The 115,343-nt window shown below is 64.6% G+C and carries 102 protein-coding genes and 3 tRNA genes; 58 read left to right on the plus strand and 47 right to left on the minus strand.

What is annotated here, in order from left to right:
* Positions 1–363 precede the first annotated feature (363 nt).
* Both HK353_RS17105 and HK353_RS09960 read left to right on the plus strand, forming a co-directional pair.
* The gene (locus HK353_RS17105; RefSeq protein ID WP_281063475.1) at positions 364–519 is read left to right on the plus strand and encodes a DUF3263 domain-containing protein; all 156 of its coding nucleotides are present in this window, start codon (positions 364–366) and stop codon (positions 517–519) included.
* Positions 520–950: 431 nt separating this feature from the next.
* The gene (locus tag HK353_RS09960) at positions 951–1,178 is read left to right on the plus strand and encodes an HAD family hydrolase (RefSeq protein WP_173155755.1); all 228 of its coding nucleotides are present in this window, start codon (positions 951–953) and stop codon (positions 1,176–1,178) included.
* Positions 1,179–1,228: 50 nt separating this feature from the next.
* Here HK353_RS09960 and HK353_RS09965 read toward each other — a convergent pair whose 3' ends face one another.
* Both HK353_RS09965 and HK353_RS09970 read right to left on the minus strand, forming a co-directional pair.
* Positions 1,229–2,590 carry an APC family permease gene (locus tag HK353_RS09965; protein WP_173155757.1) on the minus strand — a complete coding sequence of 454 codons (1,362 nt, stop codon included), beginning with the start codon at positions 2,588–2,590 and terminating at the stop codon, positions 1,229–1,231.
* 15 nt (positions 2,591–2,605) lie between these two features.
* Positions 2,606–4,252 (minus strand): amidohydrolase, encoded by a 1,647-nt coding sequence (locus tag HK353_RS09970; RefSeq protein WP_173155759.1) that lies wholly within the window; start codon positions 4,250–4,252, stop codon positions 2,606–2,608.
* 134 nt (positions 4,253–4,386) lie between these two features.
* On the opposite strand from HK353_RS09970, the gene HK353_RS09975 reads away from it, so the two are divergent.
* From HK353_RS09975 to HK353_RS09985, 3 genes are all read left to right on the plus strand, one after another.
* Positions 4,387–5,016 carry a TetR/AcrR family transcriptional regulator C-terminal domain-containing protein gene (locus HK353_RS09975; protein WP_173156027.1) on the plus strand — a complete coding sequence of 210 codons (630 nt, stop codon included), beginning with the start codon at positions 4,387–4,389 and terminating at the stop codon, positions 5,014–5,016.
* An 80-nt stretch (positions 5,017–5,096) separates the two neighbouring features.
* Positions 5,097–5,534: an ASCH domain-containing protein gene (locus HK353_RS09980; protein ID WP_173156029.1), complete on the plus strand. Its 438-nt coding sequence runs from the start codon at positions 5,097–5,099 to the stop codon at positions 5,532–5,534.
* On the plus strand, positions 5,531–6,160 hold the full coding sequence (locus tag HK353_RS09985) for a maleylpyruvate isomerase family mycothiol-dependent enzyme (protein ID WP_173155761.1): 630 nt from the start codon (positions 5,531–5,533) through the stop codon (positions 6,158–6,160). Before HK353_RS09980 ends, HK353_RS09985 begins: the two co-directional genes overlap by 4 nt.
* Before the next feature lie 73 nt (positions 6,161–6,233).
* Here the strand turns inward: HK353_RS09985 and HK353_RS09990 are convergent, their stop codons facing one another.
* The gene (locus tag HK353_RS09990) at positions 6,234–6,674 is read right to left on the minus strand and encodes an anthrone oxygenase family protein (protein ID WP_173155763.1); all 441 of its coding nucleotides are present in this window, start codon (positions 6,672–6,674) and stop codon (positions 6,234–6,236) included.
* A 114-nt stretch (positions 6,675–6,788) separates the two neighbouring features.
* On the opposite strand from HK353_RS09990, the gene HK353_RS09995 reads away from it, so the two are divergent.
* Positions 6,789–7,436, plus strand: coding sequence for a MerR family transcriptional regulator (locus tag HK353_RS09995; RefSeq protein WP_245395934.1), 648 nt, complete (start codon positions 6,789–6,791; stop codon positions 7,434–7,436).
* A gap of 152 nt (positions 7,437–7,588) precedes the next feature.
* Here the strand turns inward: HK353_RS09995 and HK353_RS10000 are convergent, their stop codons facing one another.
* The 8 genes from HK353_RS10000 to HK353_RS10035 form a co-directional block, all read right to left on the minus strand.
* Complete coding sequence (locus HK353_RS10000) at positions 7,589–8,050, minus strand: GNAT family N-acetyltransferase (RefSeq protein ID WP_173155765.1); 462 nt, start codon at positions 8,048–8,050, stop codon at positions 7,589–7,591.
* Between the two features lie 127 nt (positions 8,051–8,177).
* Positions 8,178–8,262 (minus strand) — tRNA-Leu (locus HK353_RS10005).
* Positions 8,263–8,398: 136 nt separating this feature from the next.
* A complete protein-coding gene (bcp, locus tag HK353_RS10010) occupies positions 8,399–8,872 on the minus strand; it encodes a thioredoxin-dependent thiol peroxidase (RefSeq protein WP_173155767.1) in 474 nt (157 codons plus the stop codon).
* Positions 8,873–9,011: 139 nt separating this feature from the next.
* Complete coding sequence (locus HK353_RS10015) at positions 9,012–10,778, minus strand: acetyl/propionyl/methylcrotonyl-CoA carboxylase subunit alpha (protein WP_173155769.1); 1,767 nt, start codon at positions 10,776–10,778, stop codon at positions 9,012–9,014.
* 3 nt (positions 10,779–10,781) lie between these two features.
* The gene (locus HK353_RS10020; protein ID WP_173155771.1) at positions 10,782–12,518 is read right to left on the minus strand and encodes a 5-oxoprolinase subunit B/C family protein; all 1,737 of its coding nucleotides are present in this window, start codon (positions 12,516–12,518) and stop codon (positions 10,782–10,784) included.
* Positions 12,515–13,333, minus strand: coding sequence for a putative hydro-lyase (locus tag HK353_RS10025; RefSeq protein ID WP_245395935.1), 819 nt, complete (start codon positions 13,331–13,333; stop codon positions 12,515–12,517). The genes HK353_RS10020 and HK353_RS10025 overlap by 4 nt, the downstream gene beginning before the upstream one ends.
* Complete coding sequence (locus HK353_RS10030) at positions 13,330–14,115, minus strand: LamB/YcsF family protein (RefSeq protein WP_245395936.1); 786 nt, start codon at positions 14,113–14,115, stop codon at positions 13,330–13,332. Before HK353_RS10030 ends, HK353_RS10025 begins: the two co-directional genes overlap by 4 nt.
* 2 nt (positions 14,116–14,117) lie before the next feature.
* Complete coding sequence (locus HK353_RS10035; RefSeq protein WP_173155773.1) at positions 14,118–15,422, minus strand: NRAMP family divalent metal transporter; 1,305 nt, start codon at positions 15,420–15,422, stop codon at positions 14,118–14,120.
* Between the two features lie 206 nt (positions 15,423–15,628).
* Here HK353_RS10035 and HK353_RS10040 point away from each other — a divergent pair, with 206 nt between their 5' ends.
* Positions 15,629–16,267, plus strand: coding sequence for a GntR family transcriptional regulator (locus HK353_RS10040; protein WP_173155775.1), 639 nt, complete (start codon positions 15,629–15,631; stop codon positions 16,265–16,267).
* Between the two features lie 406 nt (positions 16,268–16,673).
* Here HK353_RS10040 and HK353_RS10045 read toward each other — a convergent pair whose 3' ends face one another.
* Together HK353_RS10045 and nhaA (HK353_RS10050) are read right to left on the minus strand one after the other, a co-directional pair.
* Positions 16,674–17,867, minus strand: a complete 1,194-nt coding sequence (locus tag HK353_RS10045) for an alcohol dehydrogenase catalytic domain-containing protein (RefSeq protein WP_173155777.1) — start codon at positions 17,865–17,867, stop codon at positions 16,674–16,676.
* Between the two features lie 304 nt (positions 17,868–18,171).
* Positions 18,172–20,025: a Na+/H+ antiporter NhaA gene (nhaA, locus tag HK353_RS10050; RefSeq protein ID WP_173155779.1), complete on the minus strand. Its 1,854-nt coding sequence runs from the start codon at positions 20,023–20,025 to the stop codon at positions 18,172–18,174.
* A 468-nt stretch (positions 20,026–20,493) separates the two neighbouring features.
* On the opposite strand from nhaA (HK353_RS10050), the gene HK353_RS10055 reads away from it, so the two are divergent.
* Complete coding sequence (locus HK353_RS10055) at positions 20,494–21,336, plus strand: DUF5677 domain-containing protein (RefSeq protein WP_173155781.1); 843 nt, start codon at positions 20,494–20,496, stop codon at positions 21,334–21,336.
* Positions 21,337–21,394: 58 nt separating this feature from the next.
* Here HK353_RS10055 and HK353_RS10060 read toward each other — a convergent pair whose 3' ends face one another.
* Together HK353_RS10060 and HK353_RS10065 are read right to left on the minus strand one after the other, a co-directional pair.
* On the minus strand, positions 21,395–22,156 hold the full coding sequence (locus HK353_RS10060) for a hypothetical protein (RefSeq protein WP_173155783.1): 762 nt from the start codon (positions 22,154–22,156) through the stop codon (positions 21,395–21,397).
* Complete coding sequence (locus HK353_RS10065; protein ID WP_173155785.1) at positions 22,146–22,322, minus strand: hypothetical protein; 177 nt, start codon at positions 22,320–22,322, stop codon at positions 22,146–22,148. Before HK353_RS10065 ends, HK353_RS10060 begins: the two co-directional genes overlap by 11 nt.
* A 135-nt stretch (positions 22,323–22,457) precedes the next feature.
* On the opposite strand from HK353_RS10065, the gene HK353_RS10070 reads away from it, so the two are divergent.
* Positions 22,458–23,375, plus strand: a complete 918-nt coding sequence (locus HK353_RS10070) for a tyrosine-type recombinase/integrase (RefSeq protein WP_173155787.1) — start codon at positions 22,458–22,460, stop codon at positions 23,373–23,375.
* Between the two features lie 228 nt (positions 23,376–23,603).
* Here the strand turns inward: HK353_RS10070 and HK353_RS10075 are convergent.
* The 7 genes from HK353_RS10075 to HK353_RS10105 form a co-directional block, all read right to left on the minus strand.
* Positions 23,604–23,676: transfer RNA gene (locus tag HK353_RS10075), tRNA-Lys, on the minus strand.
* A 139-nt stretch (positions 23,677–23,815) separates the two neighbouring features.
* A complete protein-coding gene (locus HK353_RS10080; RefSeq protein ID WP_173155789.1) occupies positions 23,816–24,136 on the minus strand; it encodes a co-chaperone GroES in 321 nt (106 codons plus the stop codon).
* Positions 24,129–24,413 carry a DUF3618 domain-containing protein gene (locus HK353_RS10085; protein WP_062862037.1) on the minus strand — a complete coding sequence of 95 codons (285 nt, stop codon included), beginning with the start codon at positions 24,411–24,413 and terminating at the stop codon, positions 24,129–24,131. Before HK353_RS10085 ends, HK353_RS10080 begins: the two co-directional genes overlap by 8 nt.
* Before the next feature lie 96 nt (positions 24,414–24,509).
* Complete coding sequence (locus tag HK353_RS17480; RefSeq protein ID WP_342589894.1) at positions 24,510–25,073, minus strand: ASCH domain-containing protein; 564 nt, start codon at positions 25,071–25,073, stop codon at positions 24,510–24,512.
* On the minus strand, positions 25,018–25,290 hold the full coding sequence (locus tag HK353_RS17110) for a cytidine/deoxycytidylate deaminase family protein (protein WP_245395937.1): 273 nt from the start codon (positions 25,288–25,290) through the stop codon (positions 25,018–25,020). Before HK353_RS17110 ends, HK353_RS17480 begins: the two co-directional genes overlap by 56 nt.
* A 36-nt stretch (positions 25,291–25,326) precedes the next feature.
* On the minus strand, positions 25,327–26,994 hold the full coding sequence (locus HK353_RS10100; protein WP_173155792.1) for a hypothetical protein: 1,668 nt from the start codon (positions 26,992–26,994) through the stop codon (positions 25,327–25,329).
* Positions 26,995–27,125: 131 nt separating this feature from the next.
* Positions 27,126–28,811 carry a hypothetical protein gene (locus HK353_RS10105; RefSeq protein WP_173155794.1) on the minus strand — a complete coding sequence of 562 codons (1,686 nt, stop codon included), beginning with the start codon at positions 28,809–28,811 and terminating at the stop codon, positions 27,126–27,128.
* A gap of 227 nt (positions 28,812–29,038) precedes the next feature.
* Between HK353_RS10105 and HK353_RS10110 the strand changes: the two genes are divergently transcribed.
* The 4 genes from HK353_RS10110 (at position 29,039) to HK353_RS10125 (ending at position 33,541) form a co-directional block, all read left to right on the plus strand.
* A tRNA-His gene (locus tag HK353_RS10110) sits at positions 29,039–29,111 on the plus strand.
* Between the two features lie 148 nt (positions 29,112–29,259).
* Positions 29,260–30,105: a ribokinase gene (locus tag HK353_RS10115; RefSeq protein ID WP_173155796.1), complete on the plus strand. Its 846-nt coding sequence runs from the start codon at positions 29,260–29,262 to the stop codon at positions 30,103–30,105.
* 108 nt (positions 30,106–30,213) lie between these two features.
* On the plus strand, positions 30,214–31,131 hold the full coding sequence (locus HK353_RS10120; protein WP_173155798.1) for a dihydrodipicolinate synthase family protein: 918 nt from the start codon (positions 30,214–30,216) through the stop codon (positions 31,129–31,131).
* Positions 31,132–31,336: 205 nt separating this feature from the next.
* Positions 31,337–33,541 carry a choice-of-anchor I family protein gene (locus tag HK353_RS10125; RefSeq protein WP_173155800.1) on the plus strand — a complete coding sequence of 735 codons (2,205 nt, stop codon included), beginning with the start codon at positions 31,337–31,339 and terminating at the stop codon, positions 33,539–33,541.
* Positions 33,542–33,680: 139 nt separating this feature from the next.
* Here the strand turns inward: HK353_RS10125 and HK353_RS10130 are convergent, their stop codons facing one another.
* Together HK353_RS10130 and HK353_RS10135 are read right to left on the minus strand one after the other, a co-directional pair.
* Positions 33,681–34,496, minus strand: coding sequence for an SIP domain-containing protein (locus HK353_RS10130; protein ID WP_173155802.1), 816 nt, complete (start codon positions 34,494–34,496; stop codon positions 33,681–33,683).
* Between the two features lie 122 nt (positions 34,497–34,618).
* Positions 34,619–35,950 (minus strand): glutaminase, encoded by a 1,332-nt coding sequence (locus HK353_RS10135; RefSeq protein ID WP_173155805.1) that lies wholly within the window; start codon positions 35,948–35,950, stop codon positions 34,619–34,621.
* Between the two features lie 248 nt (positions 35,951–36,198).
* Between HK353_RS10135 and HK353_RS10140 the strand changes: the two genes are divergently transcribed.
* Both HK353_RS10140 and HK353_RS10145 read left to right on the plus strand, forming a co-directional pair.
* Positions 36,199–37,077: a hypothetical protein gene (locus HK353_RS10140; RefSeq protein ID WP_173155807.1), complete on the plus strand. Its 879-nt coding sequence runs from the start codon at positions 36,199–36,201 to the stop codon at positions 37,075–37,077.
* A 62-nt stretch (positions 37,078–37,139) separates the two neighbouring features.
* Entirely contained in the window at positions 37,140–37,811 is a 672-nt protein-coding gene (locus HK353_RS10145; protein ID WP_173155809.1) for a hypothetical protein, read from the plus strand.
* A 127-nt stretch (positions 37,812–37,938) separates the two neighbouring features.
* Here HK353_RS10145 and HK353_RS10150 read toward each other — a convergent pair whose 3' ends face one another.
* From HK353_RS10150 to HK353_RS10185, 8 genes are all read right to left on the minus strand, one after another.
* The gene (locus HK353_RS10150; protein WP_173155812.1) at positions 37,939–38,292 is read right to left on the minus strand and encodes an antitoxin; all 354 of its coding nucleotides are present in this window, start codon (positions 38,290–38,292) and stop codon (positions 37,939–37,941) included.
* A 160-nt stretch (positions 38,293–38,452) separates the two neighbouring features.
* Positions 38,453–39,802: a Na+/H+ antiporter NhaA gene (gene nhaA, locus HK353_RS10155; RefSeq protein WP_425350544.1), complete on the minus strand. Its 1,350-nt coding sequence runs from the start codon at positions 39,800–39,802 to the stop codon at positions 38,453–38,455.
* 142 nt (positions 39,803–39,944) lie between these two features.
* Entirely contained in the window at positions 39,945–40,097 is a 153-nt protein-coding gene (locus tag HK353_RS17115) for a hypothetical protein (RefSeq protein WP_245395938.1), read from the minus strand.
* A 52-nt stretch (positions 40,098–40,149) separates the two neighbouring features.
* Positions 40,150–41,646 (minus strand): SulP family inorganic anion transporter, encoded by a 1,497-nt coding sequence (locus HK353_RS10160; protein WP_173156037.1) that lies wholly within the window; start codon positions 41,644–41,646, stop codon positions 40,150–40,152.
* Between the two features lie 77 nt (positions 41,647–41,723).
* Complete coding sequence (locus HK353_RS10165; RefSeq protein WP_173155816.1) at positions 41,724–42,458, minus strand: LmeA family phospholipid-binding protein; 735 nt, start codon at positions 42,456–42,458, stop codon at positions 41,724–41,726.
* Between the two features lie 91 nt (positions 42,459–42,549).
* Positions 42,550–43,272 (minus strand): LutC/YkgG family protein, encoded by a 723-nt coding sequence (locus tag HK353_RS10170; protein ID WP_173155818.1) that lies wholly within the window; start codon positions 43,270–43,272, stop codon positions 42,550–42,552.
* Entirely contained in the window at positions 43,269–44,792 is a 1,524-nt protein-coding gene (locus HK353_RS10175) for a lactate utilization protein B (RefSeq protein ID WP_245395939.1), read from the minus strand. The genes HK353_RS10170 and HK353_RS10175 overlap by 4 nt, the downstream gene beginning before the upstream one ends.
* A complete protein-coding gene (locus HK353_RS10185) occupies positions 44,789–45,784 on the minus strand; it encodes a (Fe-S)-binding protein (RefSeq protein ID WP_217278394.1) in 996 nt (331 codons plus the stop codon). Before HK353_RS10185 ends, HK353_RS10175 begins: the two co-directional genes overlap by 4 nt.
* A gap of 308 nt (positions 45,785–46,092) precedes the next feature.
* On the opposite strand from HK353_RS10185, the gene HK353_RS10190 reads away from it, so the two are divergent.
* Entirely contained in the window at positions 46,093–47,013 is a 921-nt protein-coding gene (locus HK353_RS10190) for an SCO6745 family protein (protein ID WP_173155820.1), read from the plus strand.
* 7 nt (positions 47,014–47,020) lie between these two features.
* Here HK353_RS10190 and orn read toward each other — a convergent pair whose 3' ends face one another.
* Positions 47,021–47,620: an oligoribonuclease gene (orn, locus tag HK353_RS10195; RefSeq protein WP_173156041.1), complete on the minus strand. Its 600-nt coding sequence runs from the start codon at positions 47,618–47,620 to the stop codon at positions 47,021–47,023.
* Between the two features lie 310 nt (positions 47,621–47,930).
* On the opposite strand from orn, the gene HK353_RS10200 reads away from it, so the two are divergent.
* The 3 genes from HK353_RS10200 to HK353_RS10210 all read left to right on the plus strand — a co-directional run bounded on the left by HK353_RS10200 (position 47,931) and on the right by HK353_RS10210 (position 52,517).
* On the plus strand, positions 47,931–49,550 hold the full coding sequence (locus HK353_RS10200) for a DUF8094 domain-containing protein (RefSeq protein WP_342589885.1): 1,620 nt from the start codon (positions 47,931–47,933) through the stop codon (positions 49,548–49,550).
* 157 nt (positions 49,551–49,707) lie between these two features.
* Positions 49,708–50,685 (plus strand): tetratricopeptide repeat protein, encoded by a 978-nt coding sequence (locus tag HK353_RS10205; protein WP_173155822.1) that lies wholly within the window; start codon positions 49,708–49,710, stop codon positions 50,683–50,685.
* A gap of 167 nt (positions 50,686–50,852) precedes the next feature.
* On the plus strand, positions 50,853–52,517 hold the full coding sequence (locus tag HK353_RS10210) for a hypothetical protein (protein WP_342589886.1): 1,665 nt from the start codon (positions 50,853–50,855) through the stop codon (positions 52,515–52,517).
* Between the two features lie 30 nt (positions 52,518–52,547).
* On the opposite strand, the gene HK353_RS10215 is transcribed toward HK353_RS10210, so the two are convergent.
* The gene (locus tag HK353_RS10215; RefSeq protein WP_101544670.1) at positions 52,548–52,940 is read right to left on the minus strand and encodes a hypothetical protein; all 393 of its coding nucleotides are present in this window, start codon (positions 52,938–52,940) and stop codon (positions 52,548–52,550) included.
* 149 nt (positions 52,941–53,089) lie between these two features.
* Complete coding sequence (locus HK353_RS10220; protein WP_173155824.1) at positions 53,090–53,440, minus strand: hypothetical protein; 351 nt, start codon at positions 53,438–53,440, stop codon at positions 53,090–53,092.
* A 114-nt stretch (positions 53,441–53,554) separates the two neighbouring features.
* On the opposite strand from HK353_RS10220, the gene HK353_RS10225 reads away from it, so the two are divergent.
* The 10 genes from HK353_RS10225 (at position 53,555) to HK353_RS10270 (ending at position 66,904) form a co-directional block, all read left to right on the plus strand.
* Positions 53,555–54,766, plus strand: a complete 1,212-nt coding sequence (locus tag HK353_RS10225; protein WP_173155826.1) for an aminotransferase class V-fold PLP-dependent enzyme — start codon at positions 53,555–53,557, stop codon at positions 54,764–54,766.
* A complete protein-coding gene (mnmA, locus tag HK353_RS10230; RefSeq protein WP_173155828.1) occupies positions 54,763–55,977 on the plus strand; it encodes a tRNA 2-thiouridine(34) synthase MnmA in 1,215 nt (404 codons plus the stop codon). The genes HK353_RS10225 and mnmA overlap by 4 nt, the downstream gene beginning before the upstream one ends.
* Positions 55,978–56,043: 66 nt before the next feature.
* A complete protein-coding gene (locus tag HK353_RS10235) occupies positions 56,044–58,095 on the plus strand; it encodes a prolyl oligopeptidase family serine peptidase (protein WP_173155830.1) in 2,052 nt (683 codons plus the stop codon).
* Positions 58,088–59,260 carry a uroporphyrinogen decarboxylase/cobalamine-independent methonine synthase family protein gene (locus tag HK353_RS10240; RefSeq protein WP_245395940.1) on the plus strand — a complete coding sequence of 391 codons (1,173 nt, stop codon included), beginning with the start codon at positions 58,088–58,090 and terminating at the stop codon, positions 59,258–59,260. Before HK353_RS10235 ends, HK353_RS10240 begins: the two co-directional genes overlap by 8 nt.
* A complete protein-coding gene (gene ligA / locus HK353_RS10245; protein ID WP_173155832.1) occupies positions 59,257–61,485 on the plus strand; it encodes an NAD-dependent DNA ligase LigA in 2,229 nt (742 codons plus the stop codon). The genes HK353_RS10240 and ligA overlap by 4 nt, the downstream gene beginning before the upstream one ends.
* 169 nt (positions 61,486–61,654) lie before the next feature.
* The gene (locus tag HK353_RS10250; RefSeq protein ID WP_173155834.1) at positions 61,655–62,215 is read left to right on the plus strand and encodes a hypothetical protein; all 561 of its coding nucleotides are present in this window, start codon (positions 61,655–61,657) and stop codon (positions 62,213–62,215) included.
* Between the two features lie 153 nt (positions 62,216–62,368).
* Complete coding sequence (gene gatC / locus HK353_RS10255; protein WP_101544479.1) at positions 62,369–62,674, plus strand: Asp-tRNA(Asn)/Glu-tRNA(Gln) amidotransferase subunit GatC; 306 nt, start codon at positions 62,369–62,371, stop codon at positions 62,672–62,674.
* Position 62,675: 1 nt separating this feature from the next.
* Positions 62,676–64,178 carry an Asp-tRNA(Asn)/Glu-tRNA(Gln) amidotransferase subunit GatA gene (gatA, locus tag HK353_RS10260; protein ID WP_173155836.1) on the plus strand — a complete coding sequence of 501 codons (1,503 nt, stop codon included), beginning with the start codon at positions 62,676–62,678 and terminating at the stop codon, positions 64,176–64,178.
* Entirely contained in the window at positions 64,175–65,656 is a 1,482-nt protein-coding gene (gatB, locus tag HK353_RS10265) for an Asp-tRNA(Asn)/Glu-tRNA(Gln) amidotransferase subunit GatB (protein WP_173155838.1), read from the plus strand. The genes gatA and gatB overlap by 4 nt, the downstream gene beginning before the upstream one ends.
* Before the next feature lie 213 nt (positions 65,657–65,869).
* Positions 65,870–66,904, plus strand: coding sequence for a hypothetical protein (locus tag HK353_RS10270; protein ID WP_342589887.1), 1,035 nt, complete (start codon positions 65,870–65,872; stop codon positions 66,902–66,904).
* Positions 66,905–66,917: 13 nt separating this feature from the next.
* Here the strand turns inward: HK353_RS10270 and def are convergent, their stop codons facing one another.
* Positions 66,918–67,490, minus strand: a complete 573-nt coding sequence (gene def / locus HK353_RS10275) for a peptide deformylase (RefSeq protein WP_173155840.1) — start codon at positions 67,488–67,490, stop codon at positions 66,918–66,920.
* Between the two features lie 382 nt (positions 67,491–67,872).
* Between def and cysK the strand changes: the two genes are divergently transcribed.
* Together cysK and epsC are read left to right on the plus strand one after the other, a co-directional pair.
* A complete protein-coding gene (gene cysK, locus HK353_RS10280; protein WP_173155842.1) occupies positions 67,873–68,799 on the plus strand; it encodes a cysteine synthase A in 927 nt (308 codons plus the stop codon).
* Positions 68,800–68,946: 147 nt separating this feature from the next.
* Complete coding sequence (gene epsC / locus HK353_RS10285) at positions 68,947–69,621, plus strand: serine O-acetyltransferase EpsC (RefSeq protein ID WP_173155844.1); 675 nt, start codon at positions 68,947–68,949, stop codon at positions 69,619–69,621.
* A gap of 142 nt (positions 69,622–69,763) precedes the next feature.
* On the opposite strand, the gene HK353_RS10290 is transcribed toward epsC, so the two are convergent.
* Positions 69,764–70,678 carry an endonuclease domain-containing protein gene (locus tag HK353_RS10290; RefSeq protein WP_173155846.1) on the minus strand — a complete coding sequence of 305 codons (915 nt, stop codon included), beginning with the start codon at positions 70,676–70,678 and terminating at the stop codon, positions 69,764–69,766.
* Positions 70,679–71,112: 434 nt separating this feature from the next.
* Here HK353_RS10290 and HK353_RS10295 point away from each other — a divergent pair, with 434 nt between their 5' ends.
* The 7 genes from HK353_RS10295 (at position 71,113) to mdlC (ending at position 79,198) form a co-directional block, all read left to right on the plus strand.
* A complete protein-coding gene (locus tag HK353_RS10295) occupies positions 71,113–72,300 on the plus strand; it encodes an LLM class flavin-dependent oxidoreductase (RefSeq protein WP_173155848.1) in 1,188 nt (395 codons plus the stop codon).
* Positions 72,300–73,013, plus strand: a complete 714-nt coding sequence (locus tag HK353_RS10300) for an NAD(P)H-dependent oxidoreductase (protein ID WP_245395941.1) — start codon at positions 72,300–72,302, stop codon at positions 73,011–73,013. The genes HK353_RS10295 and HK353_RS10300 overlap by 1 nt, the downstream gene beginning before the upstream one ends.
* 1 nt (position 73,014) lies before the next feature.
* Entirely contained in the window at positions 73,015–73,479 is a 465-nt protein-coding gene (locus HK353_RS10305; protein WP_173155850.1) for a MarR family winged helix-turn-helix transcriptional regulator, read from the plus strand.
* Between the two features lie 67 nt (positions 73,480–73,546).
* Positions 73,547–74,491 (plus strand): 2-hydroxyacid dehydrogenase, encoded by a 945-nt coding sequence (locus HK353_RS10310; RefSeq protein ID WP_173155852.1) that lies wholly within the window; start codon positions 73,547–73,549, stop codon positions 74,489–74,491.
* A 166-nt stretch (positions 74,492–74,657) separates the two neighbouring features.
* Positions 74,658–76,370 carry a dihydroxy-acid dehydratase gene (gene ilvD / locus HK353_RS10315; RefSeq protein WP_101544502.1) on the plus strand — a complete coding sequence of 571 codons (1,713 nt, stop codon included), beginning with the start codon at positions 74,658–74,660 and terminating at the stop codon, positions 76,368–76,370.
* Between the two features lie 157 nt (positions 76,371–76,527).
* Positions 76,528–77,469, plus strand: a complete 942-nt coding sequence (locus HK353_RS10320; protein ID WP_173155854.1) for a D-2-hydroxyacid dehydrogenase family protein — start codon at positions 76,528–76,530, stop codon at positions 77,467–77,469.
* A gap of 82 nt (positions 77,470–77,551) precedes the next feature.
* Positions 77,552–79,198: a benzoylformate decarboxylase gene (gene mdlC / locus HK353_RS10325; protein ID WP_173155856.1), complete on the plus strand. Its 1,647-nt coding sequence runs from the start codon at positions 77,552–77,554 to the stop codon at positions 79,196–79,198.
* A 141-nt stretch (positions 79,199–79,339) separates the two neighbouring features.
* Here the strand turns inward: mdlC and HK353_RS10330 are convergent, their stop codons facing one another.
* Positions 79,340–80,161: an aldo/keto reductase gene (locus HK353_RS10330; protein WP_173155858.1), complete on the minus strand. Its 822-nt coding sequence runs from the start codon at positions 80,159–80,161 to the stop codon at positions 79,340–79,342.
* Positions 80,162–80,398: 237 nt separating this feature from the next.
* On the opposite strand from HK353_RS10330, the gene HK353_RS10335 reads away from it, so the two are divergent.
* Positions 80,399–81,346 (plus strand): hypothetical protein, encoded by a 948-nt coding sequence (locus HK353_RS10335; protein ID WP_173155860.1) that lies wholly within the window; start codon positions 80,399–80,401, stop codon positions 81,344–81,346.
* A gap of 3 nt (positions 81,347–81,349) precedes the next feature.
* On the opposite strand, the gene HK353_RS10340 is transcribed toward HK353_RS10335, so the two are convergent.
* The gene (locus HK353_RS10340) at positions 81,350–82,720 is read right to left on the minus strand and encodes a PTS transporter subunit EIIC (RefSeq protein WP_173155862.1); all 1,371 of its coding nucleotides are present in this window, start codon (positions 82,718–82,720) and stop codon (positions 81,350–81,352) included.
* Between HK353_RS10340 and HK353_RS17305 the strand changes: the two genes are divergently transcribed.
* On the plus strand, positions 82,708–83,070 hold the full coding sequence (locus HK353_RS17305; RefSeq protein ID WP_139468876.1) for a PTS sugar transporter subunit IIB: 363 nt from the start codon (positions 82,708–82,710) through the stop codon (positions 83,068–83,070). The two genes, HK353_RS10340 and HK353_RS17305, sit on opposite strands and share 13 nt — an antisense overlap.
* 123 nt (positions 83,071–83,193) lie before the next feature.
* The gene (locus tag HK353_RS10350; protein ID WP_173155864.1) at positions 83,194–83,646 is read left to right on the plus strand and encodes a PTS sugar transporter subunit IIA; all 453 of its coding nucleotides are present in this window, start codon (positions 83,194–83,196) and stop codon (positions 83,644–83,646) included.
* Positions 83,647–83,671: 25 nt separating this feature from the next.
* On the opposite strand, the gene HK353_RS10355 is transcribed toward HK353_RS10350, so the two are convergent.
* Positions 83,672–84,190, minus strand: a complete 519-nt coding sequence (locus HK353_RS10355; protein ID WP_173155866.1) for an adenine phosphoribosyltransferase — start codon at positions 84,188–84,190, stop codon at positions 83,672–83,674.
* 90 nt (positions 84,191–84,280) lie between these two features.
* Between HK353_RS10355 and HK353_RS10360 the strand changes: the two genes are divergently transcribed.
* A complete protein-coding gene (locus HK353_RS10360; RefSeq protein WP_173155868.1) occupies positions 84,281–84,898 on the plus strand; it encodes a protein-L-isoaspartate O-methyltransferase family protein in 618 nt (205 codons plus the stop codon).
* Positions 84,899–84,900: 2 nt separating this feature from the next.
* Here the strand turns inward: HK353_RS10360 and HK353_RS10365 are convergent, their stop codons facing one another.
* Positions 84,901–86,721 carry an ABC transporter ATP-binding protein gene (locus tag HK353_RS10365; RefSeq protein ID WP_173155870.1) on the minus strand — a complete coding sequence of 607 codons (1,821 nt, stop codon included), beginning with the start codon at positions 86,719–86,721 and terminating at the stop codon, positions 84,901–84,903.
* The gene (locus HK353_RS10370) at positions 86,718–88,508 is read right to left on the minus strand and encodes an ABC transporter ATP-binding protein (RefSeq protein WP_342589888.1); all 1,791 of its coding nucleotides are present in this window, start codon (positions 88,506–88,508) and stop codon (positions 86,718–86,720) included. Before HK353_RS10370 ends, HK353_RS10365 begins: the two co-directional genes overlap by 4 nt.
* 368 nt (positions 88,509–88,876) lie before the next feature.
* Between HK353_RS10370 and HK353_RS10375 the strand changes: the two genes are divergently transcribed.
* From HK353_RS10375 to serA, 5 genes are all read left to right on the plus strand, one after another.
* Positions 88,877–90,811: an acetolactate synthase large subunit gene (locus HK353_RS10375; RefSeq protein WP_173155872.1), complete on the plus strand. Its 1,935-nt coding sequence runs from the start codon at positions 88,877–88,879 to the stop codon at positions 90,809–90,811.
* Complete coding sequence (ilvN, locus tag HK353_RS10380) at positions 90,808–91,323, plus strand: acetolactate synthase small subunit (protein ID WP_101544532.1); 516 nt, start codon at positions 90,808–90,810, stop codon at positions 91,321–91,323. Before HK353_RS10375 ends, ilvN begins: the two co-directional genes overlap by 4 nt.
* A gap of 106 nt (positions 91,324–91,429) precedes the next feature.
* The gene (gene ilvC / locus HK353_RS10385) at positions 91,430–92,461 is read left to right on the plus strand and encodes a ketol-acid reductoisomerase (protein ID WP_173155874.1); all 1,032 of its coding nucleotides are present in this window, start codon (positions 91,430–91,432) and stop codon (positions 92,459–92,461) included.
* A 209-nt stretch (positions 92,462–92,670) separates the two neighbouring features.
* The gene (locus tag HK353_RS10390) at positions 92,671–93,963 is read left to right on the plus strand and encodes a GNAT family N-acetyltransferase (RefSeq protein ID WP_173155876.1); all 1,293 of its coding nucleotides are present in this window, start codon (positions 92,671–92,673) and stop codon (positions 93,961–93,963) included.
* 127 nt (positions 93,964–94,090) lie between these two features.
* Positions 94,091–95,683 (plus strand): phosphoglycerate dehydrogenase, encoded by a 1,593-nt coding sequence (gene serA, locus HK353_RS10395; protein WP_173155878.1) that lies wholly within the window; start codon positions 94,091–94,093, stop codon positions 95,681–95,683.
* Positions 95,684–95,706: 23 nt separating this feature from the next.
* Here serA and HK353_RS10400 read toward each other — a convergent pair whose 3' ends face one another.
* Together HK353_RS10400 and HK353_RS10405 are read right to left on the minus strand one after the other, a co-directional pair.
* A complete protein-coding gene (locus HK353_RS10400) occupies positions 95,707–96,174 on the minus strand; it encodes a phosphatase PAP2 family protein (RefSeq protein WP_173155880.1) in 468 nt (155 codons plus the stop codon).
* On the minus strand, positions 96,171–97,022 hold the full coding sequence (locus tag HK353_RS10405) for an HpcH/HpaI aldolase/citrate lyase family protein (RefSeq protein WP_173155882.1): 852 nt from the start codon (positions 97,020–97,022) through the stop codon (positions 96,171–96,173). The genes HK353_RS10400 and HK353_RS10405 overlap by 4 nt, the downstream gene beginning before the upstream one ends.
* 298 nt (positions 97,023–97,320) lie before the next feature.
* On the opposite strand from HK353_RS10405, the gene HK353_RS10410 reads away from it, so the two are divergent.
* The 11 genes from HK353_RS10410 (at position 97,321) to HK353_RS10460 (ending at position 110,149) form a co-directional block, all read left to right on the plus strand.
* Complete coding sequence (locus HK353_RS10410) at positions 97,321–98,358, plus strand: 3-isopropylmalate dehydrogenase (RefSeq protein ID WP_173155884.1); 1,038 nt, start codon at positions 97,321–97,323, stop codon at positions 98,356–98,358.
* A gap of 214 nt (positions 98,359–98,572) precedes the next feature.
* A complete protein-coding gene (locus tag HK353_RS10415) occupies positions 98,573–99,664 on the plus strand; it encodes a branched-chain amino acid aminotransferase (protein ID WP_173155887.1) in 1,092 nt (363 codons plus the stop codon).
* A 151-nt stretch (positions 99,665–99,815) separates the two neighbouring features.
* Entirely contained in the window at positions 99,816–101,219 is a 1,404-nt protein-coding gene (locus tag HK353_RS10420) for an MFS transporter (RefSeq protein WP_173155889.1), read from the plus strand.
* A gap of 173 nt (positions 101,220–101,392) precedes the next feature.
* Complete coding sequence (locus tag HK353_RS10425; protein WP_173155891.1) at positions 101,393–103,177, plus strand: DUF222 domain-containing protein; 1,785 nt, start codon at positions 101,393–101,395, stop codon at positions 103,175–103,177.
* 78 nt (positions 103,178–103,255) lie between these two features.
* Positions 103,256–103,831, plus strand: a complete 576-nt coding sequence (locus HK353_RS10430; protein ID WP_217278396.1) for a hypothetical protein — start codon at positions 103,256–103,258, stop codon at positions 103,829–103,831.
* A 161-nt stretch (positions 103,832–103,992) separates the two neighbouring features.
* Entirely contained in the window at positions 103,993–106,185 is a 2,193-nt protein-coding gene (locus HK353_RS10435) for a prolyl oligopeptidase family serine peptidase (RefSeq protein ID WP_173155893.1), read from the plus strand.
* Between the two features lie 10 nt (positions 106,186–106,195).
* The gene (gene lplB / locus HK353_RS10440) at positions 106,196–107,275 is read left to right on the plus strand and encodes a lipoate-protein ligase small subunit (RefSeq protein WP_173155895.1); all 1,080 of its coding nucleotides are present in this window, start codon (positions 106,196–106,198) and stop codon (positions 107,273–107,275) included.
* Positions 107,272–108,048 (plus strand): Type 1 glutamine amidotransferase-like domain-containing protein, encoded by a 777-nt coding sequence (locus HK353_RS10445; RefSeq protein ID WP_342589889.1) that lies wholly within the window; start codon positions 107,272–107,274, stop codon positions 108,046–108,048. Before lplB ends, HK353_RS10445 begins: the two co-directional genes overlap by 4 nt.
* Before the next feature lie 102 nt (positions 108,049–108,150).
* Positions 108,151–108,936, plus strand: coding sequence for an FAD-dependent thymidylate synthase (thyX, locus tag HK353_RS10450; RefSeq protein WP_173155897.1), 786 nt, complete (start codon positions 108,151–108,153; stop codon positions 108,934–108,936).
* Between the two features lie 119 nt (positions 108,937–109,055).
* Positions 109,056–109,634: a maltokinase N-terminal cap-like domain-containing protein gene (locus HK353_RS10455; protein WP_173155899.1), complete on the plus strand. Its 579-nt coding sequence runs from the start codon at positions 109,056–109,058 to the stop codon at positions 109,632–109,634.
* 80 nt (positions 109,635–109,714) lie between these two features.
* The gene (locus HK353_RS10460; RefSeq protein ID WP_173155901.1) at positions 109,715–110,149 is read left to right on the plus strand and encodes an HIT family protein; all 435 of its coding nucleotides are present in this window, start codon (positions 109,715–109,717) and stop codon (positions 110,147–110,149) included.
* Positions 110,150–110,222: 73 nt separating this feature from the next.
* Here HK353_RS10460 and HK353_RS10465 read toward each other — a convergent pair whose 3' ends face one another.
* The 3 genes from HK353_RS10465 to HK353_RS10475 all read right to left on the minus strand — a co-directional run bounded on the left by HK353_RS10465 (position 110,223) and on the right by HK353_RS10475 (position 115,227).
* Complete coding sequence (locus HK353_RS10465; protein ID WP_173155903.1) at positions 110,223–111,278, minus strand: zinc-binding dehydrogenase; 1,056 nt, start codon at positions 111,276–111,278, stop codon at positions 110,223–110,225.
* A gap of 129 nt (positions 111,279–111,407) precedes the next feature.
* Complete coding sequence (locus tag HK353_RS10470) at positions 111,408–112,376, minus strand: 3-methyladenine DNA glycosylase (protein ID WP_342589890.1); 969 nt, start codon at positions 112,374–112,376, stop codon at positions 111,408–111,410.
* 37 nt (positions 112,377–112,413) lie between these two features.
* Positions 112,414–115,227, minus strand: coding sequence for an ATP-dependent RNA helicase (locus HK353_RS10475; protein ID WP_173155905.1), 2,814 nt, complete (start codon positions 115,225–115,227; stop codon positions 112,414–112,416).
* Positions 115,228–115,343: the final 116 nt, after the last annotated feature.

The following is a 115,343-nucleotide window of genomic DNA, read 5'->3' on the forward strand; positions in this document are numbered from 1 at the left end:
CCGCCGGTGGAGTTTGAGGAGAAGTCCCGGGCCGAGCACAGTGCCGGCCGGGTTCAGGAGGAAGCGTCTACGCAGGCTGCGTGACGTGGTTCACGTGTCCACGACTTGCGGGGAAGCTCACTTCCATGTGGTACAGCTCGACAGTTTCGTCGGTGGCTTTGATCATCATGTGCGCCGAGTAGCCATGCCTCACTGCGAAGCCCCCTTATGACTGTCGTAATGGTCTGGTCTCAACATGGCACACTGGCGTCTATAGCTCCTGGCACTGTGCATGAACTCACCGAGCCTAATCGGTTGATCCTCGATCTGGAGACGACCACGCACACGGTTGCTGTGCTTGACGCTTTGTGCTGACGTATCAACCTGCCGGTCGAGAAATACGCTGTTGTGCTCGAAGGGCTGGTGGGTACGGAAGCGACCGGCAGTTACGCCCCGGACATTGTGGAGCGGGTCAGACGGTTACGGGCTGAGCGGTTCGCGTTCGAACGGCGGCAAGGTCGATGGAAGTCGTTCATGTAGTAGCTCGTCGCGTTCACGTTAGATGCAGTATTCCGGATTGAGATTCTAAGATCCTCTGAAAAATGGAGTGACGCCGGTATAGCTTTGATCCCAGTATCCCGGCCGCAGTTTCGAGCAGTGATTGTGCCGGTGCTGATGCTGCGCTCAATTGGGCCGTCGCAAGATATAACGACGCGGAGTCGGCGAAGGCAATCACGGTGTGGAATTACAGGCGGTCTCAGAAGTCGAGTAGTCCCGAAATCGAGAACTTCATTGATTCGATTTCCGAAGTCGAACAGAGTGCGAGATGTGGGACGAGCACCGCGGGCGTCTCAACACGGAGTTGTTCGAGTATGCATCCGCGCTACGATCGTGCGCCGACGTAGCGATTCTAGTGCACTCGGTCGACGGTGCTCGCGCCGAGGAGGAACGACGATTCGGATTCTACAGTCTTGGACCCGATGCTCTGCAGTCATGAAACCGGTCTGCTCAAGCCCGAGCTGGAGGTTTATGAGAATGCGCTTGAGCGGATGCGTGCAGATGCCAAAGACGTGTTCTTCATCGATGACCACGAGGTGTGCGCTGGGGTCGCTCGTGACGTGGGTACGAACGCGATCGTGCACTTCGGCGGCCTGTCGACGATCGCGGCGATCGAGGAGCCTCTCCGATGGTCAGTCTGATCCGAATCAGTCGAATCGACAGCTGGCTTCAAGGCCTGAGCGCGGAGGCGTCAGTCCGTCAGGTCGAGCATTGGGGTCGGCCGACGGAAGCCCCGTGTGACGAAAGCGAGGTATCCGACTCCGAGAACCAGCCAGATTGCGCCGATGAGAAGAGTTCGCGGAGACAGGCTCGTCCACAGCCACAGGGTCAGACAGAATCCGATTCCCGGTAGAACGATCGAACTGAGAACAGCACGTGAACCACGATTCTTCTCGTCGATGATGAAGTGTTTGATGACCGACAGATTCACTGCTGAGAACGCGATCAGAGCACCGAAGCTGACCATCTCCGATATGAATGCGAGGTCGACGGCGAGCGCAAGCAGAGAGACTCCGCCGACTGTGAGAGTCGCAATCGTGGGTGTGTGAAAGCGCGGTGACAAGCGGCCGAAGTAGCTTTTCGGGAGCACGCCGTCTCGACCCATCGCGAAGAGAACGCGTGAGACTGATGCCTGCGAGGTCAGAGCTGAGCCGCATGCTCCGGCGACATAGGCGGCGGTGAAGAAGGCGGTGAGGAATTCGCCGCCGGCCGCCGCCATGACGTCGAGCGCGCCTGAATCGACATCGGCGAACTGATTCGACGGGTAGACCAGCTGAGCCAGGTATGACAGAACAATGTAGATGAGGCCGCCGGTGACAGTGGCGATGACGATTGCGCGAGGGACTGCTCTCTTCGCGTCCTTGGCTTCCTCGGACAAAGTCGAGACCGCATCGAAGCCGAGGAATGACAGACACAGTATCGCTGCGCCGGCCATGACATTGTCGAATCCGGGTGCCGAGCCGTCACCAGTGAACGGCGCCGCTAGGTCGACAGAACCGGATCCGGTGAATGAGGCGATGCCGAGCGCGGCGAAGACAACGATGAAGATTGCTTGAGCAGCGATGATGACGATGTTGGCCCGTGCAACGGAGACGATTCCGATGACGTTGAGGACGGTGACGAGAACAATGGCAGAGACGACGAAGACCCAAGCAGGGATCATGGGGAAGGCTGCGCTGAGGTAGATGCCGATGACGAGATAATTGATCATCGGCAAGAATAGGTAGTCGAGAAGCAGTGCCCAGCCGGCAACGAAGCCGATTCCTGCACCGAAACTCTTCTGCGTGTACGTGTATGCCGAACCGGCAAAGGGCATCGCCCCGGCCATCTTCGCGTATGACCTGGCGGTGAACACCATTGCCAGCAACGTGATGACGTAAGCGGCCGGGACGCGGCCGCCGGTGACCTGGGTGACGATTCCGTAAGTCGTGAAGACGGTCAGCGGAACCATATAGACGAGGCCGAAGAAGACGAGTGAAGGTACCCCGAGTGCACGTTTCAGGTGGGTTTGGGAGGTGTCTTGAGCGGTGGCGTTGTGATTGGAATGGGACATCATTGTCCTTTCGATTCAGTCCGCTGAATGGACGGCCACGCCGCGCAGGTATGTGCGGCGAACAGGCGTGGCGGATAGTTCCTGCGGAGGCAGCGTGCGAGGATCCTTGTCGAGGATGACGAAATCTGCGCTCGTCCCCGGTCGGATCGCGCCCCATTCTTCGGATCCGAAGTCGGCAAAGCCTTGGTAGGCCACCGACCTGGAGTAGGCGTCGAGAGAGCGTTCGACGTCGAGGATCTCTTCGGGAGTCCACCCACCGTCGGGCTCACCGTCATCAGTCTGTCTGCTCACGGCAACGGAGAGACCCTCGAGGGGCGCCCCAGAAGTGCAGGGCCAGTCCGAACCGAACGCAAGGTGCCCACCGCTGTCGAGGACACTGCGCATCCGATATTGCGCCAAGGCTCGTTCTCTGCCGATCCGGGGGACGGTGAGTACCGTCATAAGGTCATCGAGCTGAGCCCACAGAGGCTGCATATTCGCGATGACGCCGAGTTCAGCAAAACGGGACAGGTCGGCAGAGTCGATGATTTGGGCATGTGCGATCACCGGCCGTCGATCACGGGCACCGTTGTGCCGGATTGTGTACTCGATGGCATCCAATGCTTGTCGAACGGCCGCGTCGCCGATGGCGTGGATGTGGATCTGAAAACCTGTCGCGTCGACTTCGCGAACCGCCTCTGCCAGCGAATCTCCTTCCCAGACTCGCATGCCGTGATTGTGAAGGGAGGAGCAGTAGGGCTCGATCAGCGCACCGGTTTCGTTCTCGATGACTCCGTCGGCGAAGAACTTCACGGTCTGAGCGGTCAGGAACGGATCCGAAAGTTCCTCGATCCTTTGGCGCGCAGAGAGCATTTCGGGCAGCTGTTGCGTGAAGCGGCGGGGGTCGGCGTAGAACGCGAGGTTGAATCGCAGTTTGAGCCGATTCTGCTGAGAGGCGGTCACATAGGTCTCGACATCGGCTGGCTCCACCCAAGCGTCCTGAACCCAAGTGACGCCTCGAGCCAGGTAATAGTCGGCTGCCCGATCGAGAGCGCGAAGTCGGACGGAATCGTGGTGTGGCGGACGAACGGCGTCGATCAGATCAATTGCACCCCATTCACGCAGAGTGCCCAGCGGTGAGCCGTCGTCTCGGCGAGGAATCTCGCCTATCTGCGGCTCCGGGGTTGCGGCGGTGATTCCCGCGATTTCCAATGCTCGAGAATTGCACCACACGGTGTGGTAGTCCCAAGCGCGAAGGACGACCGGTCGGTCGGACACGGCTCTGTCAAGCCATTCGGCGTCGAAGAGGCCGTCGCGTACGAGGCTGCCGTCATATGAGGCACCAGTGATCCAGTCATCGTCGGGATGAGTCTCGGCGTACCGTTTCACTTCAGCGATGATCTCTTCGACGCTCGTGCATGATCTCACCTGTGGGCCCTCTGCTTCCATGCCACCGAAGATCGGATGAGCATGGCCGTCACCGAAGGACGGCATGAGGAAGCCGCCGTCGAGATCGATGGACTCAAACTCTGCGTCGTCGTGGCTCGAGACACGATCGAGGACGGGAGCCACCGCGTATGAACCAGCGGCAACGACAATGCCGTCTTGGGTGACAAGAGAGTCCGAAGGTTCGGCACCGGCACCTAGCCAGACCGTGCCGTTGTGGAAGTGCTGTGTCGTCAAGACTGCCGTCCTCCTGCTCCATCGCGTATGGCCGGCCGCACCGGCGTTTACACGAACAGTGTTCGTATGTGACTGGGATCACGATACACTGCTCGAAAGATGTAGGGAAGTGCGAAATTGAGAGCGAGCATTCTGTGAGATTGAATCAGGATCGGCTGGTTGATGCCGCGCTGGCGCTTGTCGACGACCTCGGCGAAGAGTCATTGTCGATGCGAACTCTGGCGACTCGCGTCGACAGGCAGGTGTCCTCTCTGTACAACCATGTCTCCGGCCGAGGTGAACTCATCGAATTGATGCGCGCCCGTATTGTGGCTGGAATCGACGTTCAAGTATTTTCTGGGCTCAAGGAATCGTCGGAGAGCGTGCCGTGGGACAGGGCTCTGGAGCTGTGGGCCCGGTCGTATCTCAGAGCCTTTGCCGACCATCCGAACCTCATCCGATTGCTGGCCACGACCTCGATCCGAGACCTCTCAACGTATGAAATGTATGACTCAGTGATCGGTGGACTTCGTCGAGGGGGATGGCCGCAGGGTCGAACTGTGGCGGTGATGCGGTCCGTTGAGGCCTATGTCCTCGGTTCCGCTCTGGACATCGTCGCTCCGGTCGACCTCATCACTCAAGAATCGGCCGGAGAAAGATTTGCGGAGATTCAAGGTGCGCTGGATCCTCGGTTCGGCGAGAACTCGTCAGCGGTGGTGTCCTTCGAGTTTGGACTCACTAGCTTGATCCAAGGTCTGAAGCATCAGCTTGAGGCAGTGTCGTGAGTCATTCGGCAAAGCTCGATGTCACACTCGACTCGTTCTGGGGGCGGGTCCGCAGCCGCATCCCCGACCTACCGGAGGCGATGCCTGAAGCATGGGCCTTCGGCGCGACTCCCGAGCATGCGGACGACCTCCTCGCTCTCGTACTGGCTGGGACCAAGACGGGCACCGCCTCGGCGCTGTGGGACATCGAAGCCGATGACGAATCCGTACCCGAGGTGGGTGAACTGAGCATCATCCTCGATGGCCGAGGCCGACCGAGAGCCCTCATCGAAACCACGGCGATCGACATCGTCCCGTTCTCCGAGGTGACCGCCGAGCATGCCCATTCGGAAGGGGAGGGCGACCGAACCCTGGCCGCCTGGCGCGAGATCCATGAGCGGTTTTGGCAGGAGCATGGTCGACGCGGGTTCTCGTTCGAGATGCCGGTCGTCTGCGAACGCTTCCGATTGCTGTTCGACCTAGAAGGCGAAGGGCGCGTGAGCGTCTCCGGCGACGAATCACAGGGGACGAGCAGATGAACGAGACCGAATACTGGGACCTCATTCACGCGGAGCGCGCACGCCTGGCCGATCTGCTGACCACACTCGAACCCGAGCAGTGGGCGCTCGCCACTCTGTGTGCAGACTGGACGGTCGAGCAGGTCGTCGCCCACCTGACAGCCGCAGCCAACACCGGAAAGTGGGCCTGGATCCGCAGCATCGTTCGGGCGGGATTCGATCCTGCCAAACACAATGCGCGACTGCTCGAGCGCCGCCTCGGCGACTCAGAAGAGGGCACCCTTGCGAGGTTCCACAACTCGATCCCACTGACTATCGCGCCGACCAAAGACTTCCCGGCCTTCCTCGGTGAAGTCATCGTCCACGGCCAGGACATCGCACGATCACTGGAACTTGACCTGACCCCTGGCGCCGAGGCGACCGTCGAGGTGGCCCGATACTTCGCCTCTAAGGACTTCGCCGTGAACTCGAAGACCCTGGTCAAAGGGCTGAAGCTCAGTGCTGTCGACGCCGACTTCGAATCCGGAAGCGGGCCGGAGGTGACCGGTCGTGTCCTCGACCTCGTCCTGGCCATGGCCGGTCGACCGGAAGCACTTACGGATCTGACCGGGAGCGGAGTCGCCGAACTCCGGCAGCGGATGGACTGAAACCTCAGCGGTCAGAGTTCTGCGACGCGCGTGCCGGAACATCCCTGACGACGAGATGAACGTTGACGGGTGCTCAGGTGAGTCCGACGGCTCCGACCGCGACCAGGACGAATCCGAGAAGCTGCAGTGAAGCGCGCACGACCTGGAAGGCGTCCCACCGTCTGCGCATGGCGATGAATCCCTCGGGTGCGGTCTCCTCGGTGATCCGTCCCGTCCGGGTGTTGATCGGGACGTTCCCGATGATCGTCACGACCAGAGCGACGCTGAGGCTGATTGCTGCCGAAACCAACCATGCGTTGGGCTCATCGATGGCAATGATGATGGCCAGCGCTGTCGCCGCGGTCATCCCCACCGGCATCACCCGGCCGAACGTCTTCAGCAGGCCCCTCTCCATGATCAGCTGATCGTCCGTCCTCAGCTGACGGATCACCGGATGAACCAAGGCGGCCGACCCGAATTCCGCTGAGCCGACGAAGCCGGTGACGAGGACCGCAGCCAAAGTCAAGGCATCCATGACCTCTCCTCTTAATAGGTAGTTATACTATCCATAATAGATAGTAGAGGTATCTGCTAGGGTCGAGCAAGACCAGTCACCGAACATTGCTGACAGTGCCGGGAGGAGATGACGATGCAGGAAGCAGCGGAGAAGTCGGGGATGAGGATGGCGGAGCTGTCCCGTCGTTCGGGCCTCAGCGTGCCGACCATCAAGTACTACCTCCGCGAAGGACTGCTGCAGCCGGGGCGACGGACAAGCGTGAATCAAGCCGTCTACGATCGCACTCATCTCGAGCGGCTGCGCCTCATCGGGGCGCTGACGTCGGTGGCCGGACTGCCGTTGGCGAAGGTGCGAGCCGTCGTTGATGCTGTGGACGGGCAGGCCTCGGAAGTCGAAGCGATGGGCGTCGTCCAGGACGCGCTCATCGACGAGGCCGAGACGGACGATTCAGCCGCCTCGGCGATACTCGACCGCGCGATCACCGCGCGAGGGTGGCGCTGTGCGAAGTCGTCACCGGCCTATCGGGCGGCTGTGAGCGCGGTTGCCATGTTGACTACGGAGAACCTGACTCCGATCCTCGACCGACTCGACGCCTATGTCGAAGCCGCTGAAGACGTCGGTCGCACCGACCTCGACGCGATCGGAGACGCAGACAGTCTGGAGGAGCGGATCCGCGGAGTCGTCCTCGGCAGCGTGCTGCGCCGACCGCTGCTCGAGGCGCTGGTCCTGCTCGCACAGCAGCACTTCGCGCAGGACCTCACTCGCTCGGAAGAAAGCTGACGGGGAACAGCTCCGTCCTGGCGATGACGCGATCGCGTTCAGCGGCCTGCGCCTGACGTCGCGGATCCGCCAGGTAGGAATCGAGCGCTTCCCTGAATTCGAACCGATATAACTGCACCTCGTCGGGCTCACGTCACCCGGCACCTCAGCGCTCACGACTCCTGCGGCTTCGCGTCGTAGGTGAGCCAATTAGTCTTCGTCGCGACATCGTCATAGAGCACCTGAGCCTGAGCGTTGTCATCGGCGGTGATCCACCGGACCACCGAACAGCCTTCGGACGAGGCAATGGCCTGCAGCCGGGAGATCAAGGCACGGCCGACACCTCGGCCGCGCGCCTCGGGATCGGTGAAGAGATCGTCGAGCCAGATGCCGACGCTGCCGGTCGAGGGCCGTGAGAAACGACGGTAGTCGGCGATTCCGACGATCGATCCGTCCGCCTCGGCGACGAGTCCCTGGCATTCATGGGCGGAGTCGGTCAGCCACGACCACACGCGGGAGACGACCTCCTCGGAGGGCTCCAGTCGGTAGAACTCGCGGGCGCGGAAGAGCTCCTTCCACCGGGCCTCATCGGCAGGAGCGGTGGGGCGGATCGTCGGGGCCGGGGACGTCGTCATCGGCAGTCCTCTCACTAGGTTCGGTGCACCAATGACCACATTACGTTCTCCGCATCTGTTCGCGTACAGATGTGACGACAGAAAAGTCCCCGGTGCGGAAGTCTGTCGACTTCCGCGCCGGGGACCGTGGTACGCGAGAGGGGACTTGAACCCCTACGTCCGAAGACACTGGAACCTAAATCCAGCGCGTCTACCAATTCCGCCACTCGCGCTGAAGCGGCCACCCACGCGGCCGCAACGTCCTCAAGATTAGCAGGGGCGGCCCGAGTTGTTGAAAACTCGGACCGCCCCGATGCTCACGTTGAGCACGGGCAGTTCGGCCCGCCCGACGCTCAAGTTGCAGCAGACTCAGGCAGCGTCGATGCCGAGCTCCTTGCGCACGCGGGCGACATGCCCGGTGGCCTTGACGTTGTACTGGGCGAGTTCGACCTTGCCCTCGGCATCGACGACGACGGTTGAGCGGATGACGCCCTGGACGACCTTGCCGTAGTTCTTCTTCTCGCCGAACGCACCCCATTCGGTCATCATCGTCTTGTCCTCATCGGAGAGGAGGTCGAAGTTGAGACCTTCCTTCTCGATGAACTGCTGCAGCTTCTCCGGCTTGTCCGGGGAGATGCCGACGACGGCGATTCCGGCGGCCTTGAGTGCTGAGAGCGAGTCCCGGAAATCGCAGGCCTCGGTCGTGCAACCTGGGGTCATAGCGGCGGGGTAGAAGTACACGACGACCCGCTGACCTCGGAAGTCGCTGAGGCTGACGGACTTCCCGTCCTGGTTGACGAGGGTGAAGTCCGGGGCGGTGTCGCCGACCGACAGACGTGGCATGAATGCTCCTCCTGATTGGGGTGGTCTCCATGATGGACAACCATTGCTGACCACCACTCTATTCCGTTGCCGAGCCCGATGCCTCGACCGATGCGCGCAGTCACCTCGACCGGTCCTTTCGCCGAGGCGGCTCGCCGTCTCAGTCGACCCGTGCGATGGCCTGCCCGACCGCTACGACGTCGCCGACCGCCGCGACCTGGCGAAACGTTCCCGCGACCGGGGCTTCGACCCGGGTTTCCATCTTCATCGCCGAGAGCACAGCGGCCTCGTCACCGGCCGCCACCTGCGCACCGTCCTCGACGAGGAAGTCCACAAGGCTGCCCGGCACAGGAGCGGTGACATCCCCGGCACTCGCCGAGGCGGCTCCACCGTTTCCGGCACCACCGACCTCGCCGCCCGGCCCGCTGCCCTGACCGGTCCCACCGACCGAGCCGAGGGCCGCGAGCAGTCCGGCGGGCAGTCCGATCGTGGTGAGCCTCCCGTCGATCTCGATAGACATGCGCTGCATCTGACCGTCGGCGACCGGGGCCGGGCGCTCCTGAGTCTCGAAGCGCGGCAGCAGCTCGGCTTCGATCCACTGCGTGTGGATGCCGTCGACGCCGTTGCCTCCGAGACCGGTGAACGCCTCATCGGTGAGGATCGCCAGGGAGCACGGCAGCACTGTGGCCGGACCCTCGACATGGAGCTCCTTCGCCGCTGTCACGGTGCGCGCAATCGCCTGCCCGCGGTCGGGACCGTGGACGATGAGCTTCGCGAAGAGGGAATCGAAGGCCGGCTGCACGGTGTCGCCGGCTCGCACCCCGGAATCCCAGCGCACACCGAGGCCGCCGGGCACATCGAGGACATCGATGCGTCCCGGAGTCGGCAGGAAGCCGCGGCCGGGATCTTCGGCGTTGATGCGCAGTTCGATGGCATGACCGACCGGCTGCGGGGTCGATTCCAGAGACAGTCCCTGGCCGAAGGCGATGCGGAACTGCTCGGCGACGAGATCGACCCCTGAGGTCACCTCGGTGACGGGATGCTCGACCTGCAGTCGGGTGTTGACCTCGAGGAACGTCATGGTGCCATCGGCAGCGAGCAGGAACTCGACGGTGCCGGCACCGCGGTAGTCCACCTCGGCGCAGATGGCTTCGGCCGAACGGTGCAGGCGCTCACGCTGCTCATCCGTCAGTCCCGGGGCGGGTGCTTCCTCGATGAGCTTCTGATTGCGCCGCTGAGCGGAGCAGTCGCGGTCACCGACGGCCACGACTCGACCCTGACCGTCGCCGACGACCTGGACCTCGACATGGCGGGGACGCTCGAGGAACTTCTCGACGAAGCACTCGGGCCGACCGAAAGCCTCGACGGCCTCACGGGTCGCCGATTCGAAGGCACCGGCTACCTCGGTCAGTTCGTGGACGATCTTCATTCCGCGTCCGCCGCCACCGTGGGCGGCCTTGATGATGATCGGCAGTCCCGCCTCGGCGGCGAAGGACTCGACCTCGGCCGCGTTCTCCAGGGGACGGTCGATGCCCGGTGCCAGGGGAGCGCCGACCTTCTGCGCGAGCTGACGGGCCGTGACCTTGTCGCCGAGGGCCGTGATCGTGTCCGCGGTCGGACCGATCCAGATGAGGCCGGCGCCTTCGACGGCGGCGGCGAAGTCGGCGTTCTCGGACAGAAATCCGTAACCGGGGTGAACGGCATCGGCACCGGCGGCCTTCGCTGCGGAGAGGATCGCATCGATGTTGAGGTACGTGTCGCCCGCTGTCGTCCCAGGCAGAGCGAACGCTTCGTCTGCAAGCCGGGCATGCATGGCGTCGGCGTCCTGATCAGCATAGACAGCCACCGAAGTGTGGCCGTGCTGGGCGCAGGCGCGGATGATGCGGACGGCGATCTCGCCGCGGTTGGCGATGAGGATTCTCGACATTGTTCAGCCTTCGTTCTCGTTGGTGCGGGGCCCTGCTGCGGTGCTGGACGCCTCGGCCGAGTGGGCGTTCGGCGTCGGTCGGGCAGAGGTGGTGAAGCGCAGCTTCACGCCGGGAGGCAGCTGCGCGGCGAGGTCGACATCATCGACACTGGCGATGATCGGATAGCCGCCGGTGAGCGGATGGTCGGGCCCGAAGAGAACCGGCTGACCGTTCGGCGGAACCTGCAGGGCACCGGTGACCGCGCCTTCGCTGGGCAGCTCGCCCGTGCGGGCACGTTCGAGTGGAACCTCACCGTTCAGTCGCAGTCCGACCCGGTCGGATTCGTGGGTGACCGTCCACTCCTGTGACAGCAGAGTCTCGATCCCGGCCTCGGTGAACCAGTCCTCGCGCGGTCCCAGCGTCACGCTCAGCGTCACGGTTTCCCCCGCCTGCGGAAGATCCCTTGGCTGCGTGGGATCGGGATCGACGAGGTGGGGCGCCGTCCGCGGATCGTGTACTCCCACCGTGGTGCCTTTGTCCACAGCGGCCGGACCGAGCCCGGCCAGGGTGTCGGCGGAGCTGCTGTCGAGAGCCGTCTCGACAGCGATTCCACCGCGCACGGCGAAGTAGCGGCGGACTCCGCGCTCGGTTGGTCCGAGCTCGAGTTCGTCCCCGTCGGACAGGGCAAAGGCCTCGCCGAGGCGGGGCGTGAGGACCGTGCCATCGGCAGCGGTCACGGTGATCGTTCCGGTGGCCCCGGTGACAGCGGCGACGCCGTCACCCGTGCAACGCAGGAGCACTGCGCCCCCGAAGCTCTCCAGCCCGGCAGCGGTCTCGGCATTGCCGACGAGGCGGTTGGCCGCGGTCAGCGCGGTGCGGTCGGCGGCGCCGGCGGCGGAGACGCCCATCGAGGCGAAACCTGGTCGGCCGAGATCCTGGATGAGCAGCTGCAGCCCGGGACGCAGCACCTCGAGGGAATGGGAGGCCGCTGCCGCCGAATCGGATGCCGAATCCGCTGCAGAATCCACCGCAGAATCCGACGCCGAACCTTCCGCACCTGGCGAACCCGAGAAACCTGAGGCACCCGACCTCGCACTCGAGCCCGCGACCTCGACGGTCTCGCGCCCCGCCTCGGCGAATTTCACGATCGTGCCGGGTACGAACAGGGCCGGTGGTTCCCGGTCCAGGTCCCACAGCTTCGCATCGGTGCGTCCGATGAGCTGCCAGCCGCCGGGGGAGGAGCGAGGGTAGACGCCGGTGAACTCGCCGGCCAAAGCCACCGACCCCACTGGCACTCGCGTGCGTGGGGACGAACGGCGGGGAACGTTGAAGAGTTCGTCGTCGCCGGCGAGGTAGCCGAAGCCGGGGGCGAACCCGGCGAACGCGACTTGCCAGGTCGCCGCCTGGTGGCGTTTGATCACCTCGGCGGGGGAGACGGAGAGGAGGTCGGCCACCTCGTCGAGGTCGTCCCCGTCGTAGTGGACATCGATCGTCACCTCACGGGCCGCATCCGAGGCCGACTCGGTGTGCCCGAGCCCGCGCACTGCCTCGGCGAGGATCTCGGCGTTCGTGCGTGCGGGATCAAAACTGATCAGCACTGTGCGGGCGGCGGGGATGAGTTCGGTGACGCCGGGCAGATCGGCGGCTTCGAGGCTGCGGTGTAGCGCCATCGTCGCGGTCAGATCGGCGCACTCGACGAGGAGGTGGCGACTGGACGCGGTGTGGAAGACCGGGGAGCCGGCCGGCGGTGTCGAGGTCATTGGCGGTAGGTGTCTTCCGGTTCGTCGGTGATGAACATCTTCCCAGGTGAGTGCGTAATTGCGAAGGGGATTCCGGATGCCTGGATGGCTGCCTGCGGAGTGACGCCGCAGGCCCAGAAGACGGGAATGTCGCCGTCTTCGATGACCGGGGCGTCGCCGAAATCGGGGGCGCCGAGGTCGGCGATGCCGATCTGGGATGGTTCGCCGATGTGGATCGGTGCACCGTGGACGGCGGGGAAGCGGTCGGTGATGCGCACAGCCTCGGCGACCTGGGATGCCGGGATCGGGCGCATGGACACGACCATGTCCCCGCTGATCCGACCGGCGGGACGACAGGCCGTCGATGTGCGGTACATCGGCACGTTGCGACCGGCTGCCTGGTGGCGGATCGGGATGCCCGCTTCGGTCAGGCCGTTCTCGAAGGTGAACGAACAGCCGATGAGGAACGACACGAGGTCCGGATGCTGCTCCCACGCCTCGGTGGCGTCGGTGACCTCGTCGGTCAGAACGCCGTTCTCCCAGATCCGGTAGCCGGGAATGTCCGTGCGGATGTCGCTGCCGTGGGCCAGTGCGGATGCCAGCTGTCCGGGTTCGAGGACGTCGACGACCGGGCACGGCTTCGGGTTGCGCTGGGTGAAGAGGAGGACGTCGAAGGCCCAGTCCGCGGGGACGGAGATGAGGTTCGCCTGGACGAGTCCCGGCGCCATCCCCGAGGTGGGACCGTCGAATCCTGTCCGGATGCGTGCGCGGGCTTCCGCACCCGCAGCCCGCATCGTGTCCATGGCAGAGGTGCCTGTGGGGGTGGTAGCGCTCATCGTCCGGCTCCGGCGAAGGCGGCGATCATGACGCCTTCGGATTCGAGGAGGTCACGGGCCGCCCGAGCCATGTCGATGGATCCCTGGCTGTCGCCGTGGAAGCAGATGGACTGCGCATCGACGTCGACGAGGCTGCCGTCGATGGCTTCGACCTGTCCAGTCTGGACGAGGCGCAGGACGCGCGCGGCCACGGCCTCTGGGTCGTGGAGGACCGCGTTCGGCTCCGACCGGGAGACCAGGGAACCGTCGGGGTTGTAGGACCGGTCGGCGAAGGCCTCGGCGGCGACGGCCAGCCCGGATTCGGCGGCGACGCGGTTGGCCACGCTGCCGGCGAGTCCGAGGAAGACCAGCGAGTCGTCGATGGCACTGACGGCATCGACGACGACCTTCGCCTGCGCCTCATCGTGGACGATCGCGTTGTAGAGGCCGCCGTGGGGTTTGACGTAGGAGACGGTTCCGCCGACGGCAGTGGTCAGGCCGATGAGCGCGCCGATCTGGTATTCGACCTGGGCCTGCAGGGTGGCGGCGGGCACGTCGAGGGTGCGGCGGCCGAAGCCCTCGTAGTCGTCGTATCCGGGGTGGGCTCCGATGACGACTCCGCCCTTCGTGGCGGCGTCGACGGTGGCGCGGATGCCTTCCGGCTTGCCGGCATGGAACCCGCAGGAGACGTTGGCACTGGTGACGAGGCCGAGCATGGCGGCATCGTCGCTGACGACACGGTCGGGGACGTTCTCCCCGAGGTCAGAGTTGAGGTCGATTCTCAGTTCGCTGTTGACAGACAATGTCACCCTCCGATTCCGATCATGGCGAAGATGGGGCCGATGGACTGTGTGGCCGTGTACCACGTGACCAGTGTTGCCGCGGTGCCGATGATGAGCAACCACTTCGGGTACGAATCAGTGCGCAGCAGGCGCGGCCTGAACCAGCCGATGTACATGAAGATCGTCAGACCGATCGGCAGGATGAGCCCGTTGAAGCCGCCGACGAAGACGAGCAGTGTGGCAGGTGCCGTGCCGAGGACGAGGTAGACGACGAGCGAGACGACGATGAAGGACACGGTTGCCAGCTGCAGCGGCCAGCCGCCTTCGAGGCGTTTGGAGAACGCTGAGAGGAACGTCGCCGAGGTGTAGGCGGCACCGATGACCGAGCTCAGAGCCGCGGCCCAGAAGATCGCGCCGAAGATGCGCATTCCCGCATCTCCGAGGACAGCGGCGAAGGCCTGACCGGCGGGGTTGGCCACGCTCGAGTCGAGGTCGAGAGCGACACCGGAGGCGACGACGCCGAGGATGGCGAGGAAGAGGACGTAGCGCATGACTCCGGTGACGAGGATCCCCGACAGAGCCGAGCGCATGACAGAACTGGCGTTCTCCGGGCCGGTCTTGCCCGAGTCGAGATAGCGGTGGGCACCGGAGTAGGTGATGTAGCCGCCGACGGTACCGCCGACGATCGTGGTCACGGTGGCGAAGTTGATGGTATCGGGCGCGATCGACTGTCTGAGCGCCTCACCGACCGGCGGGTTCGAGACGATGGCGACGACACAGGTGAGGATGATCATTCCGACACCGAGGACGAGGACGACGGCGTCGACGACCTTTCCGGCGCGTTTGAACAGGAAGATGCCGATCGCCAGGACGCCGGTGAGCAGTCCGCCGAGCTTCGGATCGATGCCCAGCAGTGCGTTGAGGCCGAGGCCGCCGCCGGCGATGTTGCCGATGTTGAAGGCCAGTCCGCCGACGACGATCAGGACGGACAGGAGGATGCCCGAACCCGGCACGGCCGAGGAGGCCAGCTGTGCTGCGCGTTTGCCCGAGGAGGTCACCATCCGCCAGATATTGAGCTGGATGGCGATGTCGATGAGGATCGACGCGAAGATCGCGAAGGCGAAGGCCGCACCCATCTGAGCCGTGAAGGTGGCTGTCTGGGTGATGAAGCCCGGACCGATCGCCGAGGTGGCCATGAGGAAGATGGCGCCGATGATCGCGCTGCGGCTGATCTTGGATCCGATTTCGCTCTTGGCATTGTCAAGGCGCGAGGCGGCCCCATCCGTAGAAGAGGATTCCGGCGGTTGGGATTCCGGTGCGTGTGACATAGGAGTCTCCGACTGTCTGGTGGTCAGTTGTTCCCTCGTGTGCGCCGATGGGGTGAGGACAGCGATGACTGTGTCCTGGCACACGTGAAGTGGTAAACAATCTAGCACTCATTGTTCAACAAACATAGACGGGGGTCACACTTTTCGTCGTCTCTTGGTCAACGGACGGACGGGAGTTCGGGGTGCTCTTTCAGTAGAATGGAGAGGTGAATCACGATTCGTCCCTGGTCAACAGGCTCACTGACCGCCTCATCGCTGGAGAGCTGCGCCCCGGTGAGCGGCTGTCCGAAACCGCGCTGGCGAAGGAATTCGATGTTTCGCGCAATACTCTGCGTGAGGCGTTCCGGGTCCTCGGTGAGCAGGGCCTGGTCACGCATATCCCGCACCGAGGCGTCTCAGTGGCGTCACCGAGCACGGCCGATGTCGTCGACATCTACCGGGTGCGTCATCATGTGGAGTGCTCGGTGCTCGAATACGCTCCGCGCAATCACCCGAACGCCGTGAGGATGGAGGCGGCCGTCGAGGCTGCCGAGAAGTTCGCTGCCGAAGAGAACTGGCTGGAAGTCGGCACGGCGAACATGGGGTTCCACAATGCCGTCGTCTCGCTGTCGGACAGCAGGCGGTTGATGCGGTCGTTTGCCAATGTGCTCGCCGAGCTGCGCCTGGCCTTCCTCAAGGTGGAGGTCCTCGACTTCCTCCATGCGCCCTTCATCGAGCGCAACCGCGAGGTGGTCGAGATCTATCGCTCTGATGGGCCGGGGGCCGCCGCTGCTAGGCTTGCCGTCTACCTCGGGGATTCGGAGAGACAGGTTCTCGGTGCCTATGCCCGCGCCGGTCAGGACTGAATTGGGAAGCTGGGGCTCGTGAGTGCTATAGAACCGGATTCGATGACACCTCGAGCTGCGAATAGCGGTCGTTCTGAGGAGTCAGCTTGGACGCGCCTTTGAGCATAGATGAGAAGGGGCCATTGGAGACACCAAGGTAAGCCTGCTTACCAGTGTGCTGCCAGTAGTCTGGAGCATCACTCCTTGAGCTCTTCAGAGTTGACCAGCTGGCCAATTGCGATCTGGGGGCAGAGTTGGCTCACTAAGGTCACGACACCACCTAGCTTCGCGCGAAGACGTGTCAATCGATGTGAAGACAGACTGATCGGACAGTTAGAGCAGTTCGGGTGCCGCCAAAGGCAGCACCCGAACCGGTTCTCTGATGTCGTTAGATGAAGCTTGCAACCCTCCAGGAGGGTGGATCAGGTCAGGCTGAAATGAGCCCGTGCGGATCGATGATGAACTTGTCCGAAACACCCTTATCAAAGGTTGCGTAGGCGTCTGGAGCATCGTCGAGACTGATGATCTTCGTGTTGAGCATGTCGCTGAGGTACGGCATGCGGTCCCAGAGAATGGCCATCATCAACTCGCGGTTGTAGTGCATGATCGGTGCCTGGCCGCCCGAGATTCGAGGTGACTTGATCCATGCTTTTCCGAAGTCGAGTGGGAAAGTTCCTTCCTGCTCTGCTTTCGACTCTGCAAGCGGATCGGGTCCGTACACTCCGATGATGCCGGTGGCTCCGCCAGGTCGGGTAGCGTCCATGACTTGATTGATCGCGTGCGCAGGATCCATATCTCCGGCCTCACGACCGATTCCATGTGCTTCCGAGCCCACGTAGTCCACCGCACAATCCACCATGGGCTCGCCTAGAATAGCTTCGATCTGATCGGTCAGAGGAACATCCTCGTTGAGGTCAATGGTTTCGCAGCCGTTCTGTTTCATCAGATCGAGGCGGTCCTTGTGGTAGTCGCCGACGATGATGCATGACGCTCCGAGGAGGCGAGCTGCCGCCGCACCGCACCGGCCCACAGGTCCTGCACCGGCAATATAGACTGTCGAGCCTGGCTTGGCACCAGCCTCCATCAGACCATGGAATGCTGTAGGGAGAATGTCCGATAGGAGGGCCAGGTCGCGGATCTTCTCCATGGCCTGGTCCTTGTCTGGGAAGCGGAGCAGCTGAAAGTCGGCATAGGGCACAAACAGGTATTCCGCCTGTCCACCTTGCCAATTGCCGAGGTTGAACCCGTAGGCTGCGCAGGGGCCATCTGGATTCGTAGTCTCGCAGACTTCCGTCCTGCGCCCCCGGCAATTGCGACACCGGCCGCAAGCGACATTGAACGGCACCGAGACGAGATCGCCTTCCTTGAGGAAAGTAACATCGGATCCGAGCTCAACTACCTGGCCTGTCATTTCGTGTCCCATGACCATGCCTTGGGGCACTGGGAAGGAGCCGCGGTAGATGTGGAGGTCGCTTCCGCAGATGTTTGTAGCGACGATTTTCAAGATGACCCCGTGCGGTGCTTTTTCTCCGGTGGGCATCTCGAGCTTCGGGAAGTCGAGATTCTCGACCTGCATGTCTTGTGGATTAGCGAACACTACTGCGCGATTGCCATCAGCCATGATTCTCGTGTCCTTCCATAGGGTGGTTATCCAGCTTTCCGCTGGAACTTGCATGCGAAAGCGTTTATGTTTCGCCTGCTGGTTCAGCCTAGTGGAATCGCCCCAGGGATAAAAGAGGCAGGGAGATTGGAAGAAGGAGATTCACCCGGCGATAGGGTGCCGCCCGCCACTCGAGGTCCATTCGGAGTGGATCAACCAGTCCGCGACAGAACCCGCGGCTGCCAAGGAGACCAGAATAGGAGCCTCTGTGAAACCCGCGGCTTGACACTCCTCGGTAGTAGTCGCCGACCCCCTCACCATCCTTTCAGCGGGATGCCTCCTGGGTACGTGTGCCGCGCCTCCGCGATTCGAGCGCCGCAGTCAACGTCCGGGCGTCATAGTCGCCCAACAGGCGCCGACCTTCGACAAAGAACGTTGGGGTGGCATGAGCACCGCTGGCCTCGGCACTCGCGAGGTCGCGGTTGACTCGTTGCGCGACAGCCTCGCTGTCCATGTCTTGGATGAAGCGATCGACGTTCAGCCCGAGCTCTTCCGCATAGGTAAGGAGATGTTCCCGCTCGAGCGCGTCCTGGTGCGTGAATACGAAATCGAGCCATCGCCAGAACTCGCCTTGGTTTGCAGCTGCTTCAGACGCTTTTGCAGCCAATGGCCCGTGTGGGTGGTGGGGAAGATGCCGCACTACGTAACGAAGATCGTCGCCGAATTGCGCGCGCAGGTCGTCCCAGGAGCCAGTGGCGTGTGCACAGTACTCGCACTCGAAGTCGATATATTCGACCAGTGTCAGCTTGGCGTCCTGCGGGCCGCGAATGTGATCGACTTCGGGATCGACCGGAGGCTCGAGCACCATGGGCAGATCTGCAGTCTCCTCACCCCACCGCTTGGCAGCGATCTTGAAAATCAACCAGCCCAGGGCAACGGCGAGCACCATGGAGACCAGGACACCCACAGTCGCCTGTCTCCCGAGATCAGTTGTCGAGCCGAAGGCAAGTCCGATGACGAGCAGAGAGACGGTGAACCCGATGCCTGAAAGCGCTGCACCGCCGAAGACGCTGCCCATTCCCACCCCTTCTGGCGGTCGGCCAAGCCCCAGCCTGACTGCCAGAAGAGTTGCAATGCCGATGCCGAGGAGCTTGCCGAGCACAAGCCCGGCGACTACTCCCCAGGTCACGGAAGAGCCGAGGGAATCAGCGAGCAATCCACCTCTGAGGTCGACGCCGGCATTGGCGAGTGCGAAGATCGGCACGACAAGCAGCGCAGTGGGCCAGCGAAGGACTTCGTGCATTCTCTCGTTCACCGAGATCCCCCGTGCGAGGCCGCGGTTGACACCGCGCGCCGAGGCGGCACTGGGCGACTGCCAGAAGTCACGGAAAAGCTGGCGGGCAGCAACTACCTCTTGGCGCTGGGTAGGGTAGGCAGGGATGAGCAGCCCGGCTATCATGCCCGCGAGTGAAGCATGAACCCCGGAAGAGACAGTGGCGAACCACAGAACAATCACAATGATCACATAAGGCCCCGTAATCCACTGTCGTGAACGGCCAAGCGCCCACAAGCCGATGAGGCAGGCTAGAGCGATCAACAAGGGGACAAGCTTGATCTCATCGCTATAGACAATGCCAATGATCGATACTGCCAGGAAGTCATCGACCACTGTCAGGGTGAGCAGGAAGACACGCAACTGACCTGACAGTCGTGGACCCACTATTGCCAAGGCGCCGAGCATGAACGCTGTATCCGTTCCGACTACAGCACCCCATCCGCCAAGTCCGCTGCCGCCGGACAAGCTGACGACAATCGCATACACGAGAGCCGGGAGAGCGACGCCTGCGACGCCAGCTATCAAAGCGAGTTGAGCACGACTTCGATCGCGCAAAGTTCCGTGCGCGAACTCTTGCCGCACCTCCAGTCCGACAACAAAGAAGAAGATCACCATGAGGCCGTCGTTGATCCAGTGGTGCAGAGTCATATGCATGCTCACGGGACCGACATCGAAGCCGACCTCCTGATGCCAGAGCGCGAAATAGCTTTCAGATAACGGCGAGTTCGCCCACGCAAGCGCCAATACTGTGACCAGCGCCAGAAACATCGCCGATCCGGACTCTGTTCGTAGTCTGCGTACGATTTGACCGAGACCTGGCTTACGGTCAGCGAAGTTCTGCATGGAGGCAGTCTATCTGAACTTGCTGTTGTATCTTCATACCGCGGCACCCGAGGACCAGTGGTCGTTCGGTACTCCCTGGGCCTGGCTATCATCGCGCGGCGCCCCGAAGGTGGCGAAACTCAAGATGGGCTGGGAGGAGACGATCGGCTTCTCAGGGGCCGAAAGCAGTGTCGAGGCTGACACGTCGGGTCCAGACCCACATCTTGGCCTACAGCCCACGATCTCTTCGCAGGAAAGAGAACAGAAAACCGCCACCCGGATGATCCGAATGGCGGTTGTCAGTGTGCTGTGCACCCCCCGGGACTTGAACCCGGAACCCACTGATTTGGGTTCATCGATTTCTGCGGTTTCCGTGGGGTTCCATCCAATTAGGTGGGTAAGCGTGGGGTGAGTCAAGTTTTGCCAGGAGCCCTCTTCGAGATCCGACCCTCGTGCTCAAGACAACAGAGGATCGTCTACGATCACTTCATGACTAGTACGGCAGATGCGGGTGTCCATTCCACTGACTTCTTGCTTGAAAAGCTCGATGAGTTGTTGAACGAGTGGGACCAAATTGCGAGCTCCGGCGAAGGACGGCTGGTAGTTCGTGCGAAGAAAGTGAACGGCAAGCGGATAGCCTTCGACCGCGCCCAGTCTGCTCTGCTACTCGGATATTGCGCGCACGTCATGCAGCTCTCCCGCTCAATTCGCCTCCTGCTGACCGAAAGCCACATCGTGCAGTCGATCCCACTTGTGCGCCTGGCCTATGAGTGTGCGCTGAAGCAGAATTGGGTGTATCTCACCGGAGAAGAAGCACCGCGAGCAATCTCGAATCAATATGGACGCAGTCGCAAGACTCTGCAGAAGACGATGAAGGACTCTGAGATCCCGTACTTGATCGACGCTGCAGATACGCTCGCCGGCCTTGATCAAGAAGAGTTTGAGACCACCTCGAAAGAACAAGCTAAGAACTTCGAGAGGATGGTCGAGGACTTCGAAGGTGGGAATGATCTCTACACCTACTATCGGATGCTTTCCGAGTACTGCCACCCTTCGGTGCCTGTTGCAGACCTCTATCTGACGCGCACCGGCCCAGACGAAGGCAATGGCATGCCAGACTTCAGCAGCACGCCCTCCGATTTCCCGTCCAAGCTTCTCGCCTACTTCACCGTCTTTTCGGCGTGCAGAGCCTTGTATGCCTTCACCACGACAATGAAAGAGCACAAGGCGAAGAACCCGATCCGTCGCGTTGCGAATGAATGCGAAGTGACTCTCGACATGAAGCTTTCAGATGAACCTATAAAACGACGGCGGAAAGCTAAGCAAAAATGACAATGCTCCTACAGTCGATAGATCGCGAAGGCACCGCGCATATCAGTAGGCCGTGCACTCACAACTCGGTAATTCGTACGTCGTTACGATCAGGCTTGGGGCCGCCCAAGACCTCGAAATCGTGATCGCGTAGCACCTGCGCAGCCACATGCAAATTGTCGGCTACCGCCGCTCGAAGCTGGCGATCACGCCACCGTGTTCGTCCGTCACTTAGAGTTCTGTGCCATTGCTCTTTCGGGTCGACTCCTAACTCGTAAATCATGAACTGGATGATGTCTTCGAGGCACGGGCGGAATCGAGGGCCGCCAAGAGGATAGTGAAGTTCCGAGTCCCTAAGTGTGCCGCTCCGGTTCCTGGCTTTGGCTCTGTACCTGTCCCCGCCCTTAGCCAATGCTTGTCGGACGTCCTCACGGTCGTGGTGGATATTGAGATGAGCGCCGGGGTTCTTACCCTGTGGCTCGAGCACGTAGTCGTAGTGGAAAAGTGGTTCGTTCGATCCTTCAATCAGAAGCGCGAACGTCGACGAGAAGACTGCCACGAACTTTCGAGTGCGGTTCCAGACAAGCACATAGTCAGCTTCTACTCGATATGTCGGGGCGCCGTAGACCATTGCGGATATGGTCATTCGCACGCCAATTTTGAATCCACCTTGAGGTTTGGATGCAGTCACCTTCCTCGGAGTCACGACCGGGGGATCACTCACCACCAGATCGCAGACTATCGAGTTGTCGATAGTAGCGACGATCTCTTTGACGAAGTCCTCTACTGCAATAACAAGACTTCGAGTATCTTCGTCTGGGTAGTTGAGGTCAGTCCTCACTCAGGCTCACCAGAATGTGATATTCCCGGTAGAGGTCTCTTTGCCAAGCATCGAGCATATAGTTGCCCGCGTTCTCCTCGAGCTCTTCGAGCGTCATGTGCAACTCGTCAAGGATCTCGGATCTCCGGGACGCGAGCTCGTGCTCATCCATGTACAAAACAGTCATGGTTACATCTCCCTTTAGGCGTGCACTCATGCTACCAACTATTACCTCGATTTACTTGCAGAAAGTCTGTCGTACGGCACTGACACGATAGTGCCCTCAGCAGTCCTGAGACCGCTGAGGGCACCGCGTATTTCAATGTCAGTTCTTCTCGGGCTCGGTGCCAAGGCCGAGCGGAAGTTGCTCGCGAACCTGCGCGCCCGCGTCGAGTCCGCCGGCGACACGATCACCGGCAACACCACAGTGACCAGCCTCGGCAAGATCTGGACCGAGAGCCTACAAGGATCCGACGACCACACCGAGCAGACCCTCGAACGGTATGAGTCCATCGTCGAGAAGATCATCGGCCCAGCGTTGGGGGAGTACCTCATCATCGAGGCCACGGTCTCCCGCGTCGACCAATTCCTGCGCGCACTCGCCGGCAAGACACCCGGCAGGGCCAAGACCACGAAGTCAGTACTGACGAGCATGTTCGACCTCGCCGTCCGTCATGACGCGCTGCGCACGAACCCGGTGCGCGAGGTGCGCCTACCCGCCCGGAAGCGGAAGCCAGTGAAGGCGCTCACGATCGACGAAGCGAGTGAGCTGCGCGAGGGCCTGCGGAAATGGCAAGGCGCCGAGGGCGTGAAAGGTCCGCGGCGGTCGGCTGAACTGCTCGACGTCGTAGACGTGATGCTCGGCACCGGTATGCGCATCGGTGAAGTGCTGGCGTTGCGCTGGTCCGATGTGGACCTCGGCGACCATCCGAGCCTCACCGTGACGGGCACACTCGTCCCGATCAAGGACAAGGGCCTCAATCGGCAGGGGCACGCAAAGACGGCCAGCGGCTACCGTGTGCTCACCCTGCCGACGTTCGTTGTCGACGTGCTCCTGCGCCGGAGCGTCGAGGCGCTCCCCACGGAGACGAATGCGGTGTTCCCGTCCGGGGCCGGGACGTGGAAGTGGCCGAACAACTATCGACGGTCCTTGCGCGCTGCACTCAAGGAGCTCGAGACCACGACGAGCATCACCCCCGCACGTGTTCCGAAAGTCGGTCGCCACGCTCATCGACGCTGAGGCGACTCTCGAGCCCGCGGCTGCCGTTTTGGGGCACTCGGGTACTGGCGTCACGTCGGCGCACTATGTGGCGAAGGCGGCAACCGCACCTGATATGTCCTCGATCCTCGACCAGTTCGGCAGAAATGCGAAGGAAAAAGATGGGTAACCGTGGGGTCGCTGACTCCGTATCGAAATGACGAAAACCCCTTACCAGACGTAATGCCAGGTGAGGGGCTTTCTTTGCTGTGCACCCCCCGGGACTTGAACCCGGAACCCACTGATTAAGAGTCAGTTGCTCTGCCAATTGAGCTAGAGGTGCGTGCCGCGCATCCTGCGCAACGAGAATTAATATTACTCAGGTTTCTGCCGATCACGCAAACCGAGATCGGCCCAGATTTGATTTTGTGATGAAGGTCGCAAGCCCCAGGTCAGATACCCGATCAGACAGCGGCCAGTCCCTACAGGTACATTCCTGAACTCGACTGCTCGGCGGGCTCGGAGATCGCGTGGACGTCGCGTTCGCGCAGCAGCACATACGCGCTTCCTTCGAGCTCCACCTCGGCGAGTTCCTCGGGATCGTAGAGGACGGTATCGCCGAGGTTGGCCTGCCTCACGTGCGGGCCCGCCGCTACGACCTGGCCCCACACGAGGCGTCTGCCCATGCTGGCGGTGGCGGGAATGACGATGCCTGCCGAGGATTTGCGTTCCCCGGCTTCCGCGCTGGGTTCGAGCAGGATCCGGTCATGGAGCATCCGGATCGGTAGTGCGGCATCAGCCACGCTTGCGACCGGAGAGTCCGACGATGAGGGCGGCCACACCGAGGACGGCACCGGCGCCGAGTGCGATGATCTCAGGCTTGGGGGAGCCGTCTTCCTCGACGACCTCGGACTTCGCCTTGTTGACGGCGCGCGTCGCCAGCACCTTTGGGTGGATGCGGCCGACGAGCTCGTCGATGTTCTCGGCGATGCGCTCCTCGCGCAGTCGGATCGACTCCGCGAGCTGTGCGGTTGTCGCCTGGTCGACGGTCACATCTGAGGTGTAGACGTTGTCAGTCATCGGGTCGAGTCCTCCCGGTCGAGAATGCTTTGCTGCGTCTGTGACCTTGTGCCACAGTGCTTCGCTGTCCAGCTTAGCGGCTGGGCCCAGAGAGTGTCAGATATCGGCCGCGGTTCGACGGAATCTTACGATCTCGCCGTTCGCGTCCGCGGGCATGGTCGGGTAGTGGTCGTGGAGATTCGCGATGTATCGGTCGAGTCCACCCGAGCGGGTGAGGTCGAGATCCTCGGGCCCCAGTTCGTCGAGTCGCTTCACCATCACCGAGGCGACTTCCACGGGAAGCGTGCCATGCTCGGTGTTCTCGAAGTACGCCAGAGCAGGACCCGTGCGGTGGCCTTCGTTCCACCGCACCGTCAGAGTCTTCGTCCCGTCCGCGACGGCGTCGAAGTAGCAAGCATGGAACCTCAGCAGCCGCTTCGGTGCGGCAGCCGGATGACGGTAGGCGTGGGGGGGAGGAGCGCGGGGATGGGCGCGATCGACGGGCGCCCCTCGGTGTCCGGGATCGCCACGAGGGCGTCGGGGTGGAGGTCGAGGATGACCTGACGGCAGCGTCCGCAGGGAGCGAGCAGGCCCCGATCGTGGTCGCCGACCGCGGCGATGGCGACTAGCGGGCCCGCACCCAGCGCGGCGGCAGCGCCGAGCACCACGAGTTCGGCGCAGGGGCCTCCGGTGAAGTGGTGGACGTTGACTCCGGTGTGGATGCGGCCAGTTCGGCGCAGGGGCCTCCGGTGAAGTGGTGGACGTTGACTCCGGTGTGGATGCGGCCGGTGGTGTCCATCGCGGCTGCAGCGACAGTGTGGTTCGCATCGGCGCCGAGTGTCCGGGCGAGGTTCTCGGCCGCAGCGATCACGCGCAGCTCGGAGTCGAAGAGTTCCATGTCCGCGATCTTAGATGAGGATTGCCGAGGCGGGGCTCAGTCCTGTTTTCCGCGTCGTCCCATGAGGTAGATGATGAACCCGACCGCGGCCATGCCGGAAGCAGCCAGAACGAAGACGGGCCACGAGCTCACGATCGTGGAGATGATGGATTCGCCGAATGAGGTCGCCGGATTCTGGTTGGCCCGCGGGGACGGCTGATCGCCACCGGTGATGAGGTCCGTATCGTCTTTGGGCGCAGGTTCGTCGGGGTTGCGAGGCACAGGGTCAGAGTAGTCAGGGGTTTCGGTATCCTCGTCATCCCCGGGCAGCCATTCATCACCAGTATTGCCGGGAATGGTCTCGCGTTCATCATCGGGGGAGCCGTTGCCGTTCGACGGGTCCGGGGTGGTGCCGTCGGCGTCAGAGGCGCCGATCGACGAGCCGGAACCTTGCTTGGCCGAATCCTTCTCGTCATCGTCGCCGGATTCCGAGCCGGAGCCGGAGCGGTCGGAATCGCTGCCGTGCGAGCCGTCCGATCCTGAACCGGAATCGGTGTCAGATTCTCGGCCGTCGGAGTCCTTGTCGCCCGAGGAGTTCGCGCGATCCTTCGACCCGCTGTCGGACGAGCTGTCACTGTCGGATGTGGAGCTGCGGTCTGCGGACGTGGCGCTGTCGGATGAGGCTCCGTCTTCGTCTCCCGAACTGTTACTCGAGGCTTTGCTGTTCGAGTTGGAACCGTCGGTATCGCTGGAGGCAGAGCTGTCTGACACACCTTTGGAGTTCTGGGAGCCATCCTGCGAAGCGGTTCGACCGCCCCCGTTCGCACCATCCTGATCGGTTCCGTTCCTCGAGCCATCCCTTTCGGCTGAGTCGTCGGAGTCGTCCGAGTACTCGTTGCCTTTGGCGGTGATCTTCGTGCCGTTTGCAGTGAACTTCCAGTGAGGGTCGGAGTCGAAGTGCTCGAATTTCATCGGATTCGAAGAACCGGCTGCCCTGATGACGCCGTCGGGGCCGAACTCGAACTGATCCGGCACATCGGCCTGGGCAGTCGCCTCGACGACTGACTGTCCGCTGTCATCGGTGTCTGAGTCCTCGCTGCTGTCTGTGCCATCTGCACCAGCCGATTCTGCCGTGCCTGCGGTGGACGCATCTTGGGCAGGCACCTTCACCATCGACTGCTTCGGGCCATCGAATGGCACTTTCTTCCAACTCTCGGGCAGGCTGCCGGGTTCACCGTTCGGTGCGGTCACCGAGAGTTGCTTGGTGTTCGAGTCCCATTCTGCGGTGAGGCGTTCCGCGGGTTTACACGGCCCGTCCGCGCCCGGTGTCGGGTCGTCGTCTCCGGGCGGTGCGCAGGCCTTGTCGTAATCCGGCTCGTCACCATCATCGCCGCTCTTGGAGTCGCCCGTGCCGTCGTCATCGCTCGAGTTGTCGGAATCGGCGGCCTCTGCATTGGAATCGGCGTCGCTCTCGGTTGCCTTCGGCACCGGTCCGTCGGCTTCGTCACCGTCAGGGGACCCTGCCGTATTGGCGGTGCCAGCTCCACCGGAGGAATCTGCTCCTGCGGAAGCACCTCCGTTGGCACTCGCACTGGCTTCGGTCGTGGGAGTGGGATTCGGTTGGGCGAATGCAGGTGTGAACGTCGCCGAGATAGGTAGTGCTGCCAGGGCAAGCGCTGCGCCGATTGCGGCGGCTCTGCGGCTGAACCTGTGTGAGACTGGCACTACGTTCCTTAGCGGTGGGGATTCCGACTTCATTGGGTCAAGGGGACATGACGTTCAGACACATCGGTGCCCATCTTAATGTCTCGACCAGATGTGTTAAAGCCGTGGGCGTGTTTCGCCGTGGCGCGGAATCAGCGATCCTGCGTCTCTGACTTCTTCGGATATGCGCGTACGGTCGAGTCGTTGCCGAGCACCAAGGCCTCGTTGCCTTTGTCGACGACCGCCAGCAGATCGGTATCGGTCTTGAATGCCTGTTTGCCGGCAAGCAGGCACGAGGTGCTCGTGTCCATCGTGCAGGGCACGATGGATCCGCGCGGTTCGGAGAGATGGATATCACGGCTGGAGACGTCCATCAGCAGCAGACCCGTCTCCAGGTCGAAGAGATACGGACCGATATAGGCGCGTTCTCCCGCCTGCCCGCGCACCCAGGACTTCTCGCCGACGATGTCAGTTGTTGTGGTCACGGTCGAGAGGATCGACCCGTCGTCGAGGGAATGGACGACGAGCTGGATCCTGTGACCCGAGTTCGTCGAAGCGCCCTGTTCGCCCCACAACGTGATCGCCTTGCCGTGGCCGGCGGAGATCCAGTCGATGATCTTCAATTCGTCGCCGGGGCTTTCGAGCTTGATGCTGCGTTCGTCGCCGGTCTCGATGTTCTTCGCTGTGACGGGACCGTTCCAGTCCGAACTGATGATCTCATCATCATCGATGGCCATCGGCGTCGAACCGGCCTGCGGGGTGGGCACGTCTTCCAAGCCCTTGGCGCCGAAGGTCGAGAGCTTGTTGCCCGCTTTGATGAGCACGCTCTTGCCTGCCGAGGTGATGCGGGCTTTCTCCGGCAGCTGGTAGGTCGTGGGTTTCGAGTCTCCGTCGAAGAGCGCCTCGGCGGTGTTGCCTGACTGCCACAGCAGAGCCGGCCGACCGTCGATGACGGTGTCCACGGCGAAGGTCGGAGACTCGCTGATCTTCGCCTTATAACGCGACTTGCCGGTGTCGGCGTCGAGGACTTCGAGGCGGTTGTCGTCGACGAGGAGCACGCCGCGATCGGAGGCCGTCACCGAGGCGCGCTTGGGCACCTCGGCTTCCCACGTGGGTGAATTGTCGTAGCTGGGCACGACGTCCTGAGTGCTGTCGACGGAGAGCTCGGAAGCGGGGTTGACCTGCTGCTCCGAACCGATCGTCTGCGGGGTATCGGGGGAGTCGACGGGGACGATGTTGGGAACGACGAAAGCGCCGATCATGAGGATCGCCAGGCCGATGAGCACGAGTCCTGGGATGGTGATCTTCTTCAGTCGCTGCGGACGGCTGCGTGCCGAGCGTTTGCGCACCGGTGTCTTCTTCACCGTCGGCGTGGCCGGTGCGGCCGGTCCGGAGAACGGAGTGCCCATCGGGTAGCTGTCGCCGTTCGTCCCTGATGAGTCGTCGTAGGCTGCGAAGCCGTTCTCCCCGCTGGCGGACTGGCCGCGTGTGCTCTGGCCGTTCGTGTTCTCGCCGCCTGTGTTCTGGTCGGCGTCGTCCGGTCGTCCGGCCGTCTCAGCCGAACCATGCGTGGACGAAGCGGTCGACGATTCGTCCGCGACCTCCTCGGCGCCGGTGTCGTATTTGGGAACAGTGCCGACTCGGCCATTCTCATCGATGCCGATCTCGGTCGTCTTCGTACCGTCGTCGATCGTCACGGTCAGGGCAGTCGCGGTCTCCTTGGCGTAGTCGCCGAGGTAGCTGATGGCCTGTCCGGTGTCCGAATAGCGACTCGTCGCCCCGTTGAGGGTGGTGTAGGTGAACCCGTCATCGGAGACGGAGATCAACGCACGAGGCATGTACAGGGTTCCTTGACAGCTATCGAGGGCAGGGCCGAATCAATACTAATGAATGTCGAGGGTCGCTCCTACCAGTTTTCCGAAACCGTTACAGATCGCTACTGAATCGTTGTATGTAATGAGATCTGCGTCTCATCGGGCTCGAGCGGCGGTTCTGGTTTGCCCGGGTCAGGCGGGTGCGGTTAAGATGTATCTTGCTGTCTGCGCCTGAAGGTGCAGCGCATGTGGTGGGTATAGCTCAGCTGGTAGAGCGCCGCGTTGTGGTCGCGGATGTCGCGGGTTCAAGTCCCGTTACTCACCCCGATCGGGGAGCCCCGTGATCTGTGCAGACGGATCGCGGGGCTTCTCTCATGTTCGCTGTGTGCCCACGTTTTGCCCACACCCGCCCGACCCCGATCGCCGACAATCGTCGTCGATCCGCCCTCTTTCGATCGTCGATAATGGGGCCATGACCATCGACTGCTCCCTGACGGTCGTCGGCAGCATCAACGCCGATATCACCGCTACCACTTCCCGACTTCCCGCCGCCGGAGAAACCGTGGGAGGAGGCAGATTGTCCCGTTCTCCCGGCGGAAAGGGGGCGAACCAGGCCGCCGCTGCCGCCCGCCTCGGTGCGCGGACCCGCATGATCGGTGCGGTTGGCCCAGACTCCGACGGCAAGGCAATGCTCGAGGCACTCCGCGGCGCCGGGGTCGATACCGATGACATCGCCGAGGCGACTGCCGAGACCGGGACCGCGCTCATCATGGTCGACGCCCACGGTGAGAATCAGATCGCCGTCTGCGAAGGAGCGAATGCCGAGGTCAGCCTCGACGGTATCGAATTCCGGGCCGACGAGGCCGTGCTCACCCAGCTCGAGGTCTCCCTCGATCTCATCGTCGAGCTCGCGAACCATGTGCCCGGTTTCTTCGCCGTCAATGCGGCTCCCGCTCTTCAGCTGCCCGCCGAGGTAGTCGACCGTGCCGACCTCATCATCGTCAACGAATACGAGTACTCCCAGCTGCCGCAGCTGCAGACCGCGAAGCTCGTGGCCGTCACCTACGGGGCGAAGGGTTCGGCACTGCTGCAGGGAGGTGAGCAGATCGCCTTCGCCGAGGCGGTCCCCGCGCATCCCGTGAGCACCGTCGGCGCCGGAGACGCCTACTGCGCGGCACTCACCACCGGCCTGACCAGCGGACTCGAGCCGGAACGCGCACTGCAGGCGGCCAACGCCGTCGGCGCGGCGGCCGTGGAAGTCGCCTCGGCACAACCGGAATTCGATCGGTTTGAGACCTATCTGTCGGGCCTCGACTGACCTGGCAGACTGAACGCAAGCGGGCCCGTCCGCTGCTGCCACACGAGTCTCGTTGCCGCCGCCGGCGGTTGGCGCCATCGGTGGCCCACGTCCACCCGAGGAGGATCATTGACGAACACCCCCGACCCGTCTCTGTTCACTGGGCTGAGTGCCTTTCCGCTGACCCCGCTGAAAGATGATTCCCTCGACGAGGATGCCTTCGTCGGGCTCATCGAACGTCTCGTCCGCGCCGGAGTCGACTCGATCACGGCGCTCGGATCGACCGGTTCGTACGCTTATCTCGACACCGACGAACGCGCCCGGGTGGCGCAGCTGAGCGTCGAATCCGCCCTGGACATCCCCGTCTTCATCGGAGTCGGTGCGCTGCGGACGAGAGACGTTCTGGACAATGTGGCCTCCGCCGAAGCTGCCGGAGCGCAGGGACTGCTGCTGGCACCGGTGAGCTATCAGCCGCTGACCGATGATGAGGTGTTCGAGCTCTTCCGCAGCGTCACCGTGTCCACCGATCTGCCCGTCGTCGTCTACGACAATCCGGGCACCACGCACTTCAGGTTCACCACCGAGCTCTACTCGCGCCTGGCCGGGCTCGACGGTGTGGCCTCGATCAAGATCCCCGGAGCACCTGCCTCGCCCGCCGGATGGGACGAGCGCATCGGCGAGATCCGTGCGGCCATCGGCAGCGAGGTGACGATCGGCATCTCCGGCGATGCCCATGGTGCCGAGGGCCTCATCGCCGGCTGTGATGCTTGGTACACGGCAGTCGGCGGCACCCTCCCCGAGCCGATGCTCGAGATCACGCGGGCCGCGGAACTCGGCAATGAGCAGCTCGCCCGCGAACTCTCGGCCGAGCTGCAGCCGCTGTGGGATCTGTTCACCGAATTCGGCGGAAGCCTGCGCGTGACCGCCGCCATCGCCGAACATCTCGGGCTCGTGGGTGCAGACACCTTGCCTCTGCCGGTGCGTGACCTCGATGCGGCAGCGAAGCGCAAGGTCGCCGAGGTGGCCGACAACCTCGATCTCGGCTGAGTTTTCCCTGGCGACGTCACCGACCGTTCGCCTCAACGCCGAGTGCGCACTGTATAACGTGAGCGGTCGACATTCACTGAAGCAGCCGCTGAGTGTGTTCACCATCCGTCCATCTGCGGTTCGGAACCGGTCCATTCCGGGTGCCTATGAATAGGTGTTTGCGGGTTCAGTCGGCCCGCGACACCCAATCGATCCCGGAGAACCGATGACGATCCCACTGTCCGCGAAGACGCTCACGGCCTCGACGGCCGCCCTCCTGTTGGCCACCGGTTTCACCGTCGGCGGCACGGTGCCGAGCACGAGCCCCGCTCACGCCGCGGAAGTGGACGATCCCATCAGTTCCTCGGCCTCGGACGCACAGATCGAGATGGGCTTCCTCGGCTCCCACGAGACCGGACAGTTCGACGAATCCGCCGCCGAGATCACCGCCGTCCACGGCGATACCGTGTTCACCGTCAACGCGCAGGCGGCCACAGTCGACGTCATCGACGCCTCAGACCCGACAAACCCGCAGAAGGTCTCCGAGATCACCGGCACCGGGGTCGCGAACTCGATCTCCATCCGTGAGGACGGCCTCGGCGTCATCGCCCTCGAGGACGAGGACAAGACGCAGCCGGGAACCGCGATGTTCTTCGACGCGAACGACCCCGAGGCGGACATCCTCGGCGAGGTTCCCGTCGGGTCCCTGCCCGACATGGTCACCGTCACCCCAGACGGCGCCCACGCCCTGGTCGCGAACGAGGGCGAACCGGCCGATGATTTCTCGACCGATCCCGAAGGGTCGGTGTCCGTCATCGACCTTCCCGCCGAGGTGGCCGCGCCGTCGGACTCGGACGTGCACACTGCGGACTTCCACGAGTTCGAGGATGGCGGAGCGAAGACCCTGCCCGAGGATGTGCGGATCTTCGGGCCCACACCCGAAAAGGACCTGCCGATCTCGCGCAATCTCGAACCCGAGTACATCACTGTCGCTGGGGACAAGGCCTACGCGACCCTGCAGGAGGCGAACGCGATCGCGGTCGTCGACATCGCCTCGGCGTCTGTCGAGGAGATCCTCCCGTTGGGTCTCAAAGATCATGGCCAGGCCGGCAACGGACTCGATGCGTCGGACCGGGATCCCGAGGATGCTCCGACCGTGAACATCACGGAATACGAGGGGCTCAAGGGTGCTTATATGCCCGATACGATCTCGACGTTCACCTCCGGCGGCACCGATTACCTCGTGACCGCGAACGAAGGCGACTCCCGTGAGTGGGGCGACTTCGTCGATGCGGCCCGGGTCAAGGACCTCGGCGAGGACGGCCTCGCACCGGTGTGCGAGACCTCGCCGCTGGCTGACAAACTCGGCGACGCGGACCTCGGACGGCTGAACATCATCACCGACCTGGGTCTGAACGACGCCGGCGACTGCTATGGGGAGCTCGTGGCTTTCGGCGCCCGCTCATTCTCCGTGTGGACCACCGACGGGAAGCTCGTCGCCGATTCCGGGGACGAGTTCGAGAAGCTGACCGCCGAGGCGGTGCCCGAGTTCTTCAACTCCAACCATTCCGAGTCGAACCTCGAAGGACGCAGCGACGACAAGGGCCCAGAGCCCGAGGCGCTGACCATCGGCGAGGTGGGGGAGACGACCTACGCGTTCGTCGGCTTCGAACGCATCGGCGGAATCGCCGCCTTCGACCTCAGCGACCCGAGCGCCCCGAAGTTCGCGACCTACTTCAACAATCGGGACTTCTCGGTCTCCGTCGAGGACGAGATCGAGGATGCCGCGGATCCTGCTGCGCTGCTCTCGAGCGCCGGAGACCTCGGGCCTGAGGGCATCACCTTCCTCGGCGCCGATGAGTCGCCGACGGGTGAGGCTGCGCTCGTCGTCGGCAATGAGGTCTCGGGAACGACGAGCCTCTACTCGGTGGCCGATCTCGCAAACGGTGGAGACGACGGCGACGATGAGAATGCCGGTGCCGATGGTGCGGGTGACGATGAGAACGCCGGCACTGATCATGACGCCGGCGCCGACGACAGCTCGAACGAGGATGCTCAGGCCGACGCAGCCGGCAGCGAGTCCGACTCCGAGGCCGGTGCGAACGACAACGCTCGGACCGACGCGGGCAGCGAATCAGATTCCGGCAACAGTGCGGACTCGGCCGCTGGCGGTGCGGCCGCTGACGGGGCGGAGTCGGACAGCGATTCGGGAACCGGCGCCAGAAGCAACTCGGCAGCCGGCTCGACCGCCAGCACTGACACTGCCTCCAACGCTGGCTCGAGTGCAGACGGTTCCGAAGCTTCCAGCGACGGTGACCCGCTGCCGCGCACCGGTGCCGACCTCGGTCAGTACCTCATCCTCGGCGGCATCGCTGTCGGCCTCATCGCCATCGGCACAGCGGCCTTCTTCCTCACCCGCCGCCGCAACTGAACTCCAGTCGCACAAGACCGTCGACCGCTCGCCCCATAACGTGAGCGGTCGACTGCAACTCGAGCGGTCAGCGGCGGCGCAGACGCTGACGCGAGCGGTCGACGGCAACTCGAGCGGTCGCTGTGACCAGGCAGGGAAATCAGTCGATCTGGCCGATGGGCTCGCGCTTCTCAGCCTGGAATTGGTCCTCGGCGCGGCCGCGTGCCCAGTAGGCTGAGATCGACAGGGACTCCCGCGGCACTTCACGGTCCTTGAGGATCTTGCGGATCGCCTTGATCGTCTCGCGCTCGCCGTGAGCGAAGACCTGCGGAGTGCCCGCGCGCCACTCGAGCCCCTCAACAGCGGCAATGAGCTCGTCGTGCGAGTCCACCCATCTCACCTCGACGCCTTCCGGCGTCTCGGGCAGAACGCGATCGGCGTCGTCGGCGACATAGGCCAGGACGACCCCGTTGGCTTCGGTGGGCATGGCCTCGATGGCCGAACTCACCGCGGGTATCGCGGAATGGTCGGCGATGAGCAGGTGCCAGTCGACGTCGGCGGGGGCGTATTTTCCGCCCGCGCCGGAGAGGACCAGTGTGTCTCCCGGTTTCGCGTTCCTCGCCCAGGGACCGGCGATGCCGTCATCGTCGTGGGTGACGAAGTCGATGCTCAGCCACTTCTCGTCCAGGTCGATCTCGCGCACCGTGTAGGTGCGGCGACTCGGCAGCTTCTCGGGGGACTGCTCGCGCAGCGTCGTCAGATCGTAGGGTGGGACGAGCTCATGTGCCGGATCGGCGAAGAGGAGCTTGACGTACTTGTCGGTCGCATCGTTCGAATCGATGTTGTCGAAGGTGTCCCCGCCGAGGCGGATCCGCACCAGGTGCGGGCTGACTTCGGTCGTCTCGAGGACGGTGAGAACAGCCTGCCGGCGGACGGGTCGTGCGGTGCGTTCGGGGGAGTTGGGTGCGGTCTTCACAGGCGGCCTTTCTCAAACGGGGTGCCCCTGGAAGCTCACGGTCGACTCCTGAGTGCGGAGCCGTCTCGGCGCAGGGGTTCAGTAAGGCTCACCTTATCAAACCATCACCGCTGGCAACCCTGTCAGGTGGAGCGGTCGGCCATCTCCCGGCGACGGTCGTCGCGGATGCGTTTGAGTCCCTTGACCGATTTGAGCGAATCGAGGATCTGCACGCCCGGAAGCGCGGAGTTCGGTCCCTTGCACTGCATCAAGTCGTCGGGGTCGAGCAGGACCACGCGGATCCCATCGTCCTTCATGCGTGATAGGGCCCCGGTGAGCATGCTCCGGGCGACGGAGTTGATCTCGTTGACGCGGCGCAGGTCGAGGACGAAGGTGTTCGTGGTGGAACCGGGTTCGTCCATCGTGCGCAGGACGTTCTCCGAACCGCTCCACTGGATGAGTCCCTGCAGGCTGCAGATGCGGACCATCTTGCCCTCCGAGTCGACGAAGCGACGGTCACGGCGGATGATCGAGCGGGCCGGTTCCGGAGCATCCATGATGTGCAGGCTCAACCGATCTGAGAGGTCCCGGAAGATCTTCGCTCCGCGGACGCTCGTGCCGTGCCTGTCCAGTCGTGGAGAGAACGTGGCGATGCCGACCTGACCGGGCATGACGCCGAAGACACCGCCGGAGACTCCGCTCTTGGCGGGGAGACCGATCTCGGTCATCCAGTCGCCGGCTGCGTCGTACATGCCGCAGGTCATCATGACGGCGAGCACCTGCCGGTTGACTCTGGGAGAGAGCACCTGTTCACCGGTCAGCGGGTTGATGCCGCCGCCGGCCAGAGTCGAGGCCATGATGGCGAGATCTTTGACGGTGACGGTGATCGCGCACTGTTCGATATAGCCGCGGACCACTTCGTCGGGATCGTCGTAGAAGATGTCGTAGGACCGGAGCATGTTCGCGATGGCGACGTTGCGGTAGGCCTCTCGCCATTCGCCGTCGGCCACCGATTCGTCGATCGCGAGCTCACGGCCGGCGAAGCGGGAGAGCCCGGCGCGCGCGATCTCCGTGCGTTCGGCCAAGCTTGCACCGGGATCGCCGAGGATGGAGTGGATTGTCATCGCCCCGGCGTTGATCATCGGGTTGAGCGGTCGGCCCGACTTCTTGTCCAGGGAGAGTTCGTTGAACTTCTCACCGCTGGGTTCGACGCCGACCATCTCGAGGACTCCGGCCAGGCCCTCCTGCTCGAGGGCGAGGCCGTAGATGAAGGGTTTCGACATCGACTGGATCGAGAATTCGAAGTCGGCATCACCGGAGGTGTACTCGACGCCGTCGAGGGTGGAGATGCAGATCGCGAGCTTCTCGGGATCCGCTGAGGCAAGGGCCGGGATGTAGTCCGCATTCTCCCCGGACCGGTCCGGTCGGAATCGTTCGAGCGTCTCATCGAGGAAATCCGGGATAGGCGATCGCATGGCACCTCCTGCTGCAGTCGTGGTCGGTGGGCACAGCGTAGTTTGACGCAGACTGCCATTCTCACACACTCCTCCGCCGGCTGCCGTTCGTCGGCAGCAGAGCCACCGGTTCGGCCGAACGGGGCCGGTGCGGCGGAACTTCGACGACGCAATCGGCGGCACAGCCGCAGCAGCGTACGCAGCGATTGTTCCAGGTCTGGCACCGAACGTGCCGCTCCTGTGACGGGCCCTGGCCATAGTGTGGAGTCATGACCCGCCCCAGGCTGCTCCTCCTCATCGGCATCGCGTCCACCGCGGTCGCCGTCGTCGTCATCGGCGCGATCGTGACCGCGCTGGTGCTGCGATACTCGGCTCCACACCCAGAGACCAAAAGCCTGCCCGAACATGCGCTGACCCCGCAGGAAACCATCACCGAGGTGGACCCGCACAGAGACGGCACCGTGCAGATCCGCCAAAGGCTGATCTTCGAGACCCCGCCTGAAGGCGGAAAACCGGTCGGTCTGTGGATCAGTGATGTCGGCGTGGGCAGAGATCCGCGGACCGGCACCAGGCTGGCGATGATGCCGAAGGTCTCGTCGTTGAGCGCGGTCGAGCTGAGCACAGCCGACGGCTCGACTCAGGCATCGCCGAAGACACTCGGAAAGCTGGACATCGACGTCGAAGAGTCGGGGAGGAAGGGCTTCGACCATCCGGAGGTGCACTTCACGTTCAACCCGAAGGATTCCGACGGAGAGGTCGTGCAGTGGAGCGAAGGCCGCCATGTCGTCGAGCTCGAATACGTCCTCGACGAGGTGTTCATCACCGTGGCCGGCGTGGAATTCTTCGCACTGCCCCTGCCGACGATCGGCGATGGTCAGCACACTGTGAAGACACACAGTCTGGACATCGACACCGACGGGCCGGTGTATTGTCCGGCCGACAACGTCGACTTCGATCTTGGTGATGGATGTGACGCTGAGGCATTCTCGCGAGTCGATGACAGCGGTGCGATCAACAGTGGCGACACGGCGGAAGACGGAACCCATGTGGTCTGGCGGAAATCCTACACCGGCAATCGAGAAGTCATCGCCTTCGCCCCTCCTGCGGGTATGACGGCATCGCCGACCCCTGCAAGAGAGAGGCAGTGATGAGCGAGATGAGACGAGGACCCGGATGCCGCCGAACGTTGCCCATTATGGCTGCGCTCGCCATGACTGCGACGATCGCGACCGCAGTTGCAGCGCCCGGCGGAGTAGACGCAGCGCCGAACCCGCTGCGGGACAAGACTGCGGTGCACACGGTCAGCATCGCCGCCGATGGCAGCTACTCGGTGCGGATGGATACGAAACTCGACCTGGCGCTGGAGACGGCTTGGGGATTCGGCGGTGACATCCACGATGGTTTCCGCTTGCCCGACTCCGAGTCTCTGCTGCCGCCGTACCTGCGGGCGCACTATTCGAATCCGCAGGGAACCATCGATTCGGATCCCGCCGAGGCGACCATCGAGACAGAGCTGCATGCCGTCGATATCGGATTCTCCACAGACAGGCTCACTGCAGGATCTCATCGAGGAGTCCTCGACTACGAGGTTGCCGGAGCAGCGGTGCCGGCAGCAGACGTGAACGGCGACCAGGACAACGGCGTCGTCGTATACGTCCGTCCCCTGGACCGCGGAGACCTCGTCATCGAGTCCGCGGCACCGATCACCGCTGTCGACTGTGAGGTCTTCGCACCGCGCGGCGAGTCATGCGGAGAGAAGAAAGGGAATACCTGGACCGTGCCGGGTGAGGAGCTGCTGCGCGATCACACCGTCATCGACGCAGTGCGGATCACGATCGACGCCGACCCGAAGGGTGTGCAGGCCCCGGACATCGATTCCTGAGGCCGGATTGTCTGCACCGTCGCATATCTGAACCTGCTGGTCAGACCGCTGCGTCCGCTTAAGACCGCCGAACAGAGATCGAGCCCCTGCCGCAGTCGGCGGGGGCTCGATCAGGTGACGCAGACGATCAGCGGCTTCCGGCAGGTCCGTTGCCGCCGTCGAGACCGTTGTCGCCACGATCATCTCCGCGGACATCGTTGCCCCGAACGTCATCGCTGTGGCCCGCACCGCCGGACTGCTCGTCGCCGCGATTCGCTTCACCGGTCTGACCACGGTCACTGCCGATGGCGTTGTCGGCGGCGTCCCGGGCCTTCTTGATCTTGTCAGAGTGCTTGCCTCCGGTCAGGGAGTCAGCGACACCAGCGGCCTTGTCGAGGACCGAATCGGTGACCTTCTCAGCTTTGTCAGAATTGAGCTTGTCCTTGACCTTGGGATCATTGGCGAGGTTCTTGGCCTTGTCGAGGAATTTGTCGAATGCCATGGCACGGTCCTTCTCAGTTGGTCGAATGCACTGTCGATGCTGATCGTGGGGAGGAACACGAACGATTCGAAGCCTAGTGGGGCTGTCTGTGACGGAACTGGCAATCGGCTGCTTCGGTTTCGCCGGTCACCGACGGACCACACGCCCGTGACCGTCTTCCTTATACGCCTGAGGCGGACTGCTTTCGTGCCTGGAGCAGTCGACGATAGTGGGCATTCCTCATAGTGAGGATGAGCGCGGCGAGTGCTGCCGAGAGCAGAGAGGCACTGAGCACGGCGACCTTCGCCACATCGTGTTCGACCGAACCTGCGGTGAAGCTGAGTTCTGCGACGAGGAGCGAGACGGTGAAGCCGATGCCGGCAAGCAGCCCGATCCCGGTGAGGTCGGCCCAACGCAGACCGGGATTCAACCCACCGGTGAACCGGGTGACCAACCAGGTGGAGACGAGGATGCCCAGAGGCTTGCCCACGATCAGCCCCGTCATGATTCCGTAGGTCAGGGGATGGGAGAACGCCGAGGCCAGACCGTGGGTTCCGCCGATATCGACTCCGGCGGCGAAGAATGCGAAGACCGGGACGGCGAAACCGGCCGACAGCGGTCGAAGGCGGTGTTCGAGCGCCTCGGCGAGGTCGCTTCCGGACCTGTCCAGGCCCTCGGCAGAGGGACTGAGGTCGCTGGAGGCACCGTGGTCGGTGCCGATCGCGCGGTTTGAACCACGACCGACGACGGCGGGGATCGTGAAGCCCAGCAGCACCCCGGCGATGGTCGCGTGGACGCCGGAGGCGTGCATGAACGCCCAGGCGGTGAGTCCGAGGGGGAGGAGGATGACCCACGCGGCCCAGGTGCGGTCGACGAAGAAGCGACGGAAACGGCTCACGATGAGCCCGTACACGATGATGATTCCGAGCGCCGCGACAAGGGGGAGAACCGCGATGGACTCGGTATAGAAGATCGCGATGATCGCGATCGCCAGCAGGTCGTCGACCGCGGCCAGGGTCAGCAGGAAGAGGCGCAGCGCTTTCGGCAGGTGGGAGCCGACGATCGCAAGGACGGCGACGGCGAAGGCGATGTCGGTCGCGGTGGGGATGGCCCAGCCGCGCAGGAGCTCCGGGCGGGTGAGCAGAAACGCCGCACAGATGAGGGCGGGGACGAGGACGCCGCCGGCCGCCGCGGTGATCGGGACGACGGCGGTGCGGAACCGACGCAGGTCACCGCGGGTGAATTCCGCCTTGAGTTCGATGCCGACGAGGAAGAAGAAGACTGCGAGCAGTCCGTCGGCAGCCCATTGCCCGATGCTCAGCCGCAGATGCCACGGTTCGTAACCGAACTCGATATCGCGGAGCGTGAAGTATCCGCCCGATGCCGGTGAGTTCGCCCAGATCAGAGCGGCAGCGGCGGCGATGAGGAGCAGCGCACCGCCGACGGTGTCGCTGCGGAGTGCTTGGAACAAGCGCTGTCCCAGAGGGTTCGGTGAGGCGGATGGCGAAGCGATTGCAGAAGTGGTGGTCACAGTGATCCCGTTCGCGGTAGAAGTGGAAGAGAGTTCGACCCGAAGAGTGGATGTGCAGACAGTGCTCAGTTCGTCGACGCTGAGCGTAAGTGCGTGATTCGAGCGGACGTCGTCGGCTCGGCAGATGAGAACTGTCGGAGAATCACACCAGGGGTCGGAGCGGATGGTCTCCGCGCGTGAACGGCTGTGTGCCCGACTGCATTTCGCCCCACGAAGTGATGTAGCCGTTGGTGCCCGAGTGCGGAAGAACCCACACTTTCGGGCGGAAAGCGGCATCCGGGGCTGACTGTGACATTGCGGACAGTCTACCTCAGCGGATCGCGCGGCTGCCTGAATTCACAGGGCAGCTATCCCAGCCCGCCGGAGAGGCGAGTATGCAGAGCCTCGGTGCACGCATTCATTCCGGTGATCTCCACGCTCGTGCCCAGCGCCTCGTACTTCGTCACGATCGCATCGAGGGCGGCCACTGTAGACGCATCCCAGACATGCGATTCCGTCATGTCGATGACGACCTGATCGGGATCATGCGTGTATCGGAATTGAGTAGTGAGGTCATTCGAGGAGGCGAAGAAGAGCTCGCCGCGGACCACATAGCGGGCGACCGCCTCGGCGACCGTGCGCTCGACGGTGACGAAGTGGGCGACCCTCCGAACGAAGAGCACGCTGGCCACGAATACTCCGAGGACGACGCCGATGGCGAGGTTGCCGGTGGCGACGACGACCGCGACGGTGGCGACCATGACGAAAGTCTCGGACTTCGGCAGCATCTTAAGCGTCGAGGGACGGATGGAATGCCAGTCGAAGGTGTCGACGCAGACCATCATCATGATGGCAGCGAGTGCGACCATCGGGATCATGCCGACGATGTCGCCGAGCACGACGACGAAGATGAGCAGGAACGCTCCGGCCATGAACGTCGAGATTCGAGTCCTCGCCCCCGAGGCGCGGACATTGATCATCGTCTGCCCGATCATCGCGCAGCCGCCCATCCCGCCGAAGAGTCCGGAGATCATGTTCGCAGCCCCTTGACCCCAGGACTCACGGGTCTTATTCGAGTGCGTGTCGGTGATCTCGTCGACGAGCTTGGCCGTCATGAGCGACTCCATCAGCCCGACCAGAGCCATGGCCAGTGAGTAGGGGGCGATCGTTGTGAAGGTCTGCCAGGTCAGCGGCACATGCGGGAGGAAGAGTTCGGGCAGACTGCGCGGCAGCTCGCCCTGGTCGCTGACAGTAGGGACATCGACGGCGAACACGACGACGATGCCGGTGATGATCACGATCGTGACCAGCGGAGCCGGCACGATCTTCGTCAGCTTCGGCATGAACACGAGCACGACGATGGCGATGGCCAGCAGCGGGTAGACCATCCACGGCACTCCGATGACGTGGGGGACCTGTGCTGCGAAGACGAGGATCGATAGGGCGTTGACGAACCCGACCATGACGCTGCGAGGGATGAACCGGATGAGCTTTGCGACTCCGGCCACGGCCAGCAGGATCTGGAATACACCGGCGAGCATGACGGTGGCGATGAACATGTCCATCCCGTGCTCGCGGGCAACGGGGGCGATGACGAGCGCGACGGCTCCTGTCGCCGCGGAGATCATGGCCGGGCGCCCGCCGAGGAACGCGATCGAGGTGGCCATGATGAACGCGGAGAACAGCCCGACCTTCGGATCGACCCCGGCGATGATCGAGAACGCGATCGCCTCGGGAATGAGAGCGAGCCCCACAACGAGTCCGGCGAGGACCTCACGGGTGAGCAGCCTCGGTGAGGTCAGTGCGGTGAGGACGGTCGGATCAGGGCGGTAGCGACTGGAATCGTCGGCCGTTTCGGCGGGAATGGGAGTCGTCACGACCGGAACATTACCCGATCGCCGAGGCGGCCCGACCCGACCACGGCCGCACGGGAGCCCGTGGGCTACTGCAGGCTGACGCCGGAACCGTGGAGGCGGACCTGCAGTCCCGAGTCGGTGACGGTGATGTCGGTGAGTTCGAGTCCGGCGGGCAGGAAGTCGAGATCGATGACGATATCGGAGATCTCCGAGGTGAGGAATCCAGGCAGGCGATCGAGGGAGAACTCCGTCGAACCCAGCTTGATCGTCGTCGCGTCTACGACGGCCCGCCTGCCGTCGGCCTTCGGGTCGATTCCCACAAGCAGATCCTGACCGAGCATCGACCCCTTGAGGAAGAGTTCGCCGTCGACGGTCGTGAACGACATCCCCTCGGGCAGGTTCGCATGTTCGGCGGCGAGCTCGTCGAGGGTCGAGTGGGGGAGGACCGCAGTGCCGTCGACGGTGCCGATCGGCTTCGACCCGCCGGTGGGAACGTCATAGAGCTTCGCATCGACATCGGTGAAGTCGACGCCCTCATAGGTGGCCTCATCGGCGGTGACATGCACCGAGTTCAGTTCTTTAGAAGCCAGCTGCGTGAGGATGGGGAAGCCTTCGACAGAGACCTCGGCTTCACCGTAGTCGGCAAGCCCGTCGGCGATGCGCTGCTCCGTGGCGTAGTCGACGATGCGGTCGGCCGCGACACTGCCGATGATGAGTGTGAGGACGATGACGACCGCGGAGACGATGAACGTCGTCCGCCGGCTGCGACGTCGAGGCTGGTCATCCGGCCGCGGGTACTGAAAGGTTTGCGCCGTGGTCATGGGCTCCATTGTTCCGCACCCGCCGGTCCATTCGCATTCGCCGGGCCGAGTGCGCTCGCCGGCTCGGCAGAGTCGAACGTCCCCGCTGCGCTCATCCGTTGAGGATGATGACGTCGAGGGTGCGCGGTCCGTGCACTCCTTCGACCCGGCTGAGCTCGATGTCGCTCGTGGCCGAGGGCCCGGAGATGAACGTCAGCGGCGCGTGCGCGTCGAGCCGAGCGATTCCCTCAGGGACGATGTCGACGATGTCGTCTGTCCGGACGATGCACACGTGATGGTCGGGCACGAGCGTGATCGCCCTCCGTCCGCACTCGTACGATCCGTCGAGGACGATGGTGCCCGTCTGCGCGATCGCCACCGCCGAGGCGGTCACCACCGCCCCCTGAGCGTCGAGTTCGTCGACGCTGAGTTCCTCACCCGGAGCATCGACCCGCACCTCACCGGAGTACCCCGCCAGCCAGGACGAGTCGAGGCCGAGGGGGACGACGACTGAGGAATGGGCGCCGATGAGTTCGGCGATCGTCGCGCTCGGGTCGCCGTCGGCGCGGTGGACGTTGGCTTTGTAGTCGACGAGGCGGTCGATGAGCAGCTCGACGAGGTCCTCACCAGTGTGTGTGCCCTCATGGTGGTATCCGGCGTCGGCGGCCGTGGCGGCAGGCTTCGCCGAGGCGACCCCGCCGGATACGGCATCTGCCGTGCCGCCGGTGCCCGGTACCGCTGTGCGCGGAGACGACGACACGTATTCCCCGCCGCCGCGGCGACCGAGGGCCTCACTGATGCGGGCGAGGATCTCCTCGCGGGCGGTATCGGTCATCGCTGTCCCTCCTCGTCGCGGTCGTTCGCTTCCTCTTCGGCCCACAGCTGTCGGAAGCTCTTCTCGGGCAGGGCCGGGATGTCGCGGCTCGAGGTCCAGGCGCCGGCGATTCCGGGCAGAGCGTTGATCTGCTCACCGCCGGTGACCTTGTGCGCGAGAGGCAGTCCCTTCTCCGCCGCGGACATCCGCTTCCCGTCGCCCATCATCCACGACGCGCCGGTGAGGGCGGCGTCGAGCTGGGAGGACACAGGGGAGTGGTTGGCTTTGACATCTTCGCCCCGCAGATGGACGAGGATGTCCGGGATATTGATCTTCACAGGGCACACGTCGTAGCAGGCGCCGCACAGGCTCGACGCGTACGGCAGCGAACCGTTGCCCTGCTCTTCGACTCCCGTGAGCAGCGGGGACAGGATCGCTCCGATCGGTCCCGGATAGGTCGAGCCGTAGGCGTGGCCGCCGGTGCGTTCGTAGACGGGGCAGACGTTCATGCATGCCGAGCAGCGGATGCAGTTGAGCGCCGTACGTCCGTGCTCATCGGCCAGGGCCCGGGTGCGTCCGTTGTCGAGGAGAACGAGATGGACGTTCTGCGGACCGTCTCCCTCAGACTTCCCCGTCCAGAACGAGGTGTACGGGTTCATCCGCTCACCCGTCGACGAGCGTGGCAGCAGCTGCAGGAACACCTCGAGATCGGCGAACCTCGGCAGCAGCTTCTCGATGCCCATGACGGTGATGAGCGTCTCCGGCAAGGTCAGGCACATGCGCCCGTTGCCCTCGGACTCGACCACTCCGAGGGTGCCGGTCTCCGCGATACCGAAGTTCGCTCCGGAGATCGCGACCTTCGTGGTGAGGAATTTGTGGCGCAGATGTCGGCGGGCCGCCTCGGCGAGGACGGCAGGTTCGTTCGTCAGCTCCCCGGCGTCGGGCATCTTGTCCATGAAGATCTCACGGATCTCATCCCGGTTGCGGTGGATGGCGGGAACGAGGATGTGGCTGGGTTTGTCCTCGCCGAGCTGGACGATGAGTTCGGCCAAATCCGTCTCGAACGCATCGATGCCCTCATGCTCGAGGTGCTCGTTGAGACCGATCTCCTGGGTGGCCATCGACTTGACCTTGATGACCTCGCGGCGGCCGGTCTCGAGCACCGGCGCATTGTCCTCGACGAGTTCGGTGACGATGGCATTGGCCTCATCCGCGTCACGGGCCCAGTGGATGATGCCGCCGGCGGCGGTGAATGCCTCTTCGAACTGCGCGAGGTACTCGGGCAGGTTCTCCATCACTTCGTTCTTCGTGGCCTCACCGGCGTCGCGCAGGGCCTCCCAGTCGTCGAGCTCGGAGACGACCTCGGCGCGCTTGGACCGGATCGTCGAGGTGGCGTGGCCGATGTTGTTGCGCAGCTGCTGGTTGCTCAGATGTTCGTGCGAGACCTCGGGAAAGGCCTCGGCTTCGATGATGTTGCCCTGCCCGCCGGGCAGATCGCTGCGTCGCTTCGACGGCAGCAGCGGCATTCCCAGAAAGGTCATCGCAGGCTCCCTCCGCTCACTTCTGCTCCTTCGCTCGGCACCCGCAGCGGGTCCTCCCTCGTCGACGCGAGGATCCGGGCCAGATGGACCGCGGCTTGACCGACGCGGAACCCGGACTGGGTGCGGCTCGGCTCGGACGGAGAGGTGCCCCGATGGCCTGGGGTGAGGTGGTCATCATCGTCGGCACCGACGACCGTCGTCAGCGTCTCGGTCGCGTGCCCCCGCTCATCGGTCGAGCTCGTCTCCTTGACGTGCACGGCGGTGACATCCGGGGCGCCGTCGAAGCCACCGGTCCGTTCGAACCGCGATATTCCACCGCCGATGTGCAGCAGACAGGAGGCATCGCCGCCCGTGCAGATATCGGCTTCGGTCGCCTGGATCGTGCGCACCTTGTCGGCGAGCATCGCCGAGGACACCTCCGGGTTCTTCACGGAGAAAGTGCCGCCGAACCCGCAGCAGGAATCGGCCAAAGGCAGTTCGACGAATTCGATGCCCTCGACGGACCGGACGAGGGAGGACTGCCGATCACCGAGGCGCAGCAGCCGCATTCCGTGGCACGACGGGTGATACGTCACACGGTGCGGGAAATAGGACCCGAGATCGGCCGCGGCATCCGTGACGCCTTGGACGTCGGTGAGGAACTGGGTGAGCTCATACGTGCGGCCGGCCACCTCGGCGGCCTCGGAAGCCAGGGCATCGTTGCCCACTCGTGTGGCGACCATCGGCTGCTGGTGGCCGAGCGAGGCCACGCAGGAAGCGGACGGGGCGACGGCGACATCCCATTCGGTGCTGGTGAAGGCGCGGACGTGATTGGCGATGACCGGTTCGGCCTGCGCGAACTTGCCGGAGTTGATGTGCATCTGCCCACAGCACGACTGGCCTTCGGGGAAGATCACCTCATGGCCGAGTCGGCGCAGAATTCTCACGGTTGCCTGCGCAACCTCGGGATACATCGCATCGACGATGCAGGTGGCGAACAGTGCGATCCTCATCTGACCTCCAAGCCGGACGCTGTGCTGATGCGGTTGGCGGGATCGGCTTCCGGCCGAGACGATGCCGCGGTCGCAAGCGGTCCGTGTCACTTCATGCTCAGACCGTAGCACCGGGTCCTGACGCGGCAAAGGTGCGCGATCGGACGGGCGCGCCGGTGCGAGGATCGACGCGGAAGTCTGATCGCCTCGGGGGAGGGGCAAGCGATTTAGGACCGATGAGACTTCGCTATTCTCCTGCGCCGGTCGGTGCGGGCAGCGACGCACGCGCAGACCTTACTTGGGAGGGGGATCGCCCATAGGATGACGATATGGATTCCCAACGTACACAGAACATCAGAACGGTCTCGGCCCGCATCAACTCCTTCCACTCGTCGATCTACTTCTCACAGACGGTCGGAGCCGAGTACGCCAAGTACGGACTCGAACCCGGTGTCGAAGGCAATATGGCTGCCCGTTCGGCTCCGCTGGGACGGGTGAATCCCGGAGTCGTGTCCGCCGCGTACTACAACTATTCCCCGAATTTCGTCGCCGGAATGCTGCCGCGCGTGTGGGAGACGGTGAGCCCGGAGCAGATGGTCCAGGCCCGCTTCGACGCCGTGAGCGCGTACCTGGGTGAACTCTTCGGTGACCGTGACGACATCGCCCTGCTCACCGAGGCGGCCTCCCAGATGGCGGAGACGCTGGCTCCCGTGCTCGCCGCCATGGACTTCTCCGGCCGCACCCTGGCCGCCGCCACCGCCGACGTCATCGGCGGCCACCAGGCGGCCACCGCATTCGAGAAGATGTGGGACGTGGCGACCGTGGCCCGCGAATTCCGCGGCGACGGCCATGTCGCCTCCCTCGTCACGGCCGGTGTGCCCGGAATCGACGCCCTCATGCTCGACGTCGAGACCGGTGCCGGGTTCCGTCCGCGAGCGGCACAGAAGACGCGCGGCTACACGGATGAGGAATGGCAGACCGCGCAGTCCAGGCTCGCCGAGGCGGGGCTGATCACCGTGGACAAGGATGACCGCGGGCACGACCTCCCTGCCATCACCGAGGCGGGACGTGTCCTGAAGGAGCAGGTCGAAGCCCTGACCGACGGCACCGTTGCAGCCGCGTGGTCCGTCCTCGACGATCAGACGATCGAATCACTGCTCTCGCCGAGCCGGGACCTGCTGCGCGTCATTGCGAAGTCAGGTGCCTTCCCGTCGAACATCTTCGCCCGCCCCGAGAAGAAGGCCGGCTGAGGCGCCTTCAGCTCTGGTCGGATGCGCTCGACTCGGTGAGGTTGGAATAGTTCTCGGCCACCTCGGCGGCGATCGCCTTCGCCTCATCGGAACTCGGACCCTCGGCGGAGAACACGGCCTTCCGGTAGTACTGGAGCTCGATGATCGAATCGATGATGTCTCCGAGTGCACGGTGGCCACCGTGCTTGGCCGGTGCCTGGAAGTAGGCGCGTGGGAACCACTGCTTGGACAGTTCCTTGATCGAGGAGACATCGATGATCCGGTAGTGCAGGTACTCGACGAGTACGGGCATCTGCTTGGTGAGGAAGACCTTGTCGGTGCCGACCGAGTTCCCTCCCAGCGGTGCTTTGCCGGCCTCGGGGACATGCTTCTTCACGTATTCGAGGACCCGGGTCTGCGCCTCGGTGACGGTGGTGCCCGCGTCGAGCTCGGTGATCAGGCCCGAGGTGGTGTGCATGTTCGTGACGAATTCGTTCATGTTCGCCCGTGCATCCGCCGAGGGCTTGATGACGATGTCGATTCCGTCGTCGAGGGGGTTGAGCTCGAAGTCGGTGACGATCGCAGCCACCTCGATGAGTTCGTCCCGCACCTCGTCGAGGCCGGTCATTTCGCAGTCGATCCACACAATTCTGTTGTTGCTCACCCGCCCAGCTTAGGGCAGACAGCAGGGAACGGGACATTCCGGGGTGCAATCGGAACCCCTCGGCGGCCGGGTCACGGCCGCCTCGGCGAGGGTGGAGGTCTGGGCGAGGGCGAGCGTCAGACCGCTGATCGGGAACGGCCCGGGGGAGAGTTGGGCGTGTGAACGTCGACACACACTGAGCGTGCGCACAGAGTCGATGTCCGGTATGTGACTTAAACTTGAAGAGTCCCCGAACTGGGGTGCCATTTTTGCTCGGCTGAGGGAAGGTTCGCTCGTGCGTTACACATTCGCTGTGATTCTCATGGTGGTGGGTGTCGTCGTCGGTGGCCTCGGCATCCTGCAGAAGACCCTGTGGGCTCCGGAGGATACGATCACTGCCACCGCACAGATCGATGCCGACAAACCGGCAGTCATCGTCGACCCCGGAATGCTCAACCTCTACGAAACCCCGACCACACTGACGGCTAAAGGCAGCGGCGACCTCACGATCGCCCAAGCCCCGATCGAGAACGTCGAAGCCTGGGCGGGGCAGTCGGCCTATGACCGCGTCACCGGACTCGCCGAAGGCGGCAAGCTCACGACGAAGGCGACCGATGGGGAGGGCAAGGTTCCCAACCCCGCCGGGGCCGATCTGTGGCAGTCGGAAGTCACCGGCACCGATTCGGTTGAGCTGGAATGGAACGACGAGGCCAACCGCACCGGATTCCTCGTCGCCGGTGACGGCGAAGCCGGAGCGGTCAAATCCGTGACCCTCACCTGGCCCAACCATGCCGAGACTCCCTGGGCGCTCCCGCTGATGATCATCGGCGGTGTCCTCTTCGTCGTCGGCGTCGTCCTCCTCTTCCTCGGTGCGAACAATTCGAAGAAGGAAGCGAACCGCCGCAAGGCGCGCCAGGAGCGCCGCCGCAAGCTCGCCGAATACGGCACCGCCTTCGCCGTCGTCCCCGTGCTCGCACTCAGTGCCTGTGGGCCCGAAGAGCTGCCGAAGCCCGAGCCCTCCGAGGCTCCGAGCTCCGCGGCCGCGGGTGTCACCGACGACCAGGCCAAGCGGATCCTCGACTCCGTGGCCGCCGACGTCAAAGCCGCGGACAAGAAGACCGATGAGAAGGCACTGGCCGAACGCGCCGCCGGTCCCGCGCTCAAGCAGCGTGAAGACCTGTACAAGGTGAAAGACGACGTCGAAGACCAGAAGATGGCGCCGGAGGTGGCCAGCGAAGAGATCGTCGCCAACTACACCTCGGCCACCGATGCCTGGCCGCGCGTGACCAGCCTGATCACCTCCGCCGGTGGGAATTCGCAGCTGCTCGTGCTGACCCAGGAGGATCCGCGCAGCAGCTACAAACTGTGGTCGCAGACCCAGCTGACGTCCGGCACGAAGCTGCCCGAACTGCCCGACTCACGTCAGGGCGCGAAGATGCTCGAACCCGGATCCAAGGACTTCGTCACCACTCCGGAGAAGGCCGTCGCCGACTACGCGAAGGCCCTCGGCAGCGGAGCAGACTCGAAGGAGGCGAAGAAGTTCGAGTCCGATGACTTCTCGAAGTCCATCTGGAAGAACCAGAAGGACCAGAAGGCCAGCGCCGAAGAAGGCAAGGCCGAAGTCGACTACAAGTACACTCCGGGCAAAGAACTCGTTGCCCAGGGCACCGCTGGCGACGCCGCCATCGTCACCGGAGTCATCGACGCCGAATCGACGATCAGCCCCGAGTCGAAGGACGGTCGCACCGGCACCCTGTCGCTGTCGTCGCCGCAGAAGGAACTCGTCGGCTCCGCGACGACCAAGGAGCCGGTGACGACGAAGACCACCCAGGTGCTCACCTTCCTCGTCCCCAAGGACGGCAAGGTCAAGCTCATCGGCGGTCTCGAGACTCTCGCCGGAGCCGAAGCAGGCTGAGGCGGAAGGGTCGGCACCGTGGTGTTCCTTCCCCGACGGCTGAGGAAATAGCCGTGGGCGCACCGGTGTTGATACGTTCTGTTGGATAAGCATGGACCAGGTGCGTCACGGTTTGCGCCGAGCCCACCGACCGCGTCACAAAGGAGACCACGTGTCAATGGACCCCTCGCAGGAAAGCACGCAGCCAAACCAGGGACTCGACCTGTCGGCGGTGCGCAGCAAGAACATGCCCGCCGAGCAGGACGGTCAGTCCGGTCACACGGCCGGTGCGGGAGCCGGTGCTAACGGTGCTGCCGGTGACCAGGCCGGTGGGGACCCGGATGCAGTCGCCGTTCCGGGACTGGTCTTCGACGTCGACGAATCGACGTTCACCAGCCTGGTGGCGCTCTCCGACCGCGTGCCCGTCGTCATCGACCTGTGGGCCGAATGGTGCGAACCCTGCAAACAGCTCTCGCCGATCCTCGAACGCGTCGTCACCGCGTACGGGGGACGTCTGGTCCTGGCCAAGGTCGACGTCGATGCGAACCCGCGTCTGCAGCAGGCCTTCGGTGTTCAGTCGATCCCCACGGTCGTCGCCCTCATCAAGGGTCAGCCCGTGCCGCTGTTCCAGAGCGCTCTGCCGGAACCTCAGGTCCAGGCGTACTTCGACGAGCTGCTCAAGCTCGCCGGTGAGAACGGTGTGACCGGGCATGCGGCCGCCGGGGGAGCCGAGCCCGAACCGGCTGGCCCCGCCCACCCGGAGGCCGAAGAGGCACTCGCCAAGGGCGACTTCGACACCGCAGAGAAACTGTTCAAAGCCGCGCTGGCGAACTCTCCCGCCGATGAGGAGGCGAAGTTCGGTCTCGCCCGTGCGGGCCTGGGCCGCCGCCTCATCGACCAGGAACCGGCCGGTCTCATCGCCGCCGCCGATGCGGACCCCAAGAACGTCGAGGCCGCGAAGGCCGCGGCCGACGCCGAAGTGGTCAGCGGCAATGCCGGCAGCGCCTTCAACCGACTCATCTCTCTTATCCGCACCACCGCGGGTGATGAGAAGGAATCCCTGCGCCTGCGGGTCCTCGATCTCTTCGAGGTCCTCGGCACCGACGACCCAGCCGTGACCAAGGCTCGGACCGCACTCATGAGGGCACTGTTCTGATCCAGCGAATCCGACTCATCACCGCCATCCTCTTCGGCGCAGCGGCGCTCACGCTCGCCGGACTGGTCTTCTCTGCGCTCTCGGTCGTCGGCACCGACGAGATCACCGAGACGCCGACCTTCAAGGTCAAGGACGGTGCCTACGCCGTCGTCCTCGACGAGGCGATCGTGCCCTATTCGGGATCGAGCGTGACCGTGACGGCGAAGAACTCGAAGGGCACGGAGCTGTTCGTCGGCACCGCCAGCGGGGTCGACGCAGACAGCTACCTCGATGGGGTGGCGCAGGAGCAGATCAGTGATGTGTCGTTCCCGAATTCCGCGACCCATCGGTTCACTCCCGGCGACGCGAAGCCGGACGCCGATATCGCCGATCGCGACTGGTGGATCAGCACGGACACGGGAAAGACGGTCGCGAAGACCTTCGACCTCGATGCCGAACCGCAGGTGCTCATCATCGCTCCTGCGAACTCCGGTGACAGTCTTGATGGAACGACGGTGAGTCTCCAGATGCGCGTCAAGGGCGTGTTCGCACTCAGCCTGCTCGGCATTGCCGGCACGATCATGCTCGCCGGATTCTCGGTGTTCCTCTTCATGCGCTGGTGCGCCTCGCGCATCCGCCCGCCGAAGAAGGACGTCGGACTCCCGAGCGGCAGCGGACCCGACAGCAGCGACAGCGGACCAGGAGGCGACAGCGGACCAGGAGGCGGCAGCGGTCCCGGCCGCGATGGCCGGAGACCGGCCGCTGACCGCACAGCCAAGGACGAGCCGGGACCCGCGACCCAGCCGATCTCGGCAGTGCAGCCGGACACGGGCGGCCAGGCGCCACCTCGGCGACGGGATGTGCGGAACCGGCGGTCCTTCCGTGCAGTGACGGCCTCCGTCTTAGGCACCGGGCTCGTGCTCAGCGGCTGTGCGAATATGCCGATCGCCAAACCCAGCAACCCGGACACCACCCCGTACGAGCGCACGGCGGTGCGCCCCGGTGAGGCCGGGAAGTTCATGACGAACTACACGGAATCGCTGGACAAGACTCTCGGCGACAAGGGCTCCGACCTCGACAAGATCCAGGCGGCACCGCTCATCGACCACACCCGTGCGCAGATCCAGATCGCGGACAAGGCGAAGCAGAAGCTGCGCGCACCGGACTTCACCGAGGTTGTCGCCGGCAGCCCGAACTTCACCGAATACCCGATGTGGTTCTACGCCTTCGGGACCGCGGACAAGAAGTCCACGGATGGGGACAAGCAGCTGACCCAGGTGATGCTGGTGACGCGGGAATCGGCGTCGACCGATCCGCTCGTGCGTTCGGCGTCCTATATTCCCACCGAGCAGATGCCCGCCCTCATGGCCGATGACCGCGGCGCCGTGGAGAAGGGGTCGGAGGACTTCTCCGAGGATCTGACGACCGCGTCCGGTGACGTCTCATCGTTCCTCGTCGACGGCAAGGCGAAATCCGGGGGTCCCGAGGGACTCAAGGAAGGCGGATTCAAGGGGTTCCGCGACTACCTGGGTGACCTGCGGGACAAGGACTCCGGCTTCGACAAGGTCGACGTCGACTGCAAGCCCTATGAGGACCTCAAGTTCGAGGACATGACCTTGAGCACCGAAAACGGCGCGATCGGAATGGGCGAAGTGCGGTGCACCCTGACGATCAAGGCACCGTCGGACTACGCACTCGACCTCGGCGACACCGTCGAAGCCGTGAAGACGAACGACAAAGAGGGCGACACCATCAAGGTCGACACTGCGCACCCCTATGTGCTGATGAAGACCGGAGACGAACTCACCGCCGTCGCCACCGATTGGAACGTCCTGTCCTCCAAGGTGGAGTGAACCGCGCTCAGTCGCGGTTCGCGCGATTTGTCAGCCGTGGCTGGCGCGGCGGCCGACTCGCAGCAGCCACCACAGGCCGATGAGCGGCAGGAGCAGCGGAATATAGCCGTATCCGCTGCCGAAGTTCGACCACACCGACGGCTTCGCGAAGTCCTCGGGGTGGGTGTGGCTGAGGATGCCGACGACGATGACGCCGAGGAACTCGATCGCACAGGCCGCGACGGCGATCCGGTGTGAGACGCGGTTGCCGATGACCAGGCAGACCGTGGCGAGGATGTAGATCACCGCGGCCAGCGCGGACAGCGAGTACGCGATCGGTGCGACATCGAATTCGCGGATGAGCTGGTAGCCCGCCCGGGCCGTGGCCGAGAGCGCGAAGACCCCGTACACGGCAGTCAGCGCCCGTCCCGGTCCGGTATGCATCGCCGAGAACGGCGACCGTCCCGTCTTTCCCCTCGCCGAGGCGGCCGAGGAGTCCGAGTAGTCCGCTGTGTCGGCGTTGTCCGCCGCGTTCGCGCTGCCTGCTGAGTTCGCATCGTCGGCGGAATCCCCGCCGAACCGATTGCGCCTGGTCACTGCCAAATCTGGTCCAATCTCTCGATCATCACGATCACCGTCAGTCCTGCCGCGGCCAGCACACCCGGCCCCCAACGGCTCAATTCCGCAAACGCCCAGAATCCGGCCAGCGCCATGACCATGATCGCTGTGATGATGTAGCCGAAGTAGAGCAGCGGGTCGACATCATGCGTGGAGCCGAAGGTCGCAATCGAGATGATCAGCTGCACGATGAGCAGCAGCAGAAGCAGAGCGGCACCGCCGAGCAGGGCCTTGCCGGCCGGACGGTTGCGGATGGTCTCGACGATCGACCACAGGGTCAGGATGTCGGTGGCGGCATAGAGGACGATGGTGAAAACGGTGAACACCCGACCCAGTTTAGTCGGCCGTACCGGCCGGCAACTCGTCCAGATGTGCCGCTTGGCAGGTGAGATGCCGCACGGATCCTGGCCGTAGCCCGGCTCACGCCCTAAAATTGCAGGGTGCCCATCTATCTCGATCACGCAGCCACCTCGCCGATGCCCGCCGAGGTGCTCGAGGTGTACACGAAGGAGCTGGCCCGTCGGGCCAACCCCTCTGCCTTGCATGCGGTCGGACAAGCGGCACGGATGCGCATCGAAGAAGCACGCGAAGGAATTGCCCGCGCGGTCGGTGCGGCCACCTCGTCGGAGGTGATCTTCACATCCGGAGGCACCGAGGCCGACAATTTCGCTCTCAAGGGCCTCTACCTCGCGCGCAACAACGGGACGTTCACGGAGCCTGCCCGCCCACGGGTGCTCACGACGACGATCGAACATCCTGCGATTCTCGAGACCGTGGAGTGGCTGGAGAGCCTCGGCGCCGAAGCCGTGTACCTCGACGTGGACTCGGCGGGGCGTCTCGATCTGGACGCGGCGACCGCTGAACTGCGCCGCGATCCCGAACGCACCGCGCTCATCAGCGTGATGGCCGCGAACAACGAGATCGGCACTCTGCAGCCGATCGCCGAGATCGGTGAGATCGCCGCCGAACTCGGCATTCCCTTCCACATCGACGCCGTGCAGGCGCTCGGACAGATTCCGCTCGACTTCGCCGCACTCAAGGCGACGGCCATGACGATCACCGCGCATAAGATCGGCGGCCCCGTCGGCATCGGCGCACTCCTGCTCGACCGCGCAGCGAACCCGACGCCCATCCTCCACGGCGGGGGACAGGAGCGCAGCGTGCGCTCGGGCACCCTCGACGTCGCCGGTGCCGTGGCCTTCGCCGCCGCCGTCGACCTCGTCACTGCAGACCTTGAGTCCCGGTCGGCCCGACTGTCGGGTCTGCGCGACCGCCTCATCGCGGGAATAGAATCGAGCATCGACGGAGCCGTGCTCTCCGGTCCGCGCGGAGCGGACCGCCTGCCGGCCAACGCCCACTTCACGTTCCCTGGCTGCGAAGGGGACTCACTGCTGTTCGGCCTCGATGCCAGGGGATTGGCCACCTCGACGGGATCGGCCTGCTCTGCCGGCGTCTCCCGTCCCTCCCATGTGCTCTTGGCCTGCGGACTGGATGAGGACAGCGCCCGCACCACCCAACGCTTCACGCTCGGTCACGACACGACCGAAGCCGATGTCGATACCCTGCTCGCGACCCTTCCCGAGGTCGTCGGCCAGGCACGCCGAGCCGGGATGGTTTCGGCAACACCCCGATGGATGCAAGGAGCATCATGAGAGTACTCGTCGCCATGTCCGGCGGAGTCGATTCCTCCGTCGCAGCCGCCCGTGCCGTTGACGCTGGACACGAAGTCGTCGGCGTTCACCTCGCCCTGTCCCGAATGCCCGGGACCCTGCGCACCGGATCGCGCGGCTGCTGCACGATCGAAGACTCCCGCGACGCCCACCGCGTGGCGGGAATGCTCGACATCCCCTTCTATGTCTGGGACTTCTCCGAGCGGTTCAAGGAAGACATCGTCGATGACTTCATCGCCGAATACGCGGCCGGACGCACCCCGAACCCGTGCATGCGCTGCAATGAGCGCATCAAGTTCGCGGCCCTCCTCGACCGGGCCCTGGCGCTCGGCTTCGACGCCATCGCCACCGGCCACTACGCCGAGGTGCTGCGTGACGACGAGGGCCGGCCCGAACTGCACCGCGGTGAGGATCTGGTCAAGGACCAGTCCTACGTCCTCGGTGTGCTCACCTCCGATCAGCTCGAGCACTGCTACTTCCCGATCGGTGCGACGGCGTCGAAGGCCGAAGTGCGCGCCGAGGCGGCCGAGCGCGGATTCTCGGTAGCGAACAAGCCCGACTCCTACGACATCTGCTTCATCCCCGACGGGGACACGAAGGCCTGGCTGGCCGATAAGATCCCGATGCGACCCGGACTCATCAAGGACTCCGAAGGCGAAGTGCTCGGGCGTCACGACGGGGCGATGACGTACACGATCGGTCAGCGCAAGGACCTCGGCATCGAGAAGCCCGCTAGTGATGGCAAGCCGCGCTTCGTCACCGGCCTCGACCCGGCCACGAACACCGTCACTGTCGGGTCGCGCGCCGACCTCGCGGTCTCGCATCTGACCGGCATCCGCACCTCGTGGGCCGGTGCAGCGCCGTCGGACATGGGTTCGACTCCGGAGACCGCGATCGACTGCGAAGTGCAGATCCGTGCCCACGCCGATCCGGTGCCGGCCCGTGCCTGGCTCGGCGAATTCGTCGCCGAGGCGCCTGAACACGAAGTCAACCCCATCGTCGACGAGGTCGAGGTGCCTGCCGCACGTCCGGCCGGGCAGCTCATGCACGTCGACGTCGATGAGGAGCTGTCCGGAGTGGCCCCGGGGCAGACCATGGTGATCTACCGCGGCACCCGTGTCCTCGGTCAGGCCACCATCGACTCCACGACCAAGGACCGCATCACCCCGGCGCCCGAGTTCGCCGGGGCCTGAACCGCTTCACCTCACTTAAGCGACGGCTTCGAGGCCGATGTCTGCCACTGGCGATATTCTGGGGAGATGAAGGAAAGTCCCCAAGATGTCGTCACGGCACCTTATGGAACCTGGTCTTCACCTCTGGGCGCCGCCGAGGTGGCCGCCGGTGCCGCTCCGATCTTCGACGCCGCCTTCCGGGGAGACGAGATCTTCTATTCGACGAAGATCCCCGCCGAGAAAGCCCGCACCGGGCTCGTCCGCACCTCACTGTCGCGTCCGGGAGAGCGTGAACAGGTCATTCCGACCGGGTTCAACATCCGCTCCGCCGTCCATGAATACGGGGGAGCCTCGTGGGCTCTCGACCAGAGCAGCGAGGTCATCTACTTCGTCAACGCCGCAGATCAGCGTGTCTGGCAGATCATTCCCGGGCGAGCCCCGCATGCCCTGACGCCGGACACCTCGGGGCGGATCCGCTACGGAGATCTGCGCATGAGTCCGTGGGGGCTGCTGTGCGTGCGCGAGGACTGCCGGTCCACCAGTCGTGAACGCGCGATTGTGCTGCTGACCAAGCACGGGACGACGAATGTGCTTTCGACCCACTCTCATTTCATGGCCTGGCCCAGGCTCTCACCCGACGGCAGCACCTTGGCGTTCATCGGCTGGGAGCACCCGAACATGCCCTGGGACGGAACCACCCTGTGGCTGGTCGATGTGCGCACGCCGGCCACCCCCGCGGTCGCCGTGCTCAGCGGTGACGGCGTCGAGCGACCACGCAGAGCCGATCCAGGCATGCCGAGCCCGACCGATCCGGGCATCTCCCTGCTCCAGCCGGAGTTCACCTCCGATTCCTCCCTCCACGTCATCTCCGACCACCACGGGCACTGGTCGTTATTCGAGCTCGACTTCGACCCCGTCGCCTCGGGTCCCCTGGTCACCGACGACCGTCAGGCGCCGGCACCCGAAAGAATCGGATTCGACCGGTTGCGACCGGTCATCGACACCGGTGAGGAGATCGGCGGTGCCCTCTGGCAGCTGGGCACGCGGTGGCACCTCAACGACGGAGATGAAGTGTGGGCGCATTCTCAGGCGGCCACCGCAACACTCGTGCGCCGTCGGCGGAGCCTATCCGACACAACGCTCACCCCTTCCGACACGACTTGGGAAACCATCGACACGACGGGGGAGACCTTCGGCACGATCGAACTCCTCGACCTCGGACGCACCCACCTGCTGCTGACGGCGAAGTCGACCAGGCGCCCCGGAGTCCTCTATGCCGTCGACCGGGTGACCGGACTGTTCACCGAGATCGCCAGCGAACGCCTCGACACTCACCAGGGCTACTACTCCCGCCCGCAGGTCGGCGAGCTCGGGGGAGTGCCCGTCGTCATCCACCCGCCCCACAACCCTCGCTTCGCAGCCCCCGTCGACGAACTCCCGCCCTTCGTGGTCTCGATCCACGGTGGACCGACGGGGCAGGCGACCCCGGAGGTGACAGCCCGCACGAGCTTCTTCACTTCCCGGGGCATCGGCGTCCTCGAGGTCAACTACGGCGGGTCGACCGGATTCGGTCGCGCCTGGCGTGACCGGCTGCGCGGCGGGTGGGGAGTCATCGACGTCGAGGACACCGTCGCCGCTGTCAACGGACTCGTCGCAGCCGGACTCGCCGATCCGAATCGCATCGCCATCTCCGGAGCCTCCTCGGGCGGGTGGACGGTGCTGTCCGCCCTGGCCTCGACGACCGTGTTCGCCTGCGGCACCTCGTATTTCGGGGTGACCGACCTCATGCGCTTCGTCGTCGACACCCACGACGTCGAATCCCACTACATCGACGGCCTCGTCGGACCCTGGCCAGCAGCTCAGGACGAGTACATCACCCGGTCGCCGATTCGCCGGACCAGCGATATCACGGTGCCCGTGGCCGTCATGCAAGGCGACCGCGACCCGATCGTCCCACCCTCACAGGCGCAGGAATTCGTCGATACACTCGAACTGGCCGGAGTGGAGTACATTTACCGTCTGTACAAGGGCGAGTCCCACGGCTTCGTCCGCGCGGAAACCATCATCGATTCCCTGGAAAGCGAGTTCGGATTCTATGTCGACTTATTCGGAATCCCCCGATCACACCAGCATGGCTGAACCCCGAACTTCCGACCGCGAAAGCTCCGACCGTGACCGGCCGGATCCCACCCCCACCGAGGTGTCCGTCCCCGACGTCCCGACGTCCGTTCTGCCCGCGGCCACGACCTCGGGAATCTGGCTGCCCGGAGCCCGCGATCCGCGCCGTGGCTATATCGCGACAAGTCCGGTCCGGGAGGCCGCGGCCTCCGGCTTCGATCTTCTCGCCGACCAGCTTCCGCCGGTGCCCCTGACCGCGCATCAAACTGAGGGCAGATGGGGTGCAGATGCCATCGGTCGCGCCGTCGGCCTGCTCACCGAACTCCACGTCGACCGCACATCCTACGGATGGCGACTGACCGCCTCGGCGGGCAAAGACGAACGGCTCGAGGACTCGGCATTGATCGAAGCCTTCGACGCGATCGCCGAATACGGTGGGTCGCGGCCCGGGCAGGTCCAGATCAGCCTGCCGGGACCGTGGACGCTCGTGACCGCGCTGAGCCTGAGCTCCGGCGCTCGTGTGCTCGGCGATTATGGGGCACGCCGCGACGTCGTCCAGGCCTACGCCTTCGGCATCGCCGCCTTCACCGACCGCATCGCGAGCCTGGGTATGCAGCCGACCGTCCGCCTCGTCGAATCCCGCCTGAACCCGGTCCTCACCGGCACCTGGCCGACGGTGTCCGGGTGGGCGAGCCTGCCCGCCGTCAGCGAAACCCAGGTGTGGGCGGCGCTCGAATCCACGCTGCGCCACCTCCCGCCCACCGTGCTCGCCCTGCCGGACCTCGATTCTCTGCACCTGCAGGGCAAGGAGATTCCCGCCGCCGAGGCGGTCCGCCGCACCGGCGCCCGATCCGTGTCAGTGCCGTTGGCTAGCCTGAGACCACACAGTTGGGAGCAGCTGGCGACCCTCGCCGAGGCGGGGCTCGGCACCTGGATCCACCTGCCGCCAACGGCCGGGGGGCGATCGGACGCGGTCAATCACTGGTGCGAGCGGATCCGCACCCCGTGGTCGCGCATCGGCATGGGGGTCTCGAGTCTGCGCGAATTCGGAATCATCGCCGGATCCGAACTGCCGCTGACCTACCCGCCGCTGCTGGAGGACCAGCAGGGGATCGGGCCCGAGCACAATCGGGGAACTATGACCATCGCCGCCGGTCTGCGGCGGGCTCTTGAGGAGATCGAATGACCACGACACCGGAGAACGCCGACTCATCGACGCCCGAGCACCAGACCTCGGATTCGACCACACCGGAGCTGCAGGGCGTCGACCTCACCGACGCGACCGCTCGCGCTCAGGCACATGCCCAGCTGACCGAGAGGATCGAGGAGCTGCGGGCCGCCTACTATCAGGACTCCCTGCTCGTCTCCGATGCCGAGTACGACGAACTCGTCCATAGTCTCGAAGACCTCGAGGCGCAGTTCCCCGAACTCGTCACCGACTCCTCGCCGACGCAGACCGTCGGCGGCGTCGTCGACACCTCGACCTTCGACCCGGTCGAACACATCGGTCCGATGTACAGCCTCGACAACGTCTTCGACTATGAGGAACTGCGAGCCTGGTACGAACGGGTGCGGTCGGCCACCTCGGTGAAGTCGAAGTTCCTGTGCGAACTCAAGATCGACGGCCTCGCCGTCAATCTGCTCTATCGGAACGGCGAACTCGTGCGGGCGGCGACCCGCGGCGACGGACGCATCGGTGAGGACATCACCGCGAACGTGCGCACGATCTCCGATATCCCGCACCGCCTCGACACCGAGCACCCGCCGGCCGAGGTCGAGATCCGCGGTGAGGTGTTCTTCCCCGTCGAGGACTTCGCCGAACTCAACGCCTCCCTCGTCGCCGAGGGCAAGGCCCCGTTCGCGAACCCGCGGAACTCCGCGGCCGGTTCGCTGCGGCAGAAGGACCCGGCCGTCACGGCCCGTCGGCCCCTGCACATGCTCGTCCACGGAATCGCCGTGTGGACCCCGGCCGATGATTCGCATCCGGAGCCTGCTCACCAGTCCGAGGTCTACGAGCAGTTCCGGTCGTGGGGTCTGCCGATCAGCGACTACTTCAAGGTCCTCGACACCGTCGATGAGATCGAGGACTTCATCGCCTACTACGGTGAGCACCGTCACGATGTCACCCACGAGATCGACGGAATCGTCATCAAGATCGACGATATCGCCGTGCAGGAGACGCTGGGCTATACGTCTCGCGCACCGAGGTGGGCGACGGCCTTCAAATACCCGCCCGAGGAAGTCACGACGAAGCTCATCGATATCCAGGTGCAGGTGGGTCGGACCGGGCGCGTGACCCCATTCGCCGTGATGGAACCGGTCACCGTGGCTGGATCGACCGTCGAGCGGGCGACCCTGCACAACGGGTACGAGGTCAGACGCAAGGGCGTGCTCATCGGCGACACCGTTACCCTGCGCAAGGCCGGAGACGTCATCCCCGAGGTGCTCGGTCCAGTCGTCGCCCTGCGGGACGGATCCGAGCAGGAATTCGTCATGCCCACCCACTGCCCGTCCTGCGGGACCGAGCTCGGTGAGCAGAAGGAGGGCGACAAGGACCTGCGGTGCCCGAATTCTCGATCGTGCCCGGCGCAGCTGGCCAACCGCATCTTCTACTTGGCCTCCCGCGCGGCCTTCGACATCGAAGCTCTCGGAGAGGAGGCTGCACTGGCGCTGACGGCGCCGGCCGAACCGGACACGCCCCCGCTGACGTCGGAGGCCTTCCTCTTCGACCTCACCCCGGAGGATCTGGGCGATGTCAAGATCTGGCGGAACAAGAAGTCCAAGGGAGTGGAGACCGGTGAGCGAGAGCTTGTCCCGTATTTCTACACCCGGGGAACCGCGAAGAAGCCGAGCGCCCCGAGCGCGAATACGAAGAAGCTCTTCGACGAACTGGAGAAGGCGAAGGATCAGGATCTGTGGCGGGTGCTCGTCGCCTTGTCGATCCGCCACGTCGGACCGACCGCGGCACGGACCCTGGCCGCGAAATTCCGCACCCTTGAGGCCATCCGTGAGGCAAGCCTCGAGGAGCTGTCGGCCGTCGAGAGCATCGGTCCGACGATCGCCCAGAGCATTCGCGATTGGTTCGAGATCGACTGGCACATCGAGATCGTCGAGACCTGGGCGGCCGCCGGGGTGCGGATGGAAGACGACGAGGTCGAAGCCGCCGCGCAGACCCTCGAGGGGCTGACGATCGTGGCGACCGGTTCGCTGAGCTCGTTCACCCGCGATGGCATCAAGGAGGCGATCCTTGGTGCCGGCGGCAAGGCGGCGGGATCGGTCTCGAAGAAGACCGATTATGTCGTCGCCGGTGAGAATGCCGGGTCGAAGTTGGAGAAGGCGGAGTCGCTGGGCGTGCCCGTTCTCGACGAGGACCAGTTCAGGGTTCTGCTGGAGACCGGCAGCCTCGACTGAGATGTGCCCGGGCCTCGTGCCTGGTCCCTGGTGCCTCGCGGCCGGAGGGAATACTTCGCGGTTCCTGGAGTTTCCATGGTGCGGCTGTGATTCGTTCGTGACCGAACTCGAAGTCGGGGCTCAGACTCAGCCAAGCTCAGAGACAGCTTCGAGTGGAAGAGTGTGGGACATGAGATGGATCCCCAAAGTTCTCGCCGGAACCTGCGTGGTCGTCGCCGCGGCCCTGACCGCAGTCCCGGTTACGGCGGGCCTGGCCGACCTGGTGCTGGGGCCGGGACCGAACAGCACCAAACGCAATGCGCAGCCTGAACTGACGTCCATGCGCACTCCGGCCGCCCCGGTCACCGCGCGCACCGAGGAGTCGACGACCACGCTCGCCGGCATCTCGACGGACGATTACGAGGTCATCGAAGGCGCGATCGTCGACGATTCTGCAGTTGGCACCTCACTCACCGGCACCGCCTCGGCGAACACCGGATCGTCCGGTGCTGTCACACCGAACGGATCGGCTTTCACCACAAGTCAGGCGGCCGGCAGACTGTCAGCCGGCACGGACCTCGTCGCCGCCACCGCGGCCGACGCCCGGACCCGCATCGCCGATCTCGCCGCCGACCTCCAGGCCGGAGTCTCAGCCGGAGAGTTCACCCAGGCCGACGCCGACCGCGTCGTGGCCGACATGGCCGGATACATTCAAGGCACCCGCACCTGGCCCGAACGCTTCCCCGCCTAATAATTGCTACCTGACGGCGGCCCAGCACCCTCGCGCGCGGTTGCTGGGCCGCCGTCAGGTAGTTCTGGGGGAAGGTCACAGCGCAACGGCGGGGGCGGGTCCGCTGAAGAGACTAGACTGGGGGCGAGTGAAAACGACGATGAAAGGCAGGGAATGACGGAGTCTTCCGCAATCACCCCCGAACAGGTGGAGCATCTGGCTTCACTGTCTCGGATCGCCATGAGCGACGATGAGCTGAAATCGCTCGCCGGTGATCTGAGCACAATTCTGGGAAACGTCGCCAGGGTCAACGAAGTGGCCGGCGACGATGTGCCCGCAACCAGCCACCCCATCCCGCTGACGAACGTCATGCGCCCCGACGTCGTGGGCGAGACGCTCTCCAGCGAACAGGCTCTGGCCTCGGCCCCGGCCGCCGAGGACGACAAGTTCCTCGTCCCGCAGATCCTCGGGGAGGAATGAGATGACCGAACTGACGAACAAGAGCGCCCTCGAACTCGCCGCAGGACTGAAATCCGGCGAGTTCTCCTCCGTCGACGCCACACAGGCGCACCTCGACCGCATCTCCGCCACCGAGGATGACTTCAACTCCTTCATCACCGTCACCGACGAGCGCGCTCTGGAGACCGCAAAGGCCGTCGACGCCAAGCGCTCCGCCGGTGAGGACCTGCACGCCCTCGCCGGTGTTCCGGTGGCGCTGAAAGACCTCGTCGTCACAGAAGGCACGCGTACGACCGCCGGGTCGAAGATGCTCGAGAACTGGGTTCCGCCCTACGAATCGACCGTGCACAACAAGGTCAAGGCCGCAGGACTGCCGGTGCTCGGCAAGACCAACCTCGACGAATTCGCCATGGGCTCGACAACGGAGCACTCGGCCTTCGGCAACACCCGCAACCCGTGGAACCTCGACCACGTGCCCGGAGGATCGTCGGGAGGCGCGGCCGCAGCGCTGGCCGGATTCCAGGCCCCGCTGTCCGTGGGCACCGACACCGGCGGATCCGTCCGCCAGCCCGCCGCGTTCACCGGCACCGTCGGCGTCAAGCCGACCTACGGGTCGATCTCGCGCTTCGGCATCATCGCGATGGCCTCGAGCCTCGACCAGGTCGGACCGATGGGCCGAAACGTCGCCGACGCCGCAGCCCTGCACGAGCTGCTGGCCGGACATGATCCGCTCGATTCGACCTCGCTGCCCGATGAGATCGGCGGATTCCTCAGCGCCGCCGAGACCAGCGAGCTCAAGGGCAAGAAGCTCGGTGTCATCAAGCAGCTGGCCGGTGAGGGATACCAGGACGGAGTCCGCACCGCGTTCACGGCAGCGCTGGAAACCGCTGCCGCTGCCGGAGCCGAGATCGTCGAGGTCGACTGCCCGTCGATCTCCTACGCCCTCGACGCCTACTACCTCATCATGCCCTCCGAGGTGTCTTCGAACCTCGCCCGCTATGACGGCATGCGCTACGGCCTGCGCGTCGAACCGGAATCCGGTCCCGTCACCGCCGAGACAGTCATGTCGGCCACTCGTGCCGCAGGCTTCGGATCGGAGGTCAAGCGCCGCATCATCCTCGGCACCTACGCTCTGTCAGCCGGCTACTACGATGCCTACTACGGTTCGGCGCAGAAGATCCGCACCCTGGTCCAGAACGACTTCGCGAAGGCGTTCGCCGCCTGCGACGTCCTCGTGTCCCCGACGACCCCGACGACCGCACTGAAATTCGGTGCGGAGAAGGCCGCCGACCCGATGGCCCTCTACCTCGGTGACGTGGCGACGATCCCGGCGAACCTCGCCGGCATCCCCGGACTGTCCCTGCCCGCGGGCCTGGCTGATGGTCTGCCCGTCGGCTTCCAGATCCTGGCTCCGGCCCGTGAGGACGTCAAGCTCTACGAGGTGGCCGGACCCTTGGAAGCCGCACTCGAATCCGCCGGCGGACGCGTGCTCGACACCCTCGCGGAAGGACTGAACGCCAAGTGAACTACGAAGACGCGATCAAGAAATACGATCCGGTCATCGGCATCGAGGTCCACGTCGAACTCGGCACCGCGACCAAGATGTTCGACGCCGCCCCCAACACCTTCGGCGGGGGACCGAACACGAACGTGACCCCCACTTCCCTCGGGCTGCCCGGGTCCCTGCCCGTGGTCAACGAGAAGGGGGTGGAGTACGCGATCAAGATCGGTCTGGCACTCGGCTGCGAAATCGCCGAGACCTGCCGGTTCGCCCGCAAGAACTACTTCTACCCGGACGTGCCCAAGGACTTCCAGACCAGCCAGTCCGATGAGCCCATCGCGGCCGAAGGCCAGGTCGAGGTCGAGCTCGAGGACGGCACCATCGTGACCGTCCCCGTCGAGCGCGCCCACATGGAGGAAGACGCCGGCAAGAACACCCACGTGGGAGGGGCCACCGGCCGCATCCAGGGTGCCGACCATTCCCTCGTCGACTACAACCGCGCCGGTGTGCCGCTCGTGGAGATCGTCACCCACCCGATCACCGGGACGGGGGAGCGGGCCGCCGAGGTGGCCGCCGCCTATGTGCGGACCCTTCGTGACATCTTCCGCGCCCTCGACGTCTCCGAAGCCCGCATGGAACAGGGCAATGTCCGCGCCGACGTCAACGTATCCCTGCGGGAGAATCCCGAGGCACCGCTGGGCACCCGTACGGAGACGAAGAACGTCAACTCCTTCCGCTCGATCGAACGCGCAGTGCGCTTCGAGATCGCCCGCCAGGCGACCCTCCTCGAGGCGGGGGAGAAGGTCGTCCAGGAGACCCGTCACTTCCACGAGGAGACCGGAGAGACCTCCTCTGGGCGTCCGAAGTCCGACGCCGACGACTACCGCTACTTCCCCGAGCCCGACCTCGTCCCGCTGCAGCCGTCCCGAGAATGGGTCGAGGAGCTGCGGGCGAGCCTGCCCGAGCTGCCGGCACAGAAGCGCCGCCGCCTCCTCGGGGAATGGAAGTTCTCCGACCTGGAGATGCGCGACATTGTCAACGCCGGACTCCTCGAAGCCATCGAGGACACCGTCACCGCCGGTGCGAAGCCGGCAGCGGCACGCAAATGGTGGACCGGTGAGGTCGCCCGCCTGGCCAACCAGGAGGACAAGCACCCCACCGAGATCGTCACACCCGCCCAGGTGGCAGGACTCGTCGATCTCATCAACGAGGGCAAGCTCAACGACAAGCTGGCTAAGGATGTGCTCACCGGAGTCGTCGCCGGCGAAGGAGAGCCCGCCGAGGTGATGAAGGCCCGCGACCTCGAAATCGTCGAGGACACCGGTGCGCTCGAAGCCGCCGTCGAGGAGGCCATCGCGGCCAACCCCGATGTGGTCGAGAAGATCAAGGGCGGAAAGATGCAGGCCATCGGCGCGCTCATGGGCCCGATCATGAAGGCCACCCGCGGACAGGCCGATGCCGGAAAGGCCAAGGACCTCATCCTCGCCAAGTTGGGCGTCTGAGTACAGGTCCGACTCCGATCCTGGTCGGCGGCGGCACCTGACAGTGCCGAGCAGGACTCAGGATTGATCCAGCCACACCCTCTAGACTGTGCGTCCAAGGGAACCGACCGGTTTCCCGAGCACAGCGGAGGGTGTGGCTGTTCGCATTCCCCGCAACCGATGGCCCGCAGGGACAGGGCCGAGTGCGTGACCCACACGCGTGGAGGTGAAGCGGTGTCTGAGTGGAAATCGCTGTGGAAGAGCGAATGCGGGAAGTCCGCGCCGATCTATCGGGTGCTCGTGCCCGACAGCGTCAACGAGGCGGTGCTGCGAGCCTGGAGTGCCCGCGGATACCGCTACACGGCCGGAGCCCCGAGCGCGATCATGCTCACCGGTGGGATGAGCCGGAACTTCTTCCGCTCCAGCGTCCTGTTCAAGGGCGGCACGGCCGCCGGCACCGCCGTGACCGCGGGATTCGCGGCACCCGGGGGATTGGCTCTGGTCTCGGGATTCGCCGATGCCGCACTGACCTTCGGCGGGATGGGTGCGGCCACGGCACTGGGCACTGGGATCTTCGCTGCCGTCACCGGTCCCAAATACCTGCGTGATCCGAAGCGACTGAGCCGCAAGAATCGGCGTAAGGTCTCAGGCGCCCAGTGGGTGACTCCGGCCAGTCTCGGCTATCTGCCCGGGCGCAAGGAGGGCCGCGACACCGACGAGCAGCGTCTGTTCCATCTCGCTGTCACGATCGCTCGCAAGATCGTGCGCACCCGCGCGTGGACCCACCCGATACTCAAAGACCACGTCTCCCGCGTCGACCTCGACCATGCCGTGGCCTCCATCGGAGTGCGGCTGCGGGAACTCGTCAGCCTGCGCGAGGAGATCGAAGGCATCCGCGATGCGGGAACCGCGAAGTCGGTGGAGACCTATCTGTCGAAGCTGGCCGTCGCCTTCTCGTCGATGGCCCGCCGCGTGGAGTCGATGCACGAATACTACGAGCGCCTCCGCGAACTCGACCAGCAGCTGATGCTGCTGCACAACTCCGAACGCTCCCGCGAGCTCGGCGATCGGGTGCTCGACGTGCTGTCTCGCACCGCAGCTGATGATTCAGCCGATTGGCAGTTCAGGGAGCTGCGCATCGATGCGGATTCGCAGTCGTCGATCATCTCCGGGCTCGTCGCCGAACTCGACCAGACTGCCGATGATTTCGACGACTTCGACTCCCGCTTGGCTGCGGCTCAGAAGTCCGTGGACGAACTCGAGGCCTGAGCTCGGCTCCGGCTCAGTGGCCGAAGGGATCGGGGTCGACTCCCGGCATCCAGGATAGGCCCGGCTGATCATAGCCGTGAGCCTCCTGGGCTTTCTTCCACTTCTTCGACCACCGCTTGTCGAGACGGTCGACGTAGAGGGTGCCCTGCAGGTGGTCGTATTCGTGTTGCATGATGCGCGCGAACCACCCGTCCGCGCTCAGGGTCACCGGTTCGCCTTTCTCATCGAAGCCGTTGACGGTGACTCTGTCGGCACGTTTGAGAGGGAAATCGAGACTCGGAACCGACAGGCATCCTTCGGTCTCATCGTCGGGATCGGGACGGGTGTCGGGAACCTTCGAGCCAATGAGCACAGGATTGACGAAGGTGCCGCGACGACGCACACCATAGTCATCGTCGGCGTTGAACACGAAGATGGACTTGCCGACACCGATCTGCGGTGCGGCCAATCCGACACCGTTGCTGGCGTCGAGCGTCTCGTGCATGTCTGCGACGAGTTCGGCAAGGTCCTCGTCGAACTCGGTGATCTTCTCGGCACGACGATGCAGAACGGGCTCGCCGTAGACGACGATGGGATGAATGGCCATGAGGACAATCGTATCGGTCACCTGAGACCGTCTCAGACTCCGCCCGATCGCAGCGCTTGGGCGCGATCTCGGGGGAGGGCCGCCTCGGTGATCGTGTCCACCGATTGCTCAGCGGTTGATCGTACCCCGCGCTCGATCAGGTGGATGGATATGCGGCTATCTCGGGTATGTGATAAGAGCCGTCATAAAGTTTCGCCCCCAGCGAACACAGATTGTTGAGCAACATATCTGGGAACACGTTCAGGGTCGGCGTGGTTATGATGAGGGCAAGCCGTCTCGGACCACGAGATGCAAGCTGTCGCTCCACCCGTTCAGGTGCACGTCCGCCGAACGGCGAGTGGCCGCCGACGGCGGTGCACAAAGAATCGTGAAAGGACTTACTTTGACCATCTTCAACAATGTCTCCGAACTCGTCGGCCGCACGCCGCTGGTCCGCATCAACAAGGCCAGTGACCGGTCGGGCGCCGAGATTGTGGCGAAGCTCGAATCCTCGAACCCCGGCAACTCCGTCAAGGACCGCATCGGCGTGGCGATGATCGACGCCGCCGAGAAATCCGGCGAACTCAAGCCCGGCGGAACCATCGTCGAGGCGACTTCGGGCAATACCGGCATTGCGCTGGCCATGGTCGGCACCTCCCGCGGCTACAAGGTCAAGCTGACGATGCCCGAGTCGATGTCGAAGGAACGTCGCGCTCTGCTGCGCGCATTCGGAGCCGAGCTGGTCCTCACCGACAAGGCTGAAGGCATGAAGGGTGCAGTGGCTAAGGCTGAAGAGCTTGCTTCCGACGGCGCCGTCCTCGTGCGCCAGTTCGAGAACCAGGCCAACGCCGAGATCCACAAGGCCACCACTGGTCCCGAGATCCTCGCCGACACCGACGGCAAGGTCGACATCTTCGTCTCCGGCATCGGCACGGGCGGAACCATCACCGGCGCGGGAGCCGCGTTGCGTGAGGCCAACCCGGATGTGAAGATCATCGCCGTCGAGCCCGCCGCTTCGCCGCTGCTGACCGAAGGCACGGCCGGACCGCACGCGATCCAGGGCCTCGGCGCGAACTTCGTGCCGAAGGTGCTCAATACCGATATCTACGACGAAGTCGTCGATGTCGACAACGACGACGCCTTCGAGCGGGCTCGCGCCGTCGCTCTCGAAGAGGGCCTGCTCGTCGGCATCTCCTCCGGTGCCGCACTTTTCGCTGCCGAGAAGGTCGCGTCTCGACCGGAGAATGCCGGCAAGCGCGTCGTCGTCATCATTCCCAGCTACGGCGAGCGGTATCTGTCGACTCCGCTGTTTGCCGAGTACATGGACTGACTCCACGGCAGCGGCACGAGGGCGTCAGACTTCGGTTTGGCGCCCTCGCTGTCTGCAGAGTCCGATGTCGGACCGCTGCGGGAATTCTTCCGACCGGATCCGACTTGCACGAGACAGACCAGGACGAATGAGCAGGGGGAGTCAACGATGAAGGCACTGTGGGCAGCGGCCGCAGCGGCTGCGGGTGCGGCCGCCTATGGGCTGAGCCGACGCGGTGTGCGCGAGACGCTGAGAGAAGACCTCGAGACGGTGAAGCGACGCGATCCGGCGGCGCGCAATGATTTCGTCTCCCTGGTCTCCTACCCCGGGATGCATGCCATCTGGGCGCACCGCGGACTCCACCGGCTATGGCAGCATGACGTCGGAAAGGTTCCGGCGCGACTGATGTCCCAGCTCGTGCGGACGCTGACCGGAGTGGAGATCCACCCGGGGGCCAGGATCGGGCGTCGCTTCTTCATCGACCACGCCAACGGAGTCGTGATCGGAGAGACCTCGGAAGTCGGCGACGATGTCATGCTCTACCATCAGGTCACCCTCGGCGGTACGTCGATGGCACAGACGAAGCGCCACCCGACGATCGGCAACCACGTGCTCGTCGGAGCCGGGGCGAAGATCCTCGGCCCGATCGTCGTCGGCGATAACTCCGCGGTCGGAGCCAACGCCGTCGTCGTCAAGGACGTGCCGGCCGACTCGAGCGCTGTCGGCATCCCCGCGAAGGTGCGCTCGAAGAAGAAGGACGGCGTCGCCTCGGCGAAGGCGGGAGCCGAGTCGTCGACGACGCACCCGGACTTCGTCCTCGAGGACCCGGCCCTCTGGATCTGAGGCTCTCGCAACTTCTGTCTGTGCGCATCTTCCTCCGGTGCGCGTACCCCTCGCGATGAGGGTTCGGTGTCTCCTGCGGGTGGATCCATCGTGATAAATGCAGAGATATCGATCTGGATCCACCCGCAGGAGACGGTTGTTCTCAATGTGACAGCTTTCGTTCGGCCATGAGGTGTCTCAGCCGTCTGGCGAACGAGTCCATATCGCTGCGCTTCGCCACCCTCAGAAGCACCCACCCTTCGGCCTCGAGCAGTTCCCGGCGACGTATGTCCTGTGCATACTGCCCAGGCGACGATCGGTGATGGTCGCCTTCGTACTCGATCGCGATCCGCAGCTCCGGGTAGCCGAGATCGGGGTGAAGCACGCAGCCGTCGATCGCGCTGCAGACGGCGGGGTGCACCACTGGTTCGGGGAAGTCGTGATCGGTCAGCCAGAGGCGCAGCCAGGTCTCCTGCGGCGACTCGACTGTCGGTCGAACGAGAGCGAGCGCCTTTCGTGCCTTGCGGCGTTGTGGAACTCGGGGAAGACTGTCGATGTCCGAGAGTAACCGTTCGATGGTGATGTAAGGGCCGCTGGCCTGTCTGCCGGCCGCGGCATCGCAGAGGGCTACCAGTTCGTTGAGGCTGAGCAGCGGTGTGAGTGAGGCGACGAGGCGAGGAATGGTGACGAGCGGCAGTCTCAAGAGATCGATCCATTCGGTTGCCAGCCTCGTCGGTCGGCTGACGACGAGGCCGGGGCGTTTGATGCGCTGGCCGCGCGTAGGTGTGGCGACGTAGATGTTTCTGTCTTTGATCTGACTCGGCAGCGGAAGTCCATACAGGCGTGCTGCGGTCAGGTGGTCCGCGGCCAAGGCGGGGTGGAGTCTGCGAATGCCGGTCATATACATCCAGGTCTTGAGCCATTCATGGTCGGCCCATTGCGGTGTCGGCACGTCGGTCAGTGATTCGGTGTCGACCCAGATGCCGCGGAAGATCTGGATGAAGCGATGGTGCTCAGTCAGTGCATAGGCCGAGATGCCTCGCTGGGCGGCTTCGGCGGCGGTGAAAGGCAGGGGCACAGATCTGAAGACGACACTCTGATTCGTTGATTGCCACATGCCGCCAAGACTCCGCATGCGGAAGTCCTGCGTCGAGGTTCGCGATGGCGCTTGTGGATAGTTTGCTGACGTAGGTGCGATTGTGGATGCGAGTCGACCCTCGCAGAACCGGGGTTCAGACGGCTTCGCTCCCGTGCTGCCCACAGGCGGAGGTGTCGCAGTCGACTCTGTGCGGATCCTGATGAGCGACAGCCAGCGTGTCTCCTGCGGGCGGATCCATCCCGAAATCGAAAGCAGGATCGCGGCGGATCCGCCCACAGGAAACACTTCACTCGGGACGGGAATACTTTCGCGACCACTTCTGTTAAGATTTCAACTAGTTACTTCAAAATTGAAGTTAGTCCAATCAGCGGGGCGGACGCGAGAACCGCAGCAGCTCAGATGCAGGAGGCGTCATGGAACTCGGAATCTTCACCATCGGCGATGTCACCACCGACCCCACCGACGGCACCACCGTCAGCGAACACCAGCGGATCAAGAACACCGTCGAGATCGCCAAGAAGGCCGAGGAGGTCGGACTCGACGTCTTCGCCACCGGGCAGCACCACAACCCGCCCTTCGTGGCCCCGGCGAACCCGCCGGTCCTGCTGGCCAACATCGCCGCACAGACGGAGAAGCTCGAACTCTCGACGGCGACCACGCTCATCACCACGACCGACCCCGTGCGCATCGCCGAAGACTACTCGTACGCGCAGCACCTCTCCGACGGTCGCATCAGCCTGATCATGGGCCGCGGCAACACCGGCCCCGTCTACCCGTGGTTCGGCAAGGACATCCGAGCCGGCATCCCGCTGGCGGTCGAGAACTACAACCTGCTCTACCGTCTGTGGCGTGAAAAGAACCTTGACTGGGAAGGCAACTTCCGCACGCCGCTCAACGGCTTCACCGTCACCCCGACCCCTCTGGACGAAGTGCCGCCGTTCGTCTGGCACGGTTCGATCCGCAGCCCCGAGATCGCCGAACAGGCCGCCTATTACGGCGACGGGTTCTTCCACAACAACATCTTCTGGCCGACCTCGCACACCGCGCGGATGGTTCAGCTCTACCGTCAGCGCTATGAGTACTACGGCCACGGCACGGCCAGCCAGGCGATCGTCGGCCTCGGCGGTCAGATATTCATGCGCAAGAACTCCCAGGACGCCGTCCGCGAGTTCCGTCCCTACTTCGACAACGCCCCGGTCTACGGCCACGGACCCAGCCTCGAGGACTTCTCGACGCAGACTCCGCTGACCGTCGGCTCGCCGCAGCAGGTCATCGAGCGCACCCTGAGCTTCCGGGACTGGGCCGGGGACTACCAGCGCCAGCTCTTCCTCATCGATCATGCGGGACTGCCGCAGAAGACGGTGCTCGAACAGCTCGACCTCCTCGGCGAAGAGGTCATCCCCGTGCTCCGCGAGGAGTTCGCGAAGGGCCGACCGGCCGATGTCCCCGACGCCCCGACCCACGAATCCCTCGTCATCCGGCACCGCGAGGGCCGGGACCCGATCCCCGGCGGCGGAGAAGGATCACGCGCCTACGAGGACCGCCAGGCACGCGCCGCCGAAGGTGCCCAGAATACGACCCGGGAAGGAGCCGACCGCTGATGAGCACGAACACGATGAACATCGTGGCCGTGACCACCTCGCTGAGCGAGGACTCGACCACGCTCAAGCTCACGAACCGGATCCTCGGTCAGGCCGCCTCGGCGGGGGAATCGGTGGGCATCGACGTGACCACAGACGTCATCAACGTCCGCGGCCTCGCCACCGCGCTCACCGATATGACCCTGACCGGGTTCCGGTCCGAAGCATTGGAGCAGGCCTTCGTGACCATCACCGCCGCCGATGCGATCGTCACCGTCGCACCGGTGTACAAGGCCGCCCCCGTCGGGCTGCACACCCTGTTCTGGCAGCTCATCGACGAAAAGGCGCTGAGCCGCAAACCCGTGCTCGTCGCCTCCACTGGCGGCACCGTCCGCCATTCGCTGGCCGGGGAAGCGGTGCTGCGGCCGATGCTGTCCTACCTCAAGGGCATCGTCGTGCCCACGACGGTGTTCGCCGCGACCGACGACTGGGGAACCGTCGAAGGCGGCCGCGCGCTGACCGCCCGCATCCGCCAGGCGGGGGAGGAACTCGTGTCCCTGACCGCAACGATCATCGGGGCCGGAAATGACGACCTCGCCGAGGTGGCCGACCCCGAGTCGCACGCAGGTGCAGGGGCGAGCGCGACCCGGGGCACCTCCTCGGCGAATCGCGGAATCGTCGACGAATTCGACCCGGCGAACGTCACTCCCTTCGCGCAGCTGCTCGAGGGCTGAGATGACGGAGATCAGATTCGGGCTCGGCAGGGAGGCGCTGGCGCAGAACGCGTGGCGGACCTATTTCGAGACCTCGCAGCGCATCCGTCAGGCCCTTGAGGCCCAGCTCAAGGACGACGCAGGACTCGACGTCAGCGACTACAACACTCTGCTCCTGCTGTGGGAAGCGCCGGAGCGGACGTTGACGATGAGCGCCCTGGCGAAGAAGCTCGTCTTCTCGCCCTCACGGCTGAACTATCGGATCAAGGTCCTCGTCGACGCGGGACTGGTGACGAAGACCCAGTGTCTCGATGACGGACGTGCCCACAATGTCGCTCTCACCGAGGCGGGGGCGCAGGCATTCCTGTCCGCAGGGTCCCAGCACAAGAGCTATGTCGACGAGATCTTCTTCGACCATGTCAGCGATGCCGAACTCGAGGTGCTCGAGGCCGTGTTCACGCGGATCGGGAAAGCGCTGCCCGAGTGACGAGGACCGTCATCTCAGAGTGACGAATCCCTCGGCGCCGGGTCGGGCCGCGTGCCACAATGAGGGTATGTCCATCACCACAATCGCCTTCCCGAACTCCGAGCTCCGCAACCGTGTGATCGCTCGGATTCCCGCTCACCAGCGCGCGAACGTCGACCTCGTCGTCTTCTCCGATGCCGAACGGTCGGCCAAGCTCAGTCGTGACGATGTCGATGTCGTCATCCTGCCGTACATGGATTCCGGGCCGACGATCGAGCTGCTCGACGAGTTGCCCAACCTGCGCATGGTCATCACTCAGACGACCGGATTCGATCCCGTCGCTCACCTGCCCGAACGCGGAATCCAGGTGGCGACCGCCTCCGGTGTGCACACCGGAGGCACCGCCGAGCTCGCCCTGGCGCTGACTCTCGCCAGCCTGCGCGGAATCGACGACGCCGTCCGCTCGCAGGTCTCGCGGGTATGGGAGCACCAGCGCTACCGCTCGCTGCAGGACCGACGGGTGATGATCATCGGCGTCGGCGAGATCGGCTCGGCCATCGCCGACCGCTTCGACCCCTTCGAAGTCCAGCTCACCCGAGTGGCCTCGACCGCACGTGAGGATGAGCGCGGGAAGATCCACGGCGTCGACGAGCTGCCGGAACTTCTGCCCCACACCGAGGTGGTCGTGCTCATCACTCCGCTCAACGAGGGCACTCACCGCCTCGTCGATGAGAGGTTCCTCAGTCTGCTTCCCGACAATGCGCTCATCGTCAACGTCGCCCGCGGCAAGGTCGTCGACACGGAAGCGCTTGTGGCTGAGCTCGCCGCGGGCCGGCTGCATGCTGCCCTCGACGTCACCGATCCGGAGCCGCTGCCGCGCAACCACGCGCTGTGGGGCACCCCGAACACACTCATCACACCGCATGTCGGAGGCGACACCTCGGCGTTCGAACCACGGGTTGTGAAGATCCTCGCCGAGCAGGTCAGGCGGATCAACGACGGTGAGCAGCCGGTCAACCTCATCAAGGCCTGAGGCGCCGCGACCATCGGGGCTGAGGGGCTGCCGATAGGTCACGTGAATCTGACCTAAGGGGGCTCGGCCCCCTGCCTCGCTGTTGGCCCTCGCATGGAGCCCAGAAGAGGTTCCACCATTCGAGAGTCCGGCGTGCGGATGCTGAAATCGGGCGTAGCATGCCTGCATGAGCATCGATACAGACAACACCACTCCCGACATCAAACCCCGTTCGCGCGATGTCACAGACGGCCTCGAGGCCACCGCTGCGCGCGGAATGCTGCGCGCCGTCGGCATGGGCGACGACGACTGGGTGAAGCCGCAGGTCGCGATCGCGACCTCGTGGAATGAGATCACCCCCTGCAACATGTCGCTGCAGCGACTCGGTTCGGCCGCCAAGGAAGGCGTCCACGAGGCCGGTGGCTTCCCGCTGGAATTCGGCACCATCTCCGTCTCGGACGGAATCTCGATGGGTCACGAGGGCATGCACTACTCGCTGGTCTCCCGTGAGGTCATCACCGACTCCGTCGAGACCGTGATGAGCGCCGAACGACTCGACGGCTCCGTGCTCATGGCCGGCTGCGACAAGTCGATCCCCGGAATGCTCATGGCCTCCGCCCGCCTCGGGCTCTCGAGCGTCTTCCTCTACAACGGTTCGATCATGCCGGGAACCGCGAAGATGGAGGACGGCTCGGAGAGGGAAGTCACCCTCATCGACGCCTTCGAAGCCGTCGGCGCCTGTCGTGCGGGCACCATGTCCCAGAAGGACGTCGACGCCATCGAGCGGGCCGTCTGCCCCGGTGAGGGTGCCTGTGGCGGAATGTACACCGCGAACACCATGGCTTCGGCCGCCGAGGCCATGGGCATGTCCCTGCCGGGTTCGGCCGCACCGCCGGCTATCCATCGCAACCGCACGATGTTCGCCCGCAAGTCCGGCGAGGCAGTTGTCAATATGCTGCGCCAGGGCATCACCACGAAGGACATCATCACCCGCGAATCGCTGCACAATGCGATCGCCGTGGTAATGGCCTTCGGCGGTTCGACGAACGCGGTTCTCCACCTGCTGGCCATCGCCCACGAGGCGGGAGTGGAACTCGCGCTCGATGACTTCAACCGCATCGGAGACAAGGTTCCGCACCTGGGCAACGTCAAGCCCTTCGGCCAGTACGTGATGAACGACGTCTTCAAGATCGGCGGCGTGCCCGTGATCATGAAGGCCCTCCTCGACGCCGGTCTGCTCAACGGCGACTGCCTGACCGTGACGGGCAAGACCGTGGCCGAGAACCTCGAGTCGATCAACCCGCCGGACCCGGACGGGAAGATCCTGCGCGCGCTCAACAACCCGATCCACGCCACTGGCGGCCTCACCGTGCTGCAGGGATCTCTGGCTCCTGAAGGTGCGGTCGTGAAGTCCGCGGGCTTCGACGCCGACGTATTCGAAGGCACCGCTCGCGTCTTCGACCAGGAGCAGCCGGCCATGGACGCCGTGCTCAACGGAGAACTGAAGAAGGGCGACGTCGTCGTCATCCGCTACGAAGGACCCAAAGGCGGACCCGGAATGCGCGAGATGCTTGCGATCACCGGCGCCATCAAGGGCGCGGGCATCGGCAAGGACGTCCTGCTGCTCACCGACGGTCGCTTCTCCGGCGGATCGACCGGTCTGTGCATCGGCCACATCGCCCCCGAGGCGGTCGACGGCGGTCCGATCGCGCTCGTCGAGGACGGGGACAAGATCACCGTCGACATCGCGGCTCGTTCGATCGAACTCCACGTCGACGAAGAGGTGCTGGCCGAGCGTCGCAAGTCTTGGACGCTGCCCGAGAACCACCGCCTCACCGGTGTGCTCGGCAAGTACGCAAAGCTCGTGCAGTCGGCGTCGAAGGGCGCGGTCTGCTTCTGACCCAGGTCAAGGCCTCTTGCTGACGCGGTCCGCTTCCGGGTGACGATCGGCGGCACGGGCCGGTTCCACGATCGCCGAGGCGGTGCAGACTCAAGTCTGCACCGCCTCGCCTATCGGCTCTAGGATGTAGGTCACACGGCTTCAGGAGAGGAACACAATGCGCATCGTCGTCCTCGATGACTATCAGCAGGTGGCAGGCAAGTTCGCGGAGTGGAGCGGTCTCGACGCCGAGGTCGAGTTCATCGATCGGCCCCTCGTCGACGACGCTGACCTGGTGCAGGTACTCTACGGCGCCGAGGTGGTCGTGGCGATGCGAGAGAGAACCGCCTTCACCGCCGGCCGGCTGGAACGGCTGCCGGACTTGCGTCTGCTCGTGACCACGGGGCGGATCAACGCCTCCATCGACGTGGAGGCGGCGCGTGCGAAGGGGATCGTGGTCTGCGGAACCGAGTCGACCACCTCGGCGACACCGGAACTGACCTGGGGACTCATCCTCTCCGTTCTGCGCAGCATCCCGGCCGAGGACGCCGCCGTCCGAGGCGGCGGTTGGCAGTCGACCGTCGGGGGAGACCTCGATGGGCACCGCCTCGGCGTGGTCGGTCTGGGACGGCTGGGCACGAAGGTCGCGAGAGTCGGTGCGGCCTTCGGCATGGACGTCGTGGCGTGGAGCCAGAACCTCGACGCGGAACGGGCGGACGCCTTGGGTGTGCGCGCGGTGAGCAAGGACGAACTGTTCTCCACCGCGGACGTGGTGACGATCCACTACAAACTCAGCGACCGCAGCCGAGGACTCGTGGGAGCCGCTGAACTCGCGGCGATGAAGTCCGACAGCATCCTCGTCAACACCTCGCGCGCCGGACTCGTCGACACCGACGCACTCATCACCGTGCTGGAAGCAGGCGGGATCCGGGGTGCCGGACTCGACGTCCACGACGAAGAGCCGCTGCCGGTGGACCACCGCCTGCGCAGCACACCGCGCACAGTGCTCACCCCGCACCTGGGATACGTCACGGAAGACACGTACCGGATCTTCTTCACTCAAGCCGTCGAAGGCATCGCCGCCTGGGCCGCTGGAGCACCGATCCGCGTGCTCGGCTGATGTACCAGCGGATATGGTGAGCTGAGAGGGGCACCGTACCCCATCCCTTCGCGAGTGCACCACGAACGAAAGCAGAGGCGCAATGGCCGACCGATCCGACAGAGACGACGGAGAGAAGACAGTCCTCGACGCGAGTCTGGAGGTCTTCCGTGCCCACGGGATGACGACGATCTTCGGAAATCCGGGCTCGAACGAACTGCCGTTCCTCGCCGGGCTGGGCGACGACTTCCGCTTCGTCCTCGGTCTGCATGAGCAGGTCGTCGTCGGCATGGCCGAAGGATACGCACGGGCCACGGGAGGGCCGGCGCTGGTGAATCTGCACGCCGCCTCGGGGTCGGGCAACGGCATGGGTGCGTTGACGAACGCCCACTACGGCCACGTTCCGCTAGTCGTCCTCGCAGGTCAGCAGGTGCGCCGCACCGTCGGTCAGGAGACGATGCTCGCCAGCGTCGAGGCCTCTACGCTGCCCGCCCCGCTGGTGAAGTACTCGCACGAGCCGCTGTCGGCCACCGACGTGCCGCGCACGCTGTCGCAAGCGGCACTCGAGGCAACCACCCAGCCGAGTGGTCCCGTCTATGTGTCCGTTCCGCTCGATGACTGGGACGAACCGGCCCTTTCCGATGACGAACTGTTGGCGAAGCGTTCGGTGACGACGGCAGGAACCATGCCGGAGTCGCTGCGCCGCGAACTCACGGACGTCCTCGACGGGGCACAGAAGCCTGCCCTCGTCCTCGGGCCGCAGGTCGATGCCGCGGCAGTGGCTGATCCGACGGTCTATGAGGACGCAATGGTGCTGGCCGAACGCCTGAACGCCTCCGTCTACGTCGCACCCTCACCGACGCGGTGCCCGTTCCCGACCACCCATCCGAACTTCGAAGGCGTCCTGGTTCCGGGCATCCGATCGGTGCGCGACCGATTGTCCGGCCACGACGTCGTGCTCGTCATGGGAGCCGCCACGTTCCGTTACCACCGCTGGGAACCGGCGAACTATCTGGAGCCGGGCACCGAGGTCATCCACATCACCCAGGACCCGCGTGAGGCGACACGGGCACCGTTCGGCCGCGCCGTCGTCGCGGCCGTCGCGACCGCGCTCGCCGACCTCGCGGCAACGACGACGGACCGAGGAACTCGCCGAGGCGACCGTGGCTCTCGAGTCGTCACCGCAGCTGCCAAGTCGGAGCAGGGAATGACCGGCGCCGAGGTGCTCGCCGTGCTCAACGATCATGTCGACGACAGCGTCGTGTACGTCAATGAGACGACCACCCTCGACCTCGACTACCTCGAGCGGATCGTCATCGACCGGCCGGGCAGGTACCATTTCCCGGCCTCGGGAGGACTCGGCTTCGGGCTGCCGGTTGCAGTGGGAATGGCGATCGGTGATCCAGAGAAGACCATTGTCGCCACCGTCGGTGACGGGTCGGCGAACTACGGGCTCACGGCTCTGTACACGGCCGCCCAGTTGGGCACGAAGACGATCTTCGTCATCGTCAACAACTCCGGCTACGGTGCGCTCTCCGGATTCGCTGAACGGATGGGTGTCCCTGACACCCCGGGGCTGACCCTGAGCGCGATCGACTTCGTGTCGTTGGCGCAGGGCTACGGAGTTCCGGCTCAGCACACCACGACGCGGGAAGAATTCGAAGCCGCCTACCGCGAGGCGCTGCAGGCCGACGGGCCGGTGCTCATCGACGCCGTCGTCCTCGGCGTCGACGGCAAGCCGGCGGAGTGACAGAACGACGAAGCCGCCGGAGAATCGGAATTCTCCGGCGGCTTCGTCATTGCTCGACCTGACTGCTCAACCGGCCACGTCGGTCACGACCGTTGGTCGGGGTGGGACGCCTCGGCGAGGTTTTGGTCGAACCTGACCGGGTCAGTTCACCTCGGCGGGATCGGCCGAGACGCGGCCGCCGTTCTCGAGCGCGTCGATGGCTGCCACCTCGGCGTCGGTGAGTTCGAAGTCGAAGACGTCGAAGTTCTGTCCCATGCGGTCGCGGTTGTTCGACTTCGGGAAGACGACGTGGCCCTTCTGCAGGTGCCAGCGGATGATCGCCTGAGCCCAGGACTTCTCATGGGCGGCAGCGATCTCACCGATGACGGTGTTCGCGTAGTCGACCTTGCCCTGTCCCAACGGGCCCCAGGCCTCGATCTTGATATCGTGTTCGGCCAGCAGCGGACGGGTGTCGACCTGCTGGAACTGCGGGTGGACCTCGATCTGGTCGACGGCTGGGATGATGCCGGTGTCGAGGATCTCCGGCAGGAATCGGTGGTCGAAGTTCGAGACGCCGATCGAGGAGGTCAGGCCCTGGTCGCGGTAGCCGGGGAAGGCCTCCCAGGTTTCGACGGAGTTCTTGTTCGCCGGGGTCGGCCAGTGGATGAGGTAGAGGTCGACGTGGTCGAGGCCGAGCTTCTCCAGGGATTCTCCGAGGGCCCGCTTGGATTCTTCCGCACCGTGGCGGTCATTCCACAGCTTGGTCGTCACGAAGAGTTCGTCGCGGGCGATCCCGGACTTCGCGATGGCCCGGCCGACGCCTTCCTCATTGCCGTAGACGGCAGCGGTGTCGATGTGGCGGTAGCCGACTTCGAGGGCGTCGGTGACGATGCGTTCGGTCTCGTCGGGGTCGACCTTGAAGACGCCGAATCCCAGCTGCGGGATCGTCTTGCCGTCGTTGAGAGTGAGTGTGGGAACCGTCAAGGTGTACGCCTTTCGTCACGGGGCTGGAATGATCTGCGGAACGTCCTTGTGGGATGTCTCCACGGAGTCGGGAATCTGAAGGTGATCCCCGAGCGACTCTATAACGACAGTGTCGTTGGCGATCATTCCCGATTTCTCTCAGTTTCTTCATTTTTCGATGCCGCCACGAGCGATCAGTGTCGAGACTGGCACACGTTGTGACCGTGGAAGCGAGTGTGAGACCGATAGGTTCGAGGCATGGGGGAACGAAGAGCACATTGTCGCCGCCGGATCGCGTCTGTAGCTGCCGTCATTGTTGCGGCGGTCGGGCTGTCCGGGTGCTTCGGACGAGATCTCAGCGACCGTGGGCATGACATCGGCGCGGTGCTGTCGACGAAGGCGGGAGTCGAAGATGTCAGCACTGTTTACCAGAACGGCTTCGATTCGGGTCGGTTGCTGGCGCACACCGTCACAATGTCCACCGATGCGACACACAATCAAGCTGTCGAGGTCGCTGCCACGTTCGATCAGGAGACTGGCAGCGAATTCGATCGCTATGACCAAGAGCTCACGCTCGTGATTTCGCATCAGGTCATCGAGATGCGAGACTCCACGAGCAGCGACATCATGGCGGAGCGGACACCGCATCTTCTTGCGCTCGCTTCAGAACTGTCCGGCGATCGAATCGAGTGGAATAGACAGCCGGAGCAGAGTACCTTCGAAGACTCACTGGAACTGAGAGATGCGCAGACTGACCCCTTCCGGACAATCAGTGCGGTACGGACAGAGTTCGGCTCCGAGGACTTCCAGCTGAGGACCAGAGCTCCGTCCCAGGCTGAGTGGAATGTGGATTTCCCGTTCTCAGAGCAGGCGCAGAACCGTCTGGAGACTGCAATCAGCCCCATCCTTGACCAGAATGATGAGATCATGATCGAAGACGACCAGGTGTCGAGCTACTTTGTTGAAATCCCTGACGGACCACAAGCGGTCAGTCAGCTGAGAGACAAAATCGAACGCATTGACGTTGTCAACCCTCAGCCGTGGGATTTCCACTGGAATCTCACCACGGGCCCGAACAGTCAGTGGAATCCAGGATGGGTCAACGTGGGCGGATGCGACTATGGTGAGGAGCCAGACTCGCAGTCCACCACTTCCGTGCAGACTCTTGAGGATCAGCTGCGAGCACTGTACGACACGTGCCAGTGAGTGTCAGCTCCGCCCTTCGTCTTGAGCGCGCTTCTTGCCCGTGGACTCCTCGGCGGCGATCTGGGCTTCGTCGAAGACCGAAGGAGCACCGGTGCCGGTGTCAGTCTCGTCCTCGCGGCCCGGGGTGTGCAGATTGAACTTGATGATCGCCCACCGGAACAGGAAGTAGTAGATGACGGCATAGGCCAGGCCGATGACCAGCAGAAGCAGGACGGGCCCGATGCCGCCGGACAGCGCCGACGCGCGTCCGAGGTTGAGCAGATAGTCCAGCGCACCGGCCGAGAAGCCGAATCCGGATTTGATGCCGAGCGCATTCACCAACGCCAGTGATGTGCCGGTGAGCACGGCGTGGACCGCGTAGAGCGGGAATGCGACATAGGCGAAGGCGTATTCGAGCGGCTCCGTGATTCCGGTGATGAAGGCGGTCAGCGCCACCGAGAGCATGATGCCGCCGACGACCTTGCGGCGCTTCGGGTGGGCGGTGCGATAGATCGCCAGGGCCGCGGCCGGCAGCGCGAACATCATGATCGGGAAGAAGCCGGTCATGAACGACCCTGTCCAGTCCGCGGTGCCGTCCACACCGGAGAAGAAGCAGGTGATGTCGCCGTGCGCGGTGTCCCCCGAGGAGGTGGTGCACGAACCCAGCTGGAACCAGGGCAGGTTGTTCAGCAGATGGTGCAGCCCGAAGGGGATGAGGAGGCGATTGATGGTACCGAAGACGAACCCGGTGCCCGGGTTGGCCCCGTGCTCCATGAGGAAGCCGCCCACACCCTTGTTGATGAGGGCGTCGAAGACGGGGTAGATGAGCGCCATGATCACGGCGATGACCATCGACGCGACCGCAGTGACGATCGGGACAAAACGGCGACCGCCGAAGAAGCCGAGGTAGGTCGGCAGCTTGATCCGGTGATAGCGCTGATAGAGCAGGGCGGTGATGATGCCGACGACGATTCCGCCGAGCACTCCGAAGTTGATGACGTTCTCGCCCTCACCGTTGTCCGAGCCGAAGCCCGGAGCCATGGCCGTGAAGACTCCGGTGAGGACCATATAGCCGACGACGGCGGCCAGTGCCGTGGAGCCGTCGGCCTTCTTTGCGAAGCCGATGGCCACACCGACGGCGAAGATCAGCGGCAGGTTGTCGAAGAGAGCCGAACCGGCGGCCGCGAATACCGTCGCCACCGGCAACAGCCAGTCCGCGAACTGGCCAAGTCCGTCGGCACCGAGCATATCGGGCTGGCCGAAGCGCATGAGCAGGGCCGCAGCCGGCAGGACCGCGATCGGGAGCATGAGGGAGCGGCCGACTCGTTGGAGCTGGGAGAAACCCGGTATCGCCTTTCTGCGCTTCTTCGGTGTATCAGCGGATGCGGTGGTCATCGGATTCCTCCTCGGAAGTGGGGCCGTCGGTCACGAGTCGCCGTAGACTTGTGACGCAGATCGCAGAACGTGAAATCGACGCCGGCGCATGGACGCCGGAGATGAAGGTGACAGACATGGACAAAGCAGCGCAGATCCTCGCCGGACTGGGCGGTGCCGACAACATCGACGACATCGAAGCGTGCATCACTCGCCTGCGCGTCGAGGTCGACGACGACTCTCTCGTCAACGAACAGGCGCTCACGGCAGCCGGTGCCTTCGGCGTGGTGGTGCAGGGGAGCGCGGTCCAGGTCGTCGTCGGTCCGGAGGCCGACAACCTCGTCGATGACATCGAAGACCTCATGGGCTGAGTCACGTCTTCGTCTCCTCTGCTCGCCGGTGAGCATCTGCTGGTCGACAGTGATCCTTGTCTGTAGTCTGAGGTCAGTCTAGGCGAAGTACAACTGATTTTGGAGAAAGGCGGCCTGCTGACTATGGCAGTCACAATCGCTGCACCCATCACCGGCACGGTGATCCCACTGACGGAGGTTCCCGACCCCGTCTTCGCAAAAGCGCTCGTCGGCCCTGGCACGGCCATCGACCCCGGCGAGGCCACGACCCTGACGGTCACGGCTCCTGTCTCAGGAAAGCTGACGAGCCTCAAGCCCCACGCATTCGTCATCTCCCACCGGCCCGATCAGGGTGTGCTCGTTCACCTGGGCATCGACACCGTTCACTTGAAGGGAGCTGGGTTCACGCTCCGTGCCGAGGCCGGGCGGCAGGTTGAGGCCGGCGAAGAGATCGTCGTCTGGGACCTGGCAGCCGCACGGGAGGCGGAGAAGTCCATGGTCGTTCCGGTCGTCGTCCTCGAAGCCGACGCCGAGAACCTGACCCTCCCCGAGGAGGGGCCGATCTCTGCCGGCGACACCCTCATCCGAATCGGCTGAGGGTGTCCGAATCGGCTGAGTCGCCTCACACAACGAAGAGGGTATGAACCTCGCCCGTGTGTTCGCGTCCGCCGAGCGCGGTGAGCTCAAGGATGACGGCTGAGCCGATGACTTCGGCGCCGAGGTCGGCGACGAGGGACTGAGCAGCGGTGAGCGTCCCGCCGGTGGCGAGGATGTCATCGATGAGGAGGACGCGCTCACCCTTCTCCAGAACATCGGGACCTTCGATCGTTGCGGTGCCGTATTCGAGCGTATACGACACAGCAGCCGCTGGGCGTGGGAGCTTTCCGGCCTTGCGGATCGGCAGGATTCCGACTCCCGTCATTGCCGAGATGGCACCCGCGAAGAGGAAGCCGCGGGCCTCGAGCCCGCCGACGATATCGAACTGACCCGCGAAAGGTTCGATGAGCGCCTCGGTGACGGCCCGCATCGCGGGACCATCGGCGAGCAGCGGGGAGATGTCGCGGAAGACCACTCCCGGTTCGGGATAGTCGGGAATCGAGGTGATGAGGCTCTGGGCGCGGCTGAGATCAGTTTGAGTCACGGCACAACGATACTCGGTGGCGCCATTGTGCCCTCAGCGCGGATCGGCACAATGGGAAGGTACCGAAGACCGTGGTGGATCGGAGGAGCAATGACATCAGATGCGACGCACGACCGAATCGCCGAGGCGTTCGCCCGGGTTCCGCGCGAACCCTTCCTGCCGGTGGCGGAACGACAGAATGCCTCCGACAATGTGCCCCTGTCTATCGGGCGCGGGCAGACGAATTCGCAGCCGAGCACCGTCGCTGACATGCTCCGACTCCTGGATCCGCAGCCGGGTGAAACCGTCCTCGACCTCGGATCGGGGTCCGGGTGGACTTCGATGCTGCTCGCCGTCCTCGTCGGGCCGACCGGGCGGGTGCTCGGGGTCGAACGGCATCCCGAACTCGTCGAATCCTCGCGGGCGGCACTGGAATCCGTCACCGCTGAGTTCGCAAACCGGGGAACCCTCGCCGAGGCGGTCGTCCACGAAGCCGTTACAGGTGCCCTCGGTCTCCCGGCTGAGTCACCGTTCGACCGGATCCTCGTCTCCGCCGGGGCAGAATCACTGCCCGACCAGCTAGTCGATCAACTGGCCGTCGGCGCCGCGATGGTCATTCCCGTAGCGGGGGAGATGCTCCGTGTCGTTCGAAACGGTCCTGGTTCCGACGAGCTGACGATCACTCGTCACGGCCGGTACCGGTTCGTGCCGCTCGTCGTCGGCGAGTGACCTCACACGAGGGAGTCGCGCCAGGCTTGGTGCAGCTGCGCGAACTTGCCCGTTCCGGAGATGAGCTCGTCCGGTGTCCCGTCCTCGACGATCCGACCGGATTCCATGACGAGCACGCGATCGGCGATCTCGACGGTCGACAGGCGGTGGGCGATGATGATCGCCGTTCTGCCCTCGAGCACTGTCGCGAGCGCATCCTGGACGAGGCGCTCCGAGGGGATGTCGAGATGCGCGGTCGCCTCATCGAGGACGACGACGTCCGGATCCGCGAGGAACACCCGAGCAAAGGACACCAACTGACGCTGTCCCGAACTCAACCGGCCGCCGCGCTTCTTCACATCCGTGGCATAGCCGTCGGGCAGCCGACGGATGTACGCATTCAAACCGACGGCGGTCGCCGCCGCCACGACATCGTCATCGCCGGCACCTGGATTGCCGATGCGTATGTTGTCGGCGATCGTGCCGGCGAAGAGGAACGACTCCTGCGTCACCATGACGACCGACGAACGCAGCTGCGCATCATCGAGGTCACGCAGATCAACCTCGTCGAGGGTGATTTGACCCTCGCTGGGGTCATAGAAGCGGGTGACGAGCTTGACCAGGGTCGACTTGCCCGCACCGGTGGCGCCGACGAGCGCGACAATCTGCCCCGCGGGGATGTGGAGATCGAAGCGGGGGAGGACATCGGGACCGTCGGCGTAGGCGAAGCGGACCTTGTCGAGATCGAGTGTACGACCGCTGGCAGCCGCGTCACGGCTCGCGTGCGCAGGCAGAGCCTGCGGCTGGGTCGGCTCGACCACCTCGGGGTCGGTGTCGAGCACCGCCGCGATCTTCTCCAACGCCGCCGAGGCGGACTGGTAGAGATTGAACGCCTGCACGAGTTCATCGAGAGGACCGTAGAATCGGCGCAGGTAGAGGATGAACGCGGCGAGCACGCCGATCTGCGTCCACCCCTCGATGACGAGCCACGCACCGATGACGATGATCACCGTCTGCGTGATATTTCCGATCAGCCGGGTCCACCCGGCGAACCACGCCACCCCGCGCAGGGCGTCCGTGTTCGCATCCCGGTACCGCGCATCCTGATCGCTCAGGGTCCCGCGCCGCTCGGGCTGACGCCGGTACGCCTGCACGGCGCGGATGCCGCCCATCGTCTCGACGAAGTGGACGATGACCTTCGCGATCGACGTCCGCGTGCGCCGGTAGGCGCTGCGCTGAGTCGAATGTGCAGCCTTCGTGATGAAGAACAGCGGCACGAAACCGGCGAAGACGACGATCGCCAGCGGCACATCGAGGACGACGAGGGTGACGGCGATAAAGAGCATCTGCAGCACCGCCAGCGCCGTATCGAAGAGCGAATAGGACAGGAACTGCTGCACCGACTCCATGTCCGAGGTCTGCCGGGACACGAGCCGACCCGAGGTCGACTTCTCGTGATAGCCCAGGTCAAGACGCTGCACATGGGTGAAGACCCGCTCGCGCAGGGTGAAGAGGATCTTCTGCGCCGTGATTCCGACGAGCCTGGTCGACGTGAAAGCCAAGACCGCCGAGGCGATAGCGGAGACCACGAAGAGCGTGACCGCCCGGATCAGGGGATCCATATCCCCGTCGATGGCGGCGGGCACACCCTGATCGAGGGCATCAGCGATGAACACCGGCCCGATGACCATGAGCGCCGCCGTGAGCACGACGATGACGGCGAGGAAGACGGCCATCGCCAGGTGCGGCCTGACCAGCGTCATCAGCAGGGCGCGGGCCTTCTTCGCAATGTCCGGCGGCAGCGACTCGATCTCGTCGTCGCTCTCGAGACGGGGCATGCTCATGGTGTCCCTCCTTCCTTCGCCGAGGCTGCCGACCCCGGATACGTGTGCGCATCGGCTTTCGCGCTCGCCCCCATGAGTTCGCGGTAGAGCTTTGAGGACTCGAGCAGCTCTTCGTGGGTGCCGAGCGCCGCGATCCGGCCCTCATCGAGCACGGCCACCACATCGGCCAAAGCCGCAGTGGAGGGGCGGTGGGCGATGATGAGAGTCGTCGAATCCGGCAGGATCTCCCGCAGGGCTCGCTGCACCCGATCCTCGGTGTCGACGTCGACGGCCGAGAGCGGGTCGTCGAGGACGAGGATGCGCGGACGCCCGATGACGGCACGAGCCAGAGCGAGGCGCTGACGCTGACCGCCGGACAGGGACAGTCCCTGTTCGCCGACCTGCGTATCCAGACCATCGGGCAGTCGGGAGACGAAATCCTTCGCCGCCGCGATCTCGAGGGCCTCCCAGATCTCCTCCTCGCTCGCGCCCGGAGCACCCATCTCGACGTTCTCGGCCACCGAGGTCGAGAACAGGATCGGGTCCTCGAAGGATACGGACACGAGGTGACGCAGCTCGTTGACCGGCATGTCCCGGATATCGACGTCGTCGATGCTCACCGTGCCGGCGGAGACGTCCTGAAGCCTGGGCACCAGTGACGCCAGCGTCGTCTTCCCCGAGCCGGTCGCCCCGACGAGAGCGAGGGTCTGACCGGGCTCGATGGTGAGATCGAGACCGCGCAGAGTCAGTCGCTCGGTATCGGCGAAGTGGAAATCGACATCGTCGAAGCGCAGCTTCCCGCGGTAGCGGCCGACTTCGGGGGCATCGTCGACACCGCCGTCGGTATCGGTGATGTCGTGGCGGATGTCGATGACCTCCCAGTACCGTCCTGCGGCAGTCAGCGCCATGAGCGCATCGGCGAGCAGGAAGCCGAGCATCTCGATGGGCATCCGCAGCACCATCGAGATCGTCACGGCCGCCACGACCGTGCCGATCGTCGTCCAGCCCTCGATGACACCCCACGTGCCGACGGCGACGATCGCGGCCTGAGCCAGGGTCGGCAGCAGCAGGAGCACGCTCCACAGCCACGAGTCGAGTTTCGCTTTGCGGATCTCCAAGGACTTCAGCCGGGTCGAGATCTCCGAGAAGCGCTCGGCCGCCCAGGGGGAGCGGCCGAAGGACTTGAGGATGCGGATGCCCTGGATGGACTCCTCGACGTTGGTGGTCAGTTCGCCCATGGTGTCCTGCGACCGACGGGAGGTCTCCCGGTAGTGCTTCTCGAAGACGGCGACCGAGATGATCGCCGGGACCGCCATGATGATCATGATCAGACCGAAGACCGGCTGCATGATCACGAGCATCACCGTGCCGACGGCGAGCACGATCGGTGTGGAGAGGAGGAACGGCAGCCCGAATGCGAAGAAGCGACGCAGCTGGGACAGATCATTCACCGCGCGCGAGAGGAGCTGGCCGGACTCCCAGGAGTCATGGATCGCCACCGAGGTGTACTGCAGACGATCGAACAGACGCGAACGCCACGTCACCTCCCATTGGGAGACGACGGGAGCGACGACCATGCGCCTGGCCCACATGCCGACAGCCTCGGCGATGCCGATGAATAGGACCCCGAGGACGGGCAGCCACAGTCCCGACAGATCTCGGTGGGCGATGGGTCCGTCGACGATGTAGCCGGTGATCACCGGGACGATGAGCTGGATTCCGTTGGCCAAGAGAGTGAGGACGAGTACGAGGACGTACACGCCGATGCGGGAGCGGAGATCAGGCCAGAAACGGAGGAGGGGGCGCACGAGAATCCAGCCTAGTCGCAGACTGTGACCTATGCCATGAATCCGGCAAATGGGCTTCCCGCTTCTCTGTGCGCTGAATACCGCGGTCATGCGGAACGGCGGTGGGATAGGGTGCCGGGCTGCCTCGGCGAGTCTCGCCTGGCAACCATCGTCGGTCTCGAATGTCGGGACGAACGATTGCGAGGTTTGACACCCTCGAGTGCTGAGGGGAACTATTGAGGCATGACTCACCTTCTTGTCGTCGTTATTACCCAGCGCGCGGATCTTCCGTAGCCTGTCGAGACGACACGTTCCGCGCGCCCCTACCGAATCGGGAGGGGCTTTTTTAATGCGGAGATGAGAAGGAAACCCAGGAAGGATAGGAATCGATGGCAGTCAAGCCCTCGACCGCGAAAGACTCGGGCACTCAACCCGCGTCCGCACCGGTCACAGCCACACCGTCCAGCATTCGCCGCAACACCGGGCCGGAGGTCCTCACCGGCGCACAGGCGATCGTCCGCAGCCTCGAGAGGCTCGAGGTCGACACGGTATTCGGGCTTCCCGGCGGCACCATCCTTCCCACCTACGACCCGTTGTTCGAGACGGACAAGATCCGTCACATCCTCGTCCGTCACGAGCAGGGCGCCGGCCACGCGGCCGAAGGCTACGCGGCCGCATCGGGCAAGCTCGGCGTGTGCATCGCCACCTCGGGCCCGGGCGCGACGAACCTCATCACGGCTCTGGCCGATGCGCACATGGACTCCGTGCCGATGCTCGCGATCACCGGTCAGCAGGCCTCGACGCTGCTCGGCACCGACGCCTTCCAGGAAGCCGATATCGTCGGTATGACGATGCCGGTGACCAAGCACAGCTTCCTCGTCACCCGTGCCGAGGACATTCCGGCGGCGCTCGTCAACGCCCACCACATCGCGACCACCGGCCGTCCCGGCCCCGTGCTCGTCGACATCACCAAGGACGCGCAGACCGGCACGGCCCCCTTCGTCTGGCCGGAAGAGCCGGTGCTTCCCGGCTACCGCCCGATCCTCAAGCCGCACGCCAAGCAGATCCGCGAGGCCGCACGCCTGATGTCCGAGGCTCAGCGCCCGGTGTTCTACATCGGCGGCGGAGTCATCCGCTCGGAGGGCGAGAAGGAGCTGTTGCGCCTGGCAGAGGCCACGAACATCCCCGTGGTCACCACGCTCATGGCGCGCGGAGCCTTCCCCGACTCGCATCAGCTGCACTTGGGCATGCCCGGAATGCACGGCAGCGTGCCTGCCGTCACCGCCTTCCAGAAGGCCGACCTGCTCATCGCCATCGGTGCCCGCTTCGACGACCGCGTGACCGGCAAGCTGGACTCGTTCGCCCCGAACGCCCAGGTCATTCACGCCGATATCGACCCGGCCGAGATCGGCAAGAACCGAGAGGTCGACGTCGCCATCGTCGGCGATGCCCGTGAAGTGCTCGCCGAGATGCTCGCCGAGATGCGCAGCAAGTTCCCCAAGGCTCTGGAACGTCAGCGCGAACCGTGGTGGCGCTTCCTCAACCGTCTCAAGCAGACCTACCCGCTCGGCTATGAGACGCACGGCGAACTGTGCGATCCGCAGTACGTCATCTCCCGGATCTCGGCGCTCACCGGCCCCGAGGCGGTCTATGCCGCAGGCGTGGGGCAGCACCAGATGTGGGCTGCTCAGTTCATCGAATTCGAGCGCCCCAAGTCGTGGCTCAACTCCGGCGGCCTCGGCACCATGGGCTACTCCGTGCCGGCTGCCATGGGCGCGAAGGTCGCCCAGCCCGACCGTGTGGTGTGGGCCATCGATGGTGACGGCTGCTTCCAGATGACGAATCAGGAGCTGGCCACCTGCGCGCTCAACAACATCCCGATTAAAGTCGCGATCATCAACAACTCGTCCCTGGGAATGGTCCGCCAGTGGCAGACCCTGTTCTACGACGGCCGGTACTCCAACACCGACCTCAACACCGGACACGAGACGATCCGCATCCCCGACTTCGCCAAACTGGCCGAAGCCTACGGCTGTGAGGCGGTCCGCGTGGATCGCAACGACGATGTCGATGCCGCGATCGAAAAGGCGCTGTCGATCAACGACCGACCGGTCGTCCTCGACTTCACGGTCCCGCCGGATGCGATGGTGTGGCCGATGGTCGCGGCAGGCGTGTCGAACGATGAGATCGAATACGCCCGCGGCATCCGCCCCGAGTTCGACGGAGAGGGCGAAGAGGAGGCCGAGGCCGCCATCGCCGAGGCCGGAGCGAACGAAGACGGCACGGTGCGTTCCGTGGCTCAGATCGAAGGAGGCCTGGAATGAACAGCAGCCGACACACACTCTCTGTCCTGGTCGAGAACAAGCCCGGTGTCCTCACCCGGTTCACCGGGCTCATCGCCCGTCGCGGCTTCAACATCCACAGCCTCGCCGTCGGTGTGACCGAGCATGAGGAGCTCTCACGGATCACCGTCGTCGTCGACGTCAACGACGTTCCGCTGGAGCAGGTGACGAAGCAGCTGAACAAGCTCGTCAACGTCATCAAGATCGTCGAACTCGAACCCGAGTCCTCGGTGCGTCGTGCGCACATCATCTACAAGGTCAAGGCGAATGCGGCCACGCGACCGCAGGTCGCCTCGGCGGTTGAGATGTTCCGGGCGAAGATCGTCGACGTCGGACCCGACTCCGTGAGCATCGAGGCCACCGGCGAACTCGGCAAGGTCGAAGCCCTGCGCGAGGTCCTCGAGCCCTTCGGGATCAAGGAGATCGTGCAGTCGGGAACCGTGGCCATCGGCCGTGGGGCGAAGTCGATCACGGACCGCGCTCTGCGCAGCTGATTTCGCGTTCCAACTTGTGGAACCTCCCTCATCTCAATAAGTGAACAGCAGTACCGAACTGTGAAACAATGGGGACATCACCCCGTAATTCGAAGGAGCTAGAACTATGGCAGCAGAACGCTATTACGACGACAATGCAGACCTGTCGATCATCCAGGGCAAAAAGGTCGCCGTCATCGGCTACGGCAGCCAGGGCCACGCCCACTCGCTGAGCCTGCGCGACTCCGGCTCGCAAGTCCGCATCGGCCTCAAGGAAGGCTCGGCCAGCCGCGACAAGGCCACGGCCGAGGGCCTCGAGGTCGGCACCCCCGCCGAGGTGGCCGCATGGGCCGATGTCATCACGATCGCCGCACCCGACCAGGTTCAGGCCGAGATCTTCAACAACGAGATCAAGGATCAGCTGGCTCCCGGCAAGACCCTCGTGTTCATCCACGGCTTCAACATCCGCTACGACTACATCAAGGCTCCCGAGGGCGTCGACGTCATCATGGTCGCCCCGAAGGGACCCGGCCACGTGGTTCGTCGTGAGTTCGTTGACGGCCGCGGTGTGCCCGTGCTCGTCGCCGTCGAGGTCGACGCTTCCGGCAAGGCCTGGGACACCGTGCTGTCCTACGCCAAGGGCATCGGCGGCCTGCGCGCCGGCGGCATCAAGACCACCTTCACCGAGGAGACCGAGACCGACCTGTTCGGTGAGCAGACCGTGCTCTGCGGCGGTGTCTCGCACCTCGTCCAGTACGGCTTCGAGACCCTGACCGAGGCCGGCTACCAGCCCGAGATCGCCTACTTCGAGGTCCTCCACGAGCTCAAGCTCATCGTCGACCTCATGGTCGAGGGCGGCATCGCCAAGCAGCGTTGGTCCTGCTCCGACACCGCTGAGTACGGCGACTACGTCTCCGGCCCGCGGGTCATCACCCCCGAGGTGAAGGAGAACATGAAGGGCGTCCTCGACGACATCCAGAACGGAAAGTTCGCCGAGCGCTTCATGAACGACCAGAAGAACGGTGCACCGGAGTTCAAGGAGCTGCGCGCCAAGGAAGAGCAGCATCCGATCGAGTCCACCGGTCGCGAACTGCGCAAGATGTTCGCATGGCTCAAGGACTCCGACGACGACTACACCGAGGGCACTGCCGCTCGCTGAGTCTGAGTCTCAACCTCGCCGAGGCGGCCCCGTCGTTGCGACGCTGGCATCGCCCCAGCCAGGAGAGCTGAGTGAAGGAGCCCCGGACATCTGTCCGGGGCTCCTTCGCATTCACCTCGGCGATCCCAGTGCCTCGGCGATCACAGGGCGGCAGACATCGATCGGGAGAATCTCCCGACGTCGGCACCGATCTGGACTAGTGTGGAGGTGTGACGAACTACAGATTCGAAGACTTTGAGCCGACTATCGACGCCTCCACCGGCGAACCGGACGAGCGCACGAAGGGCTATTTCGCCTCGACGAGCGTGGGCTTCCATGACCCCAGGTCGACCGACGCGGCCCTGCTCAACCGGGTCGAGCGGGCGATCGCCGATGGGCGCAAGCTCACCGCCGTCTACGCGGATCAGGAGTTCGGGCACGGCCTCGACGCCTCAATCCCGGTGGCGACGTTCGCGTGGTTCGAGAAGCTCGTCAACGTCGGCGGCGGCCGGCTGATTCCCGGACACCTCATCACCTGGATCACGGTGCGCCCGACCCATCGCCGGCGCGGTCTGCTGCGGTCGCTGATGACCACGGACCTCGCAGAGGCGAAGGCGAACGGCTACCCGTTCGCCGCACTGACCGCCACCGAAGGCGGAATCTACTCGCGCTTCGGCTTCGGTGTGGCCACGTGGCTGCGTTCGATCGAGGTCGACACCTCACCCGGCTTCAAGATGGTCCGCGAACCCGATCGCCGCGTCGAGATGTGCCTGCCCAGCGAGCTGCGCGAACTGGCTCCGAAGATCTACGGCGAGTTCATGCGCACCTCGCCCGGAGCGATGGAGCGTCAGCAGACCTACATCGAACGCGCCACCGGCGCCCTCAACACTGAGACCGGTGAAGAGGACCGCGGCGTCCGCGCGGCCCTGCACTTCGACGAACAGGGCGAGCCCGACGGCTATGTGTCCTACAAATTCGCCGGTTGGTCGAAGACCCCGCCGACCGTCGACATCATCGACTTCGTGGCCGTCACCGATGCGGCCTACGCCTCCCTGTGGTCGTTCCTCGCCGCCATCGACCTGTCGACTCGCGTGACCTTCGGCGAGTCCGCCGAATACTCCCCGCTGCCGTGGCTGCTCACCGATTCCAGGCGTGTGAAGACCGTCGCGAGCGAGGACAACATCTGGATCCGCATCCTCGACGTCAAGGCCGCGCTCGAAGCCCGGCCCTGGTACGTGCCCGGAACGCTGACGATCGACATCGACGATTCCCTCGACCTCGCAGGGGGACGCTTCACGATCACCTCGGATGGTGAGAGCGCCGAGGTGACGCCTGCCTCCGATTCGACGCAGGCAGACCTGGGGCTCGGCATCGCCGAGCTCGGATCCCTGTACCTCGGCGGAGCAGATCCCGTCATCCTCGCCCGAGCCGGACGCATCGATGAGCAGACGCCGGGATCCGCCGTGCTCGCCAGCGCAATGTTCAGCCTCGGCCGCGCGCCGTATTCGCCGAACGGATTCTGAGTGCGCCACGGATTCTGAGCGATCCGAACGGTCTGTTGAGCGATTCTTCCCAGAATCTGAGACCTTGTGAAGGAATCCTGAAAGTCTCATAAGGTGGACGCGTCCCGGACGCAACAGGAGGAAATCAGTGCCCAAGCCCGTCGTTCTCATCGCCGAAGAACTGTCACCGGCCACCATCGAAGCTCTCGGAGGAGACTTCGAGATCCGTCACACCGAGGGCGCCGACCGATCCCAGCTCCTGCCCGCCATCGCCGACGCCGATGCGATCCTCGTCCGGTCTGCCACGCAGGTCGACGCCGAAGCCATCAGCGCGGCGAAGAACCTCAAGGTCATCGCCCGCGCCGGAGTCGGACTCGACAATGTCGATGTCCCCGCGGCCACCTCGGCGGGTGTCATGGTCGTCAACGCACCCACCTCGAACATCATCTCCGCAGCCGAGCTGACGATGGCCCACATCCTCGGTTCGGCTCGCTACTTCGGTGCCGGAAACACCTCGCTGAAGGCGGGGGAGTGGAACCGGAAGAAGTACACCGGCGTCGAACTCTACGAGAAGACCCTGGGCATCGTCGGCCTCGGCCGCATCGGCGGACTCGTCGCCGAACGCGCGAAGGCCTTCGGCATGCGTCTCGTCGGCTACGACCCCTACATCACTCAGTCCCGCGCGGCGCAGATGGGCGTCGAGGTCCTCGACCTGCCCGGCCTGCTCGCCGTGTCCGACTTCGTCACCGTGCACATGCCCAAGACGCCGGAGACGGTCGGTATGATCAGCACCGAGGAGCTCAAAGCCGCCAAGCCCGGAGCCCGGTTCATCAACGTCGCCCGCGGCGGCATCATCGACGAAGCGGCCCTGGCCGAGGCCGTGGCCAACGGCGAGGTCGGCGGCGCCGGAATCGATGTCTGGAACGTCGAACCGCCGGAGCACTCGGCACTCATGGACCTCGATGCCGTCAACGTCACCCCGCACCTCGGCGCCTCGACTCACGAGGCCCAGGAGAAGGCCGGAGTCGCCGTGGCGAAGTCCGTGCGCAAGGCTCTGGCCGGGGAACTCGTCCCCGATGCGGTCAACGTCGCCGGCGGTGCCATCCACGAGGATGTGCGTCCGGGCATTCCCCTGGCCGAGCGTCTGGGTCGAGTCGTCAACGCGCTGGCCGACTCATCGGTCACGCACTTCAAGGTCGAGGTCAACGGCGAGATCGCCGACAAGGACGTCTCCGTCCTCAAACTCTCGGCTCTCAAGGGTCTGTTCAAGGACGTCGTGTCCGATCAGGTCTCCTATGTCAACGCTCCGCTGCTGGCCGAAGAGCGCGGAATCGGCGTCGAGCTCGTCACCGATCCGTACTGCGAATCGTTCCGCAACATCACCCGTCTGACCGCGACGACGAGCACCGGGCAGCGCATCTCCGTGTCCGGCACGGTCACCGGTCCGAAGCTCGTGCAGAAGCTCACCGAGGTCGACGGCTACTCGCTTGAAATCGAGCTGACCGACAACCTGCTGATCTTCCGCTACGAGGACCGTCCGGGAATCATCGGTCAGCTGGGTCTGGCACTCGGTGCGAACAACGTCAACATCGCCGGAATGCAGGTTTCGCCCGCGTCGACGAGCAACGAGGCGCTGTCCGTCCTGGCAGTGGATTCGGTCGTCTCGGACGAGGTCGTCAAGGCCGTGGCCGGTGCCGTGAACGCCTCGGCCTTCACCGGCGTCTCACTCCAGGAGGACTGAGCCCCGCAGCAGAAGGACCCGGTTCACCTCGCAAGCCGCAGAGCGAAGCGGGGTGAGCGGGTCCTCTGCGCTGTCAGGGTCCAGAATTCGTCGACGAGAACGGCGACGGCGATGCCGATGAAAGCACCGGCGATCGTGTCCGTGAGCCAATGGACCTGGAGTGCGGTCCGTGACCACATCATGCCGAGGATCCAGATGCCGGCGAGCATCGTGGTGACAAGGAAGATCGCCGAGCGCAGGCGTCTGCGCAGCACAAAGACGCCCGCGAGCAGCGCGGTGCAGATGACCACACCGGTGCCGCCGCCGACCTCGGCGAGGACGACGGCGATCCAGTACGGCACCGAACCTCTATCGAGGCCGGCGAACTCCAGCCACGACTGATCGACCGGCGTGGGGCCGATGCGCTCGAGATGCAGCCACAGTCCGAAGGCAATGACGAGCAGGACGGCGGGCAGTGTTGCCCACAGCAGCCAAGGCGGCTGTCGGCTCAAGCGTTCCAGAGACCGTAGGCGTCGGCCATGGACGCGATCTTCTTGGCGCGGGCCAGGCGCGGCAGGTAGGAGCCGTCGGTGATCTCGGATCCGCCTTCGGCGGCTTCGAGCATCTGGCGGGCCCAATCGCGTTCGTCTTCGCTCGGGCTCATGGCCTCGTTGAGGGTGTTGACCTGGTCGACGGTGAGGACGAGCTTTCCGGTCATGCCCATCATGTGTGTGACTTCGGCGTCGGCCCAGACCTTCTCATCATCGGCATCGGCGGCCGAAGGGCCGTCGATGGGTCCGGGCAGGCCGCCCATGCGAGAGGCGATCGTCAGGCGTGAGCGTGCATAGGCCAGGGCCATCGGATCGCCGGAGAAGCCGGTGTCCTTGCGGAAATCATTGGTGCCGAAGGCGAGGCGGAAAGTGCCGGGCGCCTCGGCGATGCGGGTGGCGTTCTCCACTCCGCGGGCCGACTCCAGGAGGGCGAGCACGGGCAGGCCGGCCTTCGCGCGCATCGCGGTGTAGGACACCTGCTCGGGACGTTCGGTCTCGGGCAGCATGACTCCGCGCAGGCCCGGAAGCATGGCGACGGCGGCGAGGTCGTCGGCCCAGTACTCGGATTCCATCTTGTTGATCCGGACCCAGGCGGACATTCCCGAGTCGAGGGCGCGCACGACATTGTCGCGGGCTTCGATCTTCTTGTCATCGGCGACAGAAGCCTCGAGGTCGAAGATGACGGAATCCGCTTCCGAGGTCTGCGCAGGAGTGAACAGCTCCTCCCTCGCAGCATTGACGAGCAGCCAGGACCGGGAGAGTTTGGCGGGCAGAGCTGCGGCGCGGGCATTGCGGATGATTTCGGTCAATGATCGACTTTCTCTCGGGGCTGATTGCGTGCGGCCCCCACGGGGTTTGGGGTGCTGTCTCCATTTTCGTCCCTGCCGCGTCAGATGTGTAGCCGAGAACAGTGATTGAGACGTGAATTTGTTCATGTCGGCACACGAAGCGCGGGGGAGCGGCGGGTGCGGCGGTCGTCGTCCGAAGTGTTCGCGCCGCTGTTGCGCCGACGTCGCTGCATCTCCGCGCCTCTGCGACGGCGCAGACGACGGTTCACATTGTAAGACACTGTAGTTGTATCGTGAGATCGAGTCTTATTCTGTGAGCATGAAGTTCTCAATCGCAGTCATGCCCGGAGATGGAATCGGCAACGAGGTCGTCCCCGAAGGCCTCAAAGTCCTCAAGCGCGCCATCGAGGTGTCCGGTGAGCCCGTCGAACTCGAACTCACCGATTACAAGGTCGGTGCTCAGCGCTATCACGAGACCGGTGAGACGCTCACCGACGAAGAGCTCGAATCGCTGCGTGAACATGATGCCATCTTCTTCGGCGCCTGCGGAGATCCGTCCGTGCCCTCCGGCGTGCTCGAGCGCGGAGTCATCCTCAAGATGCGCTTCGGGCTGGGGCATGCGGTGAACCTGCGTCCCTCGAAGCTGTTCGCCGGAGTCACCAGCCCGCTGGCCGAGCCCGGGAAGATCGACTTCGTCGTCGTCCGCGAGGGCACCGAAGGCTCGTACACCGGATCCGGCGGTTCCGTGCGCACGGACACGCCACAGGAAGTCGCGACCGAGGTCTCGGTCAACACCTGGTACGGCGTCGAGCGCGCCGTCCGCGATGCCTTCGCCCGCGCTCAGGCGCGGAACAAGAAGCTCACCTACGTGCACAAGCACAATGTCATGGTCCACGCCGGTCACCTGTGGCGTCGCGTGGTCGAGAAGGTCGGGCAGGAATTCCCCGAGGTGGCCGTCAACTACGAGCACACCGATGCGTGCACGATCTACATGGTCACGAATCCCGAGCGCTACGACGTCATCGTCACCGACAACCTCTTCGGTGATATCCTCACCGACCTCGCAGCCGCGGTCACCGGCGGAATCGGTCTGGCAGCCTCGGGGAACCTCAACGTCGAAGGCACGGCGCCGAGCCTGTTCGAACCGATCCACGGATCGGCTCCGGACATCGCCGGGCAGCAGATCGCCGACCCGACCGCCTCGATCCTCTCGGGGGCGCTCATGGCCTCCCACCTGGGGCTCGAGACAGTGGCCAAGGCGATCGAGACGGCCGTGGAGACCGACCTCGCTGAGCGCGACGGAACGAAGCGGTCCACCGCCGAGGTGGGCGACGCGATCGCGGCACGCCTCCGCTGACCGGATCGACCGCCTCGGCGAAGGTGCGAGTGGGTGACCATGGTGTCACCTCTGCGAGGGGGCGGGCGGGTAACCATGGGGTCACCTCTGCGAGGATGAACCCAACCGAGCGACACCCGATTTCAGGTTTGACGACATCACCCCGGTGCGACGAGCGCCGGGGTGATGGACTACCCTTAAAGTGTCACTCATCACAAGTGAGAAAAGAGTTTTCATGACAGATTTCACCGTTCTTAAGAACCTCCAGCCGCAACCCGAGCTGGTGCGCGAGAACATCAAGAAGGACCCCGGCTTCGGCCAGTACTTCACCGACCACATGGCGCACATCCGCTATACGATCGATGACGGTTGGCAGGGACACGAGGTCCGGCCGTATGGTCCGCTGCTGCTCGACCCGGCAGCCGCCGTCCTCCACTACGCCCAGGAGATCTTCGAGGGGCTCAAGGCCTACCGTCATGCCGACGGATCGGTATGGACGTTCCGACCCGAGCGCAATGCCGCGCGCATCAACAAGTCCGCCGAGCGTCTCGCGCTGCCGCAGCTGCCCGAAGAGGACTTCATCGACTCGCTCAAGCACCTGGTCAGCCTCGATCAGGCCTGGGTTCCGACGCCGGAGTCGGACGCCGACGAGTCGAGTCTCTACCTGCGGCCGTTCATGATCGCCACGGAGCGGTTCCTCGGCGTGCGGGCCAGCCACGAGGTCGACTACTACGTCATCGCCTCACCGGCCGGACCTTACTTCTCCGGCGGCATCAAGCCAGTGTCGATCTGGCTCTCACCGAAGCTCAAGCGCGCCGGCGCAGGCGGCACCGGATTCGCCAAGTGCGGCGGCAACTATGCATCGTCGCTGGTGGCGACCAACGAGGCGGCCGCCAAGGGATGCCAGCAGGTGCTGTTCACCGATTCGGTGGAGAACAAGTGCATCGACGAGCTCGGCGGCATGAACCTCATGCTCGTGACGAAGAGCGGCAAGCTGCTCACTCCGGCGCTGAGCGATTCGATCCTCGACGGCGTCACCCGCCGTTCGCTGCTCGAACTGGCTCCTCAGCTCGGACTCGAGGCCGAAGAGCGTCAGATCTCCATCGAGGAGTGGCGCGAGGGCGCGGCCAGCGGCGAGATCGTCGAGGCGTTTGCCTGCGGCACCGCTGCGGTCATCACGCCGATCAGCAAGCTCGTCAGCGAAGACTTCACCATCGACCACGGTGAAGAGGCCGGTGAGACGACCATGGAGCTGCGTAAGACCCTGCTCGGCATCCAGTACGGACGCGTCGAGGACAAGAACAACTGGCTCGTGCGCCTGGCCTGAGGGTCGGGGCTCTGGAGGGCCGGGCGTCGCGCTGATCGCGGAGTCCGGCCCTTTGTGTCTGTCCGTCTGCTGTTGCGGAGCCGTTGATTACGGGGTGACCGGTCGGCAGTTATTTTACTCAGCTGTGCGTTAACTGGGGTACTGTGTCTTCGTGCACACGACCACCTCGGCGTCGGTACCGACAGCCTCCGAAGTCATCGCTCACCTGCCATGGAAGTGGCGCACTCAAGGTGCCATCTTCATCTTCGGCGGGCTCGGTTTCATGTTCGACGCATGGGACGTCGCCCTGAACGGATTCCTCATTCCGCTGCTCAGCGACTATTGGAGTCTCACCGTCGGCCAGGCCGCCTGGATCGCAACCGCCAACCTCATCGGCATGGCACTTGGTGCCTTCATCTGGGGCGGCATCGCCGACGTCATCGGTCGGAAGAAGGCTTTCACTCTCACGCTCCTCGTGTTCTCGATCTTCACCGTCGCCGGAGCCTTCGCGCCCGCATATGGGTGGTTCATCGTCTTCCGCTTCCTTGCGGGATTCGGGCTCGGCGGATGTATCCCCGTCGACTACGCCCTCGTCGGGGAGTTCACTCCCAGCCGTCACCGCGGACGCGTGCTCACGGCTATGGACGGCTGGTGGCCGATCGGCGCCTCGCTCTGTGCGTTCGTGTCGGCTTACCTCCTCGGCTTCGGGGACTGGCGCCTGATCATGCTCGTCATGATCGTGCCGGCACTGTTGACGGTGGCGGTGCGTTTCGGAATTCCGGAATCACCTCTCTATCTGGCCTCGGTCGGACGCTACGCAGAGGCCGATGCGATCATCAAGCGACTGGTCGAGCGCACCGGCGCCGACGTGCGTGAGTGGACACACGAGCCGGTCGGAGGGACTGCTGCGACGCCGACCTCGAGTGCAGAGCCCAAGGTAGGTGGGCAGCTGCGTGCGGCCAGCGGTCAGCTGGTGCAGCTGTGGCAGCACTCCGCGAAGACGACTCTCGTCGCCTGGTCGCTGTTCGTCTCCGTCCTTCTTGTCTACTATGCGGCGCTGACATGGCTGCCGGGGATCCTCAAGAAGCAGGGGCTGGCTGATCAGGCGGCATTCCTCGTCACCGGGTCGATGACCGCGGTGGGCATCCTCGGCGTGATCGTCTCCGCGCTCATCGTCGAACGATTCGGTCGCAAATGGGTGCTCGGGGTCTCGGCAATCATCGCGGCATTGCTGCTCGTCGGGGCGGCAGTGTTCATCGAATCCTCTGGCGCCGATCTCACCTGGACCGCGAAGGCCGCAATCATCGGGTTCGGCTTCGTCATCCAGATCGCCATCCCGACGCTCTACACCTACGTCTCCGAGCTCTATCCCACCCGCCTGCGCGGATCCGGTTTCGGTTGGGCATCGGCTGCGTCTCGACTGGCGACAGGAATCGCCCCGATCGTCTTCGGTGCGTTCATGTGGCCCGTGCTCGGACTGACGCTGACGTTCGTCCTCACCGGTGCGCTTGTGGTCGCCGCCGTGCTGCTCATGGGCTTCCTCGCCCGAGAGACGACCGGCGAAGAACTGAGCTGATCCGGCCGCGGGAGTCGGGCTGATCTGGCCAAAGGAGTAATGGAGCGTTCAGTCGAAAGGGCCATTGTTCCCGCCTCACTGAGATCAGCGCCCGATCTGCCATTACGGGCGTCTGAGCTGGACAGATGGCCAGGTGAACTCTCGTGTCAGTGGCGAACGATAGTGTTCTGGACATGGAAGCAAAGCAGGTTCCAGACGTGCTCACCGAGATCGCTCGGTGGTCTGAGAGCCTGTCCGAAATGTCTCCTGCCTTGACCGAGGAAGAGGCGATCGATCGCATCACGGCTCTCGAGGAGCTGACTTCCGCCTGCGCCGCCGCGCAGGCCCGCGAATCCCTGACGTTCGATATGCACCGCAGGAATCGCGAAGCCGAAGACGGGATCCCGAGCAAGAAGCAGGGTCTCGGAGTCGGTGCGGAGATCGGCTTGGCCAGAAAGGTCTCCCGGCACCGTGGCAACGCGCTGCTCAAATTCTCTCGGACCCTGCTCTTGGATCTGCCCAATGTCTACCGGGCGATGAAAGGTGGCGACATCTCGGAGGAAAAGGCCCGCACGGTCGCAAAGGAATCCGACTGGCTTCCCCGGGAGAAGAAGCACGAGCTCGACGAGCGGTTGGCCGGACGCCTCGCCGAGGTGGGTGTCAGGAGATTGGGCAACGAAGTGAGGGCTCTCGCACAGAGGCTCGATCAGCAGGCTGCGGTCGACCACCTCGAGCGCTGTATCGAAGAGCGCTCGGTCAGTGTGCGTCCGGCACCGGGAAATATGGCTTACCTGACCGCTCTGCTGCCGATGTCGCAGGCTGTCGCCGCATTCGCCAACCTCAAGAAGTCGGCGCAGACTGCCATCGCCGCAGGCAACGCCGATGGCCGTGGTCAGAATCAGATCGCTGCCGACCTCTTGGTCGAGCGACTGACCGGGCAGGCTGCTGCTGCGGCAGTGCCCACCGAAGTCCACCTCATCATGCAGGACAGCAGTCTTTTCGGGCCCGGGGAAGAATCGGCGTGGTTCCCCGGAGTCGGCCCGATCCCGGCACAAGCCGCCAGGGCCGCGGTTGCCGAAAACGAGGCCGCCACCTTCATCCGCAGGCTCTACACACAACCTGAAGACGGGCAGCTCGTGAGGATGGACTCGCGCCGCAGGGAATTCTCCGGGCTGCTGCGACGCATGGTCATCTTCCGCGACGACGTCTGCCGCTCGCCCTGGTGCGAGGCACCCATTCAGCACGCCGATCATGCCGACGCGGCTGCCGGCGGCGGCGAAACCGATTGGGACAACGCCTCTGGACTGTGCGCGGCCTGCAACTATCTCAAAGAACTCAGCGGTTGGCGCCACAAGGCAACTGCCGGTGCCCTTGAGGTCGTCACTCCGACCGGTCACCACTACAAAACCCGCACCAAACCACTCAGCGACCCCGATCCCGGATGCACCTCTGGTCAGGACGAGGGATTCGGTGCGAGGCATGGCCCCGGCCAACAGGATCCTCCTGATCAGCAGCACGACCGGGAACGGCAGCAACTTCCCGGTCGACAACACGGCCCCGAGCCGGGACGAGACTATTGTCCCGAAACGGGACGCGGGCCCGCTCAAGCAGCGGAGGCGACGGTGTCGACTGGTGACGGAACCTGTGCTGCGCCGCCCGGCGACGGAACCTGTGCCGTGCCGCCCGGCGACGGTGTTCGTGCCGCTCCTCCGGGCGACAGAGCTCGTGCCGCGAATCCCGGCGACAGTGTTCGTCCAGCTCCCCCGAGCGACCGTGACGGTGCTTCACCAGACGAAGCCGAACACGCGTTTTCGGTGCTGATCCCATGGCGGTACGTTCGCCGGACCTCGCAGCCGGCAACCGTCGAAGTCGGCGGGTCCACCATCGGAATCGATATCTTCGACGCTGACGAACGCCCGATGAGTCCCACGGAAGAACTACTCTGCGCCGCAATCCTCGAACACCGAGGCAGGCTGTGAACCGAGTCTGCCGAAGCGATGACAAGTGGTCACCGAAAGTTCCACTGCCCGCTCCATCACGGGACTATGGTGATAGTCATGAACGACCTCAACGGGCAGCCGTCGCCCGCTGACCACATCGCGCCCTCCGGCCGAGCAGACGTTCCCGCGGTCGAAATCGTGTGGGGGATGCCGAGGGGAACGGGTCCGTTATGGCAGGGCATACCCTCGGGGCCGGGAATCACCGAAGTCCGCCCGCCCCGCAGCGAGGTCGAAGCAGTCTATGGGGCCGCTGCCGCCGAGCCGCCGCTGAACGAGGACCCGAGGTTCGCGGCGGTGTTCGCCGACGTCTACGAAGTCTCCGTCCGCAACGGACAGGTCCTCATGACATTGACGCGGACCCAGCCCGACGGGCGGCTGAGCTCATTCGCCTACGGCCACCATTGGAACTGGGAAGAACAGAAATATCCGTGGGCATTCGAACTGCAGCGCCGTCTCGGCGAGGCTTCGACCGAACTCGAATCGACCTCCGCTCTCAACCTGCTCGCCCGTGATCCTAACCGGCGCGAACGAGGTTTGGGACGGCGCACTCTCGAGGCGTGGGTCGGGGAGGTCGGACGCTTCGGCTGCTGGCTGCAGACCGACGATATCGACAGCCCGGCACGACGGCTCTAGGAGGAACTCGGCTTCACCGAACTCGGCCACGGGCCTGAGGCTCCCAACGGGCACCCCGGATTGGTCATGTTCCGCAGCCCGCGGTGAGAAATCCTCGTCAGAACAGTTCCTCGTCAGCGGCACCGAGCGGTTGAGTCAGCGGCGGTCACTAGGATGGAGTCATGCGTGAAGAAGACTCCTCAAAGACGGCCTCGACGGTGAACGCCGAACTGCCCGACGACGAAAACATCTGGCTCGAAGACATCTACGGCGAGGAGCAGATCGCCTGGGTGAAGGACCAGAACGCGAAGACCCTCGAGCGCTTCCGCGACGGCCTCTTCGACGACATCTCCGATGATCTGCGCACCGCACTGGACTCCGACGACCGCATCCCGATGGTCACCAAACGCGGGGACCACTTCTATAACTTCTGGCGGGACAAGACGAACCCGAAGGGCCTGTGGCGACGCACCTCCTGGGACAGCTACCGCACGGCCACCCCCGACTGGGAAGTGCTGCTCGACCTCGACGAACTGGCCGCAGAGGAAGACACCGCCTGGGTCTGGTCAGGAGCGATGGTGCGCCGCAGCGACAACCGCCGCGCACTCGTCCTCCTGTCCCCGGACGGAGGCGACTCACACCGAGTCCGCGAATTCGACCTCGACGACCGCGCCTTCGTCGACGGTGGCTTCGACATCCCCGCCGCCAAAACACGGTTGGCCTGGCTCGACGACGACACCGTGCTCGTCGCCACCGAAACCGACGCCGACTCACTGACGACCTCGTCCTACCCACGTCAAGCCCGAGCGCTCCGCCGCGGTCAGAGCCTCGACGACGCCCCGATCGTCGCCGAAGTGCCGCGCGACCATGTGGCGATCTTCGTCGGCAGCGACATCCGCCCCGACACCGAGGCCACCGACCGCGCCGTCATCATCGACGCCATCGACTTCTTCAACTCGACGATGAGCTTCCTCGACCTCGCCGACATCACGAGCGCAGACGGTTCGCTGTCAGGCGAACCGACGGCATGGGCCGACGCGCTCAACAGGGTCGACGTCCCCACCGACGTCGAGGTCGGCTTCGAGCGCGACCTCGTGCTCTTCCGACCCCAGTCGACGTGGACGTCCGCCACCACCGAGGTGGCCGCCGGCGGCCTCGCCATCACCGATATCGATGCAGTCAAGGCAGGCGAGATCGCTCCGCGCGTGATCTTCACCCCCGACGCCCAAACCTCCCTGCAGTCCTTCACCTTCACCCGGGACTACCTCGTGCTCGAGCTGCTCGCCGACGTGCAGTCGAAGCTCACGGTCCTCGACCTGGGCAACGGCTTCGCCGAATCCGCCCTGCCCGGAGTCCCGGCCAACCATATGGTCGGCCTCGGCGCGGTCGACAAGTACGACCCGGCCACCGCCAACGACTTCTGGATGGTCAGCACCGGCTTCCTCACGCCCTCGACATTGTCGTACGGCACCTTGGGCCCCTCGGACGAAGCTGCGGGAACGAACGAGTCCACCATCGAGGTGATCAAGTCAGCCCCGGCGACGTTCGATGCCGAAGGGCTGAGCGTCGAGCAGCACTTCGCCACCAGCGCGGACGGGACGAAGATCCCGTACTTCCAGATCGGAGCTGCCGATGCCATCCTCGACGGAGCCAACCCCACACTGCTCGACGGCTACGGCGGCTTCGAAGTGAGCCGAACGCCCGGGTACTCACCTGTGGTCGGACTCGGCTGGCTGGGGCGCAGCACCAACGGCTGCACGCGTCGCCGCGGCATCTACGTGCTGGCCAATATCCGCGGCGGCGGAGAATACGGCCCCGAGTGGCACACCTCGGCGATGAGGGAGAACCGGATGCGCTGCTACGAGGACTACTCGGCCGTCGCCCGTGACCTCATCGACCGCGGGGTGACGAGCCCGCAGCGACTCGCCTGCGCAGGCGGTTCAAACGGCGGACTCCTGGTCGGGAACATGCTCACCCAATACCCCGAACTCTTCGGCGCCGTCTCCTGCGGCGTCCCGCTGCTCGACATGAGTCGATACACGAAAATCAGCGCAGGCTACTCGTGGAAGGCCGAATACGGCGACCCCGATGTGCCCGAGGACTGGGACTTCATCAAGCACTTCTCGCCGTACCACCTCCTCGAAGAGGGTCGAATCTACCCGCCGGTGCTGTTCTGGACGGCCACGTCCGATGACCGGGTCGGCCCTGTCCAAGCGCGGAAGATGGCCGCCCGGATGCAGTCGATGGGGATCGAGAACGTGTGGTTCTTCGAAGACACCGAAGGCGGACACTCGGCTGCTTCTGACAACGAGCAGACCGCGTTCACCCGAGCGCTGAGCTACAGGTTCCTGTGGAACGCACTGACAGGGGAGTAGGTTGGGAGACATGACGAACGAGACGCAGCACTTCCACGGCGAATACAAGGTCATCGGCGGCAAACTCGTCGTCGCCGATGTCACCACCGACGGTCAGACCATCACCGAGGTGAAGATCTCCGGGGACTTCTTCCTCGAACCCGAGGAAGCCTATTTCGACCTGGCACCGGCCCTCGTCGGCGCCAGCGTCACTGCCGATAATGCGGCGCTGCGCGGCCGCCTCGACGAGGCTTTGGCCGGATACGGTTCGGAACTGGCGATGCACGGCTTCTCCACCGCCGATATCGCCACCGTGGTGCGTCGGGCATTGGGATCAGCGGCGAACTTCACTGACTTCGACTGGCAGGTCATCCGCGGCGAGGTGCTGCCCACTCAGCTCAATGTGGCGCTCGATCAGGTCTTGCTCGAGGAAGTCGCAGCAGGTCGCAGGCAGCCGACCCTGCGGTTCTGGGAATGGGAGGACACAGCCACCGTCATCGGGGCCTTCCAGTCCTACGTCAACGAGCTGCGGCCCGAAGGCGTGGAGAAGTACGACGTCCAGGTCGTGCGTCGCATCTCAGGCGGCGGTGCGATGTTCATGGAGGGCGGCAACTGCATCACCTATTCGATGTTCGTCCCGCCTGCCCTTGTCGCCGGCCTCGACTATGAGGAGTCGTATGTGTTCCTCGACCAGTGGGTGCTCGCGGCTCTCAAAACTCTCGGCGTGGAGGCGTTCTACAAGCCGATCAACGACATCTCCTCGACCGGAGGCAAGATCGGCGGTGCCGCACAGAAGCGCAATCGCGACGGCACACTGCTCCACCACGCGACGATGAGCTACGACATCGACGCGGACAAGATGGTCGAAGTTCTGCGCATCGGCGAAGCGAAGATCTCCGACAAGGGAGTGGCGAGCGCGAAGAAACGCGTCGATCCGCTGCGGAGTCAGACCGGTGAGGCGCGCAAGGACATCATCGATGTCATGGCGGACACCTTCGCCACCCGCTACGGGGCCACTTACGGCACCTACACAGAGGAGGAGCTCAAGCGGGCGCAGGAACTCGTCGATGAGAAGTTCGGGACCGAGAAGTGGACGCACCGAGTGCCGTGAGCACCTCTGAATCCACCGCTTTCCGGGGCACGATCGTGGCCCTCGGCGGTGGTGGGTTCTCGATGTCCGAGACCGGGGAATCGGCCATTGATGACGAGCTTCTGCAGATGGCGACTCGACGAGCCCATGCCGTCCATCAGGAAGGCACCGGCACCGCCTCACTCATTCCACACGTCTGCTTCGTCCCGACGGCATCCGGCGACAGCCGTGACTACATCGAGCGGTTCGAAGCGGCATTCGAGGCGCGCGCACGAACCCATGTCCTCTCTCTGTTCGGGCAGAGTCCGTGGGACTACCAAGATCCGGCGATGCTGCTCGACATGGACCTCATCTACGTCGGCGGCGGCTCCACGGCGAACCTGCTCAGCCTCTGGCGGAGGCATGGCGTCGACCAACGGATGAGAGAAGCGGCCGCCGGAGGAACGAGCCTCGCCGGCATCAGCGCCGGTGCGAACTGCTGGTTCGAAGCATCCTCGACGGATTCGTTCGGTCCGCTGGCACCGCTGAACGACGGGCTCGGATTCCTGCGGGGGAGTGCTTGCCCGCACTTCCATGGAGAACCCGGACGGAAGGAATCCTTCCGGGAATGGATCGCGCAGGGCCGGCTTCCCGGCCCCGGAATCGCCATCGATGATCATGCCGCGGTCGTATACGTCGACGGTGCGGCCACCTCGGTGATGGTGGAGTCCGCAGGGGCGCAGGCGCTCGTCGTTGATACGGGCGGTCGCCTGCACAACCTCGACGAACACCGCCCCGTCGCACCTGTCGGCTAACACGGTTGAGGCGAGGAGAATTTCGGTGCGGACCGGTCGCCGCAACCCGCCGAGCTGTCTGTAGGATTGGGAATCAATCACGTCCCCCTCACTAGGAGAGCCATGCGCCAGGTCGAACCGTCCGTTGAACTGCTCGCCAAGCCCAATATCGATTGGGAAGCGATGAGGACTTACCTCGACGAGGTGGGCGGAACCTCCTGGGCGGACCGGGTCGAAGATGCGGAATCTCCCGACGCCGAGGATCTCCTCGAGTTCTCCGGACGCATGTGCTATCGCTCGTGGGAGCCGGGACTCAACCCGAACGTCTCGCGGGTGCGCACCGATTCCGCGCAGTACCTCGGCAACGTCGTGAAGTCCCAGCACGGGTCCGTGCTCGAACACGCGAACTTCACCTTCGTCCTCCACAACGTCTCGCGCGTGCTCACCCACGAACTGATCCGCCATCGCGCGGGATCGGCGTTCTCGCAGGAATCGCTGCGCTACGTCCGGCTCACCGACATCCCGTTCTGGTTCCCCGAGTGGGCCCGCGAAGATCCCGAACTCATGGAACGCAGCCTCAAGGTCCTCGACACCCTCGAGGAGCACCAGCAGTGGATGGCCGAACATTTCGAACTTGACGAGGAGGGCACGAAGTTCTCCCACAAGAAGCACATGACCTCGTTCATGCGCCGCTTCGCCCCCGAGGGCCTGGCCACCGGCATCGTCTACACCGCGAACCTGCGCTCGCTGCGCCACGTCATTGAAATGCGCACTGCAAAGGGCGCTGAAGAGGAGATCCGCCTGATCTTCAACAAGATCGGTGAGGTCATGCGCGAAGAGGCTCCGGCGGTCTTCGCTGACTACGAAGTCGTCGACGGAGAATGGATCCCCGGCACGCGCAAAGCCTGAGACCACGCAAGGCCTGTCGCGAAGCGTCCGGAGACCTCCGAGCGCCTCACACCTACAGATGCCTGACACGCCCAGCCACACCTGACGCCGACGTCAGACAGATTTCAGGAGGAACCGTCATGGCAGATATCTACGCAGCTCAGCTCAATCCCGGCAAGCTCGACGTCGTCACCGACTGGGCAGCCAAGCAGGACTGGGCCGCCGAGCTCGACCTCGCGGCGAACCCGCTCGAGGCCGTCACCGCGTATCGCTTCGACGACCCGACCGGCGAAGTGGGCATCGAGATTCACATCGTGAAGAGCGGCGACCAGCTGCTGCAGGTGCCGCTGACCTACCGCGGAGAACCGCTCGAAGGCGCCGACGAAGCATTCGTGGCGAATATGGAGCATTCGGTGCTCGGCAAGCGGTGGGTTTACGCCGGCATGGGTGATCCGCTGTTCCGGCAGCGCCTCGACCACACCATCGCCACCGCGTCGACCGCAGCGAAGCAGTACCGCGTCGACGCTGAGGGCAACCGGGGCGAAGAGATCACCGAGGTGGCCCACGCCTTCGGGACGGGACCTCTGCCGGGTGCCGGCGACGTCGAGATCGTCTACCGCCTGTCGCCCGAGTCTCCGGCGGAGAAGTCCGACGCCGGTCTGCTCTTGGGCCGCTGGGAAGGCCAGGACACGAATGTCGTCCTCGCCATCATGGTCTGAGGGATCCTCAGCACGATCTGAGGGACTCGCCCAGCACCGAACAGGACAATTGACTGACAGCAGGGGAGGAATCGGAACTCATGAGCTGCGACTGCATCTTCTGCCAGATCGTCGCAGGTGACGCCCCGAGTGCGCCGATCGCCGAGACCGAGTCGACCTTCGCGTTCATGGACATCCAGGCCGGGTCGGACGGGCATCTGCTCGTCGTGCCGAAGCGTCACAGCACGGACCTGCGGGACATCCCAGCCGAAGATCTGTCTGCGGTGGCGCTCGAATCCCAGCGCATCGCCAAGCACGCTTTCGACGCATGGGGAGCCGACGGCGTCAATCTCCTCAACTGCTGTGGTGCCGAGGCGTGGCAGACGGTCTTCCACTTCCATATGCACGTCATTCCGCGCTACCGGGACAAGGAGAAAGACCGCCTGCGGCTGCTGTTCGAACCCGGCATCCGCGGGAATCAGGAACTCATCGGATCCCTGGCCGCGAGCATGCGGGAGTCACTCGGCGACGAATGAGGCATTGCCGTGATTGCCGCCGTTGCGCTCGACCTCGTCGAGACGACGCACAGTGCCCGAGCCGTCGGCCGTCTCACCTGGCCAGGTCGATGATCGTCATCCCTGCCGAGGCAGAGGGTGACCCCATCGCCTCCATCGCCGCGGGCGCCTGGTCGAGTCCGATGACAGTAGTGACCAGCTCCTGCGGACGCAATCGTCCCTGAACGACAAGGTTCACGAGCTCTGGGTACTCGGCCGCAGCCATTCCGTGCGAGCCGAGCACGCTGAGTTCGAGAGCGATCACCCGCGGCAGATCGACGACCGGCTCGGCAGACAGCAGCCCGATCTGCACATGCCGACCCAAGGGTGCCAGAGCACCGATCGCCGCCCGGATCGTGTCCTCCCGGCCCAGGGCATCGACGGTCACGGCCACCCCGTCTGGATCGGTCGACGCGAACTGCGCGACCACCTCGGCGCTCAGCTCCTCGGGGCTGAGATCCCGAGCATTGACGCATCGTGCGGCACCGAACTCACGGGCGGATTCCAAGGCCGCATCGCTGACGTCGATGGCGACCACCCTCGCACCGAGAGCCCGGGCGATCATGATCGTCGACAGTCCCACCCCGCCGCAGCCGAAGACGGCGACAGTCTCGTCCGCGGCAAGGCGAGCCCGCACTCGCAGACCATGGAAGGCCGTGGCGAATCGACATCCGAGCCCGACGACGGCCGCGGCCGGCAGATCCTCGGGCACGGCTACGAGGTTGGCATCGGCATTGTGGATGACGACCTGATCCGCCCACGACCCGAAATGCGTGAACCCCGGCTGGGTCTGATCGGGGCACACCTGCGCATTGCCGGAAACGCACCACCGGCAACTCCCGCACCCGCATACAAAAGGAACGGTCACACGCTGGCCGACACGGAAGTCCTGTACGCCCACACCCGCCGAGGCGACCCTCCCGACCAGCTCATGCCCGGGTACGTGGGGCAGGGTGATCGTCGAATCGTGGCCGGCCCACGCGTGGTGGTCGCTGCGGCACACCCCGGTGGCTTCGACGTCGATGACGACTCCGGCATCGGGAACCGTGGGGGCGGGAGTCTTCTCGAGCCGGGGACGGACGGAGAACTGATCGAAGACGATAGCACGCATACCGCCGATCATAGGCTCGCCGGTGCGGCGACCGCGAAGACGTCCACGAAGCGGCGCGGCCGCAGCGACTGGTCAGCACGGCGGGCCCGGCGCAGTCGCAGCGGCTAGCCAGCGCAGCCCCCAGGCGACTCAGCGCGGATGAACTCCCGCGACCGCCAAAGCATCGAGCAGCCGAGCCCGCAGCGCCTGCGCCCTGCCGGAGAAATCCTTCTGCTGCTCCATGTACTCGGCCTTGCCCGCAGCGGTCTCGATGGCGACGACCCCGTAGCCCCATCCGCGCAGGTCATAGGGGGAGGCCTCCATGTCCAGGGTGCGGATGTCGAGGGCGAGGTCGAAGCAGTCGACGACGAGATCCGAATCAGCGATCGGCGAGATCTTCATCGCCCATTTGTACAGATCCATCCCCGCGTGCAGACACCCTGGCTGCTCGTTGGCGATCATGCCCTCGCGGTCCGGCTGCAAGGTGTTGAGCGGCCGCGCGGGTGCGGTGAAGAAACGGAACGCATCATGATGCGAACACTGGATGCGGTGGCCTTCGACCACCGCATCGGTCTCGGCGGGGCTCAGCCGCAGCGGCACCTGCTGATGCCGGCGCTGCTCGTCGGTGAGACGGTAGACCATCGCCCATTCGTGGATGCCGAAGCACCCGAAGTTCGCTTCCCGACCCAATGTCGACGACAGCAGCGAGGCGATGAACTTCGCGCCGTCCCCACGGTCGGTGCGCCAGGACTCGAGGTCCACCTCGGCGAAATTCTGCGCATCGTCGATGCGATACCACCGACGGTCGAAATACCGGCGATCTTCGGCCGTCTCAAGCGCGACGCGCACACCCGGACCGGGATGCCACTTCTTCAGCTGCCCGACCTTGAACGGGTAGTAGGTGAAGAGGAAGTCCTCGACGGGGTGGGTCTCCTGTCGCATCCGCCGCCCGATATGCGCATCGGTGCGCTCGGCGACCCGATGCTCGTGCTCGTCACGCGGCTCGCGCCAGATCTCGGCAGGAACGACATCGTCGCCGAGGCGGCCCGACGAAGTGTCGGCACGCTCGGTCGCCGCCCTGGATGGGGCGGGTGTCGTGGTCGAGGGTGCGGAAGTCACCGCACCATTGTCCCAGACGGTCGAGTCGGGCTCCAGCTCAGCGACCCGAGCGCTTCGTGCCCTTCGCCGCAGGTGCGGTGAGTGGATCCTCTGGCCACGGATGCTTCGGGTAACGGCCCCGGTTCTCGGCCCTGACATGGGCATACGCGTTCGCCCAGAACGACGCGAGATCGCTGGTGACCGCCAGGGGCCGCCCGGCGGGGGAGAGCAGGTGCACGGTGACCGCCACTCGGCCGTCACAGATGCGAGGCGCGTTGGTCCATCCGAAACACTCCTGGAGTTTGACCGCGAGGATCGGGCTCGGGAGCTCGGCGCGCTCGGGATCGGCCGGAGATCCGTCGTCCGCTCCAGACACAGCACGAGGCTCGATCAGATCAGGGTCCGGATACTCGAGGCGGACGTGTGACCTACTGGGCACGGTGATGTGGGTCGGCACAAGCTCGTCGAGCCGGGCCGCCTCGGGCCACGGCAGCAGACCGCGCAGCGCGGAGACGAGGTCCACGCGGGCAGGATCGGAGCCCTTCGCGATGCGGTCGAGCGCATCAGGACACCACTGATCGAGCGTCTCAGAGAGGTGCTCCCACGTCACCTCCGGCCATGGGTCCCCGTAGATAGCGCGGAGCAGCCCCAGCCGGGCGCGCAGCGATTCGAAAGCCTCGGAGGGACGCAGAACCTCGCGGGCTCCTCGTTCGCGCACCGATTCGGCGATGGCACGGCGGGCGAGTTCGCGACCGGCCTGGATCGGGGTAGAGGTCAGTTCGATTCCGCCGAGGCGGCTGCGTCGAACCGCACGGACCTTCCCGGACTCGAACGTCGCCGTCTCCTCCGTGTGCAGCAGCCCGGCTCCGGCGAGTTCCGCGGTGTCGACGTCGATGGGAACAGCTGATCGGATGATCGCACGCGATCCGGCCAGGCCCACCTCGGCGATGGCCAACCATGGGCTGCCCTGCAATGAGGAGTCTCGGGGCAGGCTCGCCGCCGTGCCTGAGGCGAGCAGGTACTCGGAATCGGAGGCGCTGCGCAGCCGCGCGATCTGCAGGGGATACGACAGCGCCGTGACGAGCCCGAGGTCCTCGGGAGTCAGCGCTGTGCCGGAACCGCAGGTGACTTCAGTGCGGTCGGCGATTCCGCCGTTCCCACCGTCATCTCCCGTGTCGCCGCCATCGCCGTCCGAGGCGAATTCGCGTGCGATCGACGCGAACCGTTTGCGGTCCTGAGCGAAGCGGGTGTCCTTGCGGCGTCGCAGCTGCCGCAGCAGTGCGGAGAGATCGGCGCCGGGAGCCCGCTGATCGGATTCGATGACGGCGACCGCTTCCCCCGCACGGGCGGGTGAGAGCAGGGCGGCCCCGTCGAGGAGACCACGTGCCGACCACACCGAGGCGGGAACCGCCGCGATGGCTCGACCTGTCTGCGTGACGTGCAGTGCTGATATCGGGAACTCGGCAGCGTCGGGGCGCTCACCGGCGGAGCGCTCGCCTCCTGCACCGTCCGTTGCCGCTGTCGGGATCTCCACGGCTCCCAAGGCGACCAGGTTGTCGACCGCCTGCCGTTTCGGTCCGGCCGGAAGCGGATCTGGCAGCAGGGTCTCGTCGCCGCCCCACACGGCGAGCGCGAGCACTGCGGAGGTGAGATCGGAGGTCGCGATTTCGGGAGGAGTGTGCTCGGGCAGGCTCGCCCAATCCGCCTCTGACATACACCGATACGCAACACCCGGCCCCTGCCGGGCGGCACGACCGGAACGCTGTGTTCCCGAAGCCTTCGACTCCCGCATCGTGACCAGCCCGGACATGCGCCGCCTCGTATCCAGCCGTGGTCCCCGGGAGAGCCCGGAGTCGACGACGATGCGCACTCCGTTGATCGTCAGCGCTGACTCCGTCACCGACGTTGAAACGATGACTCGGCGACCGCGCTCCTGGTCGGTGTGTGGGCGCAGAATCGCGTCCTGCTCCTTCGCGGGGGTCCGCCCCGTGAGGGTGTGCACTTCGACCGCGCCACCGGTACCCGAATCACCAGAGCCGATCGGTCCACCACTGGCTCCCGAACCGCCATCTGATTCCACACGGCGCCGCACGCGAGAGGCCACCTCGTCGACTTCGCGTGCACCGGGAGCGAAGACGAGGACGTCGCCCTCACCGGTCTCAGTCAGCGCACGCACCGTCGTCGCCGCCAGATGATCAAGGAAATCCAGGGTCACACCCCGCGCGTCAAGGGGCCGCTCCTTCGCCGGTGCCCACCGTATCTCCAAGGAATGAGGATCGGCGGACACCGACAGCAGAGTCGCCGGCGACTGCGGCCCGTTCCCGAGACGCGCTGCCCACAGCTGCGCATCCAAGGTCGCCGACATGACGACCACGGACAGATCCTCACGCAGATCAGTCAATTCCCGGCACATCGCGAACACGAGATCCGTATCCAGCTGCCGCTCATGCACCTCGTCGAGAATGACCCCGTCGATACCGGTCAGCTCCGGATCGCGCAGCAGTCGGGACAGAAGCACACCCGTGGTGACGAACTCGATCCGTGTCGCCCGCAAGGTCCGCGATTCACCGCGGACGGTGAACCCCACCACCTCGCCGAGGCGGGTCCCCGTCAACGACGCGAGCCGCCTGGCCGCGGCGCGGGCCGCCATCCGCCGGGGCTGGGTGACGATGATGCGGCCCGGACCAGTCAGGTGCTCAGCGATCATCGGCGGCACCACGGTGGTCTTACCGGTTCCGGGAGGAGCCTCCACGACCAATCTCGGGGCTGGAGCCGCCTCGGCGAGGCCCGACTCATCGATGAGCGCGGCGGCAGGCAGGCCGGCCCCGATACGGGCGAGATCGAAGGTGTGCGGGAGGTGCGGATCGGGCATGCCACCAGTCTCTCAGCAGGGCGGCCCGGCCCGCACACGGGACACAGCGGGGGATCTGCGTAGACTCGATCGCGGAGCGATGAGCACCGAGGCGCGGAAGGCACCAGGCACTGACT

It is taken from the genome of Brevibacterium permense, from assembly GCF_013280495.1.
Lineage (GTDB): Bacteria > Actinomycetota > Actinomycetes > Actinomycetales > Brevibacteriaceae > Brevibacterium > Brevibacterium permense.

Excerpts from the sequence above, each read along its gene's own strand:
- HK353_RS10455 (WP_173155899.1), top strand. The coding sequence starts at position 109,056 with ATGGCAGATATCTACGCAGCTCAGCTCAATCCCGGCAAGCTCGACGTC.
- HK353_RS10435 (WP_173155893.1), top strand. The coding sequence starts at position 103,993 with ATGCGTGAAGAAGACTCCTCAAAGACGGCCTCGACGGTGAACGCCGAA.
- HK353_RS10375 (WP_173155872.1), top strand. The coding sequence starts at position 88,877 with ATGGCAGTCAAGCCCTCGACCGCGAAAGACTCGGGCACTCAACCCGCG.
- HK353_RS10055 (WP_173155781.1), top strand. The coding sequence starts at position 20,494 with ATGACTAGTACGGCAGATGCGGGTGTCCATTCCACTGACTTCTTGCTT.
- HK353_RS17110 (WP_245395937.1), bottom strand. The coding sequence starts at position 25,290 with ATGGAACTCTTCGACTCCGAGCTGCGCGTGATCGCTGCGGCCGAGAAC.
- HK353_RS09980 (WP_173156029.1), top strand. The coding sequence starts at position 5,097 with ATGCCTGAAGCATGGGCCTTCGGCGCGACTCCCGAGCATGCGGACGAC.
- HK353_RS09990 (WP_173155763.1), bottom strand. The coding sequence starts at position 6,674 with ATGGATGCCTTGACTTTGGCTGCGGTCCTCGTCACCGGCTTCGTCGGC.
- HK353_RS09965 (WP_173155757.1), bottom strand. The coding sequence starts at position 2,590 with ATGTCCCATTCCAATCACAACGCCACCGCTCAAGACACCTCCCAAACC.
- HK353_RS10045 (WP_173155777.1), bottom strand. The coding sequence starts at position 17,867 with ATGGCTGATGGCAATCGCGCAGTAGTGTTCGCTAATCCACAAGACATG.
- HK353_RS10295 (WP_173155848.1), top strand. The coding sequence starts at position 71,113 with ATGGAACTCGGAATCTTCACCATCGGCGATGTCACCACCGACCCCACC.
- lplB (WP_173155895.1), top strand. The coding sequence starts at position 106,196 with ATGACGAACGAGACGCAGCACTTCCACGGCGAATACAAGGTCATCGGC.
- thyX (WP_173155897.1), top strand. The coding sequence starts at position 108,151 with ATGCGCCAGGTCGAACCGTCCGTTGAACTGCTCGCCAAGCCCAATATC.
- orn (WP_173156041.1), bottom strand. The coding sequence starts at position 47,620 with ATGACCGGCCTCGACGAGGTGCGGGACGAACTCATCGAGGTGGCTGCG.
- HK353_RS10250 (WP_173155834.1), top strand. The coding sequence starts at position 61,655 with ATGAGATGGATCCCCAAAGTTCTCGCCGGAACCTGCGTGGTCGTCGCC.
- gatA (WP_173155836.1), top strand. The coding sequence starts at position 62,676 with ATGACCGAACTGACGAACAAGAGCGCCCTCGAACTCGCCGCAGGACTG.
- HK353_RS09995 (WP_245395934.1), top strand. The coding sequence starts at position 6,789 with ATGCAGGAAGCAGCGGAGAAGTCGGGGATGAGGATGGCGGAGCTGTCC.
- HK353_RS10340 (WP_173155862.1), bottom strand. The coding sequence starts at position 82,720 with ATGACCACCGCATCCGCTGATACACCGAAGAAGCGCAGAAAGGCGATA.
- HK353_RS10125 (WP_173155800.1), top strand. The coding sequence starts at position 31,337 with ATGACGATCCCACTGTCCGCGAAGACGCTCACGGCCTCGACGGCCGCC.
- HK353_RS10205 (WP_173155822.1), top strand. The coding sequence starts at position 49,708 with ATGGACCCCTCGCAGGAAAGCACGCAGCCAAACCAGGGACTCGACCTG.
- HK353_RS10105 (WP_173155794.1), bottom strand. The coding sequence starts at position 28,811 with ATGCCTCGTGCGTTGATCTCCGTCTCCGATGACGGGTTCACCTACACC.
- HK353_RS17305 (WP_139468876.1), top strand. The coding sequence starts at position 82,708 with ATGCGGTGGTCATCGGATTCCTCCTCGGAAGTGGGGCCGTCGGTCACG.
- HK353_RS10240 (WP_245395940.1), top strand. The coding sequence starts at position 58,088 with ATGGCTGAACCCCGAACTTCCGACCGCGAAAGCTCCGACCGTGACCGG.
- ligA (WP_173155832.1), top strand. The coding sequence starts at position 59,257 with ATGACCACGACACCGGAGAACGCCGACTCATCGACGCCCGAGCACCAG.
- HK353_RS10140 (WP_173155807.1), top strand. The coding sequence starts at position 36,199 with ATGACCCGCCCCAGGCTGCTCCTCCTCATCGGCATCGCGTCCACCGCG.
- HK353_RS10170 (WP_173155818.1), bottom strand. The coding sequence starts at position 43,272 with ATGACCGATACCGCCCGCGAGGAGATCCTCGCCCGCATCAGTGAGGCC.
- ilvN (WP_101544532.1), top strand. The coding sequence starts at position 90,808 with ATGAACAGCAGCCGACACACACTCTCTGTCCTGGTCGAGAACAAGCCC.
- HK353_RS10300 (WP_245395941.1), top strand. The coding sequence starts at position 72,300 with ATGAGCACGAACACGATGAACATCGTGGCCGTGACCACCTCGCTGAGC.
- HK353_RS10465 (WP_173155903.1), bottom strand. The coding sequence starts at position 111,278 with ATGCGTGCTATCGTCTTCGATCAGTTCTCCGTCCGTCCCCGGCTCGAG.
- HK353_RS10305 (WP_173155850.1), top strand. The coding sequence starts at position 73,015 with ATGACGGAGATCAGATTCGGGCTCGGCAGGGAGGCGCTGGCGCAGAAC.
- def (WP_173155840.1), bottom strand. The coding sequence starts at position 67,490 with ATGGCCATTCATCCCATCGTCGTCTACGGCGAGCCCGTTCTGCATCGT.
- nhaA (WP_173155779.1), bottom strand. The coding sequence starts at position 20,025 with ATGCAGAACTTCGCTGACCGTAAGCCAGGTCTCGGTCAAATCGTACGC.
- HK353_RS10335 (WP_173155860.1), top strand. The coding sequence starts at position 80,399 with ATGGGGGAACGAAGAGCACATTGTCGCCGCCGGATCGCGTCTGTAGCT.
- HK353_RS10135 (WP_173155805.1), bottom strand. The coding sequence starts at position 35,950 with ATGCGATCGCCTATCCCGGATTTCCTCGATGAGACGCTCGAACGATTC.
- HK353_RS09985 (WP_173155761.1), top strand. The coding sequence starts at position 5,531 with ATGAACGAGACCGAATACTGGGACCTCATTCACGCGGAGCGCGCACGC.
- HK353_RS10430 (WP_217278396.1), top strand. The coding sequence starts at position 103,256 with ATGAACGACCTCAACGGGCAGCCGTCGCCCGCTGACCACATCGCGCCC.
- HK353_RS10425 (WP_173155891.1), top strand. The coding sequence starts at position 101,393 with ATGGAAGCAAAGCAGGTTCCAGACGTGCTCACCGAGATCGCTCGGTGG.
- mdlC (WP_173155856.1), top strand. The coding sequence starts at position 77,552 with ATGGCCGACCGATCCGACAGAGACGACGGAGAGAAGACAGTCCTCGAC.
- HK353_RS10145 (WP_173155809.1), top strand. The coding sequence starts at position 37,140 with ATGACTGCGACGATCGCGACCGCAGTTGCAGCGCCCGGCGGAGTAGAC.
- HK353_RS10115 (WP_173155796.1), top strand. The coding sequence starts at position 29,260 with ATGACCATCGACTGCTCCCTGACGGTCGTCGGCAGCATCAACGCCGAT.
- HK353_RS10085 (WP_062862037.1), bottom strand. The coding sequence starts at position 24,413 with ATGACTGACAACGTCTACACCTCAGATGTGACCGTCGACCAGGCGACA.
- HK353_RS10475 (WP_173155905.1), bottom strand. The coding sequence starts at position 115,227 with ATGCCCGATCCGCACCTCCCGCACACCTTCGATCTCGCCCGTATCGGG.
- HK353_RS10360 (WP_173155868.1), top strand. The coding sequence starts at position 84,281 with ATGACATCAGATGCGACGCACGACCGAATCGCCGAGGCGTTCGCCCGG.
- HK353_RS10070 (WP_173155787.1), top strand. The coding sequence starts at position 22,458 with ATGTCAGTTCTTCTCGGGCTCGGTGCCAAGGCCGAGCGGAAGTTGCTC.
- HK353_RS10020 (WP_173155771.1), bottom strand. The coding sequence starts at position 12,518 with ATGACCTCGACACCGCCGGCCGGCTCCCCGGTCTTCCACACCGCGTCC.
- HK353_RS10415 (WP_173155887.1), top strand. The coding sequence starts at position 98,573 with ATGACAGATTTCACCGTTCTTAAGAACCTCCAGCCGCAACCCGAGCTG.
- HK353_RS10015 (WP_173155769.1), bottom strand. The coding sequence starts at position 10,778 with ATGTCGAGAATCCTCATCGCCAACCGCGGCGAGATCGCCGTCCGCATC.
- HK353_RS10000 (WP_173155765.1), bottom strand. The coding sequence starts at position 8,050 with ATGACGACGTCCCCGGCCCCGACGATCCGCCCCACCGCTCCTGCCGAT.
- HK353_RS10035 (WP_173155773.1), bottom strand. The coding sequence starts at position 15,422 with ATGTCACACGCACCGGAATCCCAACCGCCGGAATCCTCTTCTACGGAT.
- HK353_RS10165 (WP_173155816.1), bottom strand. The coding sequence starts at position 42,458 with ATGACCACGGCGCAAACCTTTCAGTACCCGCGGCCGGATGACCAGCCT.
- epsC (WP_173155844.1), top strand. The coding sequence starts at position 68,947 with ATGAAGGCACTGTGGGCAGCGGCCGCAGCGGCTGCGGGTGCGGCCGCC.
- HK353_RS10365 (WP_173155870.1), bottom strand. The coding sequence starts at position 86,721 with ATGAGCATGCCCCGTCTCGAGAGCGACGACGAGATCGAGTCGCTGCCG.
- HK353_RS10025 (WP_245395935.1), bottom strand. The coding sequence starts at position 13,333 with ATGAGCGCTACCACCCCCACAGGCACCTCTGCCATGGACACGATGCGG.
- HK353_RS10190 (WP_173155820.1), top strand. The coding sequence starts at position 46,093 with ATGGATTCCCAACGTACACAGAACATCAGAACGGTCTCGGCCCGCATC.
- HK353_RS17115 (WP_245395938.1), bottom strand. The coding sequence starts at position 40,097 with ATGTCACAGTCAGCCCCGGATGCCGCTTTCCGCCCGAAAGTGTGGGTT.
- HK353_RS10310 (WP_173155852.1), top strand. The coding sequence starts at position 73,547 with ATGTCCATCACCACAATCGCCTTCCCGAACTCCGAGCTCCGCAACCGT.
- ilvC (WP_173155874.1), top strand. The coding sequence starts at position 91,430 with ATGGCAGCAGAACGCTATTACGACGACAATGCAGACCTGTCGATCATC.
- HK353_RS10320 (WP_173155854.1), top strand. The coding sequence starts at position 76,528 with ATGCGCATCGTCGTCCTCGATGACTATCAGCAGGTGGCAGGCAAGTTC.
- HK353_RS10350 (WP_173155864.1), top strand. The coding sequence starts at position 83,194 with ATGGCAGTCACAATCGCTGCACCCATCACCGGCACGGTGATCCCACTG.
- bcp (WP_173155767.1), bottom strand. The coding sequence starts at position 8,872 with ATGCCACGTCTGTCGGTCGGCGACACCGCCCCGGACTTCACCCTCGTC.
- mnmA (WP_173155828.1), top strand. The coding sequence starts at position 54,763 with ATGAGAGTACTCGTCGCCATGTCCGGCGGAGTCGATTCCTCCGTCGCA.
- HK353_RS10460 (WP_173155901.1), top strand. The coding sequence starts at position 109,715 with ATGAGCTGCGACTGCATCTTCTGCCAGATCGTCGCAGGTGACGCCCCG.
- HK353_RS10150 (WP_173155812.1), bottom strand. The coding sequence starts at position 38,292 with ATGGCATTCGACAAATTCCTCGACAAGGCCAAGAACCTCGCCAATGAT.
- HK353_RS10065 (WP_173155785.1), bottom strand. The coding sequence starts at position 22,322 with ATGACTGTTTTGTACATGGATGAGCACGAGCTCGCGTCCCGGAGATCC.
- HK353_RS10235 (WP_173155830.1), top strand. The coding sequence starts at position 56,044 with ATGAAGGAAAGTCCCCAAGATGTCGTCACGGCACCTTATGGAACCTGG.
- gatC (WP_101544479.1), top strand. The coding sequence starts at position 62,369 with ATGACGGAGTCTTCCGCAATCACCCCCGAACAGGTGGAGCATCTGGCT.
- HK353_RS10410 (WP_173155884.1), top strand. The coding sequence starts at position 97,321 with ATGAAGTTCTCAATCGCAGTCATGCCCGGAGATGGAATCGGCAACGAG.
- HK353_RS10215 (WP_101544670.1), bottom strand. The coding sequence starts at position 52,940 with ATGCATACCGGACCGGGACGGGCGCTGACTGCCGTGTACGGGGTCTTC.
- HK353_RS10175 (WP_245395939.1), bottom strand. The coding sequence starts at position 44,792 with ATGACCTTTCTGGGAATGCCGCTGCTGCCGTCGAAGCGACGCAGCGAT.
- ilvD (WP_101544502.1), top strand. The coding sequence starts at position 74,658 with ATGAGCATCGATACAGACAACACCACTCCCGACATCAAACCCCGTTCG.
- HK353_RS10185 (WP_217278394.1), bottom strand. The coding sequence starts at position 45,784 with ATGAGGATCGCACTGTTCGCCACCTGCATCGTCGATGCGATGTATCCC.